This window comes from Streptomyces sp. NPDC054794, assembly GCF_053611585.1.
This window is the reverse complement of record NZ_JBSHAQ010000014.1, coordinates 1-111,960: the sequence shown is the minus strand read 5'-3', so window position 1 is coordinate 111,960 and position 111,960 is coordinate 1. Positions and strand designations below refer to the sequence as shown.

Annotated in this window: 101 protein-coding genes and 4 pseudogenes (1 of these 105 only partly in view); 46 read left to right on the top strand and 59 right to left on the bottom strand. The window is 73.0% G+C overall.

Annotation, left to right across the window (positions count from 1 at the left end; genetic code table 11):
* Positions 1-979, bottom strand: partial view of a hypothetical protein gene (locus ACWGKT_RS17230; protein ID WP_453274278.1) — the 5' end (the start) only. The gene continues 1,445 nt to the left of window position 1, outside the view; only the first 979 of its 2,424 coding nucleotides appear in the window; it begins with the start codon at positions 977-979; its stop codon lies off the left edge, out of view.
* Between the two features lie 292 nt (positions 980-1,271).
* Here ACWGKT_RS17230 and ACWGKT_RS17225 point away from each other — a divergent pair, with 292 nt between their 5' ends.
* The gene (locus tag ACWGKT_RS17225) at positions 1,272-2,102 is read left to right on the top strand and encodes a DeoR/GlpR family DNA-binding transcription regulator (protein WP_453274277.1); all 831 of its coding nucleotides are present in this window, start codon (positions 1,272-1,274) and stop codon (positions 2,100-2,102) included.
* Between the two features lie 71 nt (positions 2,103-2,173).
* Positions 2,174-2,638, top strand: coding sequence for an SRPBCC family protein (locus ACWGKT_RS17220; RefSeq protein ID WP_453274276.1), 465 nt, complete (start codon positions 2,174-2,176; stop codon positions 2,636-2,638).
* Positions 2,639-2,653: 15 nt separating this feature from the next.
* On the opposite strand, the gene ACWGKT_RS17215 is transcribed toward ACWGKT_RS17220, so the two are convergent.
* The gene (locus tag ACWGKT_RS17215; protein ID WP_356151422.1) at positions 2,654-3,778 is read right to left on the bottom strand and encodes an L-cysteine desulfhydrase Cds1; all 1,125 of its coding nucleotides are present in this window, start codon (positions 3,776-3,778) and stop codon (positions 2,654-2,656) included.
* A gap of 355 nt (positions 3,779-4,133) precedes the next feature.
* On the opposite strand from ACWGKT_RS17215, the gene ACWGKT_RS17210 reads away from it, so the two are divergent.
* The gene (locus tag ACWGKT_RS17210) at positions 4,134-4,457 is read left to right on the top strand and encodes a hypothetical protein (protein ID WP_453274275.1); all 324 of its coding nucleotides are present in this window, start codon (positions 4,134-4,136) and stop codon (positions 4,455-4,457) included.
* Positions 4,458-4,661: 204 nt separating this feature from the next.
* On the top strand, positions 4,662-5,213 hold the full coding sequence (locus tag ACWGKT_RS17205) for an ATP-binding protein (protein WP_453274274.1): 552 nt from the start codon (positions 4,662-4,664) through the stop codon (positions 5,211-5,213).
* A gap of 50 nt (positions 5,214-5,263) precedes the next feature.
* Here ACWGKT_RS17205 and ACWGKT_RS17200 read toward each other — a convergent pair whose 3' ends face one another.
* Genes ACWGKT_RS17200 through ACWGKT_RS17190 form a run of 3 tightly spaced genes read right to left on the bottom strand, consistent with a single transcriptional unit; the run spans position 5,264 to position 8,855 of the window.
* On the bottom strand, positions 5,264-7,825 hold the full coding sequence (locus ACWGKT_RS17200) for an ABC transporter permease (protein ID WP_453274273.1): 2,562 nt from the start codon (positions 7,823-7,825) through the stop codon (positions 5,264-5,266).
* Positions 7,822-8,571 (bottom strand): ABC transporter ATP-binding protein, encoded by a 750-nt coding sequence (locus tag ACWGKT_RS17195; RefSeq protein ID WP_453274272.1) that lies wholly within the window; start codon positions 8,569-8,571, stop codon positions 7,822-7,824. Before ACWGKT_RS17195 ends, ACWGKT_RS17200 begins: the two co-directional genes overlap by 4 nt.
* On the bottom strand, positions 8,568-8,855 hold the full coding sequence (locus ACWGKT_RS17190) for an SHOCT domain-containing protein (protein ID WP_356151427.1): 288 nt from the start codon (positions 8,853-8,855) through the stop codon (positions 8,568-8,570). The genes ACWGKT_RS17195 and ACWGKT_RS17190 overlap by 4 nt, the downstream gene beginning before the upstream one ends.
* Before the next feature lie 189 nt (positions 8,856-9,044).
* Between ACWGKT_RS17190 and ACWGKT_RS17185 the strand changes: the two genes are divergently transcribed.
* Genes ACWGKT_RS17185 through ACWGKT_RS17175 form a run of 3 tightly spaced genes read left to right on the top strand, consistent with a single transcriptional unit; the run spans position 9,045 to position 11,148 of the window.
* Positions 9,045-9,617 carry a TetR/AcrR family transcriptional regulator gene (locus ACWGKT_RS17185; protein WP_453274271.1) on the top strand — a complete coding sequence of 191 codons (573 nt, stop codon included), beginning with the start codon at positions 9,045-9,047 and terminating at the stop codon, positions 9,615-9,617.
* 35 nt (positions 9,618-9,652) lie between these two features.
* A complete protein-coding gene (locus tag ACWGKT_RS17180; protein WP_453274270.1) occupies positions 9,653-10,237 on the top strand; it encodes a DUF4865 family protein in 585 nt (194 codons plus the stop codon).
* Entirely contained in the window at positions 10,231-11,148 is a 918-nt protein-coding gene (locus ACWGKT_RS17175) for a phosphotriesterase family protein (protein ID WP_453274269.1), read from the top strand. The genes ACWGKT_RS17180 and ACWGKT_RS17175 overlap by 7 nt, the downstream gene beginning before the upstream one ends.
* 28 nt (positions 11,149-11,176) lie before the next feature.
* Here ACWGKT_RS17175 and ACWGKT_RS17170 read toward each other — a convergent pair whose 3' ends face one another.
* Positions 11,177-12,415, bottom strand: coding sequence for an ROK family protein (locus ACWGKT_RS17170; RefSeq protein WP_356151435.1), 1,239 nt, complete (start codon positions 12,413-12,415; stop codon positions 11,177-11,179).
* Between the two features lie 48 nt (positions 12,416-12,463).
* On the bottom strand, positions 12,464-13,114 hold the full coding sequence (locus ACWGKT_RS17165) for an alpha-ketoglutarate-dependent dioxygenase AlkB family protein (protein WP_356151437.1): 651 nt from the start codon (positions 13,112-13,114) through the stop codon (positions 12,464-12,466).
* Positions 13,115-13,193: 79 nt separating this feature from the next.
* On the opposite strand from ACWGKT_RS17165, the gene ACWGKT_RS17160 reads away from it, so the two are divergent.
* Positions 13,194-14,327, top strand: coding sequence for a methyltransferase (locus ACWGKT_RS17160; RefSeq protein WP_453274334.1), 1,134 nt, complete (start codon positions 13,194-13,196; stop codon positions 14,325-14,327).
* On the opposite strand, the gene ACWGKT_RS17155 is transcribed toward ACWGKT_RS17160, so the two are convergent.
* Both ACWGKT_RS17155 and ACWGKT_RS17150 read right to left on the bottom strand, forming a co-directional pair.
* Positions 14,317-15,387 (bottom strand): class II fructose-bisphosphate aldolase, encoded by a 1,071-nt coding sequence (locus ACWGKT_RS17155; protein ID WP_453274268.1) that lies wholly within the window; start codon positions 15,385-15,387, stop codon positions 14,317-14,319. The two genes, ACWGKT_RS17160 and ACWGKT_RS17155, sit on opposite strands and share 11 nt — an antisense overlap.
* A 31-nt stretch (positions 15,388-15,418) precedes the next feature.
* Complete coding sequence (locus tag ACWGKT_RS17150; RefSeq protein ID WP_453274267.1) at positions 15,419-16,300, bottom strand: SIS domain-containing protein; 882 nt, start codon at positions 16,298-16,300, stop codon at positions 15,419-15,421.
* A gap of 133 nt (positions 16,301-16,433) precedes the next feature.
* Between ACWGKT_RS17150 and ACWGKT_RS17145 the strand changes: the two genes are divergently transcribed.
* On the top strand, positions 16,434-17,213 hold the full coding sequence (locus ACWGKT_RS17145; RefSeq protein WP_356151445.1) for a DeoR/GlpR family DNA-binding transcription regulator: 780 nt from the start codon (positions 16,434-16,436) through the stop codon (positions 17,211-17,213).
* Between the two features lie 16 nt (positions 17,214-17,229).
* On the opposite strand, the gene ACWGKT_RS17140 is transcribed toward ACWGKT_RS17145, so the two are convergent.
* Entirely contained in the window at positions 17,230-17,625 is a 396-nt protein-coding gene (locus tag ACWGKT_RS17140) for a luciferase domain-containing protein (RefSeq protein WP_356151447.1), read from the bottom strand.
* A 273-nt stretch (positions 17,626-17,898) separates the two neighbouring features.
* Here ACWGKT_RS17140 and ACWGKT_RS17135 point away from each other — a divergent pair, with 273 nt between their 5' ends.
* Entirely contained in the window at positions 17,899-18,621 is a 723-nt protein-coding gene (locus ACWGKT_RS17135; protein ID WP_453274266.1) for a hypothetical protein, read from the top strand.
* Positions 18,622-18,628: 7 nt separating this feature from the next.
* Entirely contained in the window at positions 18,629-19,276 is a 648-nt protein-coding gene (locus ACWGKT_RS17130) for a Fic family protein (protein WP_453274265.1), read from the top strand.
* Between the two features lie 51 nt (positions 19,277-19,327).
* Here ACWGKT_RS17130 and ACWGKT_RS17125 read toward each other — a convergent pair whose 3' ends face one another.
* Positions 19,328-20,302 carry an SMP-30/gluconolactonase/LRE family protein gene (locus ACWGKT_RS17125; RefSeq protein ID WP_453274264.1) on the bottom strand — a complete coding sequence of 325 codons (975 nt, stop codon included), beginning with the start codon at positions 20,300-20,302 and terminating at the stop codon, positions 19,328-19,330.
* A 280-nt stretch (positions 20,303-20,582) separates the two neighbouring features.
* Between ACWGKT_RS17125 and ACWGKT_RS17120 the strand changes: the two genes are divergently transcribed.
* From ACWGKT_RS17120 to ACWGKT_RS17110, 3 genes are all read left to right on the top strand, one after another.
* On the top strand, positions 20,583-21,266 hold the full coding sequence (locus ACWGKT_RS17120; RefSeq protein ID WP_453274263.1) for a DUF899 family protein: 684 nt from the start codon (positions 20,583-20,585) through the stop codon (positions 21,264-21,266).
* Between the two features lie 109 nt (positions 21,267-21,375).
* The gene (locus ACWGKT_RS17115) at positions 21,376-22,581 is read left to right on the top strand and encodes an MFS transporter (RefSeq protein ID WP_453274262.1); all 1,206 of its coding nucleotides are present in this window, start codon (positions 21,376-21,378) and stop codon (positions 22,579-22,581) included.
* A gap of 137 nt (positions 22,582-22,718) precedes the next feature.
* Positions 22,719-23,468 (top strand): maleylpyruvate isomerase family mycothiol-dependent enzyme, encoded by a 750-nt coding sequence (locus ACWGKT_RS17110; RefSeq protein WP_453274261.1) that lies wholly within the window; start codon positions 22,719-22,721, stop codon positions 23,466-23,468.
* A 7-nt stretch (positions 23,469-23,475) separates the two neighbouring features.
* Here ACWGKT_RS17110 and ACWGKT_RS17105 read toward each other — a convergent pair whose 3' ends face one another.
* Positions 23,476-23,868, bottom strand: a complete 393-nt coding sequence (locus tag ACWGKT_RS17105) for a MarR family winged helix-turn-helix transcriptional regulator (RefSeq protein ID WP_356151461.1) — start codon at positions 23,866-23,868, stop codon at positions 23,476-23,478.
* An 85-nt stretch (positions 23,869-23,953) separates the two neighbouring features.
* Between ACWGKT_RS17105 and ACWGKT_RS17100 the strand changes: the two genes are divergently transcribed.
* Positions 23,954-25,444, top strand: coding sequence for an MFS transporter (locus ACWGKT_RS17100; RefSeq protein ID WP_356151463.1), 1,491 nt, complete (start codon positions 23,954-23,956; stop codon positions 25,442-25,444).
* A 111-nt stretch (positions 25,445-25,555) separates the two neighbouring features.
* Positions 25,556-25,666 (top strand): annotated as a pseudogene (locus tag ACWGKT_RS17095) (DUF6332 family protein); the annotation flags it as partial.
* On the opposite strand, the gene ACWGKT_RS17090 reads toward ACWGKT_RS17095, so the two are convergent.
* The 3 genes from ACWGKT_RS17090 to ACWGKT_RS17080 all read right to left on the bottom strand — a co-directional run bounded on the left by ACWGKT_RS17090 (position 25,627) and on the right by ACWGKT_RS17080 (position 28,333).
* A complete protein-coding gene (locus tag ACWGKT_RS17090; protein ID WP_453274260.1) occupies positions 25,627-26,292 on the bottom strand; it encodes a response regulator in 666 nt (221 codons plus the stop codon). The pseudogene ACWGKT_RS17095 and the gene ACWGKT_RS17090 overlap by 40 nt on opposite strands.
* A complete protein-coding gene (locus ACWGKT_RS17085; protein ID WP_453274259.1) occupies positions 26,289-27,518 on the bottom strand; it encodes a sensor histidine kinase in 1,230 nt (409 codons plus the stop codon). Before ACWGKT_RS17085 ends, ACWGKT_RS17090 begins: the two co-directional genes overlap by 4 nt.
* Positions 27,519-27,640: 122 nt before the next feature.
* Entirely contained in the window at positions 27,641-28,333 is a 693-nt protein-coding gene (locus ACWGKT_RS17080; protein ID WP_453274258.1) for a TetR/AcrR family transcriptional regulator, read from the bottom strand.
* A gap of 150 nt (positions 28,334-28,483) precedes the next feature.
* Between ACWGKT_RS17080 and ACWGKT_RS17075 the strand changes: the two genes are divergently transcribed.
* Entirely contained in the window at positions 28,484-28,939 is a 456-nt protein-coding gene (locus tag ACWGKT_RS17075) for a nitroreductase family deazaflavin-dependent oxidoreductase (RefSeq protein ID WP_453274257.1), read from the top strand.
* Here the strand turns inward: ACWGKT_RS17075 and ACWGKT_RS17070 are convergent.
* Positions 28,929-30,173, bottom strand: coding sequence for a geranylgeranyl reductase family protein (locus ACWGKT_RS17070; protein WP_453274256.1), 1,245 nt, complete (start codon positions 30,171-30,173; stop codon positions 28,929-28,931). The genes ACWGKT_RS17075 and ACWGKT_RS17070 overlap by 11 nt on opposite strands.
* 133 nt (positions 30,174-30,306) lie before the next feature.
* Here ACWGKT_RS17070 and ACWGKT_RS17065 point away from each other — a divergent pair, with 133 nt between their 5' ends.
* Both ACWGKT_RS17065 and ACWGKT_RS17060 read left to right on the top strand, forming a co-directional pair.
* Positions 30,307-31,662, top strand: a complete 1,356-nt coding sequence (locus tag ACWGKT_RS17065) for a M20/M25/M40 family metallo-hydrolase (RefSeq protein ID WP_453274255.1) — start codon at positions 30,307-30,309, stop codon at positions 31,660-31,662.
* Between the two features lie 61 nt (positions 31,663-31,723).
* Entirely contained in the window at positions 31,724-32,440 is a 717-nt protein-coding gene (locus ACWGKT_RS17060) for an MBL fold metallo-hydrolase (RefSeq protein ID WP_453274254.1), read from the top strand.
* Between the two features lie 100 nt (positions 32,441-32,540).
* On the opposite strand, the gene ACWGKT_RS17055 is transcribed toward ACWGKT_RS17060, so the two are convergent.
* Both ACWGKT_RS17055 and ACWGKT_RS17050 read right to left on the bottom strand, forming a co-directional pair.
* Complete coding sequence (locus ACWGKT_RS17055) at positions 32,541-33,584, bottom strand: NUDIX hydrolase (RefSeq protein ID WP_453274253.1); 1,044 nt, start codon at positions 33,582-33,584, stop codon at positions 32,541-32,543.
* Between the two features lie 144 nt (positions 33,585-33,728).
* Positions 33,729-33,920, bottom strand: coding sequence for a hypothetical protein (locus tag ACWGKT_RS17050; RefSeq protein ID WP_356151481.1), 192 nt, complete (start codon positions 33,918-33,920; stop codon positions 33,729-33,731).
* A 151-nt stretch (positions 33,921-34,071) separates the two neighbouring features.
* On the opposite strand from ACWGKT_RS17050, the gene ACWGKT_RS17045 reads away from it, so the two are divergent.
* Positions 34,072-34,425 (top strand): hypothetical protein, encoded by a 354-nt coding sequence (locus ACWGKT_RS17045; RefSeq protein WP_453274252.1) that lies wholly within the window; start codon positions 34,072-34,074, stop codon positions 34,423-34,425.
* 311 nt (positions 34,426-34,736) lie between these two features.
* A complete protein-coding gene (locus ACWGKT_RS17040) occupies positions 34,737-36,776 on the top strand; it encodes an NPCBM/NEW2 domain-containing protein (RefSeq protein ID WP_453274251.1) in 2,040 nt (679 codons plus the stop codon).
* A gap of 79 nt (positions 36,777-36,855) precedes the next feature.
* Here ACWGKT_RS17040 and ACWGKT_RS17035 read toward each other — a convergent pair whose 3' ends face one another.
* Positions 36,856-37,806, bottom strand: coding sequence for an ROK family protein (locus ACWGKT_RS17035; protein ID WP_453274250.1), 951 nt, complete (start codon positions 37,804-37,806; stop codon positions 36,856-36,858).
* Between the two features lie 205 nt (positions 37,807-38,011).
* Between ACWGKT_RS17035 and ACWGKT_RS17030 the strand changes: the two genes are divergently transcribed.
* Both ACWGKT_RS17030 and ACWGKT_RS17025 read left to right on the top strand, forming a co-directional pair.
* On the top strand, positions 38,012-39,061 hold the full coding sequence (locus ACWGKT_RS17030) for a LacI family DNA-binding transcriptional regulator (RefSeq protein WP_453274249.1): 1,050 nt from the start codon (positions 38,012-38,014) through the stop codon (positions 39,059-39,061).
* Between the two features lie 7 nt (positions 39,062-39,068).
* The gene (locus tag ACWGKT_RS17025; RefSeq protein ID WP_453274248.1) at positions 39,069-39,983 is read left to right on the top strand and encodes a hypothetical protein; all 915 of its coding nucleotides are present in this window, start codon (positions 39,069-39,071) and stop codon (positions 39,981-39,983) included.
* A gap of 15 nt (positions 39,984-39,998) precedes the next feature.
* Here ACWGKT_RS17025 and ACWGKT_RS17020 read toward each other — a convergent pair whose 3' ends face one another.
* Positions 39,999-41,300, bottom strand: a complete 1,302-nt coding sequence (locus tag ACWGKT_RS17020) for a DUF6986 family protein (protein ID WP_453274247.1) — start codon at positions 41,298-41,300, stop codon at positions 39,999-40,001.
* Positions 41,301-41,466: 166 nt separating this feature from the next.
* Here ACWGKT_RS17020 and ACWGKT_RS17015 point away from each other — a divergent pair.
* A pseudogene (locus ACWGKT_RS17015) lies at positions 41,467-42,250 on the top strand (endonuclease/exonuclease/phosphatase family protein).
* A 55-nt stretch (positions 42,251-42,305) separates the two neighbouring features.
* On the opposite strand, the gene ACWGKT_RS17010 reads toward ACWGKT_RS17015, so the two are convergent.
* From ACWGKT_RS17010 to ACWGKT_RS16995, 4 genes are all read right to left on the bottom strand, one after another.
* A complete protein-coding gene (locus ACWGKT_RS17010) occupies positions 42,306-43,268 on the bottom strand; it encodes an electron transfer flavoprotein subunit alpha/FixB family protein (protein ID WP_453274246.1) in 963 nt (320 codons plus the stop codon).
* Between the two features lie 52 nt (positions 43,269-43,320).
* Positions 43,321-44,115 carry an electron transfer flavoprotein subunit beta/FixA family protein gene (locus ACWGKT_RS17005; protein WP_356150212.1) on the bottom strand — a complete coding sequence of 265 codons (795 nt, stop codon included), beginning with the start codon at positions 44,113-44,115 and terminating at the stop codon, positions 43,321-43,323.
* Positions 44,116-44,333: 218 nt separating this feature from the next.
* The gene (locus ACWGKT_RS17000) at positions 44,334-44,843 is read right to left on the bottom strand and encodes a flavin reductase family protein (protein WP_453274245.1); all 510 of its coding nucleotides are present in this window, start codon (positions 44,841-44,843) and stop codon (positions 44,334-44,336) included.
* A 240-nt stretch (positions 44,844-45,083) separates the two neighbouring features.
* Complete coding sequence (locus ACWGKT_RS16995) at positions 45,084-45,452, bottom strand: TlpA family protein disulfide reductase (protein ID WP_453274333.1); 369 nt, start codon at positions 45,450-45,452, stop codon at positions 45,084-45,086.
* A gap of 414 nt (positions 45,453-45,866) precedes the next feature.
* On the opposite strand from ACWGKT_RS16995, the gene ACWGKT_RS16990 reads away from it, so the two are divergent.
* Positions 45,867-46,595, top strand: coding sequence for a lysophospholipid acyltransferase family protein (locus ACWGKT_RS16990; protein ID WP_235460872.1), 729 nt, complete (start codon positions 45,867-45,869; stop codon positions 46,593-46,595).
* A gap of 384 nt (positions 46,596-46,979) precedes the next feature.
* Here the strand turns inward: ACWGKT_RS16990 and ACWGKT_RS16985 are convergent, their stop codons facing one another.
* The 4 genes from ACWGKT_RS16985 to ACWGKT_RS16970 all read right to left on the bottom strand — a co-directional run bounded on the left by ACWGKT_RS16985 (position 46,980) and on the right by ACWGKT_RS16970 (position 50,919).
* Complete coding sequence (locus ACWGKT_RS16985; RefSeq protein ID WP_453274244.1) at positions 46,980-47,573, bottom strand: transglutaminase domain-containing protein; 594 nt, start codon at positions 47,571-47,573, stop codon at positions 46,980-46,982.
* An 81-nt stretch (positions 47,574-47,654) separates the two neighbouring features.
* Complete coding sequence (locus tag ACWGKT_RS16980) at positions 47,655-48,725, bottom strand: threonine aldolase family protein (RefSeq protein ID WP_356150202.1); 1,071 nt, start codon at positions 48,723-48,725, stop codon at positions 47,655-47,657.
* Positions 48,722-49,483 (bottom strand): SDR family oxidoreductase, encoded by a 762-nt coding sequence (locus tag ACWGKT_RS16975; RefSeq protein WP_356150222.1) that lies wholly within the window; start codon positions 49,481-49,483, stop codon positions 48,722-48,724. The genes ACWGKT_RS16980 and ACWGKT_RS16975 overlap by 4 nt, the downstream gene beginning before the upstream one ends.
* Positions 49,484-49,521: 38 nt before the next feature.
* On the bottom strand, positions 49,522-50,919 hold the full coding sequence (locus ACWGKT_RS16970; RefSeq protein ID WP_453274243.1) for a DUF6421 family protein: 1,398 nt from the start codon (positions 50,917-50,919) through the stop codon (positions 49,522-49,524).
* A gap of 411 nt (positions 50,920-51,330) precedes the next feature.
* On the opposite strand from ACWGKT_RS16970, the gene ACWGKT_RS16965 reads away from it, so the two are divergent.
* Positions 51,331-52,014, top strand: a complete 684-nt coding sequence (locus ACWGKT_RS16965; protein WP_356150198.1) for a glycerophosphodiester phosphodiesterase — start codon at positions 51,331-51,333, stop codon at positions 52,012-52,014.
* Between the two features lie 57 nt (positions 52,015-52,071).
* Here ACWGKT_RS16965 and ACWGKT_RS16960 read toward each other — a convergent pair whose 3' ends face one another.
* On the bottom strand, positions 52,072-52,611 hold the full coding sequence (locus ACWGKT_RS16960; RefSeq protein WP_356150196.1) for a GNAT family N-acetyltransferase: 540 nt from the start codon (positions 52,609-52,611) through the stop codon (positions 52,072-52,074).
* A gap of 72 nt (positions 52,612-52,683) precedes the next feature.
* On the opposite strand from ACWGKT_RS16960, the gene ACWGKT_RS16955 reads away from it, so the two are divergent.
* Positions 52,684-53,076 carry a VOC family protein gene (locus ACWGKT_RS16955; protein WP_235459639.1) on the top strand — a complete coding sequence of 131 codons (393 nt, stop codon included), beginning with the start codon at positions 52,684-52,686 and terminating at the stop codon, positions 53,074-53,076.
* Between the two features lie 27 nt (positions 53,077-53,103).
* Here the strand turns inward: ACWGKT_RS16955 and ACWGKT_RS16950 are convergent, their stop codons facing one another.
* Positions 53,104-54,009 carry a GNAT family N-acetyltransferase gene (locus ACWGKT_RS16950; RefSeq protein WP_453274242.1) on the bottom strand — a complete coding sequence of 302 codons (906 nt, stop codon included), beginning with the start codon at positions 54,007-54,009 and terminating at the stop codon, positions 53,104-53,106.
* Positions 54,010-54,176: 167 nt separating this feature from the next.
* Here ACWGKT_RS16950 and ACWGKT_RS16945 point away from each other — a divergent pair, with 167 nt between their 5' ends.
* A complete protein-coding gene (locus ACWGKT_RS16945; RefSeq protein WP_453274241.1) occupies positions 54,177-54,941 on the top strand; it encodes a VOC family protein in 765 nt (254 codons plus the stop codon).
* A gap of 28 nt (positions 54,942-54,969) precedes the next feature.
* Here ACWGKT_RS16945 and ACWGKT_RS16940 read toward each other — a convergent pair whose 3' ends face one another.
* Both ACWGKT_RS16940 and ACWGKT_RS16935 read right to left on the bottom strand, forming a co-directional pair.
* Entirely contained in the window at positions 54,970-55,518 is a 549-nt protein-coding gene (locus ACWGKT_RS16940) for a MarR family winged helix-turn-helix transcriptional regulator (RefSeq protein WP_356150190.1), read from the bottom strand.
* Positions 55,515-56,313, bottom strand: a pseudogene (locus tag ACWGKT_RS16935) (FUSC family protein); the annotation flags it as partial. The gene ACWGKT_RS16940 and the pseudogene ACWGKT_RS16935, both read right to left, overlap by 4 nt.
* Before the next feature lie 207 nt (positions 56,314-56,520).
* On the opposite strand from ACWGKT_RS16935, the gene ACWGKT_RS16930 reads away from it, so the two are divergent.
* From ACWGKT_RS16930 to ACWGKT_RS16920, 3 genes are all read left to right on the top strand, one after another.
* Positions 56,521-57,072, top strand: a complete 552-nt coding sequence (locus ACWGKT_RS16930; protein WP_356150188.1) for a DUF5134 domain-containing protein — start codon at positions 56,521-56,523, stop codon at positions 57,070-57,072.
* Between the two features lie 99 nt (positions 57,073-57,171).
* Complete coding sequence (locus ACWGKT_RS16925) at positions 57,172-58,107, top strand: M56 family metallopeptidase (protein WP_453274240.1); 936 nt, start codon at positions 57,172-57,174, stop codon at positions 58,105-58,107.
* A 42-nt stretch (positions 58,108-58,149) separates the two neighbouring features.
* Positions 58,150-58,839: an HAD family hydrolase gene (locus tag ACWGKT_RS16920; protein ID WP_453274239.1), complete on the top strand. Its 690-nt coding sequence runs from the start codon at positions 58,150-58,152 to the stop codon at positions 58,837-58,839.
* Positions 58,840-58,852: 13 nt separating this feature from the next.
* Here the strand turns inward: ACWGKT_RS16920 and ACWGKT_RS16915 are convergent, their stop codons facing one another.
* A complete protein-coding gene (locus ACWGKT_RS16915) occupies positions 58,853-59,101 on the bottom strand; it encodes a DUF2630 family protein (RefSeq protein WP_453274238.1) in 249 nt (82 codons plus the stop codon).
* Positions 59,102-59,302: 201 nt separating this feature from the next.
* Here ACWGKT_RS16915 and ACWGKT_RS16910 point away from each other — a divergent pair, with 201 nt between their 5' ends.
* Positions 59,303-59,965 carry a TetR/AcrR family transcriptional regulator gene (locus ACWGKT_RS16910; protein WP_453274237.1) on the top strand — a complete coding sequence of 221 codons (663 nt, stop codon included), beginning with the start codon at positions 59,303-59,305 and terminating at the stop codon, positions 59,963-59,965.
* A gap of 27 nt (positions 59,966-59,992) precedes the next feature.
* On the opposite strand, the gene ACWGKT_RS16905 is transcribed toward ACWGKT_RS16910, so the two are convergent.
* Positions 59,993-60,475 (bottom strand): DUF6214 family protein, encoded by a 483-nt coding sequence (locus ACWGKT_RS16905; RefSeq protein WP_453274332.1) that lies wholly within the window; start codon positions 60,473-60,475, stop codon positions 59,993-59,995.
* A gap of 198 nt (positions 60,476-60,673) precedes the next feature.
* On the opposite strand from ACWGKT_RS16905, the gene ACWGKT_RS16900 reads away from it, so the two are divergent.
* Together ACWGKT_RS16900 and ACWGKT_RS16895 are read left to right on the top strand one after the other, a co-directional pair.
* Positions 60,674-62,092, top strand: coding sequence for an FAD-dependent oxidoreductase (locus ACWGKT_RS16900; protein WP_453274236.1), 1,419 nt, complete (start codon positions 60,674-60,676; stop codon positions 62,090-62,092).
* Between the two features lie 8 nt (positions 62,093-62,100).
* Entirely contained in the window at positions 62,101-63,471 is a 1,371-nt protein-coding gene (locus tag ACWGKT_RS16895) for a nucleobase:cation symporter-2 family protein (protein WP_453274235.1), read from the top strand.
* Here the strand turns inward: ACWGKT_RS16895 and ACWGKT_RS16890 are convergent.
* Positions 63,409-63,765, bottom strand: coding sequence for an ArsR/SmtB family transcription factor (locus ACWGKT_RS16890; protein WP_235459627.1), 357 nt, complete (start codon positions 63,763-63,765; stop codon positions 63,409-63,411). The genes ACWGKT_RS16895 and ACWGKT_RS16890 overlap by 63 nt on opposite strands.
* A 145-nt stretch (positions 63,766-63,910) precedes the next feature.
* On the opposite strand from ACWGKT_RS16890, the gene ACWGKT_RS16885 reads away from it, so the two are divergent.
* Entirely contained in the window at positions 63,911-64,984 is a 1,074-nt protein-coding gene (locus ACWGKT_RS16885) for an NADH:flavin oxidoreductase/NADH oxidase (protein ID WP_453274234.1), read from the top strand.
* A gap of 48 nt (positions 64,985-65,032) precedes the next feature.
* Here ACWGKT_RS16885 and ACWGKT_RS16880 read toward each other — a convergent pair whose 3' ends face one another.
* On the bottom strand, positions 65,033-65,962 hold the full coding sequence (locus tag ACWGKT_RS16880; RefSeq protein WP_453274233.1) for an alpha/beta hydrolase: 930 nt from the start codon (positions 65,960-65,962) through the stop codon (positions 65,033-65,035).
* A 379-nt stretch (positions 65,963-66,341) separates the two neighbouring features.
* Between ACWGKT_RS16880 and ACWGKT_RS16875 the strand changes: the two genes are divergently transcribed.
* Positions 66,342-66,719: a hypothetical protein gene (locus ACWGKT_RS16875; protein ID WP_453274331.1), complete on the top strand. Its 378-nt coding sequence runs from the start codon at positions 66,342-66,344 to the stop codon at positions 66,717-66,719.
* Here ACWGKT_RS16875 and ACWGKT_RS16870 read toward each other — a convergent pair.
* Complete coding sequence (locus ACWGKT_RS16870; protein ID WP_453274232.1) at positions 66,668-67,426, bottom strand: PaaX family transcriptional regulator C-terminal domain-containing protein; 759 nt, start codon at positions 67,424-67,426, stop codon at positions 66,668-66,670. The genes ACWGKT_RS16875 and ACWGKT_RS16870 overlap by 52 nt on opposite strands.
* A gap of 71 nt (positions 67,427-67,497) precedes the next feature.
* Here ACWGKT_RS16870 and ACWGKT_RS16865 point away from each other — a divergent pair, with 71 nt between their 5' ends.
* Positions 67,498-69,165, top strand: coding sequence for an acyl-CoA dehydrogenase family protein (locus tag ACWGKT_RS16865; protein WP_453274231.1), 1,668 nt, complete (start codon positions 67,498-67,500; stop codon positions 69,163-69,165).
* Between the two features lie 134 nt (positions 69,166-69,299).
* Positions 69,300-71,288: a HEAT repeat domain-containing protein gene (locus tag ACWGKT_RS16860; RefSeq protein WP_453274230.1), complete on the top strand. Its 1,989-nt coding sequence runs from the start codon at positions 69,300-69,302 to the stop codon at positions 71,286-71,288.
* 82 nt (positions 71,289-71,370) lie between these two features.
* Here the strand turns inward: ACWGKT_RS16860 and ACWGKT_RS16855 are convergent, their stop codons facing one another.
* On the bottom strand, positions 71,371-71,949 hold the full coding sequence (locus tag ACWGKT_RS16855) for an Rv1733c family protein (protein WP_453274229.1): 579 nt from the start codon (positions 71,947-71,949) through the stop codon (positions 71,371-71,373).
* 279 nt (positions 71,950-72,228) lie between these two features.
* Here ACWGKT_RS16855 and ACWGKT_RS16850 point away from each other — a divergent pair, with 279 nt between their 5' ends.
* The 4 genes from ACWGKT_RS16850 to ACWGKT_RS16835 all read left to right on the top strand — a co-directional run bounded on the left by ACWGKT_RS16850 (position 72,229) and on the right by ACWGKT_RS16835 (position 76,221).
* Positions 72,229-73,314, top strand: coding sequence for a WD40/YVTN/BNR-like repeat-containing protein (locus ACWGKT_RS16850; RefSeq protein WP_453274228.1), 1,086 nt, complete (start codon positions 72,229-72,231; stop codon positions 73,312-73,314).
* 156 nt (positions 73,315-73,470) lie between these two features.
* Positions 73,471-74,148, top strand: a complete 678-nt coding sequence (locus ACWGKT_RS16845) for a uracil-DNA glycosylase (RefSeq protein WP_356150158.1) — start codon at positions 73,471-73,473, stop codon at positions 74,146-74,148.
* Positions 74,149-74,186: 38 nt separating this feature from the next.
* A complete protein-coding gene (locus ACWGKT_RS16840) occupies positions 74,187-75,155 on the top strand; it encodes an N-acetylglucosamine kinase (protein ID WP_453274227.1) in 969 nt (322 codons plus the stop codon).
* Between the two features lie 142 nt (positions 75,156-75,297).
* Positions 75,298-76,221 (top strand): sirohydrochlorin chelatase, encoded by a 924-nt coding sequence (locus ACWGKT_RS16835; protein ID WP_356150154.1) that lies wholly within the window; start codon positions 75,298-75,300, stop codon positions 76,219-76,221.
* Positions 76,222-76,317: 96 nt separating this feature from the next.
* Here the strand turns inward: ACWGKT_RS16835 and ACWGKT_RS16830 are convergent, their stop codons facing one another.
* Positions 76,318-77,355 (bottom strand): lactonase family protein, encoded by a 1,038-nt coding sequence (locus ACWGKT_RS16830; RefSeq protein ID WP_453274226.1) that lies wholly within the window; start codon positions 77,353-77,355, stop codon positions 76,318-76,320.
* Between the two features lie 107 nt (positions 77,356-77,462).
* The gene (locus ACWGKT_RS16825) at positions 77,463-78,938 is read right to left on the bottom strand and encodes an FUSC family protein (protein ID WP_453274225.1); all 1,476 of its coding nucleotides are present in this window, start codon (positions 78,936-78,938) and stop codon (positions 77,463-77,465) included.
* Positions 78,939-79,196: 258 nt separating this feature from the next.
* Here ACWGKT_RS16825 and ACWGKT_RS16820 point away from each other — a divergent pair, with 258 nt between their 5' ends.
* Both ACWGKT_RS16820 and ACWGKT_RS16815 read left to right on the top strand, forming a co-directional pair.
* The gene (locus tag ACWGKT_RS16820) at positions 79,197-79,676 is read left to right on the top strand and encodes an Lrp/AsnC family transcriptional regulator (protein ID WP_235460108.1); all 480 of its coding nucleotides are present in this window, start codon (positions 79,197-79,199) and stop codon (positions 79,674-79,676) included.
* 52 nt (positions 79,677-79,728) lie between these two features.
* Positions 79,729-80,421, top strand: a complete 693-nt coding sequence (locus tag ACWGKT_RS16815) for an HAD family hydrolase (protein ID WP_453274330.1) — start codon at positions 79,729-79,731, stop codon at positions 80,419-80,421.
* A gap of 57 nt (positions 80,422-80,478) precedes the next feature.
* On the opposite strand, the gene ACWGKT_RS16810 is transcribed toward ACWGKT_RS16815, so the two are convergent.
* Entirely contained in the window at positions 80,479-82,095 is a 1,617-nt protein-coding gene (locus ACWGKT_RS16810) for a serine/threonine-protein kinase (protein WP_453274224.1), read from the bottom strand.
* Positions 82,096-82,412: 317 nt separating this feature from the next.
* Between ACWGKT_RS16810 and ACWGKT_RS16805 the strand changes: the two genes are divergently transcribed.
* On the top strand, positions 82,413-83,885 hold the full coding sequence (locus ACWGKT_RS16805) for an MFS transporter (protein ID WP_453274223.1): 1,473 nt from the start codon (positions 82,413-82,415) through the stop codon (positions 83,883-83,885).
* Between the two features lie 866 nt (positions 83,886-84,751).
* Here the strand turns inward: ACWGKT_RS16805 and ACWGKT_RS16800 are convergent.
* Positions 84,752-85,519: a LysR substrate-binding domain-containing protein gene (locus tag ACWGKT_RS16800; RefSeq protein WP_356150142.1), complete on the bottom strand. Its 768-nt coding sequence runs from the start codon at positions 85,517-85,519 to the stop codon at positions 84,752-84,754.
* A gap of 58 nt (positions 85,520-85,577) precedes the next feature.
* Between ACWGKT_RS16800 and ACWGKT_RS16795 the strand changes: the two genes are divergently transcribed.
* Entirely contained in the window at positions 85,578-85,970 is a 393-nt protein-coding gene (locus ACWGKT_RS16795; RefSeq protein WP_453274222.1) for a DUF5997 family protein, read from the top strand.
* 24 nt (positions 85,971-85,994) lie between these two features.
* Here ACWGKT_RS16795 and ACWGKT_RS16790 read toward each other — a convergent pair whose 3' ends face one another.
* From ACWGKT_RS16790 to ACWGKT_RS16710, 17 genes and pseudogenes are all read right to left on the bottom strand, one after another.
* Complete coding sequence (locus ACWGKT_RS16790) at positions 85,995-86,894, bottom strand: peptidoglycan-binding protein (protein WP_356150140.1); 900 nt, start codon at positions 86,892-86,894, stop codon at positions 85,995-85,997.
* On the bottom strand, positions 86,894-88,444 hold the full coding sequence (locus ACWGKT_RS16785; RefSeq protein ID WP_453274221.1) for a DUF6519 domain-containing protein: 1,551 nt from the start codon (positions 88,442-88,444) through the stop codon (positions 86,894-86,896). The genes ACWGKT_RS16790 and ACWGKT_RS16785 overlap by 1 nt, the downstream gene beginning before the upstream one ends.
* 53 nt (positions 88,445-88,497) lie before the next feature.
* The gene (locus ACWGKT_RS16780) at positions 88,498-90,675 is read right to left on the bottom strand and encodes a hypothetical protein (RefSeq protein WP_453274220.1); all 2,178 of its coding nucleotides are present in this window, start codon (positions 90,673-90,675) and stop codon (positions 88,498-88,500) included.
* Entirely contained in the window at positions 90,675-94,541 is a 3,867-nt protein-coding gene (locus tag ACWGKT_RS16775) for a putative baseplate assembly protein (RefSeq protein WP_453274219.1), read from the bottom strand. The genes ACWGKT_RS16780 and ACWGKT_RS16775 overlap by 1 nt, the downstream gene beginning before the upstream one ends.
* A complete protein-coding gene (locus ACWGKT_RS16770; protein WP_453274218.1) occupies positions 94,538-97,636 on the bottom strand; it encodes a putative baseplate assembly protein in 3,099 nt (1,032 codons plus the stop codon). Before ACWGKT_RS16770 ends, ACWGKT_RS16775 begins: the two co-directional genes overlap by 4 nt.
* Positions 97,633-98,019 (bottom strand): GPW/gp25 family protein, encoded by a 387-nt coding sequence (locus ACWGKT_RS16765; RefSeq protein ID WP_356150130.1) that lies wholly within the window; start codon positions 98,017-98,019, stop codon positions 97,633-97,635. The genes ACWGKT_RS16770 and ACWGKT_RS16765 overlap by 4 nt, the downstream gene beginning before the upstream one ends.
* Positions 98,016-98,351, bottom strand: a complete 336-nt coding sequence (locus ACWGKT_RS16760; RefSeq protein ID WP_453274217.1) for a hypothetical protein — start codon at positions 98,349-98,351, stop codon at positions 98,016-98,018. Before ACWGKT_RS16760 ends, ACWGKT_RS16765 begins: the two co-directional genes overlap by 4 nt.
* 16 nt (positions 98,352-98,367) lie before the next feature.
* Positions 98,368-98,904: a phage baseplate assembly protein V gene (locus ACWGKT_RS16755; RefSeq protein WP_356150126.1), complete on the bottom strand. Its 537-nt coding sequence runs from the start codon at positions 98,902-98,904 to the stop codon at positions 98,368-98,370.
* Positions 98,905-98,937: 33 nt separating this feature from the next.
* Positions 98,938-100,077, bottom strand: coding sequence for a hypothetical protein (locus ACWGKT_RS16750; RefSeq protein WP_453274216.1), 1,140 nt, complete (start codon positions 100,075-100,077; stop codon positions 98,938-98,940).
* On the bottom strand, positions 100,070-100,441 hold the full coding sequence (locus ACWGKT_RS16745) for a hypothetical protein (RefSeq protein WP_453274329.1): 372 nt from the start codon (positions 100,439-100,441) through the stop codon (positions 100,070-100,072). The genes ACWGKT_RS16750 and ACWGKT_RS16745 overlap by 8 nt, the downstream gene beginning before the upstream one ends.
* 11 nt (positions 100,442-100,452) lie before the next feature.
* The gene (locus ACWGKT_RS16740; RefSeq protein WP_453274215.1) at positions 100,453-101,139 is read right to left on the bottom strand and encodes a hypothetical protein; all 687 of its coding nucleotides are present in this window, start codon (positions 101,137-101,139) and stop codon (positions 100,453-100,455) included.
* Positions 101,136-101,912 carry a hypothetical protein gene (locus ACWGKT_RS16735; RefSeq protein ID WP_453274214.1) on the bottom strand — a complete coding sequence of 259 codons (777 nt, stop codon included), beginning with the start codon at positions 101,910-101,912 and terminating at the stop codon, positions 101,136-101,138. The genes ACWGKT_RS16740 and ACWGKT_RS16735 overlap by 4 nt, the downstream gene beginning before the upstream one ends.
* Before the next feature lie 43 nt (positions 101,913-101,955).
* On the bottom strand, positions 101,956-108,297 hold the full coding sequence (locus ACWGKT_RS16730) for an eCIS core domain-containing protein (protein ID WP_453274213.1): 6,342 nt from the start codon (positions 108,295-108,297) through the stop codon (positions 101,956-101,958).
* Complete coding sequence (locus tag ACWGKT_RS16725; protein ID WP_453274212.1) at positions 108,294-108,578, bottom strand: hypothetical protein; 285 nt, start codon at positions 108,576-108,578, stop codon at positions 108,294-108,296. The genes ACWGKT_RS16730 and ACWGKT_RS16725 overlap by 4 nt, the downstream gene beginning before the upstream one ends.
* On the bottom strand, positions 108,569-110,638 hold the full coding sequence (locus tag ACWGKT_RS16720; protein WP_453274211.1) for an ATP-binding protein: 2,070 nt from the start codon (positions 110,636-110,638) through the stop codon (positions 108,569-108,571). Before ACWGKT_RS16720 ends, ACWGKT_RS16725 begins: the two co-directional genes overlap by 10 nt.
* Positions 110,639-110,672: 34 nt before the next feature.
* A complete protein-coding gene (locus tag ACWGKT_RS16715; protein WP_453274210.1) occupies positions 110,673-111,671 on the bottom strand; it encodes a Pvc16 family protein in 999 nt (332 codons plus the stop codon).
* Positions 111,672-111,732: 61 nt separating this feature from the next.
* Positions 111,733-111,960 (bottom strand): annotated as a pseudogene (locus tag ACWGKT_RS16710) (hypothetical protein); the annotation flags it as partial.

The window sequence follows — 111,960 nt, the reverse complement described above, 5'->3', positions numbered from 1 at the left end:
GGGCCACGGTCAGCAGCCAACCCGCCGCCTCCAACGCCGCGGGTCCGTCGGCCCGGCGGTCGAAGACCACCGCCGGCGTCGCCACGGCCGCGGCGACCGTGAGCAGCCCCGCCGCGGTGTGCGCGCCCCGCAGCCGCGCCACCAGCCGCCGCCCGTACCAGAATCCGGGCCGCCCGAGCGAGGTGCGCCCCGCGGATTCGTCCACTCCAGTACCACGAGAACCATCGGAACCACCGACCCCGATGCCCTCGGCAGCCGCACCCGTCCCACGCGCCTCCCGCTCCTCCCCCTCTTCCTCTTCGTCGCGTGCCATCGGCTTTTCCGACTCGTACGCGGTCCATGTGCGGTGCGAGAGGTACCAGAGGAGGGTGGTGAGGGCGGTGGGGATCAGGGCGGCGGGGGCGAGGCGGCGGCCGGGGTGGCTCCACCAGCCGTCGCCGGAGACGGCCGGCGAGAGGAAGCCCAGCCAGGAGTGGCGGCGGGCGCAGGCGGCGGAGCCCGCGCACTGCCAGGCCGCGAGGTCCAGCGCGACCTCGCAGGCCGCGGCCACCAGCAGCACCGTCAGCGTGAGCCCGGCGAGCCGCACGAGCAGCCCGTAGAACCGCACCGTCCGCTCCCGCCCGCGCACGACGGGCTGCATCCAGTGGGCGAGGTTGACGACCATGAAGGGCAGCAGCAACAGCCACAGGGCGCGGGCGCCGTTGCCGGAGGTCAGGTTGCACCAGACGTAGGCCTCCGGCACCGGTCCGTCCCGGTGGTCGCCCGGTCGGGCCTCGGCGTCGGCGTCGTCGGCGCGCCGGAAGACGGCGGCCGTGTCGTCGCCGGTGATCCGCACCGTGCGCGGATCACCGAGCATGTGTTCCGGTGTGGTGCCACCGACCCCGTGGACCAGGAGTTCCAGGTCCGTCCCGGCTTCGCCGGCCGGCACGACGCTGCCGTTCACCGCGCCCTTGGTGGTTCGTCCCTGCGCACGCTCCACTGTTCTCGCACTTCCCCCGTGAGGCGCCGTCCGCATGTGTCCGTGCGGGCTTGAGATCGCCGCTCCCGGTGTGCCGTACACCTCCGCGCACGGAATCTCCCCCATCCGTGTGACATCCGACGGGACGCGCGCTGCCCCGATGACATGAGCGCGTCGGTGCGCAGAGTGGCGCAACCGGGACCCTCCCGTGAAAGGATGGGACGCCCGCGCACCAAGGTCAGCCGGAACAACCTGGTCGGAGCAGGTGCGAGGGGCGAGTCGGACGGCTTGAGGCGAAAGGACCGGAGCGTACGTGAGTGAGAATCAGAACCTCCTCGCGGAGCAGCGCCGCGCCCTGATCCTGGACGAGGTCCGCCGGCGCGGCGGCGTGCGGGTCAACGAGCTGACCCGCAAGCTCGGCGTGTCGGACATGACCGTGCGCCGCGACCTGGACGCGCTGGCCCGCCAGGGGGTTCTGGAGAAGGTGCACGGCGGTGCGGTGCCGGTCGTCGAGGCCAGCACCCACGAGCCCGGCTTCGAGGCCAAGTCGGGGCTGGAGCTGAGCGCCAAGGAGGACATCGCGCGGGTCGCCGCCGAGTTGGTCACGCCCGGCACCGCGATCGCCCTGTCGGGCGGTACGACGACCTACGCGCTGGCGCACCACCTGCTCGAAGTGCCCGACCTGACCGTGGTCACCAACTCGGTACGGGTCGCGGACGTCTTCCACGCGGCGCAGCGCACCTCGGGCCAGCGGCAGGGAGCGGCCACGGTGGTGCTGACCGGCGGGGTGCGCACCCCCTCGGACTCGCTCGTGGGCCCGGTGGCCGACCAGGCGATCGCGGCGCTCCACTTCGACCTGCTGTTCCTCGGTGTGCACGGCATATCGCTGGAGGCCGGCCTGTCGACGCCGAACCTCGCGGAGGCCGAGACCAACCGGCGGCTGGTGCAGTCGGCGCGGCGGGTCGTGGTGATCGCCGACCACACCAAGTGGGGCACGGTGGGCCTGAGTTCGTTCGCCGCGCTGGAGCAGGTCGACACGCTGGTCACCGACGCGGGAATGCCGACGGCGGCGCGGGCGGAGATCTCCGAGCACCTGCGGCGGCTGGTGGTGGCGGGCGAGCCCGAAGAGGATACAGACATCTGACGGCCCGTCAGCTAGGGTGAACCGGCCCAACGGCCCGTTCGCTGCCGGGATTTCACGAGGGGGTGTCGTCCATGGCTCACCACCTGCGTCCGGTGGGGCTCGACTTCGTCGAGACCGCGCCCGTACGTCTGGTGTTCGCACGGGAGATCGCGGCCGCTCCGGACACGGTCTTCCACGCGCTCGCCGAGGACGTGCCCGGTTGGCCCGAGTGGTTCTCGGCGGTGGCCGCGGCCCGGTCGACCGAGGGCGGGCGCGAGGTACGGCTGCGGGGCGGCACACGGTTCGGGGAGACGATCCTGGCGGCCAAGTCGCCCGAGGTGTACGCCTACCGCGTGGACGTGACCAACGCGCCCGGCACCCGGGCCTGGGTGGAGGAGTGGCGGCTCACCCCGGCCGGCACCGGCACCCGGGTGCAGATGACGTTCGCGGTCGACGGAACCGCCGCTTTCCGCTTCGTGTTCCGTCTGGCCCGTGCGGGCGTGGGCCGCTCGTTCCGCGGAGCGGTCACCGCCCTGGACCGGCGCCTGGCCGCCTGAGTCCCCAGGAACCGGTCAGTCCGGCCACCTGCCCGTCGCCAGGAACGAGTCGATCGCGGCGGTGTACGGGGCGATGTCCAGGCCCTGTTCCGCCAGCCACGCGTCGGAGTAGTACTTGTCGAGGTAGCGGTCCCCGGGGTCGCAGAGCAGGGTCACCACGCTGCCTCGGCGGCCCGCTGACACCATCTCGGCGACGATCTTCAGGGCGCTCCACAGTCCGGTGCCGGTCGAGCCGCCCGCCTTGCGGCCGATGGCCCCCTCCAGGGCGCGGACGGCGGCGACGCTGGCCGCGTCGGGGACCTTCATCATGCGGTCGATGGCGCCGGGCACGAAGCTCGGTTCCATGCGCGGCCGGCCGATGCCCTCGATGCGGGAGCCGCAGTCGCAGGTGACGTCCGGATCGCCGGTGGTCCAGCCCTCGAAGAAACAGGAGTTCTCCGGGTCGGCGACGCAGATGCGGGTGTCGTACTGCATGTAGTGGACGTAACGCGCGAGGGTCGCCGAGGTACCGCCGGTGCCCGCCGTGGCGACGATCCACGCGGGCTCCGGGAACCGTTCCAACTCCAGCTGGCGGAAGATCGATTCGGCGATGTTGTTGTTGCCGCGCCAGTCCGTGGCCCGTTCGGCGTAGGTGAACTGGTCCATGTAGTGGCCGCCGGTCTCCACCGCGAGGCGGGCCGACTCCTCGTACATCTTCCGTGAGTCGTCCACGAAGTGGCACTGTCCGCCGTGGAATTCGATGAGGCGGCACTTCTCGGCGCTGGTCGTGCGCGGCATGACCGCGATGAAGGGCACGCCGATCAGCTTGGCGAAGTACGCCTCGGAGACGGCCGTCGAACCGCTGGACGCCTCGATCACCGGGCGGTCCGGCCTGATCCAGCCATTGCACAGGCCGTAGAGGAACAGCGAGCGCGCGAGCCGGTGTTTGAGGCTTCCGGTCGGATGGGTCGACTCGTCCTTCAGGTACAGGTCGATGCCCCACTGTTCCGGCAGGGGGAAGCGCAGCAGGTGTGTGTCCGCCGAGCGGTTCGCGTCCGCCTGTACCTTCCGGACGGCCTCTTTCAGCCAGCTGCGGTATTCGGCATCACTGTGGTCGACGTCGAGGGTGGCGCCGGTCCAGGTCTGTGGGGTGGTGCTCACGGCGGGGCTCCTTACGCTTCGCGCCGACGGCGCCTGGCGCGGCCGACGCACCGATCATAAACACCTTCCGCACGCTTCTCACCTGCATAAACACACCTTTGAGCGGCTCAAAGACACCCCTGGGGAGCAACGGGGGAGCGCCCGGGGGGCGCATTGCGCGGAGTGCTCCGGGCACATCCGGCCGGTACCTCCTGTGCACTGGTGCCGCACGCCGGGCGCGGGCAGACTGCACCGGGACGGGACGAACGTCCCGAACGGGGGCACACACTGGATCACGACACGCTGGATCACGTCGGACCACGGCCCACCCGGGCACCCGGTCCGACGACCGACGCGCACAAGGGGGCGGGGAAGGATGGCGGAGCCGGAGTTCACGGCGACGGGCGTGAGGATCGGGAAGTGGCTGCGGTCGCTCACCCGGGCCGGACAGGTCCGGATCAGCGACGGCAGGCTGGAGTTGCTCACGAGCTACGGCAGTGAGATCGACAGCGCGCCGGTGCAGGCGGTCCGTGCCTCGAAGCCCTGGTTCGCCCCGGACGACCGGGCGTTGGCCGACCTCAACGGCAAGCGGTACCTGCTGACCCTCGGTGACCACGACCCCGCTCCGGGCGAGCCGGGGCCACCGGCCGCAAGCCGGTTCATCGAGGCGGTGCGCAAGGCGGCGGGGCGCGGCGGCTGAGCGGCGCCGGACAGCGGCGAGTTGCGGGGCTGTGTGTCCTGCGTCACGCTGATCTCACGTCACTCTGGGTTTACCGGCGATAACGCTGCGAACCAGCCCGCCGGCTTCCGCAGCAGGCGGCCGTTTGGTCGGGGGCACCCTGCTGGATTCGTTTCTCCGTGTTCCTCCGGGTTCGTCCGGACCTCACATCGGGGAGTCGCAGCCGTGATCAGTCATCCAAGCAGGCACTGCACGGTGGAGCTCCAAGCCCTGCCGTCGCGGATCGGCCAGGTCCGCAGAATCGTATCTGCGCAGTTGCGCTACTGGCATATGGACTCCTTGATCGACCGGGCCGCGCTCGGCGTCACGGAGTTGTTGACCAACGTCCACCGACATGCCCAGCCCGACAAGTCGTGCATCGTGGAGATAGAACTGCAGCTCGACCGGCTGACGGTGTCGGTGCGCGACCACGATCCACGCCTCCCGGTCGTGGCGGAGGTGGTGGACCCCGAGGACATCGCGCCGCTGGCCACCTGCGGCCGCGGCCTGGCGATGGTGGCCGCGGTGAGCGAGAGCTGGGGGGCGCGACCGGACGGCGATACGGGCAAGGTCGTGTGGTTCACCCTGCCCGCGCCCGCTTCGACGAAGCAGCAGCCGGCCCACCCGCCGCGCCGCGCGGTCGCGGAGACAACCGCGCCCGCGCCCGTGTTCGCGGAGGCCTCACCCGCGGCCCGCGCTCCGGCACACGCTCCCGCCCGGTCCGCCGTTGCCGGCTGACCGGGCGGTGACCTTCTTCCCGTACGGCACACGCCTCGTACGGTGGTACGTCACTCGGTGGCGATGGCCCGCAGGATGTCCAGGCGGGCCGCCCGCCGCGCCGGGCGCAGGCCCGCCAGGGCCCCGACCGCGAGGCCGACCAGGGCGACCGCCGCGAGCCGCGCGGGCGGGATCGCGAAGGCGAAGGCGCTGTCGCTCGCGCCGTCCGAAGCCCGCACCAGCACCCAGCCGAGGAAGGCACCGAGGCCGAGACCACCGGCCGTGCCGAAGGCGGCGACCAGGACCGACTCCCAGCGGACCATGGCCCGCGCCTGGGGCCGGGTCTGGCCGACGGCGCGCAGCAGGCCGAGTTCCCGGGTCCGCTCGTGGATCGCCAGCGTCAGCGTGTTGGCGATGCCGAGCAGGGCGATGAGCACCGCGAGGGCGAGCAGCGCGTAGACGAGGGTGAGCATCATGTCGATGCCGCCGGCCGAGGACTGCGCGTACTCGTCGCGGGTCTGCACCTGCGGGTCGCCGTACCGGGCGGCCACCTTCTCCACCGCCGCCTTCCCGGCTGCCGCGCCGACGCCGTCCTTGAACGAGACGGCGACGAGGCTGTCGGAGTCCTGGGTGCGGTGCGGGGCCCAGGCCGCGCGGGTGATGACGTAGTCGCCGGCGAGTTCGGAGCGGCCGTAGACCGCGCGGACCGTGAAGTCCTGGGTCCGGCCGTCGGTGAAGGTGAGCCGGGCGGTGTCCCCTGTGGTCAGGCCCTGCCGGTCGGCCTCCTTCCGGGTGACGGCGATGCCGTCGGCGCCGAGGTCGCGCAGGGAGCCGCGGACCGTGCCGAGGTCGAAGGTGCGGGCCAGCGCGGCCGGGTCGGTGACGGTCAACGCCCGCCCCTTGCCGTCGACTTCGGCGACCCCGCGGCCGAGTCCGACGGCGGTGTCCACCTCGGGCAGCCGCTGGACCGCCGGCGCCAGCCGGGGGCTGAGCCCGCTGCCGCCCGCGCCGAACGACGGGGTGCTGACGGCGACGTCGCCCGCGAAGGACCGCGACACGGTCTGGTCCATGGTGGCCTTGAGCGAGGCGCCGAAGACCGTGAACAGCGACACGACGGCGACGCCGATCATCAGCGCGCTCGCCGTGGCGGCCGTCCGCTTCGGGCTGCGCAGGGCGTTGCACCGGGCGAGCCCGCCGGTGACCCCGCGCAGCCGGTCGAGAGGCCCGCCGAGCAGCCGTACGGCCGTGCCGGAGGCGACCGGGCCGAGGACCACGAAGGCGGCCAGGGCGAGGACGGCGCCGAGTCCCGCCAGCCAGACGGACGGTGAGACGAGGACGCCGCTGAGGGCCGCCGCGACCCCGAGGGCGGCGAGGACCCCGCCCACCACGGCGCGGGGGCGAAAGGCGCCGGAGGAGTCGACGGCCGTCTCGCGCAGCGCGGCCAGGGGCGCGGTGCGTCCGGCCCGTACGGCGGGCAGCAGGGCGGAGCCCAGGCAGACCACGATGCCGACCGCGAGCGGCAGGACCATCGACAGTGTCGTGATCACCAAGTCGCCGTCGGGGAAGGGGAATCCGACGGCCGGGAACAGGGCCTGCAGTCCGGCGGCGATGCCGACGCCGCCCGCGAGCCCGGCGGCGGACGCCGTCAGGGCTACGGCGCTCGCCTCGACCAGCGTCGCCGCGGTCACCTGGCGGCGGGAGGCGCCGAGCGCGCGCAGCAGGGCGTTCTCGCGGGTGCGCTGGGCCACGACGATGGCGAAGGTGTTGTGGATGGAGAAGGTCGCGACCATCAGGGCGACCCCGGAGAACACCAGCAGGAAGGTCGTGAAGATCGACAGGAACTGGCTGGAGATCATGTCGGTGTTCTCCCGCGCCGACTCCTGACCGGTGATCGCCTCGACGCCCTTGGGCAGGACGGGTGTCAGCCGGTCCACGAGCTCGCGCCGGCTCACCCCGGGCCCGGCCCGCACCTGGATGCTCGCCGCCTGGCCGGGCCGGGCGGTGAGGTACTTCTCGGCGTCGGCCTGCGTCAGACCGGTGAAGGTCACCTGGGCCATGCCGTCCGCGCCGCCGAAGGTCGCGAGGCCGACGACGGTCACCCGGACCGGGTCGGGCGTGCGCAGGATCGTCGTGTCGCCGATCTTCAGATCGCCCTTCTTCGCGGTGCCGCGGTTGATCACGACCTCGCCGGACCGCACGGGCGCGCGGCCCTCGGCGAGTCGGTAGGGGTTGAGCCTCGGGTCGGTGATCCAGTTGCCGGCGAGGGTGGGCGGGCCCTGGCCGCCGATCGGCTTGCCGTCGGCGCCGACCAGTTGGCCCGCGCCCTGGATGTTCGGGGCGGCGGCCGCGACGCCGGGCACCCGCTCGACGGTCCGTACGAGGGCCGTGTCCACGGGCCGGCGCACGCCCTGGGCCTCGCCGGGTGTCGTGATGGCGTCGGCGCCGCGCACCACGGCGTCCGTGCCGCTGGTGGCCTCGCCGAACATCGAGTCGAAGCTCGCCCGCAGCGTGTCGCCCATGACCAGGGTCCCGGCCAGGAAGGCGACGCCGAGGAACACCGCGAGGAACGTGCCGGCGAAGCGCCGCCTGTGGGCGCGCAGGGAGGACAGGCTCAGACGCACGGGGGCGTTCACGACCGCACCTCGAAGGCCTTCATGCGGTCCAGGACGCCGTCGGCGGTCGGGGACTGCATCCGGTCGACCAGGCGCCCGTCCGCGAGGAAGACGACCTCGTCGGCGTGGGCGGCGGCGACCGGGTCGTGGGTGACCATGACGACCGTGCGGTCCATCTGCCGTACGGCGCGGCCGAGGAGGCCGAGGACCTCCTGGCCGGAGCGGGAGTCGAGGTTGCCGGTCGGCTCGTCGGCGAAGACGACGTCCGGCCGTCCGGCGAACGCCCGTGCCACGGCGACGCGTTGTTGCTGGCCGCCGGAGAGTTCGGCCGGGCGGTGACGGAGCCGGTCGCGCAGCCCGACCACGTCGACGAGCGCGTCGATCCACTCCGGGTCTCCCCCGCCGCCCGCCAGGTCCAGCGGCAGGGTGATGTTCTCCGCGACGGTCAGCGTCGGCACCAGGTTGAACGCCTGGAAGACGAAGCCGACCCGGTCGCGGCGGAGCAGGGTGAGGCGGCGGTCGTCCAGGGAGCCCAGGTCGGTGTCGCCGATGTAGGCGGCGCCCGAGGTGAGCGTGTCGAGGCCGGCCGCACAGTGCATCAGGGTGGACTTGCCGGAGCCCGAGGGCCCCATGATCGCGGTGAAGCGTCCGGCCGGGAAGTCCACGTCCACGCCGTCCAGGGCGCGTACGGCCGTGTCGCCACGGCCGTACACCTTCACGGCGTTCTCGACGCGGGCGGCGGTCCGCAGGGTGGTCGCGGTGCTCATGCGGCACCGCCCTTGCCCAGCCTGCCGAAGTGCTCCTCCAGGACGGACAGCCGCCGCCAGTACTCGTCCTCGTCGATCTCGCCGGAGGCGAAGCGCCGGCCGAGGACCGCGATCGGTGTCTCGCCCGCCGAGCGCGGGTCCACCGGCCGCCACGGTCCGCCGCGACCGCGCCACACGGTGCGGCGCAGGACGGTCACCGCGCCGACCACGACGGCCGCCCAGATCAGCGGGAAGAACAGGATCCACGGGCCGGGGCCGCCGTCCCAGTTCGCCAGGGTCTGCATCTCGGTTCATCTCCTCCGCGAAAGCCTCTTGCCGAAGCGTCTTCGGTGCTGGATCGAGACTGTCCCGGGGAGGGTGTCCGGGTCGTCGTACGGCCAGCGGCAGTGGCCGTACCCCACAGGGAGTACGCGGGTGCCGTGCGGCTCCTCCCGTGGGCTCCCGCTCATCGGGTGGAGACTGTAACTACTAGTATGTACAGTGATGGTGTGAGCACCTCGGAGCGACTGATCGAGTCCACCCGCGAGCTGCTGTGGGAGCGCGGGTACGTGGGCACCAGCCCCAAGGCCATCCTGGAGCGCGCGGGCGCCGGCCAGGGCAGCATGTACCACCACTTCAAGGGCAAGCCCGATCTGGCCCTCGCGGCCATCCGGCGCACGGCCGAGGAACTGCGGGCCACCGCCGAGGGAGTACTCGGCGGGCCGGGCACGCCGTACGAGCGCATCAGGGCGTATCTGCTGCGCGAGCGCGAGGTGCTGCGCGGCTGCCCGGTCGGCCGGCTCACGATGGACCCGGACGTGATCGCCAGCGACGAACTGCGCGCTCCGGTCGACGAGACGATCGGCTGGCTCCGGGACCGGATCGCCGGAATCGTCGAAGAGGGCAAGGAACAGGGGCAGTTCGCGCCGCACCTCGACGGCGCGGAGATCGCCGCGAGCGTCCTCGCCATCGTGCAGGGCGGTTACGTGCTGGCCCGCGCCTCCGGTTCACCGGCCGCCTTCGACGCGGGCGTCCGGGGTCTGCTCTCCCTTCTCGCACCCCGCTGAGCGGTTTCCGTCCGTCCCGAGGAAGGACCTTCGACATGCACGCCCTGCAGTACGAGTTGACCCTCCCCGCCGACTACGACATGGGCGTCGTCAGCGACCGCGTGGCCCGCGTCGGGCAGCTGCTCGACGACTGGGGCGGGCTCGGTCTCAAGGCTTATCTGGTGCGCGAGCGCGGGGTGCACGGATCGCCCGTCAACCAGTACGCGCCGTTCTACCTCTGGAACACCATGGAGGGCATGAACCGCTTCCTGTGGGGAGGCGCCTTCCAGGGGCTGGTCGACGACTTCGGGCAGCCCGAGGCACGGCAGTGGACGGGCCTGGCGTACGCGGAGGGGCGCGCCTCGGGTGCCCCGGCCGCCTTCGCGGTGCGGCGACGGGTGCCGGTGCCCGCGGGGCCGGAGCTGTCCGGCCCGATGGAGGACGCGGTGCGCGAGACGGAGCGGCTGGCCGCGTCGGACGGTGCCGTGCTGGCCGCGGCCGCCGTGGACACCCGGCACTGGGAACTGGTGCACTTCTCGCTCTGGGAGCACGACGTGCCGAAGGCCGAGGGCGATGTGTTCCAGGTGCTGCACCTGTCGGCCCCCGGGCGGGACCGGCTGCCGCGCGGGCGCCAGTGGTGAGCGGCGTCCGCACGGTCCTCGGCGACATACGCCCCGAGGAGCTCGGCGTGTGCGACGCGCACGACCACCTCTTCCTCCACAGCCCCCGGTTGCCCGGCCAGGAGCTGAACGACGCGACCGCCGCGCGGGCCGAACTGGAGGCGTTCCGCGCGGCGGGCGGCGCGAGTGTCGTCCAGTGGACGCCGTACGGGATGGGCCGGCGGGCAGCCGACCTGCCGCTGTTGTCCCGGGCCGCCGGGGTGCACGTGGTCTGCGCCACGGGACTGCACCAAGCGGCGCACTACGCGCCGGAGTTGCTCGACGGGCTGCGCGGGAAGCTGGCCGACGTGTTCGTCGCGGAGCTGACCGAGGGCATCGGCACCTCGGGGGTCCGCGCCGGGCTCGTCAAGGTGGCCGGCGGTTTCCACGCCCTCGACGCGCACGCCCGCTGGACGATGACCGCCGCGGCCGAGGCCCACCACGCGACGGGCGCGCCCATCGCCGTGCACCTGGAGCTGGGCACGGGCGCGCTCGACGTACTGGACCTGCTCTGCGGCGAGTTGGGCGTGCCACCGCACCGGGTCGTGCTCGGCCACCTCAACCGCTCGCCCGACCTCGTCGTGCACCGGCAGGCCGCCGAGACGGGCTGCTGGCTGGCCTTCGACGGCCCGTCCCGAGCCCATCACGCCACCGACTGGCGCATGCCGGACGCCGTACGGGCGCTGGCCGAGGCCGGGTTCGGGCACCGGCTCCTGCTCGGCGGGGACACCGTGACCGCCGGGGCGCGCGCGGTCGACGGCGGGCCCGGGATGCCGTACCTGCTGCGCCGGGTGCGGCCACGCCTCGAACGGGACCTCGGCACGGAGCTGATGCACCGCGTCCTCACGGACAATCCGGCCCGGGCCTTCGCCGTCGACTGGGACGGACGGTAGGCAAGGGCCCCGTCCCGAAGACCGGGCTCTAGGCCAACGCCCCCAGCGGATCGTCCAGTACGGGCTGCCAGGCCAGTTCCGCCGCGCCGACCAGGCTGTTGTGGTCGAGGGTGCACGGGAGGATGGGGACGCCGCCGCTCTGGCCCCACAGGCTGCGGTCGGCGACGACCGCGCGCAGGCGGTCCGGGTCGGCGTCGAGCAGGGTGCGGTGCAGGCCGCCGAGGATGATGCGGTCGGGGTTCAGGATGTTGACCAGGCCGGCCAGGCCGAGGCCCAGGCGGTCGATCAGCGCCTCGGCGGCCATGCGGACGGTCGGGTCGTGGTAGTGGCCGCGCAGCAGGTCGTTGGCCTGCTGGAGCAGGGACACCTCGGGGCCCGGCTCCCGGCCGGCCTCGACGAGCAGGGCCAGCGGGTCCGCCTCGACGTCCAGGCAGCCGCGGCTGCCGCAGTGACAGGGGCGGCCCTCGGGATTGACCGTGAGGTGGCCGACCTCCAGGGCCAGGCCCGAACTGCCCGTGTGCAGACGGCCGTCGAGGACCAGCGCGCCGCCCACGCCGCGGTGCCCGGTGGCCACGCACAGCAGGTCCCGGGCGCCGCGCCCCGCGCCGTGCCGGTGTTCGGCGAGCGCGGCGAGGTTGACGTCGTTGCCGGCGAACGCCGGTTCGGTGATCCCGGCGGCGCGCACGCACTGTGCGAATATCCGGCGGACCGGCGCCCCCACCGGCCAGTCCAGGTGCAGGGGGTTGAGGGCCAGGCCGTCCGGTTCGGCGACCGCGGACGGCACCGCGAGCCCGGCGCCCACACAGCGTCGGCCGGTGCTCCGCAGCAACTCGGCACCCGCCTCGACCACCGAGCCGAGGACCTTCGCCGGGTCGGCATCCACGGTCTCGCAGCCGGGCGCGGTCGCCACGATCCGGCCGCCCAGGCCGACCAGCGCCGCCCGGAAGCCGTCCGCATGCACCTGCGCCGCGAGCGCGACGGGCCCGTCCTCGGCGACCTCCAGGCGGTGCGAGGGACGCCCCTGGGAGCCGGCCGGCGCGCCGGGCCGGGCGTCCACCCGGATCAGTCCGAGCGCCTCCAGCTCGGCGGCCACCGCGCCGGCCGTCGCCCGGGTCACCCCCAGTTCGGCGGTCAGCACGGCCCGGGTCGGCGCGCGGCCGGTGTGCACGAGCTCCAGCGCGGGGCCGAGCGCCCCACGCCCCCGGTCCAACCGCGTCCTGGACGTGGTCCCTTCCCCCGCCGTCCGGGGGTCCACCTTGCCGCTCATGACGGTGAGTCTCCCATGATCCCTACAGCGGTCGGCCGACGCCGCAACCTAGAAGCCACTCACCCGCAGGGTGATGTTCAGCCGCCCGGTCAGCCCGAGCCCGGACGGCGCCGTTGCGGGGTGCACCCGCGGCACCCCGTGGTAGGCCGAGCGGGACGCGCCGCCGAAGACGAACAGGTCGCCGCTGCGCAGTTCGACGTCCGTGTAGGGCTTCGTCCGCGTCTCGGTGTTGCCGAACCGGAAGACGCAGGTGTCGCCCAGGCTCAGCGACACCACCGGCGCGTCGGACCGCTCGTCGCCGTCGCGGTGCATGCCCATGCGGGCGTCGGCGTCGTAGAAGTTGATCAGTGCGATGTCGTACGGCGTCCCGGTGACCGCGTCCGCCCCGAGCGTCGCGCCGACCGCGCGTCGGCCCAGCTCGTCCAGCCAGGCCGGGAAGGGTTTGACCGGCGCGCCGTCGCCGTCGACGACGGTGCGCGCGTAGGCGTACGGGTACCAGTGCCGGCCCAGGCAGACCTGGCGGGCGGTCATGGTGCCGCCGCCCGGTGTGCGGACCGTGCGCAGGCCGGCCGGCGGGCGCGCCCACTCCCGGCAGGCCGCCAGCAGCTCCCGCTGAGCCGGGGCGTCCAGCCAGTCCGGGAGGTGCACCGCACCCGGCGCGACCTCGGTGCGCGTCCTCGGGAACAGCTCGGCGTCCATGCACCCATCCTGCCCGAAGGGCCGCCCGACCGGTCCTGAGCTGCGGCTCCGCTAGCCTGGACGCACGATGAACGAGCGTATGACGACTCCGTGGGGCGAGCTCGAACTGTCCCGGTTCCCCGAGGATCCGCACGACCGGCTGCGTGCCTGGGACGCCTCCGACGCGTATCTGCTGCGGCATCTGGCCCAGGAGCGGATCCCGCTGTCCGGCACGGTCGTGGTCCTCGGCGACCGCTGGGGCGCGCTGGTCACGGCACTGGCGGAGCACCGGCCGACGCAGATCACCGACTCGTTCCTGAGCCAGGAGGCGACCCGGGCGAACCTCGCGCGAGCCGGCGTCGCGCCCGGCGCCGTACGGCTGCTGACCACGCAGGATCCGCCGCCCGAGCGGGTCGACGCGCTGCTCGTCCGGGTGCCGAAGAGCCTGGCGCTCCTGGAGGACCAGCTGCTGCGGCTGGCCCCCGCCGTGCACGCGGACACGGTCGTCGTCGGCACCGGGATGGTGAAGGAGATCCACACCTCGACGCTGCGGCTGTTCGAGCGGATCCTCGGCCCGACCCGGACCTCGCTCGCCGAGCAGAAGGCCCGGCTGATCTTCTGCGCCCCGGATCCGACGCTGGAGCGCGGCACCAATCCCTGGCCGTACGGCTACACCCTGCCCGAGGGCCTCGGCGCGGTCTCCGGGGCCGCCGTCGTCAACCACGCGGGCGTCTTCTGCGCCGACCGGCTGGACATCGGCACCCGGTTCTTCCTCCAGCACCTGCCGGCGGGCAGGGGCGGGCGCCGGGTCGTGGACCTGGGGTGCGGCAACGGTGTCGTCGGTACGGCGATGGCGCTGGCCGATCCCGATGCCGAGGTGCTGTTCGTGGACGAGTCGTTCCAGGCGGTGGCCTCGGCGGAGGCGACGTACAAGGCGAACGGGGTGCCCGGACACGCGGAGTTCCGGGTCGGGGACGGGCTGGCCGGGGTGGCCGCCGGCAGCGCGGACCTGGTCCTCAACAACCCGCCGTTCCACTCGCACCAGGCGCTGACCGACACGACGGCCTGGCGGATGTTCACCGGGGCGCGGCGCGTGCTGCGCCCCGGGGGCGAGCTGTGGGTGATCGGCAACCGGCACCTGGGGTACCACGTGAAGCTGCGGCGCCTGTTCGGCAACAGCCAACTGGTGGCCGGTGACGCGAAGTTCGTGGTGCTGCGGGCCGTCAAGAAGTAGCGGCCCGCCCGTCGTGCGCGGCCGGCGCCGCCCGGCCGAGCACCCGGATGATCCGCGCCACCTCCCCCGCCATGGCCTCGCGCCCCACGCTGAGGTACTTGCGCGAGTCGACGGCCTCGGGATGGGCGGCGAGGAAGTCACGGATCGCCCCGGTCATCGCCTGGTTCAGGGTCGTGCCGACGTTGACCTTGGCGATGCCGCCCGCGACCGCCGCGACGAGCCCGTCGTCCGGCACGCCGGAGGAGCCGTGCAGGACGAGCGGTACGGGCACGGCGGCGGACAGCCGCTGAAGGAGCTCGTGGTCGAGGGCGGCGGTGCGGGTCGTCATGGCGTGCACACTGCCGATGGCGACGGCCAGGGCGTCGACCCCGGTTCGCGCGACGAAGGCACGCGCCTCGTCAGGGTCGGTACGGGCACCGGGCGCGTGGGCGTCAAGGGTCGGCGGCCCGACGGGCCCGGACACACCGGCCCCGGACAGGCCGGGCCCGCTCGGCGCCGACCCGTCACGGCCGCCTGAAGCCACGCCGGTCGCGCCCGGCACGGACTCCTCACGCCCGCCCGACCTCGGCCCGTCGCGCCCGCCCGGCCCGGCGTCGTCGGGCCGGGCGGCCGCGTACTCCGGCTGCCCGGTCTTGCCGCCGATCGACCCCAACTCGGCCTCGATCCACAGCCCTTGGGCATGGGCCCAGTCGGCGGCCGCGCGGGTCGCGGCGAGGTTCTGCGCGTACGGCAGCCGGGACGCGTCGTACATGACGGAGCCGAAGCCTGCGCCGGGGGCCTGGCGCAGCAGGTCGTCGCTCTGCACGTGGTCGAGGTGCAACGCCACGGGCACACAGGCGCGTTCGGCCGCGGCGACGGCGGCACGGGCCAGCGGGAGCAGCCGTCCGTAGCGGAACTTCACGGCGTTCTCGCTGACTTGGAGGACCACGGGCGACCGGGCCTCCTCGGCGCCGGCGATGACGGCCTCGACGTGTTCCAGGGTGATGATGTTGAAGGCGGCGACGGCGGAGTGCGCGGCGGCGGCGCGGGCGACCAGCTCGCCGGTGGCTGCGAGGGGCACGGCCTCTTCCTTTCCCGAGGGGGCGGCGATGTCAGGGGGCGAGGATCACCGAGCGGGTGAGGTGGCGTGGCCGGTCGGGGTCGAGGCCCCGGCGGGCGGCGACGGCCACCGCGAGCCGCTGGACGCGCACGAGTTCGGCCAACGGGTCGAGCCGGCCCTCGATCCACCATCCGCCCGTGGCCCCCACCTGTGCGGCGAGCCCGTCCGGGGCCTCGCCGAGCATCCAGGTCGCCGTGCCCTCGGTGGTGATGCTGATGGGTCCGTGTCGGTACTCCATCGCCGGATAGGCCTCGGTCCAGGCGAGCGAGGCCTCGCGCATCTTCAGCCCCGCCTCGCTGGCGAGACCGACGGTCCAGCCGCGGCCGAGGAAGGTGAACTGCGTGCACGCGTCGAGCCCCACGGGCAGGGGTGTCGACAGCGCGGTGCGGGCGTCGGCGACGACGGCGTCGGTGTGCAGGCCGAGGTGGGCGCGGAGCAGGGTGAGCGCGCTGGTGGCGAACCGGGTCTGCACGACGGACCGTTCGTCGGCGAAGTCGAGCACGACCACCTCGTCGGCGGCCGTCATCACGGGAGTGTCCGGGTCCGCGGTGACCGCGGTGGTGGGGGTGTGTCCCTTCAGCCTCCCGAGCAGGTCGAGCACTTCGGTGGTGGTGCCGGAGCGGGTGAGGGCCACGACCCGGTCGTACCGGCGGCCGTGGGGGAACTCGGACGCGGCGAAGGCGTCCGTCTCGCCCCGGCCGGCGCTCTCGCGCAAGGCCGCGGCCGTCTGGGCCATGAAGTACGAGGTGCCGCAGCCGACGACGGCGACCCGCTCCCCCGGCGTCGGGAGCGCCGCGGCGCTCCGCTCGGCCTGTCGCGCCGCCCGTGTCCAGCACTCGGGCTGGCTGTTCAGCTCGTCCTCGACATGACTCATGTCGTACCCCTCCCCGGCTGCTGATTGTTCTTGCAAGATATAGCGGCGTTTCGCGCACAATCAAGCAATCGAACGGAAACAGAGTGCGCTAGGGTCGCGGGAAGATCGGGAGATCGAGGAACGGAGGCCGCGGATGTCGCGGGACGCACGCTGGAAGGCGTTGCTGGAGCTGCTCGTCGAGCGTGGCCGCCTGGACGTCGAGGAGGCGGCGGCCGAGCTGTCGGTCTCGGCCGCGACGATCCGCCGTGACTTCGACCAGCTGGCCGAGCAGCAGATGCTGGTGCGCACCCGGGGCGGGGCCGTGGTCCACGGCGTGTCCTACGAACTGCCGTTGCGCTACAAGACGGCCCGCCGCGCCTCCGAGAAGCAGCGCATCGCGAAGGCGGTCGCGGATCTCGTCGCACCGGGCGAGGCGGTGGGCCTGACCGGCGGCACGACCACCACCGAGGTGGCCCGGGCGCTGGCCGTGCGCGGCGACCTCACCGCCGGCTCACCGGCGCTGACCGTCGTCACCAACGCGCTCAACATCGCCAACGAGCTCGCGGTGCGGCCCCAGTTCAAGATCGTGGTGACGGGCGGGGTCGCGCGCCCGCAGTCGTACGAACTCATCGGCCCCCTCGCGGACGGCGTGCTCGGCCAGATCACCCTCGACGTGGCCGTGCTCGGGGTGGTCGCCTTCGACGTCACCCACGGCGCGGCCGCGCACGACGAGGAGGAGGCCGCGATCAACCGGCTGCTGTGCGAGCGGGCCGCCCGCGTGGTCGTCGCCGCAGACTCCAGCAAGCTGGGCCGGCGCGCGTTCGCCCGGATCTGCTCGGCCGAGCTGGTGGACACGCTGGTCACCGACACGGCTGTGGGACAGGAGACCGTGCACCGGTTCGAGGAGGCGGGGATCCGGGTCGTCGCCGTGTGACACCCGGCGTGCGGCGTCAGATGCCGTAGGGGTCCGCCCGGACGAAGCCCGCGCCGCGCTGGTCGTTGCAGCCGACCTGGGGCCTGTCGACGGGGTCCTGCCAGGTCAGCTGGGCCTGGAGGGCGACGCTCACCAGCGTCATGAGCAGGTCGACGTCGCTCGCGGCGTCGAGGCGTATGGTCACCCACTGCGAACCGGGCACGACACGGATCGCGCTGGAGCCGTTGAGGTCCTTGGCGAAACGCCGGATGGCACGGTCCGTCAGATGCAGATCGACATCCCGGTCCGAGTGGAAGTGGGCGATCTCGCCCCGGGCCGAGCTCACCGCCTGCCCAAGGCCGCAGCTCGGCACGGCCTGTCTCAGGTCCGGCCAAGTCGCCAGTTGCGCGAGTGCGCGCGAGGCCAACGTCATGGGGCCATCATGGCGTGCTCACCCGCTGGCAACCAGCTCGTGAGCAAGCATTAACCGAGCCGTATTCGGTGTTTGTCCGAACACATGGGTCACAAAGGCCGAAAACGCATGGTCACGGGGCTGAAAAGCAGATCGGCGGCCCGCGGGCCCGCGGGCACGAAGTCACCATTGGGGCGCAGGTTTTCGAAGTGACCGGCCCGCGGGCCCGCGACCCCGATCGGGCGGGCGGATATCCGGATGACAAGCACCGCCCGCCCGGGCACTATCGATCGGTTGTTCCGACGCCCAGGGAGGCACGTCACGTCCGCCAACCCCGAACTCGCGCCCTTCCGGCTGCCGTGGTCCGCCGCCGACCCGGACCGCAATCCCTTCGCCTGGGACGAGGCGGAAGAGGCCCGGCTCACCGCGCTGATCACCTCGATGGTGCCCACGCCCCCTTCCCAGGGCCACAGCAGCGAGGGCTGGGCCTTCTACCACGCGGTCACCGAACTCCTCGCGGCCCGGTACGGCCGCTGGACCTGCGGCTGGCACTGGGGCATCGGCGAGGGCGGTGGCGGCGGAGTGGTCGCCAGTTGGTGCTGCGTCCCGCACTCGGTGGGGGAACCCGGGCCGACGGCCGCCCGGGTCGTGGACTCGCTGCTGGAGTGGCGCGACTGGCTGGAGGAACTGGCCGACAGGTTCGAGTGGCTGGCTCCGCCGCCCGACGCGAGCGCCGAGGACCGCAGTTGGCACCTGGAGCGGGCGGCGACCCGGCTGATGACGCTGGTGGTGGACCGCACGGGCGCGGAGGACGGCTGGTACGGGCTGTGCACGCTGGTCCTCATCTGGTTCCTCTCCTCGGCCGGAGTGGAGCCGGAGGAGGCCAGGCGGATGGTCGACGAGGCGATCGGCGGGCGGTTCGCGAGCTGGACCACGCCGAAGCAGACCCTGGTGGACGCGGTGGGCGAGGACTTGGCGGTCCGGGCCACCGGCACCCGGCCGTCCCTCGACGTCTGACGCGCCGGTGACCTCCGACGTGCCGGTGACGTCCGACGCGCTGGCCGTCTGGTGCCGGGTCAGACGGCAGGTCGACTGGGCGTCGGCGGTCCCCGCGGACGCGGCGCGCCCCGTCCGGGGGCGCGTCGACGGCCTCGTCGCCTGGTACGACGGCCCGGTGCGGCGGCGCGACCCGGCTCGCGCCGACCGGCTGCACGCCGCGCTGGCCCGCGCCCGCGGCGACGCGGCCCGGGGCGAGCCGCTCGCCCCGAAGCTGCTGGCCGACTGGCAGCAACTCGTGCTCGGCGAACCCGACATGCCCTTCCGTGACGGCGACGCGTTCGCCAAGGGCGGCCGGGAACGCTACGGCCTGACCGCGCACACCTGGCGGGACTTCGCGGACTGCCTGCGGGAGAGCGGCGACAGCGGCGTACCGCTCCCGGCCCGCGCCGCCAGGGCCTACCTGGACGTCGCCTTCTTCCACCCCTTCGCGGACGGCAACGCCCGGCTGGCCCTGCTGGCCCTGGCCCATGTACTCGACCTGGAGGGCGTACGGCTGGACCAGGTCGGGCCGCTGGTGATCGCGCGCTACGCGGACGACGCCGACGGCGCCGCCGATCTGGCGGTCCTGGTGAACGTCCTGATCCGGGCGACGCGACGACGGGCGGGCGGGTAGCCGAGGGGGGTGCGGGGGCGGGCAGCCGGGCGACGCCGAGGGAGCCGCGCGCTACCGGTCGAAGCCCCGGTGCAGGCGGGCGATGAGCAGGTTCGGGTCCCGCATGGTGTAGTACGCCCCGCCGGTGACGTAGACGGTCCGGTCGCGTACGGCCACGGCGGTCGGGTTGGACAGCCCGGCCTGTCGCGCGAGCACCTCCGTGTGGGTGCCGTCGGGGCGTACCAGGGCCACCCGGTTGCTGGAGATCAGCGCGGCGAGGACGGTGTGCCCGCGCCCGGTGAAGGCGAAGTCGTCGATCCCGGCGAGACCGGTCGCGCGCTTCTCGACCGCTCCCGCGGTGTCGTCCGGACGCACCGGGATGCGCAGCAGCGTCCCCCGGTCGGTGTTGGACACCCACACGGCATGGCCGTGCACCTTGATGCCGTTGGCGCCGACGCCCTCCGCGGGGGCGCGGGCCGGGGTGAGCGCGGCGCCCTTGGCCCACGCGACGGCCTTGCCGCCCGAGCGCGGAATGCGCCAGACGGTGCCGAGCACCGAGTCCGCGGCGTAGAGCACGCCCCGGTGCTCGTCGAGGGCCAGGCCGTTGGGCAGGCTGTCGGCCGGCAGCTTCGCGATCTGGCGGGGCGCGCCGCCGCCGCGGGCGATGCGCCAGACACCCGTCTTCGCGGTCCCGGTCGCGTAGGTGACGTAGAGCGTGCCGTCGTGGGCGCGGGCGATGCCGAGGACCATGGCGGCCCGCACGAGGGGTGTGTGCGCATTCGCCACCGACGGCAGGGTCGCGAGGATGCGGGTGGTCCCCTGCCGGGTGACGTTGGCGACCTGCCGGGCGAACGCGAAGGTCAGGTCGGCGGAGCCGTCGCGTTCGAGCGCGATGTTCTCCGGGGTCCGCCCGGCCGCGAAGTCGAAGTGGGCGACGAGACGCGCGTCCGAGAGCGCCGGCTCGCCGCCCGACGCGGGGGCCGTGGCGAGCACGCTGAGGGCGAGGACGGCCATGGCGATACCGGCCGGACGGGGGAGTCGGGGCATGGGACCTCTTTTCGAGCGGGACGCGAGGCACCGGCATACGGCACCGGACCAACGAAACGGCGCGTCGGTCGGCGCCGACGGCAGCCGTGGCCGGGAGTTCGCCCGCGCGGCCCATGTCAAGGGGCCACCCGGGTGCACGCGGGTGACGCGCCCGGGACCGCGGTGCCCGCCGCACCCCTGCCGCGCGGCGTTTCGGCTCCTCCGCTCGACTGTCGACGCGCCTCGGGCCCGTCCTAGACTCGGCAACACGGCTCGGGGCGCTCCCACCCAGGAGGACGCGATGCTGCGGCAAACCCGTCTGCCCGGCGAGTCCGCGGAGTACCTCGCCGCCCGAGAAGCGCTCCGCCTCGCCGAGATCGACCTCATGCGCCACCGCGAACAGGTGGCGGCCCGGCGACGCGCGCTCCCGCCGGGCCCGCCGGTCGACGACTACGTCTTCCTCGAAGGCCCGGCCGACCTCGGCGCGGGCGACGGCCCGGTCCGTGAGGTCGCCCTCAGCGGGCTGTTCACCGCCCCGGACCGGCCGCTGATCGTCTACCACCTGATGTACGGCAAGCTGCAGACCGAGCCCTGTCCGATGTGCACCCTGTGGATCGACGGCTTCCATGGGGTGGCCCGCCACATCGCGCGCAACGCCGACTTCGCGGTCGCCGCTGCCGCCGACCCGCCCGCTCTGCGCCGGCACGCCCGCGACCGCGGATGGAACGGGCTGCGCCTGCTGAGTTGCGGCGACAGCACGTTCAAGTACGACCTCGGCAGCGAGGACGAGGACGGCGCGCAGGACTCCACGATCTCCGTCTTCACCCGGGACGGCGACGGCACGGTGCGCCACTTCTACTCCATGCATCCCCGCATGGCCCAGGACATCGGCGAGCGCGGCATCGACCTCCTCAGTCCCGTCTGGCATCTCCTCGACCTGACACCGGCCGGCCGCGGCGCGTGGTACGCGGGCCTGGACTACTGACCGGCGGCCCGCTTACGGTCCGCCGCCGGCTATTGCCTTGCCCCGTTTGCCGTACCCACCTAGCCTGCACTTTGTGCCGCTAATAAACAAACCCCGGGCCCACAGTGTCGTGCCGGCCCTCTCACTCACCCGTCTCCGCACGGCGATCACCGCTTTCTTCGCTCTCGACGGCTTCCTCTTCGCCGGCTGGGTCGTCCGGATCCCCGCGGTCAAGGAGCAGACGGGCGCCTCCACCGGTGCCCTCGGCCTCGCTCTCCTCGGCGTGTCCGCCGGAGCCGTGCTGACCATGACGCTGACCGGCCGCCTGTGCCGCCGGTACGGCAACCACCAGGTCACCGTCGTGTGCGCCGTCCTGCTCTCCCTCAGCGTCGCCCTGCCCCCGCTCACCCACTCCGTGCTCGCCCTGGGCGCGGTCCTGTTCGTGTTCGGCATGGCGTACGGCGGTATCAACGTGGCCTTCAACAGCGCCGCCGTGGACCTGGTGGCGGCGCTCGGACGGCCGGTCATGCCCTCCTTCCACGCGGCGTTCAGCCTGGGCGGCATGGCCGGCGCCGGCCTCGGCGGACTGGTCGCGGGATCCCTCTCCCCCACCCGCCACCTCCTCGGTCTGACCGTGATCGGCCTGCTCGTCACCGCCGTGGCGGGGCGCACCCTGCTCCGCCACGAGCCGCCCGTACCGGCACATCGGCCGCCGCCCGGGGACGGCGCCCGGCACCGCCTGGACCCCCGCTCCCGCCGCCTGGTCACCGTCTTCGGCCTGATCGCGCTGTGCACGGCGTACGGCGAGGGAGCCATGGCCGACTGGGGCGCGCTCCACCTCGAACAGGACCTGGACGCCTCGGCGGGCCTCGCGGCGGCCGGGTACTCGTGTTTCGCCCTGGCCATGACCGTCGGGCGGCTCACCGGGACGACGCTCCTCGAACGCCTGGGCCGTTCCCGGACGGTGATCGCCGGCGGCACCACCGCGACGGCCGGCATGCTGCTCGGCTCGCTCGCGCCCTCCGTCTGGGCGGCCCTGATCGGCTTCGCCGTCACGGGACTGGGCCTGGCCAACCTCTTCCCGGTCGCCGTGGAACGGGCGGGCTCCCTCGCCGGCCCCTCCGGCGTCGCGGTCGCCTCCACGTTCGGCTACGGAGGCATGCTCCTCGGACCGCCCGCGATCGGCTTCATCGCCGACTGGTTCTCCCTGCCCACGGCGCTGACCAGCGTCGCGGCACTGTCGGCGATCGCCGCGGCCATCGGCGTCGCGACGCGCCACGCGAAGTCGGGGCCACGCCAAGTCCGGATGAAGCAGGATCACGCAAACTCCGCGTGACACAGGACCACGCGAACTCCGGGTGACGCGAGATCACCAGGGCACCCGGGAACGCGCCGGACCGGTCGGCGTGAACCCCGCCGGCCGGTGCGCAAACCGGAGGCCTCGATCGCACTTCATCAGGCAGACTCGGCTCCATGGAGACTGCCGATTTCCTTCAGACCCTGGACCGGGAGGGCCGGCTGCTGGCCGCGGCCGCCGAGGAGGCCGGGACCGAGGCCAAGGTGCCCAGCTGCCCGGAGTGGCAGGTGCGCGACCTGCTGCGGCACACCGGCGCGGTGCACCGCTGGGCCACCGGGATCGTCGCCGACGGGCACACCGCTCCCCGCCCCTTCGGCGATCTCCCGGACCTCGACGGCGCCGAGCTGGTGACCTGGTACCGGGACAGCCACCGCCGCCTCGTCGACACCCTGGCCGCCGCGCCCCGCGACCTGGACTGCTGGACCTTCCACCCCGCGCCCTCCCCGTCACCGCTGGCCTTCTGGACCCGCCGACAGGCCCACGAGACGGCGGTGCACCGCTACGACGCGGAGTCCGCGCGCGGAGGCACCCCGTCCCCGATCGCCACGGAGTTCGCGGTGGACGGCATCGACGAGTTGCTGCGCGGTTTCCACGCCCGCGCCAGGAGCCGCGTCCGTACGGACGGGCCGCGCGTGCTGCGGGTGCGGGCGGCCACGGACGCGGACGGAGGCGAGGGCGCCGTGTGGACCGTACGACTGTCGGCGGAGCCGCCCGTGACGACGCCGGACGAGGCCGGGGAGGCGGACGCCGAACTGGCCGGTCCCGCCGACCGGTTGTACCTGGCGCTGTGGAACCGGCAGCCCCTGCCGAGGGTGACCGGTGACGCGGCGCTCGCCGCGCTGTGGCGGGAGACGTCCGCGATCTGAGCGGCCGTCAGCCCGTCAACATCCGGGTCAGGACCGCGCGCTGCACCGGCAGGACCTCGCCGTGCAGCGCGCGTCCCCGCTCCGTGAGCGCCACGCGCACGCCCCGCCGGTCCTCCGAGCACATGGCCCGCTCGACGAGGCCGTCCTTCTCCAGACGGGCGATCAGACGGGACAGCGCGCTCTGGCTGAGATGGACCCGGTCGGAGATCTCCTGCACGCGGTAGGCGCAGCCGCCGTCCGCCGCATGGCCTTCCGAAAGCAGGTCCAGCACCTCGAAGTCGCTGGCGCACAGGCCGTGTCCGTGCAGGGCACGGTCGAGTTCGCACTGGGTGCGGGCGTGCAGTGCCAGGATGTCCCGCCACTGGTCCACGAGCGCCTGCTCGGCCTTCTTCCCCGCCATGAACGCACCGTAGCAGAGAAATGAATTCATTGCACTGTAATTAATTGCGCTTGCATCTGATGCATGCGCATGTAGTCTCGACCGCATGACTTCTCCGCTCACCACCCCCGCGACCCCGTCGTCGGCGGTCCGCTGGACTCCCCGGCTGTGGGGCACCCTGCTGGTGCTCTGCGCCGCGATGTTCCTGGACGCGCTGGACGTGTCGATGGTCGGCGTGGCGCTGCCGTCGATCGGCTCCGACCTCCACCTCTCCACATCGACGCTGCAATGGATCGTCAGCGGCTACATCCTGGGGTACGGCGGGCTGCTCCTCCTCGGCGGCCGCACCGCCGACCTGCTCGGCCGGCGCCAGGTGTTCCTGGTGGCCCTGGGCGTCTTCGCGCTCGCCTCGCTGCTCGGCGGGCTCGTCGACTCGGGCCCGCTGCTGATCGCCAGCCGCTTCATCAAGGGGCTGAGCGCGGCCTTCACCGCCCCGGCCGGACTGTCCATCATCACCACGACCTTCGCCGAGGGCCCGCTGCGCAACCGCGCCCTGTCCATCTACACCACCTGCGCGGCCACCGGCTTCTCCATGGGCCTGGTGCTGTCCGGCCTGCTCACCGAGGCCAGTTGGCGCCTCACCATGCTGCTGCCCGCGCCGATCGCCGTGCTCGCGCTGCTCGCGGGACTGAAGCTGCTGCCGCGCAGCGCACGCGAGGAGGACCACGACGGCTACGACATCCCCGGCGCCGTCCTCGGCACCGCCTCGATGCTGCTGCTCGTCTTCACCGTCGTCCAGGCGCCCGAGGCCGGCTGGGCCTCCGCCCGTACCCTGCTGTCCTTCCTCGCCGTCGCCGTACTGCTGACCGTCTTCGTCCTGGTCGAGCGGCGCTCGCCGAGCCCGCTGATCCGGCTCGGGGTGCTGCGCTCGGGCAGCCAGGTCCGCGCCCAGCTCGGCGCGCTCGCCTTCTTCGGGTCGTACGTCGGCTTCCAGTTCTTGACCACCCTGTACATGCAGTCGCTGCTCGGCTGGTCGGCGCTGCACACCGCGCTGGCCTTCCTGCCGGCCGGCGCGCTGGTGGCGGTGTCCTCGACGAAGGTCGGCGCGATCGTCGACCGGTTCGGCACCCAGCGGCTGATCGCGGCCGGATTCGCGCTGATGGTCCTCGGGTACGCGCTGTTCCTGCGCGTCGACCTCGACCCGGTGTACGCGGCCGCCGTCCTGCCGTCGATGCTGCTGATCGGCGCGGCCTGCGCGCTGGTCTTCCCCTCGCTCAACATCCAGGCCACCAACGGCGTCGAGGACCACGAGCAGGGCATGGTCTCCGGCCTGCTCAACACGTCGGTCCAGGTGGGCGGCGCGATCTTCCTGGCGGTCGTCACGGCGGTGGTCACCGCGGGCGCCCCCGCCCACGCGACCCCGCAGGCCGTCCTCGACAGCTACCGGCCCGGGTTCCTGGTCGTCACGGGCGTCGCGGTGGCCGGGCTGCTCATCACCCTCACCGGGCTGCGCGGCCGCCGGCCGCGGCGGTCCATCGTGGTCGCCAAGTCCACCCTGGAGGAGGCGGAAACGGACCGTGTGGCGGTCCGTGACTAAGGGGAACGCCTCCGAGCGTGCGCCCGGCGAGGCCTGCTCGCCCGGCCGGGCGCACGCCTGTGAGACTGCCCGGACGGACACACACGGGGGACGGCGCACCACGGCCGAGCGGGAGTGACGCCGGCGCCGGTGGTGTTCGCGATCCGGGTGGTGAGCGTGCTGGTCCGCTTCGAGCGCGCGGCTCAGCCCAGCCAGCCCGGCCTCACCAACCCCGACTCGTAGGCCAGCACGACGAGTTGGGCCCGGTCCCGGGCGCCCAGCTTCACCATCGTGCGGCTCACATGCGTCTTCGCGGTCAGCGGGCTGACGACCAGGCGGCGGGCGATCTCCTCGTTGGACAGGCCGATGCCGACCAGGGCCATCACCTCCCGTTCCCGCTCGGTGAGCCGCATCAGCGCGTCGGCGGCCGCGGGCTCCTTGGAACGGGCCGCGAACTCGGCGATCAGGCGGCGCGTCACCCCCGGTGAGAGCAGCGCGTCCCCCTCGACCACCGCCCGCACGGCGCGCAGGAGTTCGTCCGGTTCGGTGTCCTTCACCAGGAAGCCGGAGGCGCCCGAGCGGATCGCCTCGAAGACGTACTCGTCGAGCTCGAAGGTGGTGAGCATGACCACCTTCACGTCCTTCAGCTCCGCGTCGCCGGTGATGCCGCGGGTCGCGGCCAGGCCGTCGAGCAGCGGCATGCGGATGTCCATCAGGACGACGTCGGGGCGCAGTTCGCGCACCGTGCGCACGACCTCCTCGCCGTCGGCCGCCTCACCGGCCACCTCGATGTCCGGCTGCGCGTCGAGCAGGGCCCGGAAGCCGGCGCGCACCAGCGACTGGTCGTCGGCGAGCAGTACTCGGATCACCGGTCCTCCTCGACCGTCAGGGGCAGTACGGCCAGCACCCGGAAGCCGCCGTCGGGGCGCGGGCCCGCCTCGATCGTGCCACCCAGGGCGGCGGCCCGCTCCCGCATCCCGGCCAGCCCGTTCCCGCTGCCGCCCGCGTCCGCGCCGGTCGCGGGACCGTCGTCGTCGATCAGCAGCCGCAAGGCGCCCGCTTCCTGCGCGACGCGCACGCGCGCGTGCCGCGAACCCGAGTGCCGTACGACATTGGTGAGGGCCTCCTGGACGATGCGGAAGGCCGCGAGGTCGGCGCCCGGCGCGAGGCGCGGCGGCTCCCCCTCGATCTCTACGGTGAGGCCCGCGCCCGCCGCCTGCTCCACCAGTTCGGGGAGCCGGTCCAGGCCGGGGGCGGGGGCGCGCGGCGCGGCGCCCGGCGCGCGCAGGGTGTCCAGGACCTGGCGCACCTCCCCGAGCGCCTCCTTGCTGGCGGCCTTGATGGTGGTGAGCGCCGTGCGCGCCTGCTCGGGGTCCGAGTCCAGCAGGGCGAGGCCGGCGCCCGCCTGGACGTTGATGACGGAGATGCTGTGCGCGAGGACGTCGTGCAGCTCGCGGGCGATCCGCAGCCGCTCCTCGTCCGCGCGCCGCCGGGCCGCCTGGGCGCGCTCGGCACGCTCCCGGGCCCACTGTTCGCGCCGCGTCCGGCCCACTTCGGAGACCGCCGCGATGGCGATCACCCAGGTGGCGATGACGAGTTCCTGGCCGATGTCGCCCGGTCCGTCGCCCGGGGGCGGCAGCTCGCGGTAGAGCCGGAGCGCGACCAGGACATGTCCGGCCCAGAGCAGCCCGACGGCTGCCCACGCGGCCCGCCGGTGCCCCGTGACGACGGCGCTGAAGCAGCTCACCGCGACGGTCAGGAAGACCGGTCCGTACGGGTATCCGGCGCCCAGGTAGAGCAGCAGGGCCGTGGCCGTGCCGAAGACGACGAAGACCGGGTGGCGCTTGCGCCACAGCAGCAGTCCCGAGGCCACCACCAGCAGCACGCGCCCGAAGGGGTCCAGCGGTTCGCGGCCCTGCTGCCCGTGCTGCGCGAAGTTCGACCCGATCAGCACGAAGGCGGTGATCAGCACGGTGGACCGCCACGGCCAGTGCGCCCCGCCCGGCTCGGCCGCGTCGTCGAGGCGGCTCCACCACGGCGGCCCGTACCGCCACCACTGCGGCGGACCGCCCCCGTGCACGCGCTGCTCTCCCATGGCGGCCACGCTAGACGCCGACGGCCCGACGCGGCGTCGGCCTCCCGGGGTGATCACACCTACTCCCCGGGGAGTAGGCGGGACCGCCCCGGGAGGCCGGACATCCCGGGAGGCCGGACGTCCTACGGGAAGACCAGCCCCACCCCGTCGGCGAGCCGGGCCGCCGCGTGCCGGAAGAACGCCGCGCGGTCCTCCACCACCCGGTTGAACTGCCCGAACAGCTCGAACCCGACCAGCCCGTACAGCTGCGACCAGGCGGCGGCCAGGGCCACGACCACATCCGGCGGGAGATCGGGCGCCAGATCGGCGGCCATGCGGCGGGCCTCCGGCTCCAGTTCGGCGGGGACGGGGGTACGGGCCACGCCGCGTCGCTGGAACGCGTCGCGCACGATGCCGATGAACAGAACGCCGACGCGGGCCGCGGGCGGGATCGTCGTCTCGGGCGCCGAGTAGCCGGGCACCGGCGAACCGTAGATCAGCGCGTACTCGTGGGGATGCGCGAGCGCCCAGCCGCGCACGGCCTCGCACACGGCGACCCAGCGCCGGGCGGGGGCGACGTCACCGGCCTCGGCATGGGCGGCCTCGGCGGCTTCCCCCAGGGAGTCGTAGGCGTCGATGATGAGCGCGGTCAGCAGGTCGTCGCGGCTGGGGAAGTAGCGGTACAGCGCGGAGGAGACCATGCCGAGCTCGCGGGCCACGGCCCGCAGCGAGAGCTTGCTGGCACCGTCCGCCGCGAGCTGTCTGCGGGCCTCGTCCTTGATGGCCGCGGTGACTTCGATCCTGGCTCGCGCGCGGGCGCCCTTTGCGGTGCTCATGGGAGCAGTCTGCCATGGAGCGAGAGCGGTGCACACAATCGAGAGCACCGCTCTTGCTTGCGAGCGCCGATCTCGGGCACACTCTTGCCCAGCGAGAGCACTGCTCTCCGAATAGTGAGAGCAGTGCTCTCCCACACTCAGGGGGTCTCCATGTCCACGTCCACGCACGTCAAGAAGCCCAGCTGGTTCACCGTCAACGTCTTCAACCGCTTCGTCGCCTGGCTCACCCGTCGCGGCCTCAGCGTGTGGGGCTCCCGGGTCCTGGCGGTGCGCGGCCGCAAGAGCGGCGAGTGGCGGACCACCCCCGTGAACCTGCTGACCGTGGACGGACAGCAGTACCTGCTCGCCCCGCGCGGCCACGTCCAGTGGACGCACAACATGCGCGCGGCCGGCGGCGGCGAGCTGCGGCTGGGCAAGAACGTGGACGTGTTCACCGCGACCGAGATCGCCGACGAGGACAAGGTCCCGCTGCTGCGCGCCTACCTCAAGCGCTGGAAGGCCGAGGTCGGCATCTTCTTCGACGGGGTCGGCCCCGACTCCCCCGACGACGACCTGCGCCGCATCGCCCCCAACCACCCGGTCTTCCGGGTCACCGTCAAGAGCTGACGGGCTCCTCCTCCGCCGCGGCGGTCGGCCGGCGGTCCAGCGCGGTCAGGGCGCGCTGGGCCATGGGGTGGCTGCGGACCAGCTCGCCCAGGGACGTCGAGCCCCGCGTGATGTCCCGGAAGGCGCGCCACGCGGGCCTGAATCCGGTGAGGGCCGCGTGGAACAGTCCGGGCCGACGCTCGAACGCCGCCAGCATCCGCTTGCCGACGCTCATCTCGACGCCCAGGCCCGCCTTGATCGCGAACGCGTAGTTCAGGGCCTGGCGTCGGGCGTCCACGGCGTCGTGCGCCTCGGCGATCCGGACCGCCCACTCCCCCGCGAGCCGCCCCGAGCGCAGCGCGAACGAGATGCCCTCGCGGGTCCACGGCTCCAGGAGCCCCGCCGCGTCGCCGCACACCAGCACCCGGCCGCGCGACAGCGGCGAGTCGTCGGCCCGACACCGGGTCAAGTGCCCGGAGGAGATGGACGGTTCGAAGCCGGCGAGCCCGAGCCGGGCGATGAAGTCCTCCAAGTACCGCTTGGTGGCGGCGCCTTCGCCGCGCGCCGAGATCACACCGACCGTCAGCGTGTCGCCCTTGGGGAAGACCCAGCCGTAACTGCCGGGCATCGGGCCCCAGTCGATGAGGACGCGGCCCTGCCAGTCCTCGGCGACCGTCTGCGGCACCGGGATCTCCGCCTCCAGGCCGAGGTCGACCTGGTCCAGCTTGACCCCGACGTGTCCCCCTATCCGGCTGGCGCTGCCGTCGGCGCCCACCACGGCCCGGGCGAGCAGCGTCTCGCCGCCCTGCAGCACGACGGCGACCGTACGCCGGTCCGGCACGGCCGATCCGTGCTGCTCGACCCGCTGCACGGTGACGCCGGTCCGCAGCTCGGCACCGGCCTTCTGCGCGTGCTCGACGAGCTGCTGGTCGAACTCGGGCCGGTTGATCAGCCCGAACAGCATCTGCTTGGAACGGCGGGTACGGGTGAAGCGCCCGTTGTTCGAGAAGGTGACCGCGTGCACCCGGTCCCTGAGCGGCAGCTCGAAGCCGGGCGGCAGCGCGTCCCGCGAGGGGCCGATGATGCCTCCGCCGCAGGTCTTGTAGCGAGGCAGCTCGGCCTTCTCCAGCAACAGCACGCGCCGTCCCGTGACCGCGGCCGCGTAGGCCGCCGAGGCGCCCGCCGGTCCCGCGCCCACCACGACGACGTCCCACACCCGCTGCACGTCGTCCGCCGAAGAGTTCTCGCCGCTCACGATGGTCCGCTGCTCCGATCAAAGCCGTCCGCCGCACCTGTCCCCCGCATCCTACGGCGGCTGTCGTCGCAGGCCACTGTGGGAGGATCGGTGTATCCACAGGTACAACGTCGCACCTACGAGGAGCGTGCCCATGTCGTCGAATCCGGTCGCCGAGACCGTGGCCTCGCTGCTGCCCAGAGCGAAGGCCGAGCTCGCCGAGCTGGTGGCCTTCAGGTCGGTGGCGGACTTCGACCAGTTCCCGAGGAGCGAGAGCGAGGCCGCCGCGAACTGGGTCGCCGACGCGCTGCGCGCCGAGGACTTCGAGGACGTGGCCCTGCTCGACACCCCGGACGGCACCCAGTCGGTCTACGGCCACCTGCGCGGCCCCGAGGGCGCGAAGACGGTTCTGCTGTACGCCCACTACGACGTCCAGCCGCCGCTGGACGAGGCCGCCTGGACCACCCCGCCCTTCGAGCTGACCGAGCGCGACGGCCGTTGGTACGGCCGCGGTGCCGCCGACTGCAAGGGCGGCCTGATCATGCACCTGCTCGCGCTGCGCGCCCTGAAGGCGAACGGCGGCGTCCCGGTGCACGTCAAGGTGATCGCCGAGGGCTCGGAGGAGATGGGCACGGGCGGCCTGGAGCGGTACGCCGAGCAGCACCCCGAGCTGCTCACGGCGGACACGATCGTCATCGGCGACGCGGGCAACTTCCGTGTCGGCCTGCCGACCGTCACCACCACCCTGCGCGGCATGACCATGGTCCGGCTGCAGATGGACACCCTCGCGGGCAACCTGCACTCGGGCCAGTTCGGCGGTGCCGCCCCGGACGCCCTGGCCGCGCTGATCCGGGTCCTGGACTCGCTGCGCGCCGAGGACGGCTCCACGACCGTCGACGGGCTCACCCCCGACACCCGGTGGGAGGGGCTGGAGTACGACGAGGAGCAGTTCCGCAAGGACGCCAAGGTGCTGGACGGCGTCGGACTGATCGGCGACGGCCCGGTCGCCGACCGGATCTGGGCCCGCCCGGCCGTCACGGTCATCGGCATCGACTGTCCGCCGGTCGTCGGCGCCACCCCGTCCGTGCAGGCCAGCGCCCGCGCCCTGATCAGCCTGCGCGTGCCGCCGGGCGTGGACGCGTCCGAGGCGACCAAGCTCCTGGAGGCCCACCTGGAGGCGCACACGCCGTGGGGTGCCCGGGCGCGGATCGAGCAGGTCGGCCAGGGTCAGGCGTTCCGTGCCGACACCGGCAGCCCGGCGTACCAGGCGATGGCCGAGGCCATGGCGGTCGCCTACCCGGACGAGACGATGCAGTACGCCGGTCAGGGCGGCTCGATCCCGCTGTGCAACACCCTGGCGAACCTGTACCCGGAGGCGGAGATCCTGCTGATCGGCCTGAGCGAGCCGGAGGCGCAGATCCACGCGGTCAACGAGAGCGTGTCCCCCGAGGAGTTGGAGCGGCTCTCGGTGGCGGAGGCGCTGTTCCTGCGCAACTACGCGGCGGGCTGAACCGTTCTGCCGACAGCCGAGGGCCCTCGCTCGCGGGCGGGGCCCTCCCTACGGTCGGCGCATGGACGTCATCGAGATCCTGCCCCGCCTCCACCTCCTGCGCTTCCCGGTCGGCCAGGCCTATCTCTGGCGCGACGGCGACGAGTCGACGCTGATCGACGCCGGGACGATCGGTGCCGGCCGGACGATCGCCGACGCGGTCACGGCGCTGGGGCGGGCCCCGTCGGACGTACGGCGGATCGTGCTCACTCACTTCCACGAGGACCACGTGGGCGGGGCGGGCGAGTTCGCCGCGCTGAGCGGCGCGCGGGTGCTGGCGCACCGGTCGGACGCGCCGTTCGTCCGCGGTGAGCTCCCCGGGCCGCCGCCGGTCTTCGAGGACTGGGAGCTGCCGATCCACGCCGCGGCGGCCGAGCACCTGCCCCCGGGCGACCCGGTCCGCCCGGCGAGCGTCGGCGAGCTGTCCGACGGTGACGTCCTCGACTTCGGCGGCGGCGCCCGCGTGGTCCACGCCCCGGGTCACACGGACGGCAGTATCGCGATCCATCTGCCGGAACACGGTGTGCTGTTCACGGGCGACGCGGTGGCCGCGTCGCCCGTGACCGGTTCGGTCATGCCCGGCGTCCTCAACCTCGACCGCGCCCGCACCCTCGCGTCCTTCCGCCGTCTGGCGGAGCTCGACACCGAGGTGGCCTGTTTCGGTCACGGCGATCCGGTCGTCGGGCGGGCCTCGACGGTACTGAGGAAGGCGGCGGACGCGTACGGGGTGCCGGGCTGATCACGGGGCCGTGGCGGTGACCTCGGGGCCGCGCAGGTGGCCATGCGTCCCTGCCGGTGGCCCATCGCTCCGCCGGTGGCCGCGCTCGCGGTCCCGGGCCTCAGCCCACCGGGATCCCCGCCTCCAGATACAGCGCCGCACCACGCTCGCGCGCCCGCAGGGCCCAGCGCAGGCGTTCGTAGCGCACGGGCGGCAGCAGGTCGGCGGCCTCCTGCTCGGTGACGAAGCGCCACTCGCGCAGTTCGGGCCCGGGCAGCACCAGTCGGCCGGCCTCGGCCGCATCGAGGCGGCCGCCGTCGAAGAGCAGTCGCAGTCCGCCGAAGCCGGGGGGCGCGGGCGGCTCCCAGTCCACGACGAGCAGTCGCGGTACGTCCTCCAGCCGGATACCCGTCTCCTCGGCGACCTCGCGGATCCCGGCGCGGGCAGGGGCCTCCCCGGACTCGACGACTCCGCCGGGGAACTCCCAGCCGGCCTTGTAAGTGGGATCGACGAGCAGGAAGCGGTCCCGCTCGTCGAACAGGAGCACCCCGGACGCCACGGTCTCGGCGGTGGGTTCCGGGGTCTGGACGATGTCGCACGGGGCGACGACGCCGCTGCCGACGGCCTCGGCGATGCGGACGGCCGTCTCGTAGGGGGTGAGGGCGCTGGTGTCGACGAGGTGGGCGTCGGCGGTGAGCCAGGAGGCGAGGGCGGCGCGGTAGGGCTCGATGTGGTCGTACGACCACTGGCGGACCCGCATCTCGCCGTCGGGGAGGTCCGGCGGGACCTCCCGCCCGGCTATCCGCTCCCGCAGGATCGTTTCGGCCGGAGCGAGGAGGAGGTGCCGGACGGGGATGCGGCGGGCGGCGAGGCCGCCGAAGATCTCGTCGCGGTACTCCTGGCGCAGCAGGGTCATCGGCACCACGAGCGTCCCGCCGAGCTCGGCGAGCATCGCGGCGGCCGTGTCGATCACGAGCCGTCGCCACATCGGCAGGTCCTGGAAGTCGCCGACCTCGGCGAGGTGCTTGGGCGGCAGCAGGTGCGTGAGTGCTCCCCCGATGACCTCGGGGTCGAAGAGCGTGCTGTTCGGGATCAGCTCGATCAGTTCCCGTGCGGTGGTGGTCTTCCCCGCACCGAACGCGCCGTTGATCCAGACGACCGTCACGGACTCCCCCTCTTCTATTGGCCCCCAGTGGCTTGCCCGCTCCACACTGCCACGGAAACCAGCCCCAGTTGAGGGGGCCCACCGGCGGCGTGCCGGTGCCCCGCGGGGGGGGCACCGGCACCGCACGACACCTTTCGTCCCTTTCTACTCCTGTCCCAGGGCGTTCTGGTCGACGGCGAAGCTGTCCTCGCTGACCAGGTGACCGACCGTGTCGAGGGTGTCCGACACGTTCAGATCGCCTTGCGCGTGGTCCTCGGCGCCGTGGGACGGGGTGATCGCGGCCACGACGAATCCGGTGGCCAGGGAGGCGATGGCGAGCATGCTGCGCTTCTTCATGCCCGGATCAACTACGCAGACGGTCGAGGGTCACGCGGATCACCGCGGTTCCCGGGACGAAACCCCGTGGCCACATGATCACGTCACCGGTATCGTCCGAGCCGCAGGCCTGCCCGGAACGCGCGGGCCCACGACACCGAAGGCGCTTCCCATGACCAGCCCCCGACCGACCACCACGCTCTGGCGCCCCACGGGCCCCAAGGAGCTGGACCTGGTCCGTGAGCTGGACTGGCGTGCCTGGCCGCCGCGGCTGCCCGAGCAACCGATCTTCTATCCGGTCCTCAACGAGGACTACGCGGTCAGGATCGCCCGGGACTGGAACGTCAAGCACGACGGCGCCGGATTCGTGACGCGCTTCGAGGTCGACTCGGAGTTCCTCGGCCGCTATCCCGTCCAGCAGGCGGGCGGCGAGACGATCCTGGAGCTGTGGGTGCCCGCCGAGGAGCTGGACGAGTTCAACGCCCACATCGTCGGCGCCATCGAGGTCGTCCACGAGTTCCACTGACCCGGCGGGCGGTCCGCGTGGCCAGGTGATCGCGTCGGAACATCCGATGTCCTGCCACGTCCGAGGGCGCAGGGCGAACCGACCCCACCAGGGCTGTTCCCTTGCCCCTTCCCCGGGGTGCGATTCAACACAACCGAACGCGTGGGTTGGATCTCACCCTCAACCGACCCTGCCGTCAAGGGTTTTGACGGGATATCGAACCAACGTTACCGCACCCCTTCCACCACAGTCCAACACGTCCTACCGTAAACGCGCACCGATGACGCGCACATGCCGTCATCCCACTGTCGCGAGTCGGAGGAAACGTAACGATGCGTCACCCTCACACCCGCACTACCCGCCGAAGAGTGGTCGGAGCGCTCACCGCGGGACTCCTGTGCGCGGCGGGACTCGCCGCGCCCGCCGTCGCCGCCGCACCCCCCGAGGCCCCGGCGGCCCCCGCCCCGAAGTCCCCCGTCCTGCCGGACGACCTCGCCCGCACACCGCCGATGGGCTTCAACAACTGGAACTCCACGCACTGCCGGGCGGAGTTCGACGAGGCCATGGTGAAGGGCATCGCGGACCTCTTCGTCGCGAAGGGCCTGAAGGATGCCGGGTACCAGTACGTCAACCTCGACGACTGCTGGGCTCTGCCGAACCGCGACGCGGACGGAAAACTGGTCCCCGACCCGGCCCGCTTCCCCAGCGGCATCAAGGCCGTCGCGGACTATGTGCACGCCAAGGGGCTCAAGCTCGGCATCTACACCAGCGCGGGCACGAAGACGTGCAACAGCGCGGGCTTCCCGGGCGGCCTGGGTCACGAGTACAGCGACGCCCGGCAGTTCGCGGACTGGGGCGTGGACTACCTCAAGTACGACAACTGCAACAACCAGGGTGTGGACGCCAAGGCGCGCTACACCACGATGCGCGACGCCCTCAGGGCGACGGGCCGCCCGATCGTCTACAGCATCTGCGAGTGGGGCGCGAACAAGCCCTGGGAGTGGGCGGCGGACGTCGGCCACCTGTGGCGTACGACCGGGGACATCAGCGACAGCTGGGGCTCGATGCTGTCCATCCTGAAACAGAACCTCCCGCTCGCGCCGTACGCCGGCCCCGGCCACTGGAACGACCCCGACATGCTGGAGGTCGGCAACGGCGGCATGACCGACACCGAGTACCGCTCGCACTTCTCCCTCTGGTCGGTCATGGCGGCCCCGCTGCTCATCGGCACCGACCTGCGCAAGGCGTCCCCGGCGACCTTCGACATCCTGGGCGACAAGGAGGTCGTCGCGGTGGACCAGGACCCGCTGGGCAAGCAGGGCACCGTCGTCTCGTCCGAGGGCGGACGCTGGGTCGTGGCGAAGGAGATGGCGGACGGCAGCCGCACCGTGGCCCTGTTCAACGAGTCCGGCACCGCCCAGCGGATAGCGACGACCGCCCGGGCCGTCGGCCTGCCGGACGCCCCCGCCTACACGCTGCGGGACCTGTGGCGGCACCGGAGCTACAACACCGCCGGCACCGTCTCCGCGACCGTCCCGGCCCACGGCACGGTCCTGGTCCGCGTCGCGGCCGACCCCCAGTGGGCCACGCACCCGCCGGCCGTCGAACTCGGCCTGGAGGGCAGCCCCTTCGTGGAGGCGGGCACACCGGCCGCGCTCACGACCACGGTCACCGACCTCGGCCGCACCCCAGCCGAGCGGGTGTCCGTGTCCCTGACCGGCCCCGAGGGCTGGACGCTCACCCCGACCTCGGCCACCAAGGCTGCCGCCTTGCCGACGGGCCGTACGCTGCGCACCGGCTGGAAGGTGACCGCTCCTCGGGGAACGCCGACGGGTTCGTACGACCTGACGCTCCGGACCCGCTACCGCTCACCGTCCGGGGCACGCGTCGACAGCACACTGCCGCTGACGGCCTCCGTGGCGGTGCCGCCGCCCTCGGGGACGTCGTACCTCGGTGACCTGCCGTGGCTGTCCACCACCAACGGCTGGGGGCCCGTGGAACGCAACACCAGCAACGGGGAGAGCGCCGCGGGCGACGGCCACCCCCTCACCCTCGGCGGAGCGGTGTACGCCAAGGGACTCGGCGTGCACGCGGAGAGTGCCGTCGCGTACTACACCGGCAAGGCGTGCGAGACGGTCACCGCGGACGTCGGGGTCGACGACGAGAAGGGCGCGAAGGGCACCGTCGCCTTCGAGGTCTGGGCCGACGGCACCAAGGTCGCCTCGACCGGCATCCTCACCAACGCGATGCCCGCCCAGCCGATCACGGCCGACGTGACCGGCGCCCAGGTGGTCCGGCTGGTCGTCACCGACAGCGGTGACGGCATCGACTCGGACCACGCGGACTGGGCGGACGCCCGGATCAGCTGCTGAGCCGATGCCCGTCGAGGGCGCGACCGCTTCCGGCCGAACGTTCCCGCCGGCCGGTGGCGTCGCGTCCGGGCAACCGGTGTCAGACTCCCGCGGTCGCGTCCGGCCTCCGGGCCAGCGCGGCCGCGGCGGCGCCCACCAGGCCCGCGTCCGTGCCCATCTGCGCCGGCGTCACCGTCAGCCGCCGGACGAAGGAGAGGGTCGCGTAGTCGGACAGGGCCTTGCGCAACGGCGTGAAGAGGACCTCGCCCGCCTTGCCCACGCCGCCGCCGATCACCGCTATGTCGATCTCGACGAGGGTCGCGGTGGCCGCGATCCCGGCGGCCAGCGCCTGCGCGGCCCGCTCGAAGGAGGCCATCGCGACGGGGTCGCCGGCACGAGCGGCGGCGGCCACCGCGGCCGCCGACGTGTCGCCGTCGGGTCCGGGCCGCCAGCCCTGCGCCAGCGCGCGCCGGGCGATGTTGGGGCCGCTGGCGATCCGCTCGACACAGCCGCGCGAGCCGCACGGGCACGGGTCGCCGTCGAGGTCGACGCTGATGTGACCGATGTGCCCCGCGTTGCCGGTGGGCCCGGGGTGCAGACGGCCGCCCAGGACCAGGCCGCCGCCGACGCCGGTCGAGACGACCATGCACAGCGCGTTGTCGTGGCCACGGGCCGCGCCCTGCCAGTGCTCGGCGGCGGTGATCGCGACACCGTCGCCGATCAGTTCCACCGGGAGCCCGCCCGAGGCCGCCCGCACCCGCTCGACCAGCGGAAAGTCCCGCCAACCCGGCACGTTCACCGGACTCACCGTGCCCGCGGAGGCGTCCACCGGGCCCGCGCTGCCGATACCGACGGCGCCTGCGCGCTCCCACAGCGGCGACCCGGCCAGGTCACCGAGCACCTCCGCCACGGCCCGCATGACGGTCTCGCCGTGCTCCTGCGCGGGCGTCGGACGCTGGGCGCGCGCCTGGATCCGTCCGTGGCCGTCCACCAGCGCGCCGGCAATCTTGGTGCCGCCGATGTCGAGCGCCGCCACGAGGTCGGTGTGCATCAGAGTCAGATCTCCCCGTCAAACATGAGAACAACCGTCGAAGAACCAAGGCCGGTCCGGCGGTGGGGGCGCGGGCCGGTAAGTGCGGTGGACAGTGTCTCCCGCATCTGACAACGTTGTCCAGGCTCTATGCTCGACGCCACATCCTCATACAAACCCATGGACCTACGCATCCCCCGTGGACGACAGGACAGGATTCCGCATCGTGCCCGAGACCCCCCGCCGCGCAGCCGCCCTCACCGGAAGCCGCTACGGCAACCGCCCGACGATGAAGGACGTGGCGGCACGCGCCGGGGTGGGACTCAAGACGGTGTCGCGCGTGGTCAACGGCGAGCCCGGCGTCACGCCGGACACCGAACGCCGCGTCCAGGAGGCCATCGACGCGCTCGGCTTCCGCCGCAACGACAGCGCGCGGGTGCTGCGCAAGGGCCGTACGGCGAGCATCGGCCTGGTCCTGGAGGACCTCGCCGACCCCTTCTACGGCCCGCTCAGCCGCGCGGTGGAGGAGGTGGCCCGCGCCCACGGCGCGCTGCTGATCAACGGGTCCAGCGCGGAGGACCCGGAGCGCGAGCAGGAGCTGGCGCTGGCGCTGTGCGCGCGGCGCGTGGACGGCCTGGTGGTCATCCCGGCCGGGGACGACCACCGCTATCTGGAGCCGGAGATCAAGGCGGGCGTCGCGACCGTGTTCGTGGACCGCCCGGCCGGGAAGATCGACGCCGATGTGGTCCTGTCCGACAACTACGGCGGCGCCCGGGACGGCGTCGCCCACCTGATCGCCCACGGGCACCGCAGGATCGGGTTCATCGGCGACATGCCGCGCATCCACACGGCGGCCGAGCGACTGCGAGGCTACCGGGCCGCCATGGACGCCGCCGGGATACCCGTCGAGGACGCCTGGATGTCCCTGGGGGCCACCGACCCGGAGCGGGTGCGCCGGGCGGCGCAGGAGATGCTCTCCGGCCCCTCCCCCGTCACCGCGATCTTCACCGGCAACAACCGGGTGACGGTCACCGTGATCCGGGTGCTCGCCGAGCACTCCCGCCCCGTCGCCCTCGTGGGCTTCGACGACATCGAGCTCGCCGACCTGCTCCAGCCGGGTGTCACGGTGGTCGCCCAGGACGCGGCCGCCCTCGGCCGTACCGCCGCCGAGCGCCTCTTTCGCCAGCTGGAGGGAACCCTCGTCATGCCGGAGCGCATCGAGCTGCCCACCCGGCTGATCACCCGCGGCTCGGGCGAGCTGCCACCGGCGGACTGAGTCGCCGATGATCGGCCGCACGCTGGAGGAGCTGGGCCTCGCCGAGGCGCCGCGCGACCATCCGCTGACCTATCCGGGCGCCTGGCCCGCGGACTCCGGACTCCTGCACGGGGACCGCATGCTGCCGCTGGAGCGCCTGGTGCACGGGGACCGGGTGCCGGTCCTGTCGGTCGGTTCCAACGCGTGCCCGGGTCAACTCCGCCGGAAGATGGACGCGTTCGGGATCACCTCGCCCGTCCCGATGGTGAAGGCCGCGGTCACCGGGGTGGGCATCGGGGTCTCCGCGCACGTCAGCCGCCTGGGGTACGTCTCCGCGTCGCCCGTCGAGGCGCCCGGAGAACCACGCGAGCTGTTCCTCGGCTGGCTGGACGCACGGCAGTTGGCCGTGGTCGACGCGAGCGAGGGCGTACCGCTGCCGCACGGCAACTACGACCGGGCCTGGCTGCCCGCGCCGGACGTAGGGATCGAGCTGGCGGACGGCACACTGCTCCCCGGCGCCTTCGCATACGTCAACCGGCACGGGGTGCTGCACAACGGCACCGGTGCGCCGCGCGGGCATCCCGGCCAGCGGGCGCTGCTCACCCAGCTCCTCGTGCGGTCACCGCGGCTCAGGGAGCTGTTCGGGGTGACGCCCGAGGAGTTCTGCGCGCGGGCGCGTGCCGACGCCGGGCTGTGCGAGCGGGGCACGCGGCTGTTCGCGGAGCAGAAGTGGGTGACGGCGTCCGGGCTCGAACGGTATGTCGCCGCCCGCTGGACCGGGCCCGGGGACCGGCCGCCAGGGTCTTTCGATTGGACCGGGCCGGATCAGGGAGCGGGGTCTGGTGCCGTGCATCGCAAGACGGAGGAGGGCGCCATGGCGGAGCCATGGCAACCGACGACAACGCGGCGAGGCACGGTGCCAGACCCCGCGAGCCCGGCATGATCCAAACGAAAGACCCTAGGGAGCGAAGGCCGTGAGGTCGCCCCGGCGCGGCGCCGCGAAGCCCTCCAGGTCGGCCCGGGTCAGCCCGGTGAGCCGGGCCACCTCGGCGATGTCGAGCGCGCCGCAGTCCAGGCCGCGCAGCAGGTAGCCGCCGAGCGCCTTGGCGGTGGCGGGCTCGTCCATCACGTCGCCGCCGGTGCGGTCGACGTAGCGGGCGAGGCGGGCGGCCGCCTGCTCGAAGCCCTCGCGGTAGAAGGCGAAGACGGCGGCGTAGCGGGTGGGGATGTGGCCGGGGTGCATGTCCCAGCCCTGGTAGTAGGCACGGGCCAGGGCGCGGCGGGTGAGGCCGTAGTGCAGGCGCCAGGCGTCGTGGACCTTCTCCGTCGGGCCGACCGGCAGCACGTTGGTGGAGCCGTCCGACACCCTGACGCCGGTACCGGCCGCCGCGACCTGCATGATCGCCTTGGCGTGGTCGGCGGCCGGGTGGTCGCCGGCCTGGTAGGCGGCGGAGACGCCGAGGCAGGCGCTGTAGTCGAAGGTGCCGTAGTGCAGTCCGGTGGCGCGGCCCTCGGCGGCCTGGATCATGCGGGCGACGGTGGCGGTGCCGTCGGTGGCGAGGATGGACTGGCTGGTCTCGATCTGTATCTCGAAGCCGATCCGGCCGGGTTCGATGCCGCGCGCCTTCTCGAAGGCTTCGAGGAGCCGGACCATGGCGGTGACCTGCTCGGGGTAGGTGACCTTCGGCAGCGTCAGCACGAGCCCCTCGGGCAGGCCGCCGGCCTCCGCCAGACCGGTGAGGAAGATGTCGAGGGTGCGGATGCCCCGGTCCCGTACGGCGGCTTCCATGCACTTCATGCGGATGCCCATGTACGGGGCCGCCGTGCCCGCCGCGTACGCCTCGGCGATCAGCCGGGCGGCGCGGGCGGCCGCCGCGTCCTCCTCGGCGTCCGGGCGCGGGCCGTAGCCGTCCTCGAAGTCTACGCGCAGGTCCTCGACGGGCTCGCGCTCCAGCTTGGCGCGGACGCGGGAGTACACCGGCTCGGCGAGCTCGTCGGCGAGGCCCAGGACCGCGGCGAAGGAGGCGGCGTCCGGGGCGTGTTCGTCGAGAGCGGCGAGGGCCCGGTCGCCCCAGGAGCGGATGGTGTCGGCGGCGAAGACGTCCCCGGGGACGTACACGGTGTGGACGGGCTGACGGGTGCCGGGGTCTCCGGGGTAGCGGCGCTCCAGCTCGGCGTCGACCGGCGCGAGGGAGGCGCTGATCTCCTCGCTGACGGCGCCCGCGAGGCTCGTTGCCGGCTTCTCCTGGCCCTGACCCATCCCACACCCTCCATATTTCCGCTCTACGGAATCAACAATCCGTTGAATGAAGTTATCCGGGGACCTTCGGACCGGTCAACACCATGTCCATGGAGTGTCCGTGGAGGGCCACACCCCGTCATTCCGTTCACACGACTCGCCCGGCCGTTCCACCGAAGGAGCCTCTGTGCCGAACCACAGCCGAGTCACGCGCCGCATGGGCCTCAAGGCCGCCCTCGCCACCGCGGTCACCCGGCCCCTCTCCAGTACAGCACTGACCTCGCCGTCCGCAGACCGGTGATGCACGCGCTGCAGCGCCGCGCGCACCCCCATGTCATCGGTACCCAGGAAGGCCTCTACCAGCAGCTCCGCGACATCGACTCCGACCTCGGACCGCACTACGACTGGATCGGGACCGGTCGGGAGGGCGGCAGCCGCGACGCATCCGCCGCGATCTTCTACGACAGCCGGCGGCCGGCCCCGGTCGAGCACTACACCTTCTGGCTCTCCGACACCCCCGAGGTGATCCGCTCGAACACCTGGGGCGCCGCGTTCCCCCGCGTCGTCACCTGGGTCCGCTTCCGTGATCTGCGCGACGACGGACAGGAGTTCTACGTCCTCAACACGCACTTCGCCCACAGGAGCCAGTACGCGCGGCTGCGCAGCGCCTCTCTGCAGCGCCTCTCTGATGGGGCAGCGGATCGCCGGCCTCGACCACTCCCTGGAACTCGGTCTACGACGCGATGCCGGGCGCGGGTCTCGTCGACACCTGGGACGCCGCCGCCGTGCGCGGCCCGTTGTACGGCACCTTCCACGGCTACAAGCCGCTCGTCCCGGACGGCTACCGCATCGACTGGATCCTGGCCACACCCGGGGTAACGGCCGAGCGGGCGACGATCAACACCTTCTCCAGGGACGGCCAGTTCCCCAGCGACCACCTGCCCGTGCAGGCGTCACTGACCCTGGGATGAGCCGAGGCCCCCGTGACCGGAGCGGTCACGGGGGCCTCGTACGGCCTGGCGGGGATCAGCCCTTGCGGGACTTGACTTCCTCGGTGAGCTGCGGGACCACGTCGAAGAGGTCGCCGACCACGCCGTAGTCGACCAGGTCGAAGATCGGGGCCTCGGAGTCCTTGTTGATCGCCACGATCGTCTTCGAGGTCTGCATACCGGCACGGTGCTGGATCGCGCCGGAGATGCCGGAGGCGATGTACAGCTGCGGCGAGACCGACTTGCCGGTCTGGCCGACCTGGTTGGTGTGCGGGTACCAGCCGGCGTCCACCGCGGCACGCGAGGCGCCGACGGCCGCGCCGAGGGAGTCGGCGAGGGCCTCGATGATCGCGAAGTTCTCGGCGCCGTTGACGCCACGGCCACCGGAGACCACGATCGCGGCCTCGGTCAGCTCCGGGCGGCCCGTCGACTCACGCGCCGTGCGGCCGGTGACCTTGGTGCCGGTCGCCTTCTCGGAGAAGGAGACGGCCAGGGCCTCCACCGCGCCGGCGGCCGGGGCGGCCTCGACGGCGGCCGAGTTCGGCTTGACCGTGATGACCGGGGTGCCCTTGATGACGAGGGACTTGGTGGTGAAGGACGCGGCGAACACCGACTGGGTGGCCACGGGGCCCTCGTCGCCGGCCTCCAGGTCGACGGCGTCGGTGATGATGCCGGAGCCGATGCGCAGCGCCAGACGGGCGGCGATCTCCTTGCCCTCCGCGGAGGACGGGACCAGCACGGCGGCCGGGGAGACGGCCTCGTAGGCGGCCTGCAGCGCGTCGACCTTCGGGACGACCAGGTAGTCGGCGTACTCGGACGCGTCGTGGGTGAGGACCTTCACGGCGCCGTGCTCGGCGAGCGCGGCGGCGGTGTCGGCGGCGCCGTTGCCCAGCGCGACGGCGACGGGCTCGCCGATGCGGCGGGCGAGGGTCAGCAGCTCCAGGGTGGGCTTGCGGACGGCACCGTCCACGTGGTCGACGTAGACGAGGACTTCAGCCATGGGATTGCTCTCCTGCGTAACGAAGTTGAGGGGCGGTCAGCGGGTGCGAGCCTTAGATGAACTTCTGGCTCGCGAGGAACTCAGCGAGCTGCTTGCCGCCCTCGCCCTCGTCCTTGACGATGGTGCCGGCCGTGCGGGCCGGGCGCTCGGCCACGGCGTCGACCTTGGTCCAGGCGCCGTCGAGGCCGACCTCCTCGGCGTCGATGTCCAGGTCGGACAGGTCCCAGGACTCCACCGGCTTCTTCTTGGCCGCCATGATGCCCTTGAAGGAGGGGTAACGCGCCTCGCCCGACTGGTCGGTGACGGACACGACCGCCGGGAGCTGGGCCTCCAGCTGCTCCGAGGCGGCGTCGCCGTCGCGGCGGCCCTTGACCGTGCCGTCCTCGACGGAGACCTCGGAGAGCAGGGTGACCTGCGGGACGCCCAGGCGCTCGGCGAGCAGCGCGGGGACCACACCGGCGGTGCCGTCGGTGGAGGCCATGCCCGAGACGACCAGGTCGAAGCCGGCCTTCTCGATGGCCTTGGCCAGCACCAGGGAGGTGCCGATGATGTCGGTGCCGTGCAGGTCGTCGTCCTCGACGTGGATGGCCTTGTCGGCACCCATCGAGAGGGCCTTGCGGAGCGCGTCCTTGGCGTCCTCCGGGCCGACCGTCAGCACGGTGACCTCGGCGTCGCCTTCCCCGTCGAAGTTCTCGGCGATCTGCAGCGCCTGCTCGACCGCGTACTCGTCGAGTTCGGAGAGCAGACCGTCCACGTCGTCGCGGTCGACGGTCAGGTCATCGGCGAAGTGCCGGTCGCCAGTGGCGTCGGGCACGTACTTCACAGTGACAACGATCCTCAAGCTCACGCCGGCTCTCCTACTGCATCGTCATTTCTGGGCTGCCTCTTGCAGGCAGCATAGGCGCCTGAAGCGGCCGATCCCGGTCGGGGCGTCCGCGCGCTCCGAACGAAATATTACTCGTCAGTACACCGAGTTCGTTCCCGCTAAGCAAGCGCTTTGAACTGTGACCTTCGCAACGCAGCGTAACCGGTACCCGACGACTCCGCAGGACGGACGTGCGGTGATCAATCCCGCAGACCGCTGAACCGCCCCTGGTGGTAGAGGAGCGGGCGGCCGGTGCCCGCGGGGTCGCCCAGGACGACCTCGGCCAGCACGAGGCGATGGTCGCCGGCGGGCACGCGGGCGACGATCCGGCACACCAGCCAGACCAGGACGTCGTCCAGCACGGGGACCCCCTCGGGCCCCTCCCGCCAGGCGGTGGGCGCCCCGAAGCGGTCGGCGCCGCTGCGGGCGAACGTCGCGGCCAGCTCCCGCTGGTGCTCGCCGAGTATGTGGACGCCGACGTGGTCGGTCGTCGCCACGGCGGGCCAACTGGAGGCGCCGGTGCCGATGGCGAAGGAGAGCATCGGGGGCTCCGCGGAGACGGAGCTGAGGGAGGTGGCGGTGAAGCCGACCGGCCCCAGGTCGCCGCGGGCGGTGATCACCGCGACACCCGCGGCATGCCGCCGGAAGGCGGAGCGCAGCAGATCGGGCGAGGCGAGTTGGAAGGCGCCGAGGTCGGGCGTGGCCGTCATGGAGTTGTCCTTCTGCGGGAGGGGACCCGAGGGTCCCCGGGTGGAGCGAGGCCGAGAGGGGAGGATCCGTTGCCGCTCAACGGCCCGGACAGCGCGCGCTCGCGTACCGGACCAGGTCGACGTGGGCCCGCCCGAAGAGAAGGAGTTCCGTAGGCATGGGGTCAGGCTGACGATAGGTGGTACACGCAGTCAAGTACGTCCCGGCATCTGGGAGATGCCTCACCTTGATCGGCACGACCGTCAGACCGCCTCTCCGAGTGCCGCGATGACGTGGGCCCGGCGCGGCTGTCCGGTGGCGCGCCGCACCACCCGGCCGTCCGCGTCGAGGATTAGCACGGTGGGCGTCTTCAGAATCTCCAGATCGCGTACGAGGTCCAGGTGCGCCTCGGCGTCGATGTCGACGTACGCGACGCCGGGAACCATCGCGGCCACCTCCCCGAGCACGCGCCGGGTCGCCCGGCACGGGGCGCAGAAGGCGCTGGAGAACTGTACGAGCGTGGCGCGTTCGCCGAGCGCGCCGCCCAACTCGGCCGCCCCGAGCCGCTTCCCGTCGTTCCGCCCGCGCACCCGAACGCCCCCTTTCCGTCCACCTGTTCCGGTATCTCCGATTTATGTGATATCCGCGATATCCCTGACACCTCCGGCACATCCGGCATCTCCACAACAGCGTTCACGCGCCTGCGAAGATTCCCGCATCCCCGACGAGTTTCCCCTGCGGAGCGCTCGACCGGGACATCGGCCCATGGGCGACTCATGGGCCGCGGCGGCCACGCGCCGTACACGGTCCGCGAGTTGTCCCTGCTCGCCCGGGCGCATCACAGTACGTACGTAGTAAGGGCCTCTTAGAAGACCAAGGTGGGTCGTAGGCCGACGTGACGAGGATCTCGCCGAACCGCGGCACCAGGACTGGCTACCCGTCCGTTCTTCGGGCACGATCTGCGAGACGCCGTAAACCTACGGCTGCGTAACTTTCGCGCCGGGAGACCCCTTTCCCAGGCAGAGCAGAAAGGGTCCACCGCCCCCATGGCAGAGCTGGTCTACCGTCCCGTCGTCGGTCTCGCCCTGACGATGTTCAAGGCCTGGGACCTCAAGATCGACTGCAAGGGCTCGGAGAACATCCCACGCTCGGGCGGCGCCGTGCTGGTGAGCAATCACATCAGCTACCTGGACTTCATCTTCAACGGTCTGGCGGCCCTCCCGCAGAAGCGCCTGGTGCGCTTCATGGCCAAGGAGTCGGTCTTCCGCCACAGGATCTCCGGCCCGCTGATGCGCGGGATGAAGCACATCCCGGTGGACCGCAACCAGGGCGAGGCGGCGTACGCGCACGCGCTGGACTCCCTGAAGTCCGGCGAGGTCATCGGCGTCTTCCCGGAGGCCACGATCTCGCAGTCCTTCACCCTCAAGAGCTTCAAGTCGGGTGCGGCGCGCCTCGCGCAGGAGGCGGGCGTGCCGCTGGTCCCGATGGCGGTGTGGGGCACGCAGCGGCTGTGGACCAAGGGGCACCCGCGCAACTTCAAGCGCAGCCACACCCCGATCACCATCCGCGTCGGCGAGGCGCTCGAAGCCTCCCGCGAGCAGTACGCGGGCGCCATCACGCGCCGACTGCGCGAGCGCGTCCAGGACCTCCTGGACACGGCCCAGCGTTCCTACCCCGCGCGCCCCAAGGGCCCGGAGGACTCCTGGTGGCTGCCGGCCCACATGGGCGGCACGGCCCCGACCCAGGAGGAACTGCGCGCGGCGGAGGCCCGCTGACCCCCTCGACCGGCGCAGGCTGAAATCCTCGACCGACGCAGGCTGGTGCCCACCGCCTGCGACGGGGTGCTGCCCGTCGGCGCGGTGCGTCAACTCGCGACGCCCGGCGGCCACTTCACCTAACTGAAGCAACCGCCCGACCCGGGACGGCGGCGTGCGCCGCTCCCTTGCGGCGACCGCCCGCTGTGACGGCGGGGCCGCCAATTCGTGGTCAGCGCGGCCGAGGGAATCCGTGGTGGGGGCGAGTCGGAGCGGCGCGAACTGCCGGCCGCCTTCGCCCACCCCAACTTCCCCTGCTCCCCCGCTACTCACGGCAGGGAGGTCGGCCACCTCGGCCCATCTCCGGTCGGGCGGGGTGCGCGGCGCGGAGTCGGCCGCCGTGGCTCAAAGTGCTGTGGGAAGCGTCTTCCACAGGTGTGACCGGTCGGGTGCGGCCTTGAGGGCGGCGAGCACGGCCGGGTGGGGTGCGGGGTACAGGACCGGGTAGTCCACCTCGCCGGACTTCGGGTCGGGTACCCAGGCCAGCCGCTCGCCGTCGAGGGAGAAGTGCGCGTCGACGCCCGGCTTGTTGCCACGTGGATCCTGCCGGTGCCAGGCCCCGTTGAAGCGGACCGCGACCAGTGCGTGCACGGCGTGACCGGCGCCGTCGTCGTGCGCCAGCCGCTGGTAGCAGAGCGCGGTGGGGATGTCCTCGGCGCGCAGCAGCGCGGCCAGCGCGTGCGCCTTGGCGTAACAGATGCCGGTGCGCCGCGTCAGGACGTCGGAGGCGCGCCAGGTGACCCGCAGGTCGCCCGAGTCCGCCGAGTGCGGGATGGTGTCCCGCACGAACTCGAATGCGGCTCGCGCATAGGCATACGAGTCGGGGACGTCCTCGGCCAGCCGGGCAGCCGTCTCGCGCACCACCGGATGGTGGTGGTCAACGGCTTCGTCCGCGGCCAAATAGGCGGACAGGTCGGGCGTGTGCTGGATCGGCTGCATGCCCGCAGAGCATAGGAATGCGGCCACCCGATGGTCAATGACTTTTCGGGTGGCCGCATATCTATGCAGTACGCGCTGTCCCTAGCGGGCCATCTCTTCCTTGAGCGCCGCCACGAACGAGTCCACGTCGTCCTCGGTCGTGTCGAAGGAGCACATCCAGCGCACGACGCCCGCGCCTTCGTCCCAGAAGTAGAAGCGGAACCGCTTCTGCAGCCGCTCGCTCACGTCGTGCGGAAGCTGGGCGAAGACGCCGTTGGCCTGCACGGGGTAGAGGATCTCCACCCCGTGCACCGCCCGCACGCCCTCCGCGAGGCGCTGGGCCATCTCGTTGGCGTGGCGGGCGTTGCGCAGCCACAGGTCCTTGGCGAGCAGGGCCTCCAACTGCACCGACACGAAGCGCATCTTGGACGCGAGCTGCATCGACATCTTGCGCACGTGCTTCATCCGGCGCACGGCGTCCTGATTGATGACCACGACCGCCTCGCCGAACATGGCGCCGTTCTTCGTGCCGCCCAGCGAGAGGATGTCGACGCCGACCGCGTTGGTGAACGTCCGCATCGGGACGTTCAGGGACGCGGCCGCGTTGGCTATCCGCGAGCCGTCCAGGTGCACCCGCATGCCGTGCGCGTGGGCGTGCTCGCAGATCGCGCGGATCTCGTCCGGCGTGTAGAGCGTGCCCAGCTCCGTGCTCTGGGTGATCGAGACGACCTGCGGCATCGCGCGGTGCTCGTCCTCCCAGCCCCAGGCCTGCCGGTCGATGAGCTCCGGCGTGAGCTTGCCGTCGGGCGTGGGCACGGTGAGCAGCTTGAGGCCGCCCATGCGCTCGGGGGCGCCGCCCTCGTCGACGTTGATGTGCGCGCTCTCGGCGCAGATCACCGCGCCCCAGCGGTCGGTGACCGCCTGGAGCGCGACGACGTTGGCGCCGGTGCCGTTGAAGACCGGGAAGGCCTCGGCCGTGGAGCCGAAATGGCTGCGGGCGATCCGCTGGAGGTTCTCCGTGTAGTCGTCCTCGCCGTAGGCGACCTGATGGCCGCCGTTGGCCAGGGCCAGGGCGGCGAACACCTCGGGGTGCACCCCGGCGTAGTTGTCACTGGCGAAACCGCGGACCTCTGGGTCGTGATGGCGACGCGCGTCGGTCCTGGGAGGGTTCACGGCTTCTCGGTCAGCCACAGACGGTTTCCGTTCACTTCGGCGGCGGGCTTCTCCCAGACCTCGGTGATGGCCTCGGCCAGGTCCTTGACGTCCGTGAAGCCCGCGAACTTCGCGTTGGGGCGCTCGGCGCGCATCGCGTCGTGCACCAACGCCTTCACCACCAGGATCGTAGCCGCGGACGTGGGCCCCTCGGCGCCCTCGGAGAGCCCCGCCTTGCGGAAGAAGTCCGCCATGGCCAGCGTCCACGCCTCGGCCGCGGCCTTGGCGGCGGAGTACGCCGCGTTGCCCGCGGTCGGCGTGCTCGCGCCGGCCGCGCTGATCAGGACGTACCGGCCCCGGTCGCTGCGCTGGAGCGCCTCGTGGAAGGCCAGGGAGGTGTGCTGCACGGTCTTGACCAGCAGCAGCTCCAGGAAGTCCCAGTCGTCGAGGCTGGTCTTGGTGAAGGTCTCGCTGCCGCGCCAGCCGCCGACGAGGTGGACCAGGCCGTCGACTCGGCCGAAGTCCTCCTCGATGTGGGCGGCCCAGTCACGGGTGGACTGCAGGTCGAGCAGGTCGACCGTGTCCCCGATGACCGTGGCGCCGCCGGACGCGTAGCGGGCCGCGTCCACGGCCTCCGAGAGGCGCTCCGGGTCGTTGTCGGCGCCGACGACGGTCGCCCCCGCCTCGGCCAGCCGCAGCAGCGCCGCCCGGCCGGCGGGTCCGCCCGCGCCGGCCACCGCGATCACCTTTCCGCTCAGTGGCCCGTTCCCGTTCCCCATCTTCGCCTCCTGCTGAGCGACGTTCTCGGTGCGGTCGCTCACGCGGCGACCTGCTCGGCGCTGTCCGCCGTGATGCCCTTGGTCGAGGCGATCACATTCTTCAGCTTCTTGGACAGTGCCTCAAAGAACATGCTCAGCGGAAACTCGTCCGGAAGCACGTCATCCACGAGCTTGCGCGGCGGCAGGGTGAGGTCCAGGGCGTCGGGACCCTTGGCCCACTTGGAGCCCGGGTGCGGGGCGAGGTAGGTCGAGACCAGCTCGTAGCCGGCGAACCAGTGCACCAGCTTCGGGCGGTCGATGCCGTCCCGGTACAGCTTCTCGATCTCGCCGCACAGCTGGTTGGTGACCTGCGGGGCACGCTCCCAGTCGATGGTGAGCTTGTTGTCGATCCAGCGGACGACGTCGTGCTTGTGCAGGTAGGCGAAGAGCAGCTGACCGCCGAGGCCGTCGTAGTTGCGGTTGCGGTCGCCGGTGAGCGGGAAGCGGAACATGCGGTCGAAGAGCACCGCGTACTGCACGTCGCGGGCCTGCGGGACGCCGTCGGCCTGCAGCTTCACGGCCTCCTTGAAGGCGGTGAGGTCGCAGCGCAGCTCTTCCAGGCCGTACATCCAGAACGGCTGGCGCTGCTTGATCATGAACGGGTCGAACGGCAGGTCGCCGTGGCTGTGGGTGCGGTCGTGGACCATGTCCCACAGCACGAAGGCCTCTTCGCAGCGCTTCTGGTCGTGGACCATCGCGGCGATGTCCTCGGGCAGCTCCAGGCCCAGGATGTCCACGGCGGCGTCGGTGACACGGCGGAAACGGGCGGCCTCGCGGTCGCAGAAGATGCCACCCCAGGTGAAACGTTCCGGCGCCTCACGCACGGCTATGGTCTCGGGGAAGAGGACGGCGGAGTTGGTGTCGTAGCCCGCCGTGAAGTCCTCGAACTTGATGCCGCAGAACAGCGGGTTGTCGTACCGGGTGCGCTCCAGCTCGGCCAGCCACTCGGGCCAGACCATGCGCAGGACGACCGCCTCCAGGTTGCGGTCCGGGTTGCCGTTCTGCGTGTACATGGGGAAGACGACCAGGTGCTGGAGACCGTCCGCGCGGCCCCCGGCAGGCTGGAAGGCCAGCAGCGAGTCGAGGAAGTCGGGCACCTCGAAGCCGCCGTCGGCCCAGCGACGGAGGTCCTTGACGAGGGCCTCGTGGTAGTCGGCGTCGTGCGGGAGCAGCGGGGAGAGCTCCTCGACGGCGTCGACGACCCGGCGCACCGCCAGCTCGGCGTCGGCCCGGTCCGGGGCGCCCTCGGCCTCGAAGTCGATCGAACCGTCCTTGGACTGCCATGGCCGGATCTGCTCCACCACATCCTTGAGCACGGGCCATGCGGGGTGCTCGATCACCCTGCTGACGGGAGGAACCTGTCCCTCCGGACCCACCTGCACAAGAATTTCCGTCATGACCCATCCTCCACGCGAGAAGCTAGCGGTAGGACTGTACGCATACGGCCATTCTTCCAGCAAGAGACTGATCCGAAAATTATTCTGCCGCCCCCCATGGTCACCGCTCTTTTTCCTGTGAGACACCGTGACGGCGCTCACTTCCACCGTGACACCAGCGCCGGTCGAGGCGCCGGGGCGGAGCGCGGGGGACCGTACGGATCCAGCCGGTCAATCTCCGGGAGACTCGCCCACGCCAGGGTGATCGTCGAGCGCGCTCGGGGCGGCTACCCCGCGACCTTCACCCCAATCCCGTGTGTACGCACGGGTTCAACCGCAGACCAGGCGATTAGGCTGCGACTCTGCCGCGCGGACGTGGTCCGTCCGCTCCGCGCGGACGCCGAGCCGCCGTCGACGGAAGCGAGTTGAATCTTGAACTTCCTTACCATCGGTCACCGCGGAGTCATGGGCGTCGAGCCCGAGAACACCCTCCGTTCCTTCGTCGCCGCCCAGCAGGCCGGCCTCGACCTCATCGAACTGGATCTCCATCTGAGCAAGGACGGCGCGCTCGTCGTCATGCACGACGCGGAGGTGGACCGCACGACCGACGGCGCCGGCCCGATCGCCGAGAAGACCCTCGCCGAACTGCGCGCCCTGGACGCGGGCCGGGGTGAGCGCGTGCCGGTCTTCGAGGAGGTCCTGGACGCCGTGCAGGCGCCGCTGCAGGCCGAGATCAAGGACGTGGCGGCGGCCCGGGCGCTGGCCGAGGTGATGCTCGCCCGGGATCTGGTCTCGCGGGTGGAGGTGTCCTCGTTCCACGACGAGGCGATCGCCGAGATCGCCCGCCTGGTGCCCGGCGTGCGCACCGCGCTCGTCGCCAGCCGCTACGGCACCGACGTCGTGGACCGCGCCACGGCGGTGGGGGCCACGACCCTGTGCCTGAACATCCGCCGGATCACCCTGGAGGTCGTGGAGCACGCCCGCAAGGCGGACCTGAGGATCATCGGCTGGGTGGTGAACACGCAGGACCACCTGCGGCTCGTCCGGGCCCTGGAACTGGACGGCGCGACGACGGACTACCCGGAGATCAAGCGCACCGGCCGCTTCACGGCGTGAAGACCGGCGGCTCCACGGCGTGCCGACCGGACAAGGGCTACCGGACAGGGGCGACGGTCAGGCCAGTTCCTTGACCAGCAGCTCGAACTGCAGGTCGGTGCGCTGCGGAATGCCGAAGCGCTCGTCGCCGTACGGGAAGGGCGTCATCCGTCCCGTACGGCGGTAGCCGCGGCGCTCGTACCAGGCGATCAGGTCGTCGCGTACGGAGATCACCGTCATGTGCATCTCGGTGACGCCCCAGCTCGCGCGGGCCAGCCGCTCGGCCTGTGCGATCACCACCTTGCCCAGGCCCGCGCCCTGCAGCACGGGGCTGACCGCGAACATGCCGAAGTAGGCGTGCTCACCACGGTGTTCTAGCTGGCAGCAGGCGACGATCCGGCCCTCCCGCTCCACCGTCAGCAGCTTGCTGTCGGGCGACTTGATGACCTGGAGCACGCCCTCCGGGTCGGTCCGCTGGCCCTCCAGGATGTCCGCCTCCGTGGTCCATCCGACCCGGCTGGAGTCGCCCCGGTACGCCGACTCGATCAGCGCGACGAGCGCGTCCACGTCGGCGTCGGTGGCGTCACGGAAAATCTCTCCGGTGGCGGCGGTGTCCATGGGGATGGGTCTCCGATTCTGTGGCGCGGCACGGCAGGGACGAGAGTAACCCTGCCACTAGGCTCCGGGTGCATGGTGCACGTACTCAGCAGCCGGACACTTCTGCGGCCGAGCGACCCCGAACGCTCCCGTGTCTTCTACGGCGACCGACTCGGCCTCGCCGTCTACCGCGAGTTCGGTACGGGCCCGGAGCGCGGCACCGTCTACTTCCTCGGCGGCGGCTTCCTGGAGCTCTCCGGCCGCTCGGACACCCCTTCCTCACCCGACGTCCGACTGTGGCTCCAGGTCGCGGACGTGACCGCCGCCCACGAGGAACTGCTGGCGAAGGGCGTGGAGATCCTGCGGCCTCCGGTCGAGGAGCCCTGGGGTCTGGTCGAGATGTGGATCGCCGATCCGGACGGGACGCGGATCGTTCTGGTGGAGATCCCGGCGGACCACCCGCTGCGGTACCGGCCGGGGATCTAGGGTCTTTCGTTCGGATCAGGAGCGTCGTCAAGGGCGGTGCTCCCAGCCCCGGTCCGTGCGCGTGAGCTCGGTGAAGCCCGCGGCGAGCAGACGGTCGATCGAGGCGCGGTCGTCCGCTCCCTCGTACGCCAGGAGGCGGTCCACCCCGCACAGCCGGAGCCAGTCGGCCGCGTCGGCCAGGAGCCGGTGTGCCACCCCCTCTCCGCGGCGCCCCGGGTCGATGCGGAGGTTCCCGATGTCGGCCAGTCCCGTGCTCCGGGCCAGGCGCTCGGGACGGGTCAGGGACGTGTCGACCTCGACGAAGCCTTGAGCGCGACCCTCCTCGTACGCGGTGAAGCGGGTGCCGCACTCCCCCACCGTCCGCTCGACCGTGGCACCGGGCCGCGCCGGTGGCCGGGGCAGGTCGGCCACCCGCGCGACGAGGATCACCTCGGTGTCCCCGGTGTGCCGGAACCCGGCGCGTTCGAAGACGGCCCGGACGTGCGGCCAGGGGCGGGGCAGGCCGTAGACGGCGGGGGCGGGCACATCGCCGGAGGCCCCGCGGACCCGGACGTCCCAGCGGGCGAGCCGGGCCAGGCAGGCGGCCATCAGCAGGTCGGCGGCCCGCTCGGTGTCGGGCCGGAAGGAGGCCGGCGGATGCCACACGAACCACCCCACCTCGCCCGTGTCCCGGTAGGAGGCGCCGACCTCGGCGTCGGCGCCGTAGCGCAGCAGATGGGCCGCGGCGACCACGTGCCCGTGCTCCACGGCGACGAGCGTGCCGCGCTCGCTCACCCAGGGGTCGGTGACGATCTCGTCCGGCTGCCTCTCCAGGCTGGTGAGCACCGTGTTCACGGAGACGGAGACACCGGGGACGACGGCGGCGACATGGGCGTTGACCAGGTCGGTCAGCTGATCGCGGTCGTCGCGGTGGAAGGGGCGTACCTCGGGCATGCGTGACCTCCGGTCGGAAACCGTTCGGGGAGGGCCGCCATGCGTTGCGGTACGGGAGCGAGCGTACGTCCATGGCGGTGTTCCGGGCGAGGGGTTTCCCGATAGCCGCTGTCAGTGGGTGGGACTAGCGTGAAGTGGAAGGGTCGGAGCCCGACCGAGGGAGTGCCATGACGTTCGACAAGCCGGTTCCCGGCGGACCTTGCTGGGCCGAACTGGGCACCAGTGATCTGGAGGGCGCCAAGCGGTTCTACACGGACCTGTTCGGCTGGCGTCCGGAGACGGATCCGCGCGAAGAGGCGGGCGGTTACACGATGGCGCGCCTCGGGGACGCGGCGGTCGCCGCGCTCAGCCCGCTGTACCAGGAGTCCCAACCGGTCGCGTGGAACGTGTCGTTCGCGGTGCCGGACGCGGACGCGGCGGCGCGGAAGGTCGAGGAGGCCGGCGGGACGATCGTCCTCGGGCCGATGGACGTGTTCGACGCGGGCCGCTTCCTGGTGGCGGTCGATCCGACGGGCGCGGCGTTCCAGTTGTGGCAGGCGCGGGCCTTCCCGGGGGCCGGGCTGTTCAACGCGCCGGGCTCGCTGGGCTGGGTGGAGCTGGCGACCCGGGAGACCGACCGGGCCAAGGACTTCTACACGACGGTCTTCGGATGGAGTGTCAACGCCTCTCAGTGGTACACGCAGTGGGGTCTCGGCGGCGAGGACTTCGGCGGGATGGCGGACATGGGCGACCGGTTCCCGCCGCAGGTGCCGCCGCACTGGATGCCGTACTTCGCGGTGGAGGACGTGGACGCGACGGCGCAGGTGGCCGTCGGGGCCGGCGGCCAGGTCGTCGTGGAGCCCGCGACGGTGCCGGACGGCCCGCGCATCGCGGTGCTGCGCGATCCGCAGGGCGCGACCTTCGGGGTGCACCGGGCGGGCGACGAGGGCTGACCGCGCTCGCCCGTGCACGCGGCCGCGTTCAGCCCCGCAGCCCGGCCGTCCGGCTCTCCAGACGGCCGAGCAAGTCGGCCAGCAGGCCCGCCAGTTCGCCACGGCCCTCGGGGGCGAGGACGGACAACACGGCGGTCTCGTAGGCGAGTTGCTCGGGCAGGATGTCGTCGACGAGCTCGCGGCCGGCGTCGGTGAGGCGGACGTGGGCGACGCGACGGTCCCGGGTGTCGCCGCGGCGCTCGACCAGTCCGCGCTCGGTCAGCAGCTTGAGGCGCTTGGTGACGGCGGCCCCAGAGGAGTAGGTCTCTCTGGTCAGCTCGCTCGGGGTGAGTTCGTGGCCGGTGCGGCGCAGCGCCCCGAGCAGGTCGAACTCGGGGCGGCTCAGGCCGGCCCGGCGCAGCGGGGCGTCCTCGGCCTGCTGCAGGAGGGCGGCGCAGCGGTTGATGCGGCCGATGACCTCCATGGGTCCGGTGTCCAGTTCGGGATGGACGGCCTGCCACTGCCGGACGACCGCGGCCACGGTGTCACGTCCTGCCGTGTCCTGTGCGGCCGCCGGTCGTCCGTTGCTCGCCGTCATGGCCGTCCGTCCTCCGTTGTCGCTGTCGTCTGCGTCGCCCGCGTACCGGCCTGGAAGTGCAGTCCCTGGCGTCGTACCGTCGCGGCGAGCGTACGGTGTCCGGACTGCTCGGCGAGCACGACCCGCTCCTGGGGCAGTGCGCGTTGCCACCACTCGCCGGACGCGGCGTCCGCCGTGGCGCGCAGTTCGGCCGGCGCGGCGGCGAGCGCGCGGCGGGCCGCCTCCAGCGCGGGGCGCGGGCCGCGGCTCGGCAAGCAGGCGGGCGGCGCGCTCCCGGGCTCGCTCGGCGGCGGTCAGCGCCTGCTCGACGCGGTCGCCGGCCCGCCTGTTGGTGACGGCCACGGCCGCGACGAAGCCGGCCAGGGCGCCGAGGAGAGTGTCGGCGACCCGCTCGGTGACCGGCTCGGCGGGGTCCTGAGTGCGGGCGAACTCGGTGATGAGCAGCGCCATCGGGGTGACGCAGACGCTGCCGAGCCAGTAGTTGCGGCCGATCAGCGCCTCGGCTCCGAAGTTGAGGGCGAGGCAGCACAGCACGAGCGCCGCCGATTGGAGGTGGGCGAGCGGGGCGACGGCGGCGAAGGCGAGGACGCCGAGGAGGTTGCCGACGACGCGCTGGACGCCCCGGCTCCAGGTGAGGGTGACGTTGGCTTGGTAGAGGGAGGCCGCGGTGACCAGGGCCCAGTAGGGGCGGCCGACGCCGAGCGCGAGGGAGGCGTATCCGGCGAGCGCGCAGCCGAGGGCGGTGCGGGCGGCGATCGGGGTGAGCATGGCCGGCCGGCGCCACAACGTGCGGGCCGAGGAGGCGAGTTCGCACGGCTCACACCCATCAATTCAGCATGTGCTTTACCTGTAAAGTATTTCTCCGAAGGGACGAGTGCCAGGCTCCTCACCTGCTGTGCTCCACCGCATGCTCCCCGTGTACTCCCTTGCGCTCGCGTGCGCGCCGCGTGTCCCGGGCATCTCACCTACGACGGGACGGCGAGCGGGAGCGGGGAGGCACGCGTGCACGGACCGGCTTCGCCCGGCTGGCTGCTGGTCGCGCTGTGCGCGGCGACCGGCGCCTACTGTCTGCTGCGCATGCGCAGCAGGGTCGAGGAGCAGCGGCGCGCCGCGGGCGGCGAGGCGCTGATGGGCTTCGGCATGGCCGCGATGGCCGTGCCCACGGCCGTGATCACACCGCCGTCGTGGACGTGGCCGCTGTACGCGGCGGTGTTCGGGGCGGCCGGGCTGCGCGCCCTGTGGGCCGCGCGCGGCAGTCGGCACCATCTGCACCACCTGGTGGGCACGGCGGCGATGGTCTACATGGCGGTCGTGATGGCGACGACACCCGCCGCCGCACACCACGCGTCCGGCGGCGCCGGAATCCCCCTGGTGACAGGCGCCCTGCTGCTGTACTTCACCGGCTACGTGCTGCTGTCGGGCGTCCGCCTCGTCCCCGCGGTGACCAAGGGCGTGACCGGTGGCGTGCTCGGCTGGGGGGACCGCCCCGAACTCGCGCGGGCGTGCCGGCTGTCGATGGGCATCGGCATGGTGGCGATGCTGCTGGCCCTGTGACCCCGGCGCTCGCATCCACCGGACGACCGGCGTTGCCTGCGTCACTTTGCCGCGGCGGACCGTACCCCGGGACGGGGCGCCGATCATAGGGTGCTGACCATGATGGTCCCCGCGGCACTGCTGCTGCTCGGCGCCCTGACCGCCGTCGCCGCTCCCCGGCTGCTCGCCCGGGCCGACTGGCCGGACCGTGAACCGGTGGTCGCGCTGTGGGTGTGGCAGTGCGTGGTGGCGGCCGTGCTGCTGTGCTGCGCGCTGTCGATGACGCTCAGCGCGGCGGCGGCCTGGCAGGCGGTGCGCGGGCATGTGTTCGGCCCGGCTCCGCGCGCGGTCGTGGACGCGTACGCCCTCGGCGCGACCGGTCCGTGGGCGGCGACGACGGCGGTGGCGCTCGCCTGCGGCGGGCTGTGGAGCGCGGCGATGCTGGTCCGTGAGGTCGTACGGGCGCGGTCGCGTCGGCGTCACCGGCGGTCCGAACTCCTCGTGCGGGCGCCGCTGTTGCCGGGCGAGGAGCCGGTGTGCGGGCCGCTCGTGGTGCTGGAGGGCGAGCGGCCGGACGCCTGGTGGCTGCCCGGCGCGACACCGCAACTCGTCATCACCACGGCCGCGTTGCGCCGTCTGAAGGGACGGCAGCTGGACGCCCTCCTCGCGCATGAGCAGGGGCACGCGCAGGCCCGGCACGACTGGCTGCTGCACTGCTCGGCGGCGCTGGCGGGCGGGTTCCCGCAGGTGCCGGTGTTCGCCGCGTTCCGCGCCGAGATGCACCGGCTGGTGGAGTTGGCCGCCGACGACATGGCCTCCCGCCGCTTCGGCCGGCTGACGACCGCGCTCGCACTGGTGGAACTCAACGAGGACCGGGGCGTGTTCGGCCCCTGCCCCACCCCGCACGCGCACGTCCCGCAGCGCGTGCACCGGCTCCTCACTCCCCCGGACCGCCTCACAGCCCTGCACCGCCTGCGCCTGACGGCGGCGGCCGCGCTGGTCCCGGTGATCCCGGTCCTGATCGCCCTCGTACCGGGACTCCGGGCCCTCGGCTAGCCGGACCCCGCGGTGTACAACCGCGCCGGTACAGTCCAGTGCATGACTGCCGTGCTCTTCGACTTCTCCGGAACCCTCTTCCGCGCCGAGTCCACCGAGTCCTGGCTGCGCGCCGCGCTCACGGACGCCGCCCTCACCCTCCCGGAGCCGGAACTGGCCGAGGCGGCGCGGGCGTTGGACGCGGCAGGCGCGCTGCCGGGCGGGGCGCTCCCGGTCGAGGTGCCGGCGGAGCTGACCGAGGCGTGGGCGGTCCGCGACCAGAGCGCCGAACTGCACCGGGCGGCCTACACGGGCCTGTCCCGTCGGGTGCCGCTGCCCCACCCCGGGCTGCACGACGCGCTGTACGACCGGCACATGACCCCCGCCGCGTGGTCCCCGTACCCCGATGCCACCGAGGTGCTGCGGACGCTGCGCGAGCGCGGGATCGGCGTCGCCGTGGTCAGCAACATCGGGTGGGACCTGCGCCCGATCTTCCGCGAGCACGGCCTCGACACCTATGTGGAGACGTACGTCCTGTCGTACGAGCACGGCATCCAGAAGCCGGACCCGCGGCTGTTCGCGGCCGCCTGCGCGGCGCTCGACGCCGATCCGCGGGACGTGCTGATGGTCGGCGACAGCCGGCCGGCCGACGGCGGTGCGGTGGCGCTGGGCTGCCGGGTGCACTTCGTCGACCATCTGCCGGTGACCGAGCGGCCGGACGCGCTGCTGCCGGTGCTGGACCTGGTGGGCTGAGCGCGCCGGCGGTTCAGCCCCGGTGTCCCTCGACCTGGGACGAGGGGCGCACCCGGGCGTCGTCCGGGTTCTCCCCGAACTCCTCCTTCGCGCGGCGCCGGCGCAGCAGGTCCCAGCACCGGTCGAGTTCACGCTCCAGCTCGCCGAGCCGGTGCTGCTCCGTCGCGTCGTCGATCTCACCTGAGCCGAGCGCGGCGCGCAGACTGCGCTCGTCCTCGACCATCTCGGTGATTCCGGCCAGCATCCGCTGTTCCTGTTCCATGTCCGCGCGCCTCCTCGGCCCGGCCCCGTCCTCCCACTGCAGGGACGTGGCGGCCGACGTGAGACAGAAGTGGCCGCCCGTCTGAGACGATCCCCCGTGTCGCCCCAGACGGACGGCAGCCCTGAGCGGGCCCGCACGAAGAGCCGGGCCTGGCGCGTTGAGTATAGTTGGCTGGCAGCCAGTCAACGCAGGAGTTACAGCATGTCCCCGCGCAGCGCCTCGGTCAATGAAGAGTTGCGCCGCCGTTCCCGGGAGCGGCTGCTGCAAGCCGCGGTCGAACTGGTCGGGGAGCACGGGTTCGAGGCCACGACCTTGGGCAATATCGCGGATCGAGCGGGTTCGGCCCGCGGACTGGTGTCGTACTACTTTCCCGGCAAGCGCCAGCTGGTGCAGTCCGCCGTGCACCGGCTGATGCACCGCACGCTGGAGGAGGCGCTGGAGCGCGAGCCGCGCACCGAGGACGGCCGGGAACGGCTGGCCCGGGCGATCGACGCGATCCTGGGCCTGGCCCGCGACCGGCCCGTACTGATGCGGCAGCACATGGCCGGGCTCCTGCAGGCCGAGGGTTTCGTGCAGTGCCCGGAGCAGCGGCGCCTGTCGGAGCTGCTGAGCGACACCGTCGGCCGGTGCGGCTCGCGGGACGTCGCGGGCGACTACCCGATGCTGCGCGCCCTGCTCATGGGGGCCGTGTTCGCGGCGCTGGTGCCGGGTGTGCCGATGCCGGTCCCGGTGCTGCGGGCCGAGCTGTTCAAGCGGTACGGGCTCGACTGGGAGCTCGGCATGCCGCCCGGGACCGAGCCGTCCGCCGGGACGTGCGAGACGGACCTGTCCCGGTTCTTCGCGACGGACGACCGGCCGGAGTAGCCCGGACCCGGCAAGCCGTGCGGCGGCTCAGGGCCGGGCGTGACGCGGGGTCAGGAAGCCTGCGTCACGGGCCTGCGCGATCAGCCGGAGCGACCTGCGGCGGCTGTGCCCGGTCGCGCACATCACCGCGAGGACCGGGTCGACGCCGGCCTCCTGGGCGGCGCGGTACTCCAGCGCGACGCGCCGGCGCCCCTCGACGCCGCGCGGCCAGGCCGGGCGAGCGCGGCTCGACGCGAGGAACTCCGCGGCTTCGCCACCCTCGCCGGTCGCGCAGGCGGCATCCGCTCTTGCGCACGCCTCGAACAGCGGGCCCTCGATCCAGTCGGCGAGCGCCGTCAGGTCGTCCAGGGAGAGCGCGGGCTCGGCCCTGACGTCCTCGATGGACACCTGTTCCCCGCACAACACGGCCAGCGCGTCGACCTGGGCCCCGTCGTCGAAGGCCAGCCGCACGTGGAACCAGGACGTGGCACCCTCGTGCTCCCGCACCTCCCACGCGGGCCACACGGACACCGTGCCGTCCTCCGCGTGGCGGTCGGAAAGACCAAGAAAGGATGCTTCGAGCACACACGCAACGTAACCTCATGATCACACTCGATGAGAACGGACACACGTCCCCGTCACCCGCCTGCACCCTGTCAGCCGAGCCCCAGCGGTGCGATGCTGGAGCCACCAGCGATCTCCTCCGGTCTCCGGGGAAGGAGTCCCGCCGTGCTGCGTGTCGCCGTTGTCGGATCCGGGCCGAGCGGGTGCTACACCGCCCAGACTCTCGTCCAGCAGGATCCCGACGTGCTCGTGGACGTCCTGGACCGGCTGCCGTGCCCGTACGGCCTGGTGCGGTACGGAGTGGCCCCCGACCACGAGAAGATCAAGTCGCTGCAGGGCAACCTGCGGACGGTGCTGGAGCACGAGCGGGTGCGCTTCCTCGGCGGCGTCCGGATCGGCGGCCCCGGCGGGCTGCCGGTCGAGCGACTGCGGGAGCTGTACCACGCGGTCGTGTACTGCGTGGGCGCCGCCACCGACCGGCACCTCGGCATTCCCGGCGAGAATCTGCCGGGCAGCTGGTCGGCGACCGAGTTCGTGTCCTGGTACAGCGCGCATCCGGACTCCGCCGATGCCGGTTTCGTACGGGGCGCCCGGTCGGCCGTGGTCATCGGCGTCGGCAATGTCGCGGTGGACGTCTCGCGGATCCTGGCGCGCGGCACGGCGGAGCTGAGCCCGACCGACATGCCGCAGGGGGCGCTGACCACGCTGGCGGCCAGCCACGTGTCCGAGGTCCACATGGTGGGCCGGCGCGGCCCCTCGCAGGCGCGTTTCACCACGAAGGAGCTGCGCGAGCTGGGCAGTCTGCCCGACACCGAGGTCGTGGTGGATCCCGCGGAGTTGGCGCTGGACCCGGCCTACGCCGATCCCTCCGGGCTGCCCGCCGCGCAGCGGCGCAACGTGGAGGTGCTGCGCGGCTGGGCCGAGCGGCCGCCCGGGGACGCGGCACGCCGGATCCGGCTGCGCTTCTTCCTGCGCCCGGTCGAACTCCTGGCCGACGACGGACGGGTGGGCGCGGTGCGCTTCGAGCGGACGGTGCCGGACGGGCAGGGCGGCGTGACCGGAACCGGGCAGTTCGAGGAGGTGCGGGCGCAGTTGGTGCTGCGCTCGGTGGGGTATCGCGGGGTGCCGCTGGAGGGGCTGCCGTTCGACGCCGCGAGCGGGACCGTGCCCCATACCGAGGGGCGTGTCATGCGCGGCCCCGTCGCCTCACCGGGCGAGTACGTGGCCGGGTGGATCAAGCGGGGCCCGACGGGCGTCATCGGCACCAACCGTCCGTGCGCCAAGGAGACGGCGCTGTCCCTGCTGGCGGACGCGCCCGTCCTCGTCACGAAGGACGTGCCGTCGGATCCCGTCGCGGCGCTCCGGGCCGAGGGGATCGAGCCGGTCGAGTGGGCGGGCTGGCAGGCCATCGAGCGGGCCGAGGCGGAACTCGGGGCCCGGCTCGGGCGGAGCACGGTCAAACTGGCCGACTGGGACTCACTGCTGACGGCGGCAGGCACGGCGCTCACACCGCCCTCGCACACCGCGCCGCCTCCGCAGGCGACCCGGCCCGCGGAGCCCTCGACGTCCTCGTCGCCCTCGTAGCGGCGCCCATGGCTTCGACCGCACCCGTACATCCCGTCGACGAGGTCCCGCCCGTACGGCAGTTGACCGCCTTCGGCCTGCAGCACGTCCTCGCGATGTACGCGGGCGCCGTCGCGGTTCCGCTGATCGTGGGCGACGCGCTGAAGCTGTCCCCCGCCGACCTGGCGTATCTGATCACCGCCGATCTGCTGGTGTGCGGTATCGCGACCCTCATCCAGTGCGTCGGCTTCTGGCGGTTCGGCGTGCGGCTGCCCATCATGCAGGGCTGTACGTTCGCCGCCGTGTCGCCGATGGTGCTGATCGGCACGACGGGCGGCGGACTGCCCGCGATCTACGGTTCCGTGATCGTCGCGGGACTCGCGATCATGCTGTTCGCTCCGGTCTTCGGCAGACTGCTGCGCTTCTTCCCGCCGCTGGTCACCGGCACGGTGATCCTGATCATCGGCCTGTCGCTGCTGCCGGTCGCGGGCAACTGGGCCGCGGGCGGCCTCGGCGCGAAGGACTTCGGCGAGCCGAAGAACCTGGCGCTCGCGGCCTTCGTGCTCGCCGTGGTGATCGGCGTGCAGCGGTTCGCGCCGCCTTTCCTGAGCCGGGTGGCGGTGCTCAGTGGCATCGCGGTGGGGCTGGCGGCGGCCGTCCCCTTCGGTTTCACGGACTTCGGCGGCGTCGGGGACGCCGACTGGGTGGGGATCAGCACGCCGTTCCACTTCGGGGAGCCGACGTTCGAGGCGTCCGCGATCGTCTCCATGCTGGTGGTGGCCCTGGTGACGATGACCGAGACGACCGGTGACCTGATCGCGGTGGGCGAGCTGACCGGGCGGAAGGTCGAGCCGCGGTCGCTGGCCGACGGGCTGCGCGCCGACGGCCTGTCCACGATCCTCGGCGGTGTCTTCAACACCTTCCCGTACACGGCGTACGCGCAGAACGTGGGCCTGGTCGGCATGACCCGGGTGCGCAGCCGCTGGGTGGTGGCGGCGGCCGGCGGCATCCTGGTGCTGCTGGGCCTGCTGCCCAAGCTGGGCGCGGTGGTCGCGGCGATCCCGGCGCCGGTCCTCGGCGGCGCGGGCCTGGTGATGTTCGGGACGGTCGCGGCGAGCGGGCTGCGGACGCTGGCCCGGGTCGACTTCACGGGCAATCACAACCTGACGGTGGTGGCCGTGCCGGTGGGCGTCGGCATGCTGCCGGTGGGCGTGCCCACGGTCTACGCGAAGTTTCCTGACTGGTTCCAGACGGTGATGAACAGCGGCATCAGCGCGGGCGCCCTGACGGCGATCGTCCTGAACCTGCTGTTCAACCGCCGTCCGGCGAAGGCCGGTTCAGCCACCCGCGCCGAGTCGGGCGGCCTGCCGGTCGGCGGCGGCGAGGAGGCTGTCCAGTAGTCCCGGGAACAGCTCGTCCAGATCGTCCCGGCGCACGGCGTTCATCTTGGCCGTGCCCCGGTAGACCTGCCGGATGACCCCGCTCTCGCGCAGCACCCGGAAGTGGTGCGTGGTCGTGGACTTGGTGACCGGCAGGTCGAAGTACGAGCAGGCGAGTTCGTCGGCCTCGGCACAGAGTTCGCGCACGATCTGCAGCCGCAGCGGCTCGGAGAGCGCGTGCAGCACGGCCTCCAGGCGGATCTCGTCGCGCACGGGGTGCGGAAGGTCGCGACTGGTCGCGGCGGTGCTGGTCACGGCGGGCTCCTTTGCGTCCTGGACTCGTCCTGACCCCGTTCGTCCCGGACCTCCATGGTACGAGACCTCTCGTAGTTTGACACACGCCATACTACGATGACTATCGTACGAGTGATCACCGGTCCCGTGATGAATGGAGTCGGCCGTGAGTGCGCTCTTCGAGCCCTACACCCTGCGTGAAGTGACCATCCCGAACCGGGTCTGGATGCCCCCGATGTGCCAGTACTCGGCCGCTCCGGAAGGTCCGCTCGCGGGTGTCCCGCAGGACTGGCACTTCGCCCACTACGCGGCACGCGCGGGCGGCACCGGCCTGATCGTCGTCGAGGCCAGCGCCGTCTCGCCCGAGGGCCGGATCTCGCCGTACGACCTGGGAATCTGGAACGACACCCAGGTCGAGGCGTTCCGCCGGATCACGCGCTTTTTGTCCGCGCAGGGCACGGTGCCCGCGATCCAGCTGGCACACGCCGGCCGCAAGGCGGCCACGGACCAGCCTTGGAAGGGCGGCGCGCCGCTCGGTCCGGACGCGTACGGCTGGCGGTCGCTGGCGCCGAGCCCGGTCGCGTTCGACGATCGGCACCCCGAGCCCGACGAACTGACGGTAGGCCAGATCCAGGAGATCGTCGGCCAGTTCGCGGCCGCCGCCCGGCGATCGCTCGACGCCGGTTTCGAGATCGCCGAGATCCACGGCGCCCACGGCTATCTGATCAACGAGTTCCTCTCCCCGCACTCCAACCACCGCACCGACGCCTACGGCGGCTCGTACGAGAACCGCACCCGCTTCGCCCTCGAAGTCGTCGACGCCGTAAGGGAGGTGTGGCCGGACGACAAGCCGCTGTTCTTCCGGATCTCCGCGACCGACTGGCTGGAGGACGGCGGCTGGACCCCCGACGACACGGTCCGCTTCGCCGGCGAGCTGCACGCCCACGGCGTCGATCTGCTCGACGTCTCCACCGGCGGCAACGCCTCGGGTGTCCGCATCCCGACCGGCCCCGGCTACCAAGTACCCTTCGCCGCCCGGGTGAAGGCCGAGACGCGCATGCCGCTCGCCGCCGTCGGCCTGATCACCGAGGCCGAGCAGGCGGCCAAGATCGTGGCCAACGGCGAGGCCGACGCGGTGCTGCTGGGCCGGGAGCTGCTGCGCAACCCGTCGTGGGCCCGGCACGCGGCGCGGCAGCTCGGGGGCGCGGTGCGGGTGCCGGAGCAGTACCACCGGTCCTGACAGGTGTGTCCGCAGCAGGGGCCGTCGTCCGGTCGCGGGCGGCGGCCCTCAGGCCTGAGGGGTGCTCCCGGCGGCGAGGTGGTCGGTGAAGAAGGGGGTCGCCTCCTCGACGGCGCGGTCGACGTACTTGGGGACGTCGTAGAAGTCCATGTGGGTGCCGCCGTCGACGACCACGAGCCGCTTCGGACCGCGTACCCGTGCGTGCAGCCCGGTGGAGTGCCACAGCGAGCCCGCCTCGCTGCCGGCCACCATGAGGATCGGCTGGGTGAGCAGGTCCTCGACCAGGTGGAACGCGTCGAACGCGAAGATCTTGGACAGGCTCCTGGCGAAGAGCTTCTTGTTCTGCGCGTTGGGGTGCTGGGCGCGAGGCGTGAGGTAGTAGTCGTGCGCCTCCACGAGATCGCGCGGGGTGTCCTCGTCCGGCTCCCACGGGACGTAGGGGAGGTGGGCGGGCTCGGCGCCCTGGGTCTCGGCGGTGCGTTGCCGGGCGGCGGCCTCCAGGGCCGGGACCGCGGCGGAGGCGGGGTCGGTGCCGTACCAGCCCTGGCGGTAGCCGGTGCCGATGTCGAGGCAACTGACCGTGGCGACCGCCTTGATGCGGTGGTCGGTCATCGTGGCATTGACGGCGTAGCCGCCACCGGCGCAGATGCCGAGGACACCGATGCGTTCGGGGTCGACGTGGCCGAGCGTCTGGAGGTGATCGACGGCGGCGCGGACGTCCTCGACCCGGGCCGCCGGGTCTTCGAGGAAGTGCGGCTCGCCGCCGCTCTCGCCCTGGTGGGAGGCGTCGTAGGCGAGCGTGACGAAGCCCTGTTCGGCCAGTTTGCTCGCGTAGAGGCCGGCCGTCTGCTCCTTGACGCCGCCGCCCGGATGGACGGTGACGATCGCGGCGTGGCCGCGCCCGGGATCGAGGTCCGGCGGGAGGTGGAGGTGGCCGGCCATGGTGATCGGGCCGTTGGGGAAGGTGATGGCTTCCATCGGTCGCTCCCTGGTGTCGTCGTGGTGCACTCGACCGGTCGGTGCGGCGACACCCTCCGCACTGGGGGGTTTGGCACGGGTGTGGGAGACGCTGCCGATGGGGGGTACCAGCAGCCCCTGCGTCGGCGGCGGGACCGAGCCTAGCCTGGCGTCATGGAGATCGCCCAGGACATCAGGGACTTCCTGATGACCCGCCGAGCGAAGATCACCCCCGACCAAGTGGGCCTGCCGGCGTCGTCGCGTCGCCGGGCTGCGCCGTGAGGAGGTCGCGCTGCCGGCCGGGGTGAGTCCCGAGTACTACGTCCAGATCGAGCGTGGGGACGTCGCCGGGCCTGCGGCGTCCGGCCGGCGGGCAGGTCCCCCGGGTGTGCAGTCGCTGATGGACGCCATGGTCACCGCCCCGGCGATCGTGCAGAACGGGCACCTCGACACCCTCGGGGCCAACGCGCTGGGTCGGGCCCGGTACACGGGCGTCTTCGAGCGGGCGGTCGGCGGCCGGACCTGGCCACCAGCAGCACGGAGTTCCGCCACCCCGTGGTCGGCGACCTCACCCTCCGCTACGAGGCGCTCCACCTGCTGGCCGACTGGACGGTCACCGAGCGGGAGACGACCGAGCGGAGGGGACCGCAGCTCCGCACGACGCCGACAGCGACTGCCACACAGGCACTGGCAGCGCGGCACCGTCCCACCGGGCAGACGGACACGCTATGCGTCGGTTTCCTGCCTCCACACCGACCCGGTGATCTCGCGCTGGTAGTCCGCGTACGCGGCCCGCAGCGTCCGGCCCGGCCAGTCGGGCGGGAGGAGTTCGGGGGGCAGTACGGGGTCGGTGAGCAGATGGCGTACGACCGCGGCGAAGGCGGTGAGACGGTCGGCCGGGCGGTGGGCCTCGGCGATGTGCGCGAGCAGGGAACGGGCGGTGGCGGCCCAGGTGTCGAGCGGCCACAGCCGGCCGAGCAGCTCCTCCGGGGGGAGGTCGGGGCGGGCGGTGTAGGTCTGGGTCACGCCCTCCAGGTCGGCCGGAAGGGGCCGGCCGAGGTTGGCGGGGCGCAGCCAGACGCCCTCACGGAGTTCGGCCAGGCGCAGGGCGGTCAACCGGGCGCGCAGATCGGCGCGTTCGGCGGGGCCCCGGCCGGTCGCCGTGATGACGACCATCTCCCAGTCGCCGCTCCACGCGCGCGTGCGGGGGTGCACCGCGTCGTCCTGGCGGCGCTGGCGGGCCAGCAGCCGGTCGCTGAGCCCGTAGACGGCGTCCGTGCGCCGCAGGTCACCGGCGGCCACCATCCGGCTGAGCGCGGCCCGCAGCGTGGAGCCGCCGACCCCGAAGGGCTCCACCAGCCGGACCAGGTCCTTGACCGGGAGCTCGGGCGGGTGCGCGCCCAGCAGCAGGCTCAGCACGACCGACCGCGCGGACAGCGGCCGCAGGTCGACCTCGCCGGACGGCACTGACACGTTCATCCGCATGGTCACGTACTGTACGTGCGCCTTCTTGTTGCATCATTGCTACGACCGCACGGAAGATGCAACATGGCGCCATGGTCTCGATACCCGCGCCGCTGCCGCCCCAGCCGCAGCACGCCACCCACGACGTCATCAACCAGGCCTCTCCCCTGGCCCCCTACGACGCCTCCGAGGACGCGGCCCTGCTGGAAGGGCTGCGCCGGGAGGGCGCCGGCTGGGCCGAGGAGGGGATCAGGCGGCTCGGACTGCGCGCCGGGAGCGCCGAGGCGCAGGAGTGGTCCGAGCAGGCCAACCGGAACGAACCGGTGCTGCGCACGCACGACCGCTACGGACACCGGATCGACGAGGTCGAGTTCCACCCCAGCTGGCACCACCTCATGCGGGCCGCGGTCGCCGAGGGCCTGGCGGGCTCGCCCTGGGCGGACGACCGCCCCGGCGCCCATGTCGTGCGCAGCGCCGGCGGGTTGGTGTGGGGGCACACCGAGGCCGGGCACGGCTGTCCCACGTCGATGACGTACGCGGCCGTCCCCGCCCTGCGCACCCAGCCGGAGCTCGCCAAGGTCTACGAACCGCTGCTGACGAGCCGGGAGTACGAGCCCGGGCTGCGGGTGCCCACCGAGAAGCGCGGCCTGCTGGCCGGAATGGGCATGACCGAGAAGCAGGGCGGCTCCGACGTCCGTACGAACACCACCGCGGCCACGCCCACCGCCGAACCCGGCGTGTACACGCTGCGGGGGCACAAGTGGTTCACGTCGGCCCCGATGTGCGACGTCTTCCTGGTGCTGGCGCAGGCTCCGGGCGGCCTGTCCTGCTTCCTGGTGCCGCGCGTCCTGCCCGACGGCAGCCGCAACACCTTCCGCATCCAGCGGCTGAAGGACAAGCTGGGCAACCGCTCCAACGCCTCCTCCGAGCCCGAGTTCGACGGGACCGTGGCCTGGCTGGTCGGGCCCGAGGGCCGGGGCGTGAAGACGATCATCGAGATGGTCAACTGCACCCGGCTGGACTGCGTGATGATGTCGGCGGCGCTGATGCGCAAGACGCTCGTCGAGGCGGGCCACCATGCGCGTCACCGCAGCGCGTTCGGCGCGCGCCTGATCGACCAGCCGCTGATGCGCAACGTCCTGGCCGATCTCGCGCTGGAGTCCGAGGCCGCCACGACGCTCACCCTGCGGCTGGCCGGGGCCGCCGACCGCGCGGTGCGCGGGGACGCAGGGGAACAGGCCTTCCGGCGCATCGCGACCGCCGTCGGCAAGTACTGGGTGACCAAGCGGGGACCGGCCTTCACCGCGGAGGCCCTGGAATGCCTGGGCGGCAACGGCTACGTGGAGGACTCGGGCATGCCGCGCCACTACCGGGAGGCGCCGCTGCTGTCGATCTGGGAGGGCTCGGGCAACGTCAACGCGCTCGACGTGCTGCGGGCGCTGGCCCGGGAGCCCGGCGCCGCGGAGGCCCTGTTCGCCGAACTCGCCCTGGCGCGGGGGGCGGACGCCCGGCTCGACGCGGCTGTCACCGCCCTGAAGGACGGATTGGCCGAAACCGATCAGCTGGGCGCCCGCCGGCTCGTGGAGCGGATGGCCCTGGCGCTCCAGGCCTCCCTCCTGGTCCGGCACGCTCCGTCCGCGGTCGCCGACGCCTTCTGCGCCTCCCGGCTGGGCGGCGACTGGGGGTACGCCTTCGGCACCCTGCCCGGCACGGCCGGTCTCGACGCGGTCCTGGAGCGGGCGCTGCCCGGCGGGAACTGACCCCTCCGTCCGGTCACACGGTGCGTGGCCGGTGACAGCCGACGGATCGCACACAGTCGCCGCTCGATTCCGCTTCGTTGTCAGTGCCGTGGTGCACACTCGCGATCAGGTGGCACTCGCCTGGGGAGGACAACGTGTTCACGGGGATCGACGAGGTCGACTGGGCTTCGCTGCGGCATGCCCACGGCAGTGCGCGGGACGTGCCCGGACTGCTGCGGGGACTCGCCTCCGCGGACCCTGCGGAGCGCGGCGTCGCGCTCGACGGGATGTACGGCTCGGTGCACCACCAGGGGAACGTGTACGACTCCACGCTGGCCTGCGTTCCGTTTCTTTTCCGGCTGCTGGCCCGCGAGGAGGTGCCCGAACGGGGCGGCATAGTCGAGCTCCTGGTCAGCATCGGTGAGGAGAGCGTCGGCGGAGGCAGTGTCCGCGCGCACGCCGCGGTGCGCGCGGGCGCGGATACCTTCGTCGAGCTGGCCGGGGACCGGGACCCCGGGGTGCGGCGTGCGGCGCCCGCGGCACTGGTGCGGTTCCTGGACGAACCGGCCCGTGTGCTCGGGCTGTTGCGGCAGCGGATCACGGTCGAGCGGGACGACCGGGTGCTGCTCGCCCTGACCGAGGGCTTGGGCCTGTTCGTGCGGCGCCATCCCGCGCACTCGGCCAGGGCCGTGGATCTGCTGTCCGCGCAGACCGCTGCGCCGTACGATCCCGGACTCCGGCTCGCGGCGATCGGGCAGCTCGCGCTCGGCGCGCCCGACCGTGTCCCGGCCGAGCTCGTCGCGACCGTCGTCCGGCTGCTCAGGGAGCGGTCCGAGCACCGGTCCGGCGGACCGGACCGGCCCGCCGAGGACACACTGGTCGGGCGGATACGGCGGCTGCGGCCCTCGGACGAGGAGGGCTCGCACCTGCTGCGCACCGTGCACACCGCGCTGGGCGGCCGGGTCGCGGACCGGAGCGCCCTGCTCACCGGGCAGTTGACCAGCCCGGACCCGATCGACCGGTGCAATGCCGTATGGATGTCGGCCGGGCTGTTCCGGGAGTGGCGCGGCGACCACCGGCAGCCGGTCGCGCTGATCGGCGCCCAATTACGCGCCGAACAGGACCAGTTACGGGAGGCCGCGGTCTCCGTCCTGTCCGAGCTGTTCGAACTGGCCGCGCCGGCCGCGGACGACCTGCACGCGCTGCTGGCCGCGCGCCCCGGGCTGCGGGTGCACCGGTGGGAGCGGGGGGCACCGACGCTGGGCGGTCCCCTCAAGGCCCTGGCCAGGAGCGGGGATCCACGGGCGGTGCCGGCTCTGGCCGGGGTGCTGGCGGGGCCCGTCGTGCCCGACGACCTGGGACGCGTGATCGTCCATCTGGGGCCGGCCGCGGCGCCTCTCGCGCCCGCGCTGCGGCGCAGACTCGGCCAGGTGCCCCTCGGCTCACCGCAGACGGCCGACCGTGCCGTTCCCCTGCTGTCGGCGCTCAGGGCCCTCGCCGACTCCGAGTCCCTGCCGGAGGTACTGCGCCTCCTGCGCGCCGCGCCCGGCCGTCCCGGCCCCGGGGACACCCTCGTGGGCCAGGCCCTCCGGACCGTGGACGCGTTCGGGCCCGCCGCGCGGGCGGCCGTGCCGGTCCTGCGGGAGCTGCTGCTCGGCACGCGGTACGCGGCCGCGGCGGCCGGTGCCCTGTGGTCGGTGGAGGGCGATGCCGCCGCCGTACTGCCCGTCCTGCTCGGGGAGTTGGCCGGTGACCGGGCGGTGCGCCGTCAGGCCGCCGAGGAACTCGCCCGCCTCGGGCCCGCTGCCCGCGCCGCGTTGGCGGGCCTGCGCCGGATGGCCGCCTCCGACCAGGTCGGGGAGCGGACGTCGGCGGCCTGCGCCCTGTGGCGCATCGGCGGCGAGGCGGAACCCGTCCTGCCGGTGTTCCGCGCCGCCTGGGCCGAGAACCGCCGCACCCGCGTCAAGATCGCCGAGTGCCTGTCCGAGATGGGCGCGGCGGGCATGCCCCTGTGGAACCTGCTGGAGAAGGAGCTCACGTCCCCGCGCCGCCACACCGCCCGCCCGGGCGGCTACGGCAGCCATGACATCCCGAAGGACGAGCGGCTGCTGAGGATGTGCAGGGGGGTGCTGGCGGAGGTGTAGCGACACGAAGCGGGGACACCGGGCGCGTGGCATCGGTGCGGCTCGGAGCCGACACCACCGCCACGCGCACGCGTGCGCGCTCTCACCCCGTCGTGCGGCCCCACTGTGGTCCGAAGCGGGCCCACTCCGCGTCCCAGTGGTCCATGCGGTGGCGTTCCAGACGGCCGCGCAGGGCCAGGCCGGTGATGAAAGGGACCGCCGCCGTGCTCACGCCGGCGAGGCCGCCTATCAGGTTGGCGCGGCGGTGGGCCTGGGCGGCGGTGACGGGGCGGGTGACGAGGTGGCCCCTGGGGTCCGTCCAGACCGTGATCGGGGTACCGGCCTTGCTGCCGGGCGCGACCCGGGCCTGCCCGCTGTGGGACGAGCCGTCGGTCAGGGTCCAGCGCACCTTCGTCCACACCTGCCCGACGCCGGAACCGGAGGTGGCCGATCCCGGCGCCTTCTGAGCGACCTGGGCCACGACCGGATGCCATTCGACGCGTTCCCGGGCCAGCCCGTGCTCCACCGAACGGCTCGCCACGAGACCGGCGACCACCCCGGTCACGACGGTGACCAGCCAGGCGCCGAGCAGCACCCACGCCTCCACCACGTCGGCACGGCGCTTGAGCGGGTTGCGCCGCCAGCGCCACAGCCAGACCTTCGGACCACGGAACGCCTTCAACGGCGTCCTCCTCTCGAGCGCACGGACAGGCCGGACCGCCCTCCCATACGGGAGACGGCCGCTCGTTGCTCACGTCGAGCTCCCCTCCCGACGGTCGCACAGCGCGCGCCACTCGCGCGGGCTTCTGCCGCAACGGAACCCGCCGTTCTCAGCCGTGCCCCGACGCCACCGCTCTGACCTGCGGTGACATAACGGCTGGGGACGACTGTCAGTGCCGGGGTGCAGACTGGCCGATGTCTGAAAACTACCTGTGCCAAAGACGTCCCGGAGGTGGTCGGCATGACCGAGGTTCTGCTCGCCGTGGGTACCCGAAAGGGCCTGTTCATCGGGCGGCGGCGAGGTGGCGCCTGGGAGTTCGACGAGAGTCCCTGCTTCAACGCGCAGGCCATCTATTCCCTGGCGATCGACACCCGCGGCGAGATCCCGCGGCTGCTGGCGGGCGGCGACAGCGCGCACTGGGGCCCGTCGGTGTTCCACTCCGACGACCTGGGCCGCACCTGGACCGAACCGTCCCGGCCGGCCGTCAAGTTCCCCAAGGACACCGGTGCTTCGCTGGAGCGGGTCTGGCAGCTGCACCCGGCCGCCGCGGAGCCGGAGGTGGTGTACGCGGGCACGGAACCGGCCGCCCTGTACCGCTCCGAGGACCGCGGGGAGAGCTTCGAACTCGTCCGGTCCCTGTGGGAACACCCCACCCGGTCGCAGTGGGTGCCGGGCGGCGGCGGTGAGGGGCTGCACACCGTCGTCACCGACCGGCGCGACCCCCGTGCGGTCACCGTCGCCGTGTCCACGGCCGGGGTGTTCCGCACCACGGACGGCGGCGCGAGCTGGAACCCGTCCAACTCCGGCGTCTCCGCGGTGTTCCTGCCCGATCCGGACCCGGAATTCGGTCAGTGCGTCCACAAGATCGCCCAGGACGGGGTCGTCCCCGACCGGCTCTACCTCCAGAACCACTGGGGGGTCTACCGCAGCGACGACGCCGGCGCCCGGTGGACGGACATCGGCGAGGGACTGCCGTCCACCTTCGGCTTCGCTGCGGCCGCCCACCCCCATCGCGCGGACACGGCCTACGTCTTCCCGATCAACGCGGACGCCGACCGGGTGCCCGCCGGCCATCGCTGCCGTGTCTTCCGCACGGCGGACGCGGGCAAGACCTGGGATCCGCTGACGGCCGGGCTGCCGACGGAGGACCACTACGGCACGGTGCTGCGCGACGCGCTCTGTACGGACGACGCCGATCCGGCGGGCGTCTACTTCGGCAACCGCAACGGCGAGGTGTACGCCTCGCACGACGACGGTGACAGCTGGCGGCAGTTGGCCTCCCATCTGCCGGACGTGCTGTGCGTGCGCGCCGCGGTCGTCGACTGAGGCCCACGGCCCGAGGGAAGGGGCGTGGGGCGGGAACGAAGGGGCAGCCGACAGGAAGGAAGGTTCCGGTCATACGAGTCGACGGTTCGGTCATCCTCGGTCGGCCCGGGTCCACCGCTTGATCGTCGGGCCGCGTACGGCAGTAGGGTGACGCCCGTGGCACCACGACCCTTGCATGAAATCCTCGAACCGGGCTGGGCAAAAGCCCTGGAACCCGTCGCCGCGGGCATCGCCTCGATGGGCGACTTCCTGCGCGCGGAGATCGCCGCCGGGCGCACCTACCTCCCGGCCGGGGCGAACGTCCTTCGGGCCTTCCAGCAGCCCTTCGACGACGTACGCGTCCTGATCGTCGGCCAGGACCCGTATCCGACCCCGGGGCACGCGGTGGGACTGTCCTTCTCGGTCGCGCCGGAGGTCCGCCCGTTGCCACCCAGCCTCATCAACATCTTCCGGGAGCTGAACACCGACCTGGGCCTGCCCCAGCCGTCCAACGGCGACCTGACCCCGTGGACGCAGCAGGGCGTGCTGCTGCTCAACAGGGCGCTCACCACGGCCCCGCGCAGTCCGGGCGCACACCGCGGCAAGGGCTGGGAGGAGGTCACCGAGCAGGCCATCCGCGCGCTGGCCGGGCGCGGCAAGCCGCTGGTGTCCATTCTCTGGGGGCGTGACGCCCGCAATCTGCGTCCGCTGCTGGGCAGTCTGCCGTCGGTGGAGTCCTCCCATCCCTCACCGATGTCGGCCGACCGCGGATTCTTCGGCTCGCGCCCGTTCAGCCGGGCCAACGACCTACTGATCCAGCAGGGGGGTCAGCCGGTCGACTGGCGTCTGCCGTGACCGGTCGGGCGGGGGCCGTGCCGGGTGACGCGGGGGCCGTGACCGGTGTCCTGGCCGTCGACTCGGGCGGCTCCGGCCTCCGGGCCACGGTGGGCGTTCCCGGGCGGGAGCCGTCGGCGCCGCGCTCGTCGCGGGAGCCGGTGCGGACCGGTGCGCGGGGGATCGACCCCGGGCATCTGCTGGAGCAACTCCTGCCGATGGCACGCGCGTTGACCGCCGAGGCCGGGGTGGACCGGCTGAACACGGTGGTCGTCGGGGCCGCCGGGTTCGCCACCCTGGGCGACGCGCTGCGCGCCGAACTGCCGGGCGCCCTGGCCCGGGAGCTGGGCGTGCGCACCGTCGCGCTGGCCGCCGACGCCGTCACCGCGTACGTGGGCGCCCTCGGGCCGCGCCCCGGTGCCGTGGTCGCCGCCGGTACGGGGCTGATCGCGATCGGCACCGATCTCACGCGCTGGCGGCGAGCCGACGGCTGGGGACACCTGCTGGGCGACTGCGGCAGCGGCGCCTGGATCGGGCGGGCCGGCCTGGAAGCGGCGCTGCGCGCGCACGACGGACGGGACGGCGGCTCCGTACGGCTGCTGGCCTGCGCCGAGGAACAATTCGGGCCGATCACGGGTCTTCCCGGCCTGCTCTACCCGCGCTCCGACCGCCCCGCCGTCCTCGCCTCCTTCGCGCCCCGGGTGGCCGCCCGCGCGGCGGACGACCCGGTCGCGGCCGGCATCCTGTGCGACGCCGCCCGGCACATGGCCGAGTCGGCCGCGGCCGTCTGCCCCGCGGCGGGAGAGCCCCGCATCGCGCTCACCGGGGGCCTGTTCGGGATGGGCGACCCGCTCCTCGTACCCCTGGGCGAGGAGTTGGCGCGGCGGCTGCCGCACGCACGCCTGGTGCCGGCCGAGGGCGATCCGCTGCACGGCGCCTTGCGGCTGGCCACCGAGCTGGCGGCCGGACGGCTCACCCTGCCGGGTGAAAAGACGATGCTCTACATGGTGACCACAAAAGGTGATTGATCCCATTGCCGGAGTAAGTGTCCGGCAAGTGCCCGGATCACTTGACATGCGTACGTAACTCATCAGACAAAACCGGACGGATACCGCTCACCTGCCCCCTCCCCGAACAGGGGAGCCCAAGAAGCCAGTAACATGCGGCGCCATGAGCTCCCCCACTGGGCCCGCGTCCGGCCTGCCAGTACGAATGCCGCGACCCCGCCAGCCCGGACGGCACCGCCGCCCCGAACCGCTGGTGGCTCCCGAGGGCGCGCCCGCGCTCGTTCTCGCGGTGCCAGGCACGCCCAGCACCGCCACGCGCGGCCTCGCCGAGGAGGTCGTGAGCATCGCCCGCTCCGAGCTGCCCGGCCTGGACGCCCGGATCGGGTACCTCGACGGGGACGACGCGGAATTCCCCACCCTCCAGTCCGTCCTCACGCACGCCGCGGACGAGCGCACGGCCCGCTACGAGCAGGCCGTCGCCGCCGGTGTCGAGGTCAAGGAGCCCGACGGCCCGGTCGCCGTCGTCGTCCCGCTGCTGGCCGGTCCGGACAGCGCGCTGCTGCGCCGGGTCCGCCAGGCCGTGATGGACAGCCGGATCGCCGCCGACCTGACCGACGTCCTCGGCCCGCACCCGCTGCTCGCCGAGGCGCTGCACGTGCGTCTGTCCGAGGCGAGTCTCGCGCGCGCCGACCGCGCCCGTCTGTTCACCGTGGCCACCGCCGCGGACGGCATCATCCTCGCCTCCGTCGGTGGTGACGAGGCCGTGCAGGCGGCCGGGATCACCGGCATGCTGCTCGCCGCGCGCCTCGCCGTGCCGGTGATGTCCGCGGCCCTGGACCAGGAGGGTTCGATCGCCTCCGTCGCCGAGCAGCTGCGCTCCTCCGGCTCGCAGCAGCTGGCGCTGGCGCCGTACCTGATAGGGCCCGAGATCGACCCGGGCCTGCTGGCGGCCGCCGCCGCCGAGGTCGGCTGCGCCACCGCAGAGCCGCTCGGCGCCTACCCGGCGATCGGCAAGTTGGCCCTCTCCAAGTACACGACGGCGCTCGGCATCGCCCCGCCGCAGCAGCAGGGCACCCCGGTGCGCTGACGCCCACGGCACCCGTACGACAAAGGGCCCGCTCCCGACGAAGGAGCGGGCCCTTCGCCTTGCCCGGCGGGCTCGGCGCAGGAGGCTGCGCGGCGGTCAGCCCAGGACCACGCAGGAGGCGGCCGGCACGTCCACCGAGCCGTCGTAGCACGGCAGCCCGGTCGCCCGGTCCACGGCGAACCAGGTGACGTTCCCGGAGCGCTCGTTGGCCGCGTAGAGGAAGCCGCCGCACTCGGCCAGGGCGCGCGGCCAGTGGCCGCCGCAGGGCACCGTGCCGGTCAGCCGCAGCCCCTGGCCCTGCCCCTCGACGGCGAACACGGACAGGACGTCCTCGCCGCGGGTCGCGGTCCACACGAAGCGGCCGTCGGGCGAGACGGCGATGCCGGAGGGGTACGCGTCGCCGGCCGGGGCGCCCGGCAGGACCGGCGTCTCGGTCAGCGGCTTCAGGGAGCCGCTCTCGGCGTCCCAGCGGCACACGGTGACGGTCGGAGTGAGTTCGTTGACGACGTAGGCGTACGAGCCCTGGGGGTGAAAGGCGAGGTGCCGGGGGCCCGAGCCGGGCCGCAGCGCGATCTCGCGGTGCACCACCGGGGCGCCCCTGTCCAGCGTGCACACCCGTACCGAGTCGGTGCCGAGGTCCACGCTGACCACCCAGCGGCCGCTGGGGTCGGGTTGGATCTGGTGGGCGTGCGGGCCGCGCTGGCGGCGCTCGTGCGGGCCCGAGCCGGCGTGCTGGAGCAGCCCGGACCGGGCGGGCCCGAGGGTTCCGTCGGCGCGTACCGGTACGGCGGTGACGCTGCCGGAGCCGTAGTTGGCGGTCAGGACGTGTCCGGCGTGCAGGCTGAGGTGCGTGGGCCCGCTGGCCCCGACCGGCACGGGCGGCCCGGCGAGCGCCAGTTTGTCGCCCGCGACGCGGTACGCGGCCACCGCGCCGTCGGCCGTCTCGCTGACCGCGTACAGCCGGTCCCCGCGCGGCGACAGGGCCAGGTAGGACGGGTCGGGGACGCCGTTGAGACCGGCGATCAGGGTCAGCGCGCCGCTGTGCGGCTGGACGGCCGCCATGACGAGGCCCGGCCCGCCGGCCGCCGTGAACGACCCGATGAACGCCCTCCGCCGCCTGCTGTCGTCTGCCACCGCTGTCCCCTCTCGGTCGGAGCCGGTCCGGGGCTGACGGTAGCAGTCGATCAAGCGCGGTCTAGACCAAGCTGTGCCGCATGGCGCCGCGTGATGAGGGCGGGGCCTCAGGCACCGACCAGTCGGGAGCCCGACGGGGTGCGCAGCGGCTCCGCGAGGTCGGCCAGCGCGCGCTCCAGACCGTGCAGGTGGGCCAGGGCGGGCTCCACGGGCGGCTCGACCGGACAAGCGGGGTGTCCGTCGCCGCCCCCGGTGAGCGCCTCGACGGCCGCCTCCACCCGCCGACAGGCCGCGGCCAGGCGGGCGTCGTGCGAGGCCTCCGGGTCGGCGGCGACGGCGACGAGGCCGCGGATCTCGCGGGCGCAGTCGTCGAGGAGGGCCAGGACGCGGCGGGCGCGCCGCTTGCGGGCCCGCATCGGGTTCAGCGGGTGGACGAGCGGGGCGACCGAGAGCCGTACCCGGCCGAGCAACTGCTCCAGTTCGGCCAGGCGCGGCGCCGGGTCGGCCGTCCACGAGCCGGCCTCGGCGGTGCAGGCGTGGACGCACCGCAGGGCGCGCTGGATCCAGGCGTCGGTGGTGGTGTGGGTGGTGACGGGCAGCAGGAGGAGCACGGCCAGGACGGCCCCGAGGGCGCCGACACCGGTCTCCGCGAGCCGCACGGCGAGCAGACCGTTGCTCAGGACGCCGAGGAGGCCGTAGAGCAGTTCGGCGAGCAGCGTCACCCAGAGCATCATCCAGGTGTACGACACGGCGGCCGAGTAGAAGATGCCGAAGACGGCCACGGCGACGAGCACGGCCGTGGGGACCGGTGCCCCGTTCACCGGGACGGCGACGAGCAGGCCCAGGCCGATGCCGATGAAGGTGCCGAGCACCCGGCGGAAGCCGCGCACCAGCGTCTCGCCGCGCGAGGCGGTGTTCACGAAGACCCACCAGGTGGCGCCGACGGCCCAGTACCAGCGCTGTCCGGAGACCAACTGGCCCACCACGAGGGCGAAGCCCGCGCCCGCGGTCGCCTGGACGGCCTGCCGGGTGGTCACCCGGGCCAGGCCCGTGCCGCCGGGCGGGGCGGGCAGGGACGGCGGGGGCAGGCGGCGCTCGTAGCACCACAGTCCGAAACGGACCGCCGCCGCGGTGGCCACGGACAGCAGGACGGCGGCGTACAGCTCCGGCAGCTGCCCGGCGGTGGCGTGCAGGAACTGGGCGACGAAGAAGGTCATGAAGGCGAACACGCCGAGGCTGTGGCCGCGGGGCCCCCAGCGTCGCGCGTACACACCCCCGCCGACCACGGCGAGGAACGCGAGGTCCCGGGCCACGGGGTGGTCGTGCAGCTCCGCCGCCACGGCGAGGACCGGAACACCCACGGCGGGCAGCAGCGCGGTGGTGACCGCCTGCCCGCGCACGGTCGGGTCGGTGACGGTGAACAGGGCGAGCAGCGCGGCGAGCCCTCCGGCGACGGCGCCCACGAGGGAGTGTCCGGCCAGGCCGCAGACGAGCACGGCCGCCGCGATGCCGAGGACGGCCCGCGCGGCGAAGCGCAGCCGCAGCCGCCCCGGATCCGGAGCCACGAACACCCTCTTCAGCACTGCTTCCCGCCCCTCTCGCACAACGGCATGAAAAAGGCGCCGCGGGATCCGCAGCGCCATCGACACGTCCATGAGAGCATCCCGACGCCCACTGGCTCAAGTGACGACTGAATCACAGGGCCATTGGCACAGCAGCCAGCTCGCTGCGCCCTTCGCGTGAGAGCCAACGGACCAGGTCGGACGGCACATCGGGGCTGCGCTCGGCTGAGCCATTGGTACAGTCGACCTTGATCGACCAGGCGAGGAGGCCGGAGCACCATGGCCGTGGACGAGCTCGACACCCGCATCCTGCGGCTGCTGCTGGAGCAGCCGCGCACCAGCGTGCGTGAGTACGCCCGGATCCTCGGTGTCGCCCGCGGCACCCTCCAGGCCCGCCTCGACCGCCTGGAGCGGGACGGTGTGATCACCGGAACGGGCCCCTCGCTCTCCCCCGCCGCGCTCGGCCACCCGGTGCTCGCCTTCGTGCACATCGAGGTCACCCAGGGCCACCTGGACGACGTCGGCGACGCGCTGGCCGCCGTACCGGAGATCGTCGAGGCCTTCTCGATCACCGGCGGCGGCGACCTGCTGACCCGGGTCGTGGCGCGGGACAACGCCCACCTGGAGGACGTGATCCAGAAGCTGATCAGCCTGCCAGGCGTGGTGCGCACCCGCACGGAGGTCGCCCTGCGCGAGCGCGTCCCGCACCGACTGCTGCCGCTGGTGGAGTCGGTGGGGCGGACGGCGGCCCGCGCCTAGCCCAGGGCCTTGTCCGGCGGATCAGGCCCTGGCTGTTGGCATGCTGGACGCCATGGGCACCCTCGGCGGCATCGCGGTCATCTTCGATCTCGACGGCACGCTCGTGGACAGCGAGCCGAACTACTACGAGGCGGGCCGCCGGACACTGGCCGAGCACGGCGTCCCGGACTTCACCTGGGCGGACCACGAGAGCCATGTCGGGATCAGCACCCTGGAGACGGTCGTGCGCTGGAAGGAGCGCTACGGCCTGAGCGCCCCCGTGGACGAACTGCTCGACGCGACGAACCGGCGCTATCTGGAACTCGCCCGTGCCCGCACGCCCGTGTACCCCGAGATGCGGACGTTCATGGATCTGCTCACCGCCGAGGGCGTCCCGGTGGCGGTGGCCTCGGGCTCCTCCCCCGCGGCCATCGAGGCGATCCTGGCGGGCACGGGCCTCGGCACCCACCTGCGCACAGTCGTGTCGGCCGACGAGGTGGCCCGCGGCAAGCCCGCGCCCGACGTGTTCCTGGAGGCGGCGCGCCGCCTCGGGGCGGCCCCGGCGGACTGCGTGGTCGTGGAGGACGCGGCACCGGGGGCGGCCGCCGCCCACGCGGCCGGAATGCGGTGCGTCGCGGTTCCGTACGTCGCCGCGCAGGCCGACGCCCCGGAGTTCGCCACGGCGGGGCTGCTCCTGCGCGGCGGACAGGCGGAGTTCACGGCACGCACGGCGTACGCGTGGCTGCTGGGCGCGGGAGCGGCCTGACGGTGCGCGGAGCGGGGCGGGGCCGGGGGTGCGGTGACACCTGGCGGGGCGGCTCCCCTAAGCGGCCGTGGCCGCGGCCGCGCAGGTCGTCTTCAGTTCCTCCAGGTCGTCGGTCATCGCGTCCGAGGCGGTGTCGTAGCCGGAGAACTCTGGCGCCGTTTCGGAGTCCGACAGTGCCCTGGCGTCCGCGGCCAGGGCACGGATCGCAGATTCCACGCTCCCGTCGGTCGCCTCGTCCGCGGCGGAGTCCAGGTCCGAGGCCATGTCCCGGAAGCGCACGGCGACGGTCGGCCGGTCGGCGGTGGTCATGGGCGAGGGCATCAGGTCGAACTGGTTCTGCATGGCGTCGATGGCTTCGGAGCACCCGGCGTTCGCGGGCGTGGTGGGCGTGTCCTCGGTGGTGGTGATCGGGTCCGGCTCCGTCGACCTGGGGATGTACGGGTCGTAGGTGGCCGTACCGACGGTGGTCGACGAGCCGGAGGCGTTCGCGTCGTCCTTCTTGGTCTCGTGCACGGCCAGGAAGACGGCGACGGCGGCGACGATCACCAGCAGCGCGGCCGCGGCGCTGCCGTTGCTGTTGCTGTTGTTGCCATTGCCGTTGTTGCCGCTGCCTTGTGCCGCCCCGGCCGGCTTGCGGGTGGCGACCGTGGCCCTGGCCGTCGGCTGCTTCGGCGTGCTCGACGTGCCCTTGGACCGCGTGCCCGCGGTGGAGGCCTTCGACCCGCCGGTGGCCGGTGTGGCCCCCGGCGTGGCCTTCTGCGCGCTCGATCCGTTCGCGGGCGGCGTGGCCTCGGGAGGGGGCTGCGACGCGCTCGACGCGTCGTCCCCTCGTACCTGCTCGGAGGTCCAGGTCGACGGGTCGTCGAGCATCAGGAGCGCCTGGGCCACGGTGGGACGTCGGGCGGGGTCCTTCTCCAGGAGCGCGGTGATGAGGAGTTCCAGCCGACCCGCCCGCCGCGGCCGCGGGGGCGGCTCGGTCAGCAGCGCGACGATCGTCGCCGTCGGGTTGTCGCGGCGGAACGGGGAGACGTCCTCGACGGCCTGGTAGAGCGTCGCGCCGAGCGAGAAGAGGTCGCCGGCCGGCTCGTCGTCACCGCCGTGGGCGCGTTCCGGGGCGACGTATTCCAGGGAACCGACGAGGTCGCCCGTGGTGGTGAGGGATGTGTCGGTGGAGTGGACGGCGATGCCGAAGTCGGTGAGGAGGAAGGAGCCGTCGTCGGCCACCATCACGTTCGCGGGCTTGACGTCCCGGTGGACGATGCCCGCGGTGTGCGCGGCCCGCAGCGCGTCCAGGAGGCACCGGGCGGCGTCGATCGCGGTCGCCTCGGGTAACGGGCCCTCGTCGGCGAGGTGCTGTTCCAGCGAGTGCCCGGCGACCAGCCGCATCACCATCCACGGCTTGTCGTCCTCGGTGACCATGTCGTGCACGGCGACGATGTGCGGGTGGTCGCGCAGGGCGGCGGCGTTGCGGGCCTCGCGTTCGGCGCGAACCAGCCGGCGGGCGTGCTCCTTGGGCGAGGTCGCCGGCGGGAGGTAGACCTCCTTGACCGCGACGTCCAGGCCCAGCATCCGGTCGCGGGCCTTCCACACGATTCCGTACCCGCCGCGCGCCAGCACCTCGTCCAGGCGGAACCGGCCCGCGACCACCCTGCCCGGCTGGGTCTCCTGCGCCATGCTGCCGCCTGTCCGTACTCGGAATCTGTGCGTGCGTCAGATGATGATGCCGCCCGAATTGGTTGGCAAGTGCCGCTATCCAAGCAGTCGGCGACCGGCATCGCCACCCGGAAGAACCAATACGACAGGCCGACTTGTCAGCCCGGCCCTGGGCCCGGTCGGCGCGGGCGGACAAGGGCCGGACGAGGCGCTATCTGGGACCGGACGGCCGACCACCGCGCCGCGGTGCGACGAGCGCGCCACGGCGTCCGTTCCTACCGTGGGCGCAGGACTGCACAGGAAGGCGAGCGCATGCCCACCGACACGATCCACGCCCCATGACCACGGTCGAGGCCCGCTCCACGGCGCCGGTCGCCGACGAGCGCCGCTGGAAGGCGCTCGCGGTGTGTCTGACCGCGGGCTTCATGACCCTGCTCGACACGTCGATCGTCAACGTGGCGCTGCCGTCGATGGAACACCGGCTGCACGCCCCGCAGGCCGACCTGTCGTGGGTGGTCTCCGGCTACGCCCTCGCCTACGGCCTGGTCCTCGTGCCGGCGGGACGGCTGGGCGACCTGCGGGGCCGCAGGCAGACCTTCCTCACCGGCGTCGCGCTGTTCACACTGACCTCGGCGGCGTGCGGGCTGGCCCCGTCCTCCGGGTGGCTGGTGGTGTTCCGGCTGCTCCAGGGCGTGGCGGGCGGCATGATCGCGCCCCAGGGATCGGGGCTGATCCAGCAGATGTTCCAGGGCACCGAGCGCGCCCGGGCGTTCGCGATGTTCGGCAGCGTCGTCGCCGTCTCCACGGCGGTCGGCCCGCTCGCGGGCGGCATCCTGATCGAGGCGTCCGGCAGCTGGCGCTGGGTGTTCTACGTCAACCTGCCCATCGGCGTCGCGGTGTTCGCGGCCGCGCTGCGGCTGCTGCCGCACGCCCCGCCCAGGGGCGCGCGGGAGGGGTTCGACGTGCCCGGCGTCCTGCTGCTCGGCTCCGGCGCCCTCGCGCTGATGCTGCCCCTGGTACAGGAACAGCAGTGGTCCGGGCGCGACAAGTGGGCGCTGATTCCCGTGGGCCTGCTGCTCCTGATCGCGTTCTGGGCCTGGGAACGGCGGCAGCTGCGGCTGCGCCGGGGGCCGCTGGTGGACCTGCGGCTGTTCGCCCGCCGGTCGTTCTCGCTCGGCGCGCTGCTGAGCCTGGTGTACTTCGCCGGGTTCACCTCGGTCTTCTTCGTCTACACCCTGTTCCTGCAGAACAGCCTCGGCTACAGCGCCCTCGCGGCGGGGCTGGCCGCGATGCCGTTCGCGGTCGGCTCGGCGGCCGCCGCGCTGGCCGGCGGCCGGCTCGTCCTGCGGTACGGCCGCGGCCTCGTGGTGCTCGGGCTGAGCGCCGTGGCGCTGGGCCTGGTCGGGACGATCCTGGCGGTACGACAGGTGCCGGGCGAGGGCGTGGGGTGGGCGGCGGCCCTGCCCCTGCTCGTCGCCGGTGTGGGCTCCGGCCTGACCGTGTCCCCGAACACCACGCTCACCCTCGCGCGTGTCCCGGTGCGGCGCGCCGGCGCGGCCGGCGGGGTGCTGCAGACGGGGCAGCGGGTCGGTTCGGCCGCCGGTATCGCCGCCGTCGGCGCGGTGTACTTCGCCCATCTGGCCAACCACGGCCACGACACCGGGGCGCTCCAGCTCGGCATGCTGACCGCCCTGGGGTTCGTCCTGACCGGCCTGGCCCTGGCCATCGCCGACCTCCGCGAGCGCAGCGCGCCGCGCCCCTGGCAGAGCCGGGACGCGAAGCCCCGACAAGGCACCGTGACGAAGCCCTGACCGAGCCCCTGGCGGAGGCGCCGGCGCTACGACCACCATGACGGCCTGCCGCCCGGCGCCCGCGCTACGACCACCGTCTCGGCCTGCCCTGTCGGCCCCCCGCGCTACGACTGCCGCTTCGGCCTGCCCGTCCTCCGGCCCCCGTACTACGACCACCGTCGCGGCGTGCCCGCCCCGCCTCCGCACTACGACCACCGTCTCAGCGTGCCCGGCCGGGCGCCCGCACTACAACAACCGCCGCCTCGGCCCGCCCCACCCGGCCCCCGCACGACGACCACCATCTCGACGCGACCCGTCGGCCCCTCGCACTGCGACCGCCATCTCGGCCTGCCCCGCCCGGCCCCCGCACTACGAGCACCGTCTCGGCCTGCCCTACCGGGCCCCCACACTGCGACCGCCTCTTCGGCCTGCCCGGCAGGCCCCCGCGCTACGACCACCGTCTCGGCGTGCCCTACCGGGCTCCCGCACTGCGACCGCCTCTTCGGCCTGCCCGCCCGGCCCCTGCACTACGACCACCGTCTCGGCCTGCCCTACCGGGCCCCCGCACTGCGACCGCCGTCTCGGCCTGCCCGTCCTCCGGCCCCCGCACGACGACCACCATCTCGGCGCGCCCCGTCGGCCCCTCGCACTGCGACCGCCATCTCGGCCTGCCCTACCGGGCTCCCGCCTACGACTGCCTCTTCGGCCTGCCCGCCCGGCCCCCGCGCTACGACCACCGTCTCGGCGTGCCCTACCGGGCCCCCGCACCGCGACCGCCGTCTCGGCCTGCCCGGCCGGGCCCCGCACGACGACCACCATCTCGACGCGCCCCGTCGGCCCCTCGTGCCTACGACCGACCCCTCAGCCCGCCCCGCCGGGCCCCCGTGCTACGACCGCCGCTTCGGCTTGCCCCGCTTGGACCCCTGTGTGCCGCCTGAGCGGCCCCGGGGGTTGCGGCCCGTCGATCTGCCTGCCGCCGGTTGCTGTCGGGCGGTGGGCTTCTCGGGGCGCTTGCGTTTCTCCTGTGCTGGGGCCTCGGCCTGGGCGCGGCCGCGGGTGCTGTTGACCGTGCGGCCGCGCACGATGCCGATGAAGTCCTCGACCAGGTCGGTGGTGGCCTCCTCGGGCCAGGCCAGGGCGATGCCGGACTGGGGGGCGTCGACGACCGGGCGGTAGGTGAGGTCCCGGCGGTGGTGGAGGCGGGCCAGGGACTGGGGCACGACGACCAGGCCCACGCCCGCCGCGACCAGCTCGATGGCGTCCGCGGTCGTCGCGGGGCGCTCGAAGGCGGGCTCCCCCGGCGGGCCGTCCCAGTCGAAGACGTCGTCGAGGGGGTGGAAGAGAACCTCCTCGGAGAGGTCCGCGAGGCTCACCTCCTCGGCGGCCGTGATCAGGTGGTCCTTGGGGACCACGACCACCGTCGTCTCGGTGTAGAGCGGGATCGCGCTGAAGTACGTACGGTCGACCGGCAGCCGGACGAGCCCGGCGTCGGCCTCGCCGCTGCGCAGCACCTCGGGCGCCTCGGGAGCGGGCACCTGGAGGAGCATCAGCGGGACGTCGGGCAGGCGCTCGTTCCAGATCCGTACCCACTTGGCGGGCGTCGCGCCGGGGACGTACGCGAGCCGGAACGACGGTGTTTCCTCCGAGCCTGTCACCAGGCCAGGTTACCGGCCGTGGTCGGACCTCCCGTACTCGGCCGATACCCTTGACCTCATGAGTTCGCAGCAGACCGGCCAGACGATGAAGCCCGCCACGGCGGCGAAGAAGCTGGGTGTGTACCTCCCGGCCACCCCCGCCGACTTCCAGGACGGTGTCGTCTCGCGCGCCGAGTTGAGCGAGCTCCAGGCCAATCCGCCCGAGTGGCTGCGCGAGCTGCGCCGCACCGGCCCGCACCCCCGCCCGGTGGTGGCGGCCAAGCTCGGCGTGTCCATCGCGGGCCTGGCCCGCGGCGGCGTCACCGAGGCCCTCACCACCGAGCAGATCGAGGCGCTCAAGGATGAGCGGCCCGAGTGGCTGGAGAAGGAGCGCGCCACTCAGGCCGAGGTCCGCAAGGAAGCGACGCGGATCAAGAACCTGCGCAAGGAGCAGGACGCCGAGCGGGACTGACCTCCCTCCCGGCGCCCCGCCCGCTCAGCCGCTCGACGGCACCTTCAACCGGTCCCAGCTGACCTTGCCGGGGACGCCGTCCGCGTCCTTGCCCTTGAAGCCGAGCTTGTGCTGCCAGGCGGCGTAGGACTTGCGGTCGGCCTCCGTCCACTCGGGGCTCGGTCCGCTCTCGTAGTGTCCGCAGCCCTCGGCGACCAGCCGCCGGCCCATCGCCGTGATCAGCGGTGACTTCTGCCCGATGTGGAAGAAGCCGCTGCCCGGGAAGGGCGCGTGGGCGGGCCTGGGCGCGGGCCTCGGGTCGGTGGGCTCCCCCGGGTCCGTCCCGCCGCCCCTTCCGGCCAGCCGTTCGGCTATCCGCCGGCGCATGCCGTCCATGGTGAAGCCGCGCGGGTCCTGCTTGCCCGGCTGCCACTCCTTGTGCCCGATGACGGAGCGCTCGGACCAGCCGTAGTGGCGGCAGATCGCGGCGGCGACCTTCTCGATGGCTTCCTTCTGCGCCTCGGGCCAGGGGTCCCTGCCGTCGCCGAGGTTGATGCACTCGAAGCCGTAGAAGTGCCGGTTGCCGTCGACGTCGGCCTCGTTGTCGTGCGGCAGTCTGGTCTCGTTGACGACCGCGCGCAGCACGTCGCTGTCGCCGAGGCCCGCATGGTTGGCGCGGCCGTTGCCGACGAGGTGGACGTGTCCCTTCTTGTCGATCACGCCGTGGCACAGGGGTCCGGGCAGGCCGGAGTAGCCGTCGTAGCAGATGTCGACGGAGGCGGCCGTGCCGGAGGTGACGGTGTGGTGGATCATGACGCCGTTCACCGGGCCCCAGGGGCCCTTGCTGTTGCGGTTGTGGTGGCGCCAGTTGCGTACCTCGTGGACGGTCACGCCCTCCGCGCGCAGGATCTCGATCAGCTTGGACGCGCTCATCGGCTGGGCCATCACTCGTCTCCTTCCACGGCGGCCTCGGCCGTCGCTGTGGTCTGCGACCGTCCGCCGGAGGGGTCGGCCTCCGCGGCCCGCTCCTCGTTCGCGGCCCGTGTCTCGGCCGCGAGCGTCGCCTCGTCCGCGGCCGGGATGCTGCTGGCCAGCGGTCCGAAGGCGAGTCGCAGGTCGACGGTGCTGCCCTCGCCCCTGACCAGGGCCAGCGGCGCGAAGTGCCGGGCGATCCCGGCGGGTTCACGGAGCAGGGGGCGGCGCGCGGGGTCGGTGGGCCACTCGACGCCGCCGGTGGCGGTGCGGGCGGGGATCAGCCAGTGGTCGCCGGTGCGGTAGCCGCCGCCCCGGGCGAAGTAGACCTCGACGCCGTCCTCCAGGGGCAGCCACTGACCCTCGGTGACGGGGACCGCGCCGCCCTTCAGGGCTGCCGTGCGCCCCTTGTGCCGGGTCCCCTCGTGGTGGTCCCAGCGGCGCAGGAACGGGTGCAGGTGGGGCAGCCGGCCGACGCCGGGGTCCGGCTCGGCGGAGAGGCGGACACGGCGGCCCGGCAGGTCCAGTTCCTCGACCCGCAGCAGGGGCAGGGGTTCGAGGCGGGAGGCGTACGCGGTGTCGGTGAACTCGACGTGGTCGCCGACGTCCAGGTCGAGCTTGTCGTCGAGCCCGAGCGTCGCCAACCGCACCCAGCTGCCGTCGAGTTCGTCGACCGGGAAGACCACGGAGCCGTTCTCCCGGGACCACTTGAAGGTGGCGTCCCGTGCCTCGCCGCCCGCGTGGATCTCCACCCGGTACAGCTGGTTCTCCGGGCCGCGGTAGCGGGCGTCGGGCCGGACCAGACACGGGTCCTCGTCGGCGTGCTCGGGCCGCTCGCTGCGGGCGGCGAGCCGGGCCGTGGGGGCGGACTGGCGCTGTGCCCAGCGGGTGAACGCGGCGCGGACCACCTCCTTGGACGGCTCGGCCTCCTCGATCTCCAGCTCGCTGAGCGAGAGCGGCAGTACCTGCCAGACGACCTTGGCGCGGACGGCGGTGTCGGGCAGCGCGGCACCGAGCGCGACCTCGCGCAGGGCCGGGTCCTCGGCCGCGCCGACCGCCCGTTCCCACACCTTCAGGTAGACCACGAACGGCGACTGGGCGGGCGAGGGCAGCCGGTCGCCGGGCTTCTCCGGGTCGCGGAAGCCGTCGGGCTGGTCCCAGTAGTCCCAGTACGTCTGCGCCGTCGGCGCCGGCTGTTCCTCGCCGTCCGCGTCCGGTACGGGCACGCCGGGCGCCGGGCGGTCGGCGTCGCACAGGATGCCGTCGACGTAGTAGCGGCCGCCGTTGATGTACAGGGTGTCGATGTCGTGCTTGCCGCCCACGTACTGGATGCGGAAGCCGGTGGCGTCGCGCGGCCCGCCGTGCTGCCCGATCAGGTCGGCGGTCAGGGTACGGGCCCGGTGGAGCTCGATGGCGGCCTGCTCGTTGAGGTCCGCGTCGAGCTGGACGCGGCCCTGCTGGGCCACGACCGCGGAGTAGTGCCGCTCCGGACGGAACGTGGAGCGGGAGAGATCAGCGTGCATGGAAGGGGTCCCCCTGGTTCGGGAAAGTTCAGGTCGGGCGTAGGAGGTGCGGCTCACGTCACGAAGAAGATCCCGGCGTCCGCGCCGGCGGGCGTGTACTCGGCGAGCCGGGCCCGCAGGCCGTCCTCGCGCTGCGGCCGGTACAGATCGTGGAAGGCGCCCAGTTCGGCGCCGTCGTCCGCGCCGCGCCGGATCTCCTCGGCGCACCGGTCCGCCAACTGCCCGTACCAGGGCGTGCCGTAGCGCTCGGAGGCGAACAACGGCCGTACGCGCGCGGCCTGTTCGGGGCCCACCAGGTCGGGCTGGCAGCGGAACCTGCGCGGGGTGCGCGAGCCGGGCGGGACGTAGGAGTGGCGCAGGCAGCCGATGCCGCGCCGGGCCACGTGGAGCCTGCCGGTGAAGATCGAGTTCTCGGCGATCCGCACCGCGTGCGTGCGCACTTCGCCGATGACGGTGGTGCGGTGCAGATGGAGCACGGCGTGGGCGTGGCGGCAGTCGGGGGCGGAGAGGGCCTCGCGGTCGCTGCCGGTGGCGTCCAGGACGCTGTCGCGCAGGTGGATGTCGAGGGGGTCCTCGGATACCTCGTCGCCGATGACCTCGACGGTGCCGAGGACGCTGTGCTCGATCTGGAGGCAGGCGGTGGTGCGTTCCAGGACGATGCTGGGCTCGTCCGGCGAGTGCGGTGCGCACTCGGGTTCCAGCGACCAGCCGGGCACGAGCGTGCTGTGCCGGACGACGACGGCGCCCATGGGGCCGGTGACGTTGATGCCGCGCCCGGCGACGAGCAGCCCGTCGAGGACGACGCGCGGCCGCTCGTGCGCGGCGCAGTCGTCGTTCACCGCGCGGATGTTGAGCGCGTCGGGGCGGTTGCTGTACCAGTCGAGCAGGCGGATCACCGGCCGGGTGCCCTCGGCCGCCCGGAGTTCGAGGCGGTCGCCGGGGTCGAGGTCGAAGTCCAGCTGCTCCTGGTAGGCGCCGCTGTGCGTGATCTCGATGATGCCGGTGCGCTCCGGGCTCCCCTCGTCCTGCCAGGCCCGGTACGCGTCCATGATCCGCTGGTACGGCTGTCCGGGGCCGACCCGGTAGAAGTCGGCGTCCGGCCGCGGCTCGCGGTCGGGTCGCTCGTACTCGCCGCCGCCCATGTCGGCGCCGAAGGCGTGGTGGTAGTCCGCCCACACGCCCTGCCGGGGCGCCGAGCGGGAGCCGAACGCGATCCGGCCGAGCTCCGGATCGACGGCGACCTGTCCGCGCTTGGGGCGGTAGCGCCAGTCCGACAGGTCGGCGACCACGATGTCGGACGGCGGTACGGGCCGGTCCTCGCCGTCGCGCCGGATGACGAGGCTCTTGCCGGGGCCGTAGTAGTCGGCGAGCCGGTCGTGCAGCAGCCGGCGGGTGATGAACGCCGGGACGTTGTCGACGGCGGCGATGTGCGCGGGCGACGGCTCCGGGACCGGCTTGGTGACCAGCGGGGTGTCGTTGCCCAGGATGGAGAAGGTGTAGAGGTTGCGCGCGCGGTCGATGCAGTAGGCCGGCGACGAGGTGAGCGAGTAGGACTTCAGCCGCCACACGAACAGGCCCACTCCGGCGGGCGTCCAACCGCCCTGCCTCCGCGTCGAGTCGGCCCGCCGTACGTCGACCGTCCGGGCGGTCCGCTCGAACGGACCGCCCGCGAGGGCGAGCGCGGAGCCGTCCCGCAGGTCGAGCAGGTGCCCGCGGTCCCCGCGCCGGCCGGTGCCGTACAGCTTCACCGGCTGCGTATGGGCCACCAGGCGCGACAGTTCGACGGCACGGGCGGGCCACTCGGCGACCTGTTCGGCGAGCTCCTCCAGAAGGTGGAGGGTGCCCTTGCGGCGGCGGTGGGCGACGGTCGCGGCCACGTCGCGGCGCGGTGCGACGGCCTCGGCGAGCGCGTCCCGGCCGCCGTCGTGCAGGCCGGTGGTGAGGACCCGCTCGTAGCCCGGCAGGGTGCGGTAGCCGACGAGGTCGCCGAGGTACGGCAGCACCCAGGGGGCCGCGGTCTCCACGAACAGGTCCTCGTAGCCCTGCTGGACGCCGTCGCGGACCCGGTCGATCTGCTCGGCGAGCACGGCGAGCAGGGCACGCAGCGGTTCGCCCTCCTCGGCGTCGCGCAGCAGGTGCCAGCGGGGCAGCAGCTCGGCGAGCCCGTCGGGCTCCCGGGGTGTCACCGGGGCCGGTGTCTCCAACTCGACGTCCGCCGAATGCGCGGCCATCACTTGACCTCCGTCAGAATCAGGGTGTCCGCGGCCCGCGCCGACAGCATGGCGAGCCGGGCCGGGCGGATGCCGCGGAAGACGAACACCGTCCGGCCCTTCTTCAGGCGCCGGGTGTCGGTGATGTCGGGGTTGAGGCGCAGGAGTTCGGCGAGCGGGACGCCGTGCCGGGCGCAGACGGACGACAGCGTCTCGCCGTCCCGGGCGCGCACCGTGTGGGTCATCTCCTCGTACGTCGCCGGGTGCGCAGGTACCGACGCCCGGGGGGTGCCGGGGTCGGCGAGCAGGGCGGTGAGCTGCTCCGCGGTGGCGGAGGCGGGCACGCCGGTGAACACGTCGACGTCCACGTAGTCCACGCCCGGCACGGAGTGCGCGGTGGCGAGGACCTCGGAGAGCCGCGCGGGCTTCGCCAACTCCCGTCCCTCGTACCCGAGTCGGCGCAGCAGCGCCTGCCGCAGCCGGGGTTCGACGAACTCCCAGGCGTGGTCCGGGGCGAGTTTCACCTTGGCGGCGATCAGCAGCAGGACGAGTTCCCGCGCGTCCACCCGGACCGGCAGGTTCGGGTCGCCGTACTCGGTCAGCGCGCCGCACAGCGGCCGGAGGTTGTCCTCGGACAGCGGCACGTCGTCGGTGCCGGCGACCGTCACGTGCAGCACGCGCCGCCGCCCGTCGAAGAGTTCGCGGGCCGCGGCCCGGCCGATGCCGGCGCGGGAGCGGGCGAAGTCCTCGTAGTCGGCCGGGGAGACCAGCCGGTCCAGGGCGGAGACGGCGAGCGGGATCGTCCGGCGAGTGAGGCCGGGCCCGTCCGCGTCCGCGCCGCCCGTCGCCGGGCGCGGGTTGGTGACCGCGCTGACGCCGAGCGGGCGGGTGAGGGGCTGGGTGATCCGGTCGGCGGGCACGTTCGCGGCCCGGCCGGTGCCGAAGCGGTAGCGGGCGCGCACGTTCTCGTGGCCGCTGGACAGCCGGGCGCCGTGCACGCCGTCGCCGAAGGTGACGGTGGTGCGGCCGTCGGAGGCGGTGCCGGTGATGTACACGCGCTCGGTCGGAGCGCGGCCGGCGAGGCTGTCGACCTCGTGCCACAGGACGCCGTCGACGCGGATCTCCAGGACGGGTGTGGCGCCCAGGGGGTTGTCGGCGGCGAGCCAGGTCAGCGGGGACTGCCAGAGCGCGAAGGTCTGGTTGACGCGGCCGGAGTCGCCGCTGCCGATGGCCTCCTCGCGGCTCTCGCCGTGGGTGGCCTCGACGACGTTGCCGAGGATCCGGACGCTCGCGCGCCGGTAGCGGTGGACGAGGTCGGTGGTGAGGGTGAGCCGGGTGTGCACGTGGTCGCCCGGGAGCCGGGGATCGACGGCCGGGTCGGCGGCGGCGATCACGACCACCTCGGTCCCGGTGACGCCGGCCGTGCCCGGGATGTCGGCGCGTTCCCCGCTCACGATGAGGGTGCGGCCGGGTCGCAACCCGTCGTACAGCTCGGCGAGTTCGATCTCGTTGCCGTGCACGTCCTCACCGAGCGGCTCGTCGGCCGGGCGCAGCGGCTCCCCCGCCGCGTACACGGTGGTGTCGCGGATGTGGGAGAGCAGGACGTCGAACTCGTCCAGCCAGGGGTCGGCGAGGGTGAGTTCGGTGCCGCGGCCGGTGATGCCGTAGTTGGAGTAGGCGGCCGTGCGCGCGGCCACCACCTGCGTGGTGACGAAGGCGAGACGGGCGTCCCCGGGGATCCCGCCCTGGGCGCCCTTGGCCGGGCGCCGGATGGCCACCCAGCTGCCGACGGTGATGCCCTCGTGCGCGGTGTCCAGTTGGAGGACGCGGCGGTTGACGGGCTCCGGCTTGCTGGCGATCACGATCTCGACGTTGGGCTCGGTGCTGCCCACCGTGTACTTCAGGCTCACCTCGTGGTCGCCGTGGGTGAACTGCTCGCTGCCGCCGGGCCGCAGGGAGATCTCCTGGGCCGTGCCGTTGTGGACGCCGATGTGGACCAGGCCGTCGTCGTCCGGGCGGGACACGAACAGGGTGCGCTCGGGCAGTCCGGAGTGGAGGCGGGCGGTGACGCCGGGTTCCTCGGCCGCGGCCGGGCGGCGGTTGAGCCGGCTCAGCTCGCGGTCCTGGGCGGCGCTGGTCGACAGGTCGACCTGCCCCGGGCCCAGGGGGAACGTGATCTGCTGCGCGACGGGGAGGTTCTCGGCGCGCTGGTCGCTGCTGCTGCCCTCGACGTACTGGAACTCGGCGCGGACCGGGACCTTGCCCGCCGGGTCGTACACCACGCGCATGCTCGCCAGCACCGCGCCGGTCAGCGGCCAGTCGGCGGTGCGGATGACCCGGCCGCGCTCGTCCTGGACCGGCTTCAGCGGGGCCGTGGCACCGAAGGGAGCCGCGGTGACCCGCATCGCGAGCAGGTCGCGCAGGAGCCGCGGGGCGCCGGGGGCGGGGGCCGTGCGCCAGGCCGGGTAGAGGCCGCCCAGGCCCGGGTCGAGCGCCCCGAGGAGGCGGGCGGTGTCGGTGCCGGGGCGCTGGGCGCGGTGGCCGGTGCGCGCGGCGGGGGCGGAGCCGCGCAGGGCCGGGAGCACGGTGCTCAGGGCCTGGAGGGCGGCCCGGTGGGGGTCCGTCTCCTGGGGCTGGTGGCCGGTGCCGTGGGCTTCGCTCCGGGCCTTCGCCGGGGCGACGGCCTGGGCGGACCGTGCGGCCTGGGCGGACGGTGCGGTCCCGGCGACCTGCGCTGCCTCGGCCTGCTGAGCGGAGCCGGCGGACGGTCCGATCTCGGCGGGCTGCGCCGGTGCCAACTCCAGGGCCCGCTCGGCCAGTTCCGCCAGCACCGCCTCCAGCTGCTCGAACCAGGCCGCCACGTCGTCGTACGGCTCGGCCAGGACCTCCGCCTCGGTGAGGCGGGCCACCGGTTCGGCGAGGCGGGCCGCGAGGCGCTCCGGGGTCCGGATGCCGTCCAGGTCGGCCCGCAGCGGGGCCAGGACCTGGTCGTCGAAGTCCTCGATCAGCCGGCTGACCGGGCGCGGGTTGGGCACCTCGGGGGTCGGGGGCTCCTCGCCCGGCTCGCCCGGGGCCGCCGGCTCCGCGGTCCACCGCCGCGCCTCGTCGACCAGCTCCTTGAGCGTGGGCGGGGCCGACTTGGGCAGGGAGATCGCGGTGATGTCGTCGTCCCGGTCGATCCGGACGCCCGCGACGGGCAGCAACCTCCGCTCCCCTCCCGCCTGTTCGCCGAAGACGAAGAGCAACTGGTCGCCGGTCCGCAGGGAGTTCGCCGTGCCCTCGACGAACAGGGCGGAGCGGCGGTCGAGGTCCTCGGGCGTGATGAGGGACGGGCGGCGGCGCCGTACCTTCAGCTCGTTCCAGTCCCAGCGGGCGGTGAGGTCCCGGGCGGTCTCGAAGGTCAGCGACTGCTCGTCGGCGGAGGCGGGCACGCTGTGGCTGCGCGCCCCGCGCGGGACGAGGACGGGCAGGGCCTCGGCGCGCGGGTCGCGTTCGAGGGTGTACGCGAGATGGGTGGTCGCGGCGACGCCGGGCCGCGGCCGGTGTCCGACGAGCCGGCCGAGCAGCACCAGCGAGCGGTGCTCGACGGCGGTGCGCAGATAGGCCTCGTCGGCGATGCGCTCGGAGTGGAAGGTGAGCAGGTCCCCGAGGACGGCGGTGGCGTCGAGCAGGCCGATCGCCGGGTCGTCGGGGGTGCGCACGGTCAGCCCGTCGAGGGCCGGGTAGGCGGGCGAGGCGAGCCGGTCGAGGAGCGCGGCGAGGAAGGAGCCGTACTCGCCGACGCGGTAGTCGAGGGCGGTGCGGCCAGGAGGGTTGTGCGGCGGGGCGGGCGCGAGGCGCTCGTCGTGGCCGCCGCACGCGCCGCCGCAGGAGCACGCCGGGGTCATCGGGCACCTCCCAGGGTAATCTCCAGCCGTCCGTTCTCCGGCCGGTCCGGGTCGTTGTCGCAGGTGGCGATCTCCAGCGGGCCGAGCCGCAGCACTCCGTCCTCCCTCTCTCCTCGGTCCTCCTCGTACAGCCGGCGCAGCCGGGTGACCTGGACGCTCTCCACTCCGGGGACGGCCGCCGCGGCGGCGACCAGCCGGCTGAGCCGGACCGGTTCGCCGAAGGTCAGCGCGTCCGGGTGGAAGAAGCCGAGCCGACCGCCCGGCAGCCGTCCGCTGCCGAGGACGCGGTACAACTCGGCCAGGATCTGCCCGAGCTGATGTCCGGGCGCCGCACACACGCCGAGCGCGATGTCCAGCGGCACCGGCCGGGCGGGTCCGACCACCAGGTCGTGGCCGATGCGCCGGTAGGCCTCCAGCGCCTGGGCCACCGAGACGAGCAGTTCCTCGGTGGGAGCGCCGGCGCCGAGGGCGTCGACGGCGATGTGCGCCTCCTGGACGCTGCCGGTCCAGCGCAGCTCGGCGGCGGCCCGCTGGACTCCGGGCAGCGCGGAGGCGAGGGCCGCGTAGTCCTCGGCGGTGACCGCGCGCAGTCGGGTGCGGCGCAGGTCGAGCGGCGCCAACTGGCGCACCTGCTCGATGGGTTCGGGTTCGGTGCCGCCCGTGGCGGGCAGCGGATTGCGGACCGTGGCGACCGGTGTCTCGCAGCCCGGCTCGACGACCAGGTGGTTGATGGCCTCCGCGCCGACGTTGCCGGTGGCGCCGCCGCCGAGCCGGTGGCGTACGGACATGCGGGCCCCCGGCGTCGGCTTCGCGCCGTGGCGTCCGTCGCCGAAGCGCAGGGCGAGACGGCCGTCGTCCTCCAGTTCACCGACGAAGTGCCGGTCGCGGGTGCCGCTGTGGAACAGGTCGCGGCGCGGCTCCCAGACCAGGTCCGCGTCGTGCAGGCGTACGGCGGGCAGCGCCCCGCGCGGGTCCTGGACGAGGGCGCCGGTCGCCGAGCCGCGCAGGACCGGCTCGTCGGGGTGGAGTCCGGCGGCGTACACGGGTCCCCAACTGTTCGCGATCTCCCAGGCGATGTGGCCGTCGAGAACGGTTCCGGCACGGGCTCGCGCGGCGAGGATGTCGACACGGCGCAGCTTGGCGTCGAGCAACTCATCCGTGCGGTGGAGGAGTTCACGCAGGGCGCGGACCGGGTGGCTGCGCAGCTCCAGCCGTTCCAGCACCTTCAGGCCGTAGATCAGGGCGAGTTCGGTGATCTCCTCCTCGCCGAGTCCGTCGCGGTCACGGGCGCTGCGCCACAGCTCGACGAGCCGCTGCCGGACCCGGCCCGGGACGGCGGCGATCCGCTCGGCCTGCCCGGCGGCGACGGTGGCGGGGTCGGGGAACGGCACGGCCTGGGTCACCGGGGCGCGGCCGAGGACCGGGCGGAACCGGGGGGCGATGCCCGGGTACACGGACTGCGCGAGCAGGGTCCGCAGGGCGGCGGCCTGCGCATAGGCCGTACCGGGCACCACCCGCTCGTGCCGCTGTCCGGCCCGTTCCAGGCCGATTCCGGCGCGTACGGTGGCCCGCTCCCCCACGACGTCGAACAGCTCGCGGACGTCGTCGGGGGTCAGGGCCTCGCCGCGCTCCGTCCCGTCCGTGAGGGACGTGATGAGCCGGGCGGGCGCGTTGCCCTCCGTACGGTCGTGGCAGCCGAAGTCCGGCCGATCGCAGGGGGCCACGACCGCCGGCACCGGCGGCACGGTGACCGTCTCGTGCGGCCCGGAGCGGCCGTGGTCGACGAGGACGGCGTTGCCGCGGGCGAGGGTGACGTCATCGACGGGCAGGCAGTCGCGTCCGCCGCGCGCGGTCAGGCAGAACGGGAGGCGCAGGGCGTCCTCGGCGGCCCAGGTGACCTCCAGGACGGGCTGGTCCTCGATCCGGTCCAGGCCGGGGGTGACGGAGGTCAGGCGTACGGCCTGCCGGTGGGCGGGGTCGGCGTCGCCAGGGGTGCCGGTGCGCGGGCCCTTCACCTCCTCCAGGACCAGGACGTCGCCCGGCGACAGGTCCAGTCGGCGTTCCCGGCAGGTCTCCGGGTCCACCCACTCGTCGCGCAGGGTGGCCGCCGTGGCCCCCTGGGGCAGGGCGCAGACCTCGCCGCCCCAGGTCCACAGCCGGATCGCGTTGTGCGCGACCCGCAGCCGCAACGGCTCGGCGGCGACGACCGGTTCGAAGACCTCCACCGCGCCGCGCTCGTCGAGGTCGCCGAGGTCGTTCTCGTCGATGACGGTGCCGGGCTCGGGCCGGTCGTGCGGGTCGAGGACGCGCACGTCGACGGAGGCGAAGCGGTACGTGCCCGGGGCCAGGGTGTGGTCGCCGGCCGTCTCGACGGTCACGTACGCGCGGGCGTTGCAGCCGTCGTGCATCGTGTAGTCGATGAGCCGGACGTGCCGCCGGACGGAGACCCGGCGGCGGGTGGTGTCCAGGTAGGCCTCGGTGGCGACCGCGTCCTGCTGGTAGCTGATCTGGTCACCGGTGTGGGCGAGGAGTTCGACCAGGGTGACGCCGAGGTCGGCGGGGTTGCGCTCGACCCAGTCGGGGGTGGTGAGCGCCAGCCGGTCCAGGAGCAGTTTGCGGATGGTGTCGTAGTCGCGGGCGGTGTAGTCGATGACCGGGGCGGCCGGGAAGAGCGGGGTCTCCCCGTCGCCGTCCGCGCAGTCGAAGGGCGTGGGGCAGTCGGGCCGGAAGGCGAACGACGCGCTGTGGTAGCGCTGGTCGAAGCCGCGGAACGGCTCGGTGCCGGGCCGCCCGTACGGGTCGGTCTCGACGAGCGAGAGTCGGTAGCGGGAGGTGTCGCCGGCCCGGTCGAGGGTGACGTAGAGCCGGTCGTCGAGCTCCGGGTCCTCCTCGCGTTCGACGCTGACGTCGACCGCGGTGATGCCGGTGATGCGCCGACCGCCGTCGATGCGGACGTTCTCGGGGCCCAGGCCGTGCGGGGCCTTGCCGAGGAAGGTGACGGTGAGCAGCAGCCCGTCGTCGCTCACCTCGACGGCGTCGACACCGCCCAGCTGCGCGGCCCGCACCTTGGCCCGGCGGGTGGTTCCCACGGTCATGCCGCCCTCCCCTCGAAGACGTCCTCGCGGACGGTGCCGGTGGCGCGCACGACGTACGACAGATGCACGCGTACGACGTCGTCGCCGCTCTCGATGTCGAGGGCCACGACCTCGACGAGGTCGCCGAGCCAGCGCTGGAGCGAGGCCTGGACGGAGAGTTCGAGGGTGCTGACCAGTTCCGGGCTGCTCGGGGCGAAGACCAGGTCGAGCAGTCCGCAGCCGAAGTCGGGGCGCATCACGCGCTCGCCCGGGCTGGTGAACAGCAGTTGCTCGATCAGGTCGTGGACGTGCTCGGCGGGGTGGGCGTGCGCGGTGCGGCCCCGGCGGTCGGGGTGGAAGGGGAACGCGATGTCGGTGCGGGTGCGGTGACGCGTCGGCCTCATCGGACGGTGACCTTTCGCTGCGCGGCCTGGACGACGGGTGGCCCCTGCGGGACGAGGGCCGCGCTGACGCACTGGGCGGCCGAGGTGTCGAGCAGCACGGCCGCGCCGTCGACCGTCACGCCGGTGTGCGCGGCGGTCCAGCGCACCGAGACGCACGGCGAGGGCACGCCGGCGACGGTGTGCGGGCAGCCGGTGACGACATGGGCGTGGTCGGCCGTGGCGACGGCGGCGCCCGCGATCCGCAGGCCGCCGGAGGGCGTGATGGCCGGCGCGACACGGCCGCCGTGCGGGCAGCCGATGAGGGCGCTCGCGTCCAACAGACTTCCGGACAAGTTCTTCCCCCGTTTGTTATCGCTTGGAGAGGACGGTCAACTGGCCCTCGTTGATGGTCACTTCGCGACCGCGCAGCACGATCTCGGCGCCGGCACCGGTGGCGATGACCACGGCTTCCTTGGTGATGCGGATGTAGGCGCCGCCCTGGGCCTGCAGGAGGATCCCCTGTTCGGCACCGGCGGTGTCGTTGAGCACGATCTTGTGGGCCCCCGGGGTCTGCACGACGACCGGCTTGCTCGCCGCGTTCGCCTGGAGTTCGCGGCGCGCGTCGGGCGGCAGTTCGTCGGCGGCGCCGTACCAACACCCGGTCCACACCGGGAAGCTGGGATCCCCCTGCTCGAACTCCACCCACACGCCCGCGCCGGGCGGCGGCACCACGAACTGACCCGCCTGGGGCCCGGTGAACGGCAGGCAGGGCAGCGCCCAGGTGGACGGCTCGTCGCCGAGGACGTCCGGGACCTCGACGGTGATACGGCCGATCCGCAGCGGGTCGTCGTTGCTGACGACCCGGCCGCGGAACTTGCCGAGGTAGCGATTGCTGGGTGCCGCCATGGTGGGAGTGCTCCTGGTCGGTGGGTCGAGGTCTTACGGACGGACGTAGTCGCTGCGCGCTTCCAGGCCCTCTCGGGAGAGGGTGAAGTTCTGCTGGAACGAGCCCGGGCGCAGGTTGTGGGTGACGGACTTGACGTAGTAGTCGCCGTCGTAGGCCCGCCCCGCGCCGCGTACGCCGACCAGTCGGCGGGGCTGCAGGATGTAGCCGTGCCGGTTGACGTCGAGCGAGCCGGAGCCGGACACGACGTCGGCGGAGACGGCAGCGCGGGCCAGGAGTTCGGCCTCGGCCTGCTCCCGCTGCTGCTTGGCGGTGCCGGGGAGCGTCTTGCGCTTGAGGGCCGGGGTGGGCCGCCGGCCGAGGGGCGGGCGCAGGGGGCTGATCGGCGGCTGGGGCAGCAGGGTCGACTGGCGGGTCCCCGGGTCCTGCCACCGGGCCTGCGGTTCCTCTCTGGCCGTACCGTCGTAGGCGAAGGTCAGCTGGTCGACGGTGGAGTCCGCGTCCATGTTGACGTTGAGCGCGTGCTGCCTGAGGCCCAGCCGGACCTCCGGGCCCCAACGGGCTGCGGACTGGCCGGGGTTGGGGCCGGGCTCCAGATAGAAGGTGTAGCCGTTGGCCCGCGCCAGTTCGGTGACGTACTGCAGGTCGGTGCCGGTCTGGTAGTGCACGCGGAGGTCCTGGTGCGGGGGTTGGGACACCTGCTCCGTGTAGACGTCCGGCCGGATGCCGTAGTCCGAGTAGCGGCGCAGGATGGCGAGGACGCGCTCGGACGGCGGCAGGTTGGGGTAGCGGGCGGTGCGCTCCTCCAGGTCCATCAGCAGGGTCAGGTCCTCGCCCGTGAGGGTGAGGGTGGAGTGGCCCGGTATGTTGCTGGCACCGACCTCCTGCCGCACGATCAGGCCGTCGAACAGCACCTCGGGGGTGCCACGGACGCTGACGGTGAGGATGACGCGCGTCTTCGGATCGAAGAACCCCTCCGGCAGCAGCCGCTGGTTGATCAGCCCGGTCTTGGTGAGGTCGAAGGCGAACTGGAAGCCGCTGCGCTCCCCCGCGGTCGCGGTGATCTGGGCGGACAGCAGCGCCTCGACGACCTCGGCCGGGACCGGGCGGGCCAGGGTGGGACCCATGAGGAGCTGGATGTGGACGGGGCCCTGCCCCACGGGCTGTTCAGACACGCCGCTCTCCGCGCGGGAACCCGCCGGCGAGCGGAATGCCGATGACACGCCCGGCCTCGTCCGTCAACTCCCGTGGATCGAGGATGGGGTTGGCGTCGGCGATCCGCCACCACTGTCCGGGATCGCCGAGGAAGCGCTGCGCGAGCAGGTCGGGCCGCTCTCCGGTGCCGACGACGTGCGCCTCGGTGTCCTCGGTGTCCTCGGTGAGCGGCGGCAGCAACCGCCGCTTGGTGTACCGCACTTCGGTCCCGTCCGCGCACCGGTGCACGCCGATCTCGGCGTCGTGGTAGCGGCTGGTGCGCGGGTAGGGGTGGGCTCCGGGTACGGAGTCCAGCGCACTCTCGTAAGGCTCGGTGTCCGCCATGGCGTGTTCGTTCATCCCCTTCCGGTCACGAGTCCGACGCCGCCCAGACCGAGGGCGCCCAGGCTGCCGCCGCGCGCTGCGGCCGCGAGCCGCTCCTTCTGTGCCAGGTGCGCCATGTACAGGTCGGCACCGCGATGCCCGGCCGGCAGGTCACTCACGGTCAGGATCTTCATCCCGATGCCGAGCGAGGCCCGGATCGGATTGAGATCGACGTCGAAGGCGGACTCGTTGACGGACAGTTCGGTGAGCCGGACGGGCATGACCCGCTTGCTCCCCCAGGTGAACAGCGTCAACGGCATCTCGATCGGGCTGATCTCGATGGCCCCCTGCTGCGAGAGCCGCGTCGCCGCCCGCAGTTGCGCGGTGGTCGGCTGCACGAGCATTTCGAGGGTGGCGAGCTGCGGGTGGATCCCGTCGGGCGCGGCGATCTCCAGCTGATCGGTGGCGTCGATCTCGGCGGTGAACTTCCAGGTCTCCTGCGCCGGCCCCTTCAACCGCAGCGCCTCGTTCCGATCCCCGTTCCCCGCCCCACCACCGGCACCGTCCCCACCGTCCCCCGCGGACTGCGGCGCGATGCTCCGCTCCAGGGTGTCCGGGTTGAACTGCAGCACGATGATGCGCTGGGGGGTGCCGTGGTCGGGGTCGACGACGACTATGCCGGAGCGGATGGGTTTGGGGATGTCTGCGTAGCGGGTCATGCGTCCCCCTCCAGATCGTCGAGTTCGGCCAGTACGTCGCGCACGTCGGAGGCCGGATACGGCGCGTCCTCGGGCCAGGAGGCCGCCTTTTCCTCGACGAGGCGACGGTGGGCCGCCAGGTCGAGGCGAGCGAGTGCGCGCACGGCGGTCGCCTGCAGTTCGAGATCGTCCAGTTCGGCGGCCCGCAAGAGGTCGGTGACGGCATGCGGGGACCGGGACAGGGCCTGGAGTGCCTCAAGGCGTTCGTCAGCGTCTCTGGCTTCGTCGAACACCGCTCGGCTCAGCACAGCCACCAGCCTTTCGTTCGTGCCGGTGGACTGCTGGAGGATCCTTCCCGCCGCCCTGAACGCGGCGGATTCGGCGTCGAAGTTCGGCGGGGCGTCGAGGGCGCCGGCGATGATCTCGGCGTCCTCCTGCTCCGCTTGGTTGATCATGATCAGAAGGGCGCTCGCCCAGTCCGCTCCGGCCATCGCCGCACCGGTTGCAGATCCCGGTGCGGGGCCCTGGCGAAGGATCTTTCGAGCGCACCGGCGAACCTCTTCGCGGTATTCCTTGAGCACGCTTCCGAAGCCGTGCCTCTCCCTGGTGATCGCATAGTGGTAGTGGTCGAGGGCGATTCCCGTCGCGGCCAGATTCCCGCTGCGCAGGAGAGTGACGAAGCCTCGCAGAGCGGCCTCCTCACCCGACGGGTCTTCCAGCTCGGCCCGAGCGGCGTCGAGCGTGCTGTCGGCCAGGGTCACCCCGTGCCAGTGGTAGGTGTCGAAACGGCTCACGTCTGCCCTCCTTTCCTTGGGTGCTGTCTCCACGAAGCCGGTGTCAGGGCTTCGTAAGCATCTTGATGGCGCCCTGCGGGATGATTCCCCTGATCAGGACTTCCTGAGTTCGTATGACGTCCCGCAGGGCCTGCTGCAGGACCGCGGTGCCCGGGGAATCCAACTTCCATTCGCGTTGGCCGACCGCGGTGGTGAGATCGAAGATGTTCTGCGGGTTGATATAGGAGAGGTCGATCCGGGCCATTCCATGGAACTTCTGCCCCTTGGCGGTGCTCCACGCTTCGCCCTTCGGGTCCTTGATGCCCTGGCTCTCCAGCTTCGTCGTGGAGATGAACTGTGACGCTTCCGTACCCGTCACGTGCTCCCAGGCCTCGTTGGATGCCCGCTTCTGCGGCGGCAGCATGTTGCCCCTGTCGTCCCGGTAGCCGCGCGGAATCATGCCCTGATTGTTCCGGTGAGTCACTCGGTCTTCGGCCGCGATGTTCCGTGTGACGTATCGGGGGACGAACTGGTTCTTCTTGTCGCGGACGAACTGAGCGCCGTTCACGTCCTTGTAGATGGGCTGCGCCTTGCCCATCTCGACTGCCTCGTAGAGGTTGGACTCACGGAACATGCCCACGGGCTTGATGGCGGCGCCCGGGTGATGCAACGAGAGCAGCCAGTAGGACGGCATCTGCTCCCACTGCAACTGCCCTCGGTTGATGCCCCTCATGTGGTCCGCGACTTCACCGCAGAGGCTCATGACGTCCCCGATGGAGGCGTTCTCGTCCAGGCCGTGCAGTCGCGCCCGGACCTCCCTGCGGAATGCCGCGACGTTCGGGTCGTCCTCCTTCTTCTCCTTGTCCTTCTTGTTGGACTTCCGGTGCCGGTCCTCCACGTCGAAGGTGTCGAAATAGGCGGTCTCCTCCTCCCACTCGCCCGGGACTACCGGTGCGCTGGGATTCAGGGCGGCGGTGATGCGGAAATGGGGTCGGCCTGCCGAGCTCAGACCGGTCAGGCGGTACCAGGTCTTCAGGCCCTGGAGCATGGCGTAATACACCGGGCCTTGGATTCCCCGCTTCAGCGGGGGCGTGATGATCCGCCTGATGCGGGCGACGATCTGACGGAGCCGAGTGTCCTTGGACTCCTTCGACCTTTCCTTCCGCCTGCGTTCGTCGTGCCGCCTCTTGTGCTCCTGACGCCGCCGTTTCTCGTCCCTCAACCGGTCGCGCTTCTTCTTGAACAGATCGCGCAGCTTGGACGCGCCGTTCTTGAGAGCCTTGCCCGGTTTGGCGTTCGTCAGCTTCCTGCCAAGGGTCCGCGCCGCGTTGCGGACCTTCGTCAGGGCGGACTTGACGGCCCCCTTGGCCTTGCTGAGGGCCCTGCCCGCCGCGGACTTGGGCTTTCGCGGTTTGGCCGGCTTGGGCGCCTCGATCTCCTTGTTCTTCTTGGCCGGGGGTGCCGACTTCGACTCCTTCGGCTTCCTCGCGGATTCCTCGGACGTTCGGTCCTTCGCCGGAGTGGACGGCGCGTCCTTCGGCCGCGCCGCCTCCGGGTCCGGCTTCGCCGGTGACTTCGGCGTCGCGTGGTCCTTCGCCTTCGGCGGCGACTTGGGGTCGGGGGTCGGCCGCCCCTTCGGGTGGTCGGGGCGTGCCGGTTCGCCCAGGCTGTCGTGGGCGTTGCGCAAGGCGCCGCGGGCCTTGTTGACGGCCTCGCCGGCTGCCTTGCGCGCGCCGCGGCCCGTCTTCTTCAGGCCCTCGGTGATCTTCTGGGCCACGCCCTTGAGGCGCTTGCCGACGCCCTTGGCTGCGGAGGAGAGGCGGGCCAGGAGCATGTTGGTGATGAGGTCGAGGAGCGCGACGACGCCCGCCGCGACCGCCTCGGCGAACAGGCAGGCCGCGGGGCCCGCCTTGACCGCCTTCAGGTAGGCCCAGAACTTCGAGAACGCGGAGAGGATGGAGCTGAGGCTCTGCCAGGCCGCCATCAGGCCCTGGACGATGGTGAGGATCGCGCCGGCCGCCGGGACCAGCATCGAGACGACCTTCTCGATGACCAGCGTGGCGATCATCATCGGCAGGGAGGCGATGATCGCGTCCCAGGCCATCTTGCCCATCTGCTTGATGGACACGCAGCCCTTGACGAGGACGTCGATGATGGCCTTGCCGAGGCCCAGGATGCCCTCGACCTTGGTGTCGAACCACTGCTTCACGGCGACCTTGATGGCGCCCCAGAGGTGGTCGGTGATGCCCGTCTTCGCCGAGCTGCCCGCCTTGGACAGCCAGCCACCCGGGTCCGGCGCGATGTCGGCGACGAGCGCGGCGAACTTGCCGAGCGCCTCGATCGCCGCCTGCGCGAACTTGATCGCGCTGAGGATCATGGACTGGAAGGCCTGGATGACGGACTTGAGGCCGGCTTCGAGGACGTCGAGGAGTTTGTTGAGGCCGGCCGCCAGGGCGTCGAGAAGGGCGTTGACCCCCTTCTTGAGGTCGTCCGCCAGCCGGTTGACCGTGGCGATGGCCCGGTCGCGCATCCCTTCGATGGCGTTGCGGAACTTGTCCCGTAGCTCCGGGAACGCGGCGAGCAGCACGTCCCCGATCGCGATCAGCGCGTCGGCGAGCGCGTTGATCGCGTTGACCGCCAGGTCGCGGACGAAGTCGATCGCCTTGTTGGCCCAGTCCTTGAAGGTGTCGATGATGCCGTTGACGGCCTTGCGGGCGGCGTCGAAGATCGCGGTGACCGCTTCGAGGAGGGCGTTGAAGAAGCTCTTGACCTTGTCGGCGATCCAGCCGAAGAACCCGCCGGAGGGCTTCTTCTCCTCCTTCTTCTTCCGGGCCTCCTTCTCCGACTTCTCCCGCTCGGCGTCGATCTTCTGGTTGTCCTGGTCCTTGCGGCCCTCGATCTCCTTGTCCTTGTCGTCGCGGGCCTTGACGATCTCCTTGTTCTTGGTGGTGTGTTCCTTCTCGGACTTGGTGTCCGCGTCCTCGATCCTGCTGTCCTGCTCGGTCCGCCACTGCTCGCGCTGCTGCTGGACCTCGTCGGCCACCCGGCCGCGTTCCCCGGTCTGCTGCTGGGTGTTGCGGTCGACCTCACGGTCGATCTCGGCCTGCTTGTCCCGCTTGGCCTGCTGCTCCCCCTGCTGCTGTTCCTTCTCCTTGGCGGTCAGGTCCCCCTGGGCCCGGCCCGCCGCGGCGTCGATCTCGGTGCCCTTCTCCTGCTTGGCCACCGCGCCCACGCCGGCCTTGGGCGCCGTACCGGCCTGCAGTTGCGCACCCTTGCCGCCCCTGCCGACGGCCGCCTTGCCGACCAGCCGCTCCCGGGGCGCGTCGGGGAAGACCTGGTCCTCGCCCATCGGCTTGGCCGCGTCCTCGCGGCCGGTGCGGTGGATGTCGTTCTGCTTGTCCTTGAGAGCCTTGGCCTGGTCGTCGGTGCGCTTGGGGTCGCTGGCGCCCTCCAGGCGGATCTTGGGCGCGGGTCCGACCGTCTTGTTCCGCAGCGCCGGGTCGACGGTCGGTACGGAGTCGGCCGCGGCCTCGACGCTCTTGGCCTCGTCGGCGTTGAGTTCGGCCGCGACCGGCGGGGGCGGCGGGGCGACGTTGTCGGTGGGGTTCTGTCCCTGCGCCTTGTCGCTGCCCTTGGCCTGCTGCTTGTCGCCCTGCTCCTCGGGGCCGAGCTTCTCGACGCTGCCGGTGACCTGGTCCGCGGGCGGGGCGGCCTCGGGCGGCGCCGAACGCGTCTGGGGCGCCCCGGACGGACGTTCCCGGGTCGGCGGGGCGGCGGCGAGCCGCTGCTGCTCCTGGCCCACCTTCTTGTCCACGGCACGGCCGACGCCGGGCATGGCGGCGGCGGCCTGGTCGGGCGCGAGCCTGCTGACCGTCTGGACGGCGGCCTTGGGGTCCTGACCGGAGACGTCCGGCGGCTCCTCCTGCTTCTCCTTCTCCTCGGCGGCCGCGCCACCGCCACCGCCACAACTCCCCTGCGCGCCGTCGTCCTTCTCGGGCGCGGGTTCCGGCGGCGCGCAGCCGCCGCCGTCCTTCTCCAGGGAGGCCTCCGGCTGGGGCTGCGCTCCTTCGGGCGCGCCCAGCCTGCCGGGGTTGTCGGTCTGTTCGGCGGCCGGGCTGACCGCCGCCTGCGCTGCCGACGGTGCCGCGCCGGGTCCGGCACCGGTCGTCGGACCGACCCGCTCGCTCTCCCCGACCCGGCCGCCGCGCGGTGCGGCGCCCGGCCCGCTCTCCTTGGGTACGGCACTCTTGGCGGCCGGTGCCTCCCGCTGCGGCCTGGGCGGCTCGGCGTCCCGGCGCACGGCGGGCGAGGGGTTGCGGTCCTCGACGGCCGTGCTCGGGGCCGACGCGCCCGCGGGACGTACGGCATCGGCGGTGGTCGACGCGGGAAGCGCGGCTTCCGAGCGCACCCCGGGGCGCTCCGGCGAGCGCTCTTCCTGCCGGATACGGTCCTGCTGCTCCTGGCGGGTGTCGGCGGAGTCCTGCTCGTCCCCCTGCGCCGAGGCCGGTTCGGGTTCCGGCTCCTGGCTCTCCTTGTCGGCGGTTCCCGGGTCCGGTCCGACCTCCTGATCGGTGGGCTTGTCCGGTTGCAGGTCCTGCTCGTCGCGCTCCCCGGCCCGGGCCACGGGCCCGCCCTCGGGCTGGGGTGCCTCGCCCTCGACGGGTCCCTCGTCCTGTCCGGGCGCCTTCGCGTCGGGGCTCGCGACGTCCTCGTCCTGAGCCTGCTCCTGCTTCTCCCGTTCCTGTTCGATGCGTTCGGCCCGGGTCGGGGGCGGGGTGGGAAACGTGAGGACGGTGGGCTCGGCCGCACCGGGAGCGAGCCCCTGCGCGGTCGGTACGGCGGACAGGTCGAGGTCCGTCTCGGGCAGATGGTCCTCGGGCTTGATCACGGCCGCCTGGGCGCCGCCCCCGGGTGTGCCCTCCTCCTCGTGCCCGTCGACCTCGCCGTCCGCGCCGGCCTCCAGGCCCAGCGGACGCTCCTCCTCGCGGGGCCGCTCCTCGTCCTCGTCCTTCTCGTTGAGGCCGTGTTCGGACAGCGCGCTGTCCGGCTGTTCGGCGCGCTCGTCGACCTTCTCGGGACGTACGGGCCCGGGCTGGCCCTTGGCCTTCGGGTCGAGTTGCTCCCGCTTGGCGCCGGCTGGGGGCTGGGTCGCCTGGTCCTGGCGCCGCCGCTTGTCCGAGCCGGGTGCGTTCGCCTGTTCCGGGTCCTGCTCCTCCCGGTCCCGCTGAGCCTTGCGTTCCTCCTTGGCCTGTTCGGTGCCGTCCCGCTGACCCTGGGCACGCTGGTCGGAGGCCTCGTCGACGTGGGCCCGGTCGGCGGACTGCCGGTCGTCCTCCTGCTGCTGTTCCTCCCGGGCCTGCCGGCGGGACTGTTCGCGCGCGTCCTCCTGCTCGGTGCGCCGCGCGGCGTCCTGGTCCTCCGTGGCGGCGTCCGAGCGGGCCCGGCTGCGGTCGCTGCCGTACTTCTCGTCGCGGTCCCGTGCGTCGCGCCGCTCCTCGCGGGCGTCGGCGGCCTTCTTGTCCTGCGTGTCCCGGTCGCCGTCCTGCTTCAGCTGCCAGTGGACGCGTTCGACGCCCAGGAGTTCGAACAGGTCGGGCTCGGCCTGCGGTGTCCGGGTGGGCTGCAACTCCGGGGCGCGCTCGGTGGCCTGCTCCGCGAGTTCCAGCAGCCGGTCGAACTCGGGGGTGAGCAGGCGGTCTTCGAGCCGGTCGAGTACGGAGTCCTGCAACTGCGGTGACATGCGGGCGAGTTGCATCCGCACGCGGCCGGAGAGGTCGGCGGGGTCGCCGCGCAGCGAGCGCAGCACTCCGCCCGCGAGCCGGTCCACGAGGCTCGCCGGATCGACGGCCTCGGTCCGCATCCGGTCCGCGTCGACGGTCGCGTACCGCAGCCAGCCCGGGGTGGCCTGTCCCTCCTCCACCTCCGGGGCGGACGGTTCGCGCTCCGGTCGTACGAGGTCACGCGCGGCCGTCTCGGCCTCCCGCTCGATCGTCTGCTGCGGCAGGCTGACCGCGCCCGGCTCGCGTCCGGCGCGCAGGGCGCCGAGGCCGTGCGGGTTCTGGACGGTGTGCAGCAGTTCGTGGGCGAGCAGGCGGCGGCCTTCGTCGGTGCCGGGCTTGAAGGCGCCCTCGCGGAAGAGGATGTCCTGGCCGACGGCGACCGCGTCCGCCCCGAGCAGCTCCGTCAGCTGTGCGGCGTCGCGGCCGGTGTGCAGCCGTACGCGGCCGAGGTCGTGCCCGAGCTGCTCCTCCAACTCACGGCGCACGCCGGGGTCGAGCGGCTGACCGGCGCCGCTGACGATGCTCTTCGGTTCCGGGGCACGGGACTTGGCGGCCCGCTCCTTGCGCTTGCGCCGGCGCTGTTCGGCGGCCTGCTCCGAACTGGCCTGCTGCGCCTGTGAGGTCACGGGGTCACCTCCCCGTGGCCGCTGAGTCCCCGGTGCACCGCGCGGGCCAGCTCCTGGCCGAGCCGTCTCGCGGACAGCCCGGCGGGCAGCGGGGGAAGCCCGGCCAGCGCGTCGACCGTCACGGTGCCGTTCGCCGCCAGGGGGACGCCCCGCTCCCGGACCAGCCGGGACAACTCGCTCTCGAACGCCGCCGAGACCCGGACCGGGTCCACCCGGAAGCCGTCCAGGACGATTTCGCCGATCTCCACGCGGACGGCGGCCGGCCGCCTGCTCACACCCATCCGCGGACCTCCGAGGGCGTCAACGAGCGCTCCAGCTTGAGGTACTCGGTGCGGGCGGCCGCGAGCATGTGCCGCATCTGCAGCCGGTCACCCTCCTCGGCGGCCAGGAACGCCCCGGACAGGGCGATGTTGCGGATCGAGCCGCCCGCCACGGCGAGCCGGGCGAGCAGATCGCAGTCGATGTCCTTGACGGGGGCCTGCGGCGGCAGCACGCGTCGCCAGATCTCGGCGCGTTCGTGCTCGGCCGGGAAGGGGAAGTCGACGACGAAGCGGATGCGCCGCAGGAAGGCGGTGTCCAGGGCCTGCTTCATGTTGGTGGTGAGGATGGCCAGGCCCCGGTAGGCCTCCATCCGCATGAGCAGATAGCTGACTTCGAGGTTGGCGTACCGGTCGTGGCTGTCCTTGACCTCGCTGCGCTTGCCGAAGAGGGCGTCCGCCTCGTCGAACAGGAGCAGCGCGCCGCCGCGTTCGGCGGCGTCGAAGACCCGGCGGAGGTTCTTCTCGGTCTCGCCGATGTACTTGCTGACGACCTGGGAGAGGTCGACCACGAACAGGTCGAGGCCCAGTTCCTTGGCCATGACCTCGGCGGCCAGTGTCTTGCCGGTGCCGGAGCCGCCCGCGAACAGGGCGGTGACGCCGAGGCCGCGGCGCAGGGTCGCGGCGAAGCCCCATTCCTGGTGGACGGTGGCACGTTGCCGCACGTGCGCGACGATCTCCCGCAGTACGGCCGTCTGCCGCTCGTGCAGCACCAGGTCGCCCCAGCCGGCCTGCGGCTCGATCCGGCGGCCCAGCTCGTCCATGCCGATCCGGGCCTCGTCGAGACCGGTCCGCCAGGCGAGCCCCGCGGCGTCGAGTTCGTCCTCGTACGGCAGCCGGCGGCCCACGGTGGCCGCCACGGACCCCACGACGTGCGGCGGCAACTGGAACTGCGCGACCAGTGACCGGAGTTCACCCTCCTCCAGGTCGGCGACCTCCTCGAAAGCACCCGCCCACAGGGCGAGTTGCTCCTCGTCGTCGAGCCGGGGCACGGCCACCCGGACGCCGCGCGGGCGCTCGGTGCGCAGCGGGTCCTCGCTCGACACGACGACCGGTACGGCGGCACCGGTCAGGAACGCCTCGACCGCCGCCCGCTGATCACGGTCCAGCTCGCCCACCTCCACCAGGAGCGCGGCGGGCAGCAGGATCGCCTCCCGCTGCCACAGCCGGGCCAGCCGGTCGCGCTCGACGGGATCGGTCGGAATGTCCTCGGCGTTCATCGCGTACAGCCCGAGCCCCGACCGGGCGGCGGCCGCGGCGGCGAGGTCGGCGCGGCTGCGCAGGTCACCGCCGGTCACCTCGACGAGCAGCGGTGCGCCGGGCTGGTGGCCGCCCTCCGTCCAGCCCTCGGCGAGCCGGCTCGCGGCGAGGTCGTACGACGGTGGCAGCGCGTCCGGCGCCGGGGCGCGGCGCGCCTGGCCGTGCAGCCGGGCGTCCAGGTGGGGCGAGCCCAGCAGGAAGTGCAGGATGCGCTCGTCCAGCCGGAGCCGGGAGGTGGTCAGCCGTGTCTCGTCCTCCAGCTCGACGATCCGCCAGCGCCTGAGCGGCGCCACGGGCGTGAGCGCGCTCCAGTGCGGTCCGTCCAGCGCGGCCAGGGCGAGCGAGAAGGTGGGGTGCGCCCGCCCCGGATCTCCGGCGGCCGCGGCACACCGGGTACCGGCCGTGGGCTCCAACTCGTAGGCGGCGGTGAGCAGTACGAGGTCCCGCTCGAAGGGGGTGAGCCCGAAGCAGGCGACGAGGGCGTCGAGCAGGGCGGGGGCCGGGGCGGCGGGCACGACGGCGTTCCCGCGCGCGGCAGCGGCACGACGCCGGGCACGAGCACTGGCGCCGGCACCGGCGTCCGGAACGTCCCCTTCGGCACCGGCACCGGCACCGGCACCCGCACCCGCACCGGCTGCCGCGTCCGACGCGGTGGTGGCGCGCTCCGCGTGGGTGTCGACGCATGCCAGGACGCGGCGGATCTCAGCGGTCAGCGCCGCGCTGCCGTCGCCCGCGTCCGCGGTGCTCGACTCGTGTGTCCCCATGTGCTCACCTGCCCCCGTCGACCCCAACGTCGCCTCAGTTCTCCGTGCCCTCGTCGCCGCCCGCGCCCGTTCCGGAGCCCGGGTCCGTGGGCTCGGCGGGCGGCGCGCTCTTGGTCGTCCGCGCCGTCTTGGCGGTCTTCGCCGCCTTCGTGGCGGCCTTGACCGGCGGTACCGCCACCTTGCGCGGACGCGTCGGCGTCTTCGCCGCGGTCCTGGCCACGGCCTTCGCGGGCGCCTTCGCGGCCTTCCCGGCAGCGGACTCCCCGGCACCGGGCCCGGCATCGGGCCGCACGGCAGTCGGCCCCCCGCCGGCGTCGGTCCTCCCGGCGTCGCCGGTCCCGGCCTCCGGCCCGTCCGCGTCGTCCGCCCCGCCCGACGGCTCGTCGGCACGCGGCGCGGGCCCCGCAGGCACCGGCGCGCCGGGCGCACCGAACGGCAGCACCCGGACCTCGGACCGCTCCACCCGCTTCGCCGGGACGGGCGTCTCGTGGCCGTCGATGAAGACGAGGGAGGCCTGGTAGACCACCGACAGCGCGTACGGGGTCTGGTAGAGCATCCCCCACAGCTTCGACGTCTCGTCGACGTCCATCACCAACGGCGTGAACCGCACCCGCTGCGCCGCCTCCGCGAGATTGCTCCCCGCCAAGTAGGGGCGCTCACCGGCGAGTTCGATGACGTCCTGGGGCAGGATCGGCGTCTCGTGCAGGGTGCGCACCACGGAGCCGATGAGCCGCTGCCCGACCAGCTCGGTCTCGTCGCCGTACGCGCTGATCACGTACTGCAGGTCGAGCGCGGCACTGGCCCGGCGCACCAGCGTGCCGTCGGACGCGCGCGTCGGCAGGTCGTTGTTGCGCTGCGAGGTGTTGGGCGTGATCTGGTACAGGAAGACGGAGATGGTGGGGTCCGTCGGCGGCTCGGCCGGCGGCTTGCGCGGCTCCACCTTGACGCCCATGTCGATCTCCGGCCGCAGGTGGGACTCGATCAGCAGGGCGAGGGCCTGGCTGACATGGGCGATGGCGAGTGCGTTGCTCATGACGTCAGTTCCTCGGTTCCTCTCGTGTTGCCGGTCCTGCCGCTGTCACTGCCGGTGCGGCTCACTCGCGCCCCCGGGACAAGTAGTCCGCCAGGCTCACGGCCGCCCCCGGCCGCTCGGGGCGCCGCGCCGGCTGCCCGGTCCCGGTGTCCGGTCGGCCTGCCCTCACTTCCAGGCGCCCGATCTGCACCTGCACCACCTGTTCGAGTGTCCGCGTCGGCCGTCGGGCGGCGGCCGGCCGTACGGTGTCGCGGGCCGCCGTCGTGTCCGCGGCGGTGGGGCGCGGTGC

Bases quoted from the DNA above. Each gene is read 5' to 3' on its own strand.
- ACWGKT_RS16960 (WP_356150196.1), bottom strand. From the start codon at position 52,611: ATGGACACCGCCGCCACCGGAGAGATTTTCCGTGACGCCACCGACGCC.
- ACWGKT_RS17060 (WP_453274254.1), top strand. From the start codon at position 31,724: ATGGACGTCATCGAGATCCTGCCCCGCCTCCACCTCCTGCGCTTCCCG.
- ACWGKT_RS17010 (WP_453274246.1), bottom strand. From the start codon at position 43,268: ATGGCTGAAGTCCTCGTCTACGTCGACCACGTGGACGGTGCCGTCCGC.
- ACWGKT_RS16810 (WP_453274224.1), bottom strand. From the start codon at position 82,095: ATGGCGCAGGAGACCCAGCCGGGCAGGGTGGTCGCGGGCCGGTTCCGC.
- ACWGKT_RS16835 (WP_356150154.1), top strand. From the start codon at position 75,298: ATGAGCTCCCCCACTGGGCCCGCGTCCGGCCTGCCAGTACGAATGCCG.
- ACWGKT_RS16715 (WP_453274210.1), bottom strand. From the start codon at position 111,671: ATGAGCAACGCACTCGCCATCGCCCATGTCAGCCAGGCCCTCGCCCTG.
- ACWGKT_RS17120 (WP_453274263.1), top strand. From the start codon at position 20,583: ATGCTGCGGCAAACCCGTCTGCCCGGCGAGTCCGCGGAGTACCTCGCC.
- ACWGKT_RS17080 (WP_453274258.1), bottom strand. From the start codon at position 28,333: ATGAGCACCGCAAAGGGCGCCCGCGCGCGAGCCAGGATCGAAGTCACC.
- ACWGKT_RS17150 (WP_453274267.1), bottom strand. From the start codon at position 16,300: ATGAGTCATGTCGAGGACGAGCTGAACAGCCAGCCCGAGTGCTGGACA.
- ACWGKT_RS16970 (WP_453274243.1), bottom strand. From the start codon at position 50,919: ATGACGGAAATTCTTGTGCAGGTGGGTCCGGAGGGACAGGTTCCTCCC.
- ACWGKT_RS17085 (WP_453274259.1), bottom strand. From the start codon at position 27,518: ATGGGAGAGCAGCGCGTGCACGGGGGCGGTCCGCCGCAGTGGTGGCGG.
- ACWGKT_RS16990 (WP_235460872.1), top strand. From the start codon at position 45,867: ATGGCAGAGCTGGTCTACCGTCCCGTCGTCGGTCTCGCCCTGACGATG.
- ACWGKT_RS16875 (WP_453274331.1), top strand. From the start codon at position 66,342: ATGGACGCCATGGTCACCGCCCCGGCGATCGTGCAGAACGGGCACCTC.
- ACWGKT_RS17050 (WP_356151481.1), bottom strand. From the start codon at position 33,920: ATGAAGAAGCGCAGCATGCTCGCCATCGCCTCCCTGGCCACCGGATTC.
- ACWGKT_RS17140 (WP_356151447.1), bottom strand. From the start codon at position 17,625: ATGACGTTGGCCTCGCGCGCACTCGCGCAACTGGCGACTTGGCCGGAC.
- ACWGKT_RS16880 (WP_453274233.1), bottom strand. From the start codon at position 65,962: ATGGAAGCCATCACCTTCCCCAACGGCCCGATCACCATGGCCGGCCAC.
- ACWGKT_RS17075 (WP_453274257.1), top strand. From the start codon at position 28,484: ATGTCCACGTCCACGCACGTCAAGAAGCCCAGCTGGTTCACCGTCAAC.
- ACWGKT_RS17195 (WP_453274272.1), bottom strand. From the start codon at position 8,571: ATGAGCACCGCGACCACCCTGCGGACCGCCGCCCGCGTCGAGAACGCC.
- ACWGKT_RS17220 (WP_453274276.1), top strand. From the start codon at position 2,174: ATGGCTCACCACCTGCGTCCGGTGGGGCTCGACTTCGTCGAGACCGCG.
- ACWGKT_RS17180 (WP_453274270.1), top strand. From the start codon at position 9,653: ATGCACGCCCTGCAGTACGAGTTGACCCTCCCCGCCGACTACGACATG.
- ACWGKT_RS17045 (WP_453274252.1), top strand. From the start codon at position 34,072: ATGACCAGCCCCCGACCGACCACCACGCTCTGGCGCCCCACGGGCCCC.
- ACWGKT_RS17185 (WP_453274271.1), top strand. From the start codon at position 9,045: ATGTACAGTGATGGTGTGAGCACCTCGGAGCGACTGATCGAGTCCACC.
- ACWGKT_RS17035 (WP_453274250.1), bottom strand. From the start codon at position 37,806: ATGCACACCGACCTCGTGGCGGCGCTCGACATCGGCGGCACCAAGATT.
- ACWGKT_RS16740 (WP_453274215.1), bottom strand. From the start codon at position 101,139: ATGACCCGCTACGCAGACATCCCCAAACCCATCCGCTCCGGCATAGTC.
- ACWGKT_RS17020 (WP_453274247.1), bottom strand. From the start codon at position 41,300: ATGGGTCAGGGCCAGGAGAAGCCGGCAACGAGCCTCGCGGGCGCCGTC.
- ACWGKT_RS16770 (WP_453274218.1), bottom strand. From the start codon at position 97,636: ATGACCGTGGGAACCACCCGCCGGGCCAAGGTGCGGGCCGCGCAGCTG.
- ACWGKT_RS16910 (WP_453274237.1), top strand. From the start codon at position 59,303: ATGTCCCCGCGCAGCGCCTCGGTCAATGAAGAGTTGCGCCGCCGTTCC.
- ACWGKT_RS16920 (WP_453274239.1), top strand. From the start codon at position 58,150: ATGACTGCCGTGCTCTTCGACTTCTCCGGAACCCTCTTCCGCGCCGAG.
- ACWGKT_RS17110 (WP_453274261.1), top strand. From the start codon at position 22,719: ATGGAGACTGCCGATTTCCTTCAGACCCTGGACCGGGAGGGCCGGCTG.
- ACWGKT_RS17100 (WP_356151463.1), top strand. From the start codon at position 23,954: ATGACTTCTCCGCTCACCACCCCCGCGACCCCGTCGTCGGCGGTCCGC.
- ACWGKT_RS16795 (WP_453274222.1), top strand. From the start codon at position 85,578: ATGAGTTCGCAGCAGACCGGCCAGACGATGAAGCCCGCCACGGCGGCG.
- ACWGKT_RS17170 (WP_356151435.1), bottom strand. From the start codon at position 12,415: ATGAGCGGCAAGGTGGACCCCCGGACGGCGGGGGAAGGGACCACGTCC.
- ACWGKT_RS16945 (WP_453274241.1), top strand. From the start codon at position 54,177: ATGACGTTCGACAAGCCGGTTCCCGGCGGACCTTGCTGGGCCGAACTG.
- ACWGKT_RS16785 (WP_453274221.1), bottom strand. From the start codon at position 88,444: ATGCACGCTGATCTCTCCCGCTCCACGTTCCGTCCGGAGCGGCACTAC.
- ACWGKT_RS16790 (WP_356150140.1), bottom strand. From the start codon at position 86,894: ATGGCCCAGCCGATGAGCGCGTCCAAGCTGATCGAGATCCTGCGCGCG.
- ACWGKT_RS16765 (WP_356150130.1), bottom strand. From the start codon at position 98,019: ATGAGGCCGACGCGTCACCGCACCCGCACCGACATCGCGTTCCCCTTC.
- ACWGKT_RS16955 (WP_235459639.1), top strand. From the start codon at position 52,684: ATGGTGCACGTACTCAGCAGCCGGACACTTCTGCGGCCGAGCGACCCC.
- ACWGKT_RS16925 (WP_453274240.1), top strand. From the start codon at position 57,172: ATGATGGTCCCCGCGGCACTGCTGCTGCTCGGCGCCCTGACCGCCGTC.
- ACWGKT_RS17125 (WP_453274264.1), bottom strand. From the start codon at position 20,302: ATGCCCCGACTCCCCCGTCCGGCCGGTATCGCCATGGCCGTCCTCGCC.
- ACWGKT_RS17145 (WP_356151445.1), top strand. From the start codon at position 16,434: ATGTCGCGGGACGCACGCTGGAAGGCGTTGCTGGAGCTGCTCGTCGAG.
- ACWGKT_RS16780 (WP_453274220.1), bottom strand. From the start codon at position 90,675: ATGGCCGCGCATTCGGCGGACGTCGAGTTGGAGACACCGGCCCCGGTG.
- ACWGKT_RS16720 (WP_453274211.1), bottom strand. From the start codon at position 110,638: ATGGGGACACACGAGTCGAGCACCGCGGACGCGGGCGACGGCAGCGCG.
- ACWGKT_RS16940 (WP_356150190.1), bottom strand. From the start codon at position 55,518: ATGACGGCGAGCAACGGACGACCGGCGGCCGCACAGGACACGGCAGGA.
- ACWGKT_RS16815 (WP_453274330.1), top strand. From the start codon at position 79,729: ATGGGCACCCTCGGCGGCATCGCGGTCATCTTCGATCTCGACGGCACG.
- ACWGKT_RS17000 (WP_453274245.1), bottom strand. From the start codon at position 44,843: ATGACGGCCACGCCCGACCTCGGCGCCTTCCAACTCGCCTCGCCCGAT.
- ACWGKT_RS16725 (WP_453274212.1), bottom strand. From the start codon at position 108,578: ATGGGTGTGAGCAGGCGGCCGGCCGCCGTCCGCGTGGAGATCGGCGAA.
- ACWGKT_RS16915 (WP_453274238.1), bottom strand. From the start codon at position 59,101: ATGGAACAGGAACAGCGGATGCTGGCCGGAATCACCGAGATGGTCGAG.
- ACWGKT_RS17105 (WP_356151461.1), bottom strand. From the start codon at position 23,868: ATGGCGGGGAAGAAGGCCGAGCAGGCGCTCGTGGACCAGTGGCGGGAC.
- ACWGKT_RS17165 (WP_356151437.1), bottom strand. From the start codon at position 13,114: ATGGACGCCGAGCTGTTCCCGAGGACGCGCACCGAGGTCGCGCCGGGT.
- ACWGKT_RS17190 (WP_356151427.1), bottom strand. From the start codon at position 8,855: ATGCAGACCCTGGCGAACTGGGACGGCGGCCCCGGCCCGTGGATCCTG.
- ACWGKT_RS16805 (WP_453274223.1), top strand. From the start codon at position 82,413: ATGACCACGGTCGAGGCCCGCTCCACGGCGCCGGTCGCCGACGAGCGC.
- ACWGKT_RS16850 (WP_453274228.1), top strand. From the start codon at position 72,229: ATGACCGAGGTTCTGCTCGCCGTGGGTACCCGAAAGGGCCTGTTCATC.
- ACWGKT_RS16775 (WP_453274219.1), bottom strand. From the start codon at position 94,541: ATGACCCCGGCGTGCTCCTGCGGCGGCGCGTGCGGCGGCCACGACGAG.
- ACWGKT_RS17210 (WP_453274275.1), top strand. From the start codon at position 4,134: ATGGCGGAGCCGGAGTTCACGGCGACGGGCGTGAGGATCGGGAAGTGG.
- ACWGKT_RS16820 (WP_235460108.1), top strand. From the start codon at position 79,197: ATGGCCGTGGACGAGCTCGACACCCGCATCCTGCGGCTGCTGCTGGAG.
- ACWGKT_RS16865 (WP_453274231.1), top strand. From the start codon at position 67,498: ATGGTCTCGATACCCGCGCCGCTGCCGCCCCAGCCGCAGCACGCCACC.
- ACWGKT_RS16895 (WP_453274235.1), top strand. From the start codon at position 62,101: ATGGCTTCGACCGCACCCGTACATCCCGTCGACGAGGTCCCGCCCGTA.
- ACWGKT_RS16975 (WP_356150222.1), bottom strand. From the start codon at position 49,483: ATGGGGAACGGGAACGGGCCACTGAGCGGAAAGGTGATCGCGGTGGCC.
- ACWGKT_RS17065 (WP_453274255.1), top strand. From the start codon at position 30,307: ATGTCGTCGAATCCGGTCGCCGAGACCGTGGCCTCGCTGCTGCCCAGA.
- ACWGKT_RS17160 (WP_453274334.1), top strand. From the start codon at position 13,194: ATGACGACTCCGTGGGGCGAGCTCGAACTGTCCCGGTTCCCCGAGGAT.
- ACWGKT_RS16870 (WP_453274232.1), bottom strand. From the start codon at position 67,426: ATGCGGATGAACGTGTCAGTGCCGTCCGGCGAGGTCGACCTGCGGCCG.
- ACWGKT_RS16985 (WP_453274244.1), bottom strand. From the start codon at position 47,573: ATGCAGCCGATCCAGCACACGCCCGACCTGTCCGCCTATTTGGCCGCG.
- ACWGKT_RS17040 (WP_453274251.1), top strand. From the start codon at position 34,737: ATGCGTCACCCTCACACCCGCACTACCCGCCGAAGAGTGGTCGGAGCG.
- ACWGKT_RS16950 (WP_453274242.1), bottom strand. From the start codon at position 54,009: ATGCCCGAGGTACGCCCCTTCCACCGCGACGACCGCGATCAGCTGACC.
- ACWGKT_RS16755 (WP_356150126.1), bottom strand. From the start codon at position 98,904: ATGGCGGCACCCAGCAATCGCTACCTCGGCAAGTTCCGCGGCCGGGTC.
- ACWGKT_RS16745 (WP_453274329.1), bottom strand. From the start codon at position 100,441: ATGGCGGACACCGAGCCTTACGAGAGTGCGCTGGACTCCGTACCCGGA.
- ACWGKT_RS17025 (WP_453274248.1), top strand. From the start codon at position 39,069: ATGATCGGCCGCACGCTGGAGGAGCTGGGCCTCGCCGAGGCGCCGCGC.